Below are 115,343 nucleotides of genomic sequence, written 5' to 3' on the forward strand. Positions count from 1 at the left end.
TTTGTCTGCGGGAAATATCCGCCGCTAAGCGGCTTCCAATAAAAATTTCCTGCAGACCCGGGGTCCCCGCAAAGTAATCGGATTAAGCTTCCTCGATTCAACTTCACTTTGTGGGGTGGAGCAGCGACCGGAAGTAGATACCCCGCCCCCTCGTACACCTCTACCTCAATTGTTCACTTTCTCAACAAACAAAGCTCCGGGAAACCCCGGAGCTTTACATCATCACTGACTATTCCGCTTATAAAACATAAAGAAGAGAATGCCGCCAAACGCCACGAGCGCCATAAAAATCAGCATCATATTGCTGTAAAGCGCGGCCGTTTGGCTCGTTACGGTCCCGACAAGAGGAGAATCCAACCACGGCTTCGTTAGCAGCCCGCCCACACCGGCGATGCCGATCCCTTCCGCGAGGAAGCAAGCGAAATTGAGCATGCCCATACCAGAGCCCGCTTCATTTTCTTCCAGCGTACTGGCGACACTTGCGGACACGGCGGTTTTTACAAACGATAGGCCGCCAAACGTCAGGATCATCGAAGCCGCAATAAACCACGGCGCCCGGTCCGCATAGAACAGGACGATCAGAAAACCGACGGCAATCATGCTTAATCCGGTCAGCATCGCGGCGATATGGCCCCGGCGGTCTGCCAGCATCCCGCCCAGCATCCCGAACAAAATGACGCTCAATGTGCCAGGGAATAGAATGGCGCTTCCGATGAGGCCGGTCGGCATATCGTACACCGCTCTCATCAGATAAGGCACCATGGAAATAAAGCCCGCGACCGTACCGAGAAGCAAGGCGCCTGTGAGCACGCCGGCAAGGTACCTTTTCTTCCGGAACAGGAACGGTTCCAAGAACGGGTTCCGGTGCCGGCGGATATGAAGCGCGAGAAGCGCAAACAGAACCAGACTTGCAGTCAAGTAAATCCAATGAAACAGCGTCGTAAACAGCGCAAACGACAAAATGCCCGCAGACAACAGTACCGCTCCGGTCATGTCGAATGCTTTTCCTTCTGTCGTCTCGTCAGGCAGCGTCCGAAGGACGAACGGCAGGGCCAGCAGCGACAGCAGTGGCAGCGCAAACAACAGTGACCAATGCATATAGCCGGAAACCATGCCTCCGATGACCGGACCGAGTCCCTCGCCAAAGGCAACGACAGAGCCGATCAAGCCAAAAGCTTTGCCCTGTTTTCCTGATTCGACAACCTTGACGATCATCACCATAATGAGCGACGGAATGGCCGAAGCCCCGATTCCCTGCAAAAAGCGCGCGGCCAGTACGCCCGGATACCAGCCATGACCCAACAGGCCGACCACCGAACCGAAACCGTAGGTTAGCATACCGAACAACAGCAGCTTTCGCATGCCCGTATGCTCCGATATTTTGCCGTACACGGCGACGCCAATAGCGAAAGAAAGCGAAAAGCAGGTGTTGGTCCAATTGGCCGCCGACGGCGCAATATGGAAATAAGCGGCAATGTCCGGTAACGAAACGTTAAACATGGTTTCGTTCATGACGCTGAAAAATGTCAAAATGCTCAACCACAGGATGAATCGCGACGTTTGAACTTCATTTCGGTGTTGCACTTGAATATAACCCCTTTAAAGGAAGGGGAATCGCAGTTTATAGGGTCAATGATGCGCCTTCCCCTAAATGTTGTACCCTTGCAATATTGTTTTGCCGCATGATAGGCTACGCCTCCAAATTAGTAAAAATGAGAAAATAAACCAAACCGATTATATCATACCCGATCAAAAGACGTAAGCAGCATTTCATTGGAATAATACGTAAAATCCGTATATACTGGGGTTAATACAATAGATTGGAGTGATCGGAATGCGGCAACTTAACCACATTCGAAAGGAGAATAACATGAACGGAGAAAAGAGGATTTTAACGCATGCATATAATGAATATAGGGATTCTGGCGCATGTCGACGCTGGAAAGACAAGTCTGGCTGAGCGTATCTTATATGATACGAAGGTTATTGACGAGCTGGGAAAAGTAGATCAAGGAAATACACAGATGGATGCCATGGAGCTGGAACGGAAAAGAGGCATCACAATTAAAGCATCTGTCGTTTCTTTTGATCTTCTTGGATTAAAAGTGAATTTGATCGATACGCCGGGCCATGCGGATTTTATCGCGGAAGTGGAGCGGTCCCTGAGCGTATTGGACGGCGTGATATTGGTGGTTTCGGCGGTGGAAGGCGTTCAGGCGCAGACCAAAATTCTGTTTTCCGTCCTGAAGAAAATGGGGCTTCCCACGATTTTGTTTGTGAACAAAATTGATCGTCCAGGCGCGCAATCCGAGATGGTGATTGAACAAATCCGTGAAAAGCTGACACCGAACGCGTTTCCCCTGTGTCAGGTTGAATATGCAGGCATGAAGAATGCGTCCGTTGTTGAGCACCGTTTCGATTGGGCTGCGGACCCCGATTTTATGGAACGATGCATCGAGCTTGCGGCAGCGCATGACGAGCGGGTGTTGGAAGCTTATGTTAACGGCGAAGCGGTAACGGAAGAACAAGTGAAAGAAGCATTCGGAAAGCAAGTAAGGCAAACGAACGTCTACCCGGTTTATTTCGGGTCCGCCATGACGGGAGTGGGCGTGTCCAGCCTGCTCGCCGGTGTGGCCCAATGGTTTCCGGTGAATGAACACGATGAGGGAGAGCCGTTGTCGGGGGTCGTATTTAAGCTCGACAAAGAACCGTCCGGCGAAAAAATCGCCTATGTCAGACTGTTTTCAGGCAGTTTAAACATGAGAGAACAAGTGAAGCTGCAGCAGAAAAACGGGCAGGGCGAATTCGAAGCGCGTACCTGCAAAATCAAAAAGCTTCACGCCTTGATGAACGGAAAGGCGGTGCCCGCCACCACAGTAACCTCAGGGGATTTAGGCAAAATATGGGGGCTGGAGGACGTCCGGATCGGGGATGTCGTCGGCGAGCAATCTCATCTAATCAAGCATTTCAGCTTCGCAGTCCCTCAAATGGAGACGCGAATCGAAACGGCGGAGCCAAACAAAGACCATCTGCTGTACAAGGCGCTTATCAGCCTGTCGGAAGAGGATCCGTTAATCCAAGTGATGAAAGATGATGTTCATCAAGAGCTTTATATCCGCATTTTCGGCGAAGTACAAAAAGAAGTGATCGAAGCGGCCTTGAAGGAACAGTATGATTTGGAAGTCAGGTTTTCGGAGACCAGAACGGTGTGCCTGGAAAAACCGGCAGGAACGGGTCAGGCGCTGGAGATCATCGCGGAAGGCGATAATCCTTTTTATGCGACCGTGGGGTTTAGGGTTGAGCCCGGCTTGCCCGGAAGCGGAGTCGCCTACGCTTTGGAGGTCGAATTGGGCTCGCTGCCGCTGGCCTTCCACAAAGCCATTGAGGAGACGGTCCACCAGACCTTGAAACAAGGGCTGTACGGCTGGGAGGTTACCGATATCGTCGTGATACTGACTCATACCGGATATTTCAGTCCGGTATCGGCAGCGGGCGACTTTAGAAAGCTGGCTCCTCTTGTATTGATGGAGGCGCTGGCGCAGGCGGGTACGCATGTTTATGAGCCTATTCATGCGTTCGAGTTAACGGTGCCCGCCGCTATGATGAGCAAAGCGATGTACAAATTATCCGTGATCCAAGCGGTTGTGCATGAAACGGCTATGAATAACGGGTTGTGTCTCATAACAGGCAACATTCCTGTAGCCGCAACGGAGAGCTTCAAGAGAAGCTTGCATGCATTTACCCAAGGGGAAGGCTTCATGCTCGTCGAACCGGCCGGATTCGTAAGGCTCCATGGCGACGTGCCGACAAGAGCACGGACCGACTACAATCCGTTAAACCGGAATGAATATTTGCTTCACGTTCTGCGCGCTTATTAAGGCCAGTGCTAAACCCGGCAGGAGTTGAAAACTCCGGTCGGGTTTTTCGCTTGCGACAGTCACCTATGGGCAAGTACGGCAATACTCTGTAAGTATCATAACGATAATAGGGGTGACATCATGGCCGTTGTCAAAGCCAGACAGAAAGATGTCGATTTGCTGGCCCGACTGCTTCGCGCGGAAGCGGAGGGAGAAGGGGAAAAAGGGATGATCTTGGTCGGCAATGTAGGAATCAACCGGATCCGCGCAAATTGCTCAGACTTCAAAGGGCTGCGTACGATTCCGCAAATGATTTATCAGCCGCATGCGTTTGAAGCCGTCATCCACGGGTACTTTTATCAGAAACCCAGAGACCGGGAGAGACGCTTGGCGCGCCGGACCATAAACGGCGAACGGCAATGGCCGGCCAAGTTCAGTCTGTGGTATTTTCGACCGCAGGGCGATTGTCCGCCGACATGGTATAACCAGCCGCTTGTGGCCAGGTACAAGAAGCACTGCTTCTACCAGCCGACCGGGACAGAGTGCGAAAACATTTATAACACGTTCTAGCGTGCAGCGGGCAGTTTGCCCATTACTGCCGCTGGCCGTCGATGCCGGAGCGCCGCTCCTTCTGTCTCGGTATAGCCGCAGTCCAAGCTGCCGCTTTCCGGGCGAAGGGGCGGCGGCTTGTTTTCATGTGCGAATAGAGGAACGGTGATGCGTTAATCGGAGCTTTGACATGATGGTGCGGGCATAGAGGAAGCAGGATGCTTTAAGTGTGTCGAAAAATGTTCATGCTCCCCGAAATGAGACCGATAGCTCATCGCAGATGCGCTATTTTGGCCGGAGCGACGAATATTGAAAGTATAGCGCATCGCAGTTCCTCTAAGCTTGCCAATCTTGCCGACACAGCGAACGGTAAAAGGCTACAGGCACACGGTCGGCACCGGGTTCACCAGCGGACAAGCATGGTAATGAAGAGAATAGAACGGATAGAGAGGAGCCGGAGGAATGGGCTTTGTTTTCATCTGATCTATTTTATCTTGATTTTTATCGTGCTGGAAATTGTCGTCGTCATGCTGCTGATCGTCACCGGTCTCGACAACGAAATCGCCCGCTTCCAAGCGGAATCAATATTCGTATACGGCGACAAGGAAGCGATCGAACGAAGGTTCCGGGGCGAGCTCGACGCCATGCGTCAAGAGAAAGGGAATGAGGAGCATGTCACCGAACTGTGAACCGCTTTTCGTCCAGCTTTTTTACGAAAAATTAATCTCCTAATCTTTTACAAAATGGTAAAATAGATTTGGGCAGTATGCCCCAATATAGAAAATACTGGAGGTAACTGATGAGATCCTTTAAAGCTGTTCTTGCAAAGACGGCACTGGCGCTTTCGCTGCTCCTTCCGCTGCCGGGCTGGATAGGGGATGCGCCGAAGGCGCTGGCGGAAGGGCCGACGGACCCTGCTCCGTTCATTAATCCCACGGTCGTGAACGAGAATGCGGGCAAAAAAATTCTGTTTGACAACACGCACGCCCAGACGGCGGGGGCTGCCGACTGGGTTATTGACGGGGGGTTCTCGGATTTTGCCAACGCACTCGCGGGCAATGGCTATTACGTCAAGGAGCTTCGCAAAACGACGCCGATCACACTGAGCGACTTGAGCAGCTACGACGTGTTCGTGATCGGAGAGGCCAACATTCCTTACAAAACAAGCGAGCAGGACGCGATGGCGCAGTACGTCCGAAATGGCGGCAGCATCTTTTTCATCGCCGACCATTATAATGCGGACCGTAACAAAAACCGCTGGGATGCCTCCGAGGTGATGAACGGTTACCGGCGGGGAGCGTGGACCGATCCGGCGAAAGGCATGAGCGCCGAAGAGCGCGCTTCCGATGCAATGCAGGGCGTGGCCAGCTCGGATTGGCTCGCTACGAATTTTGGCGTCCGTTTCCGGTACAATGCGCTGGGAGACGTTACGGCCAACCAGATCGTTTCGCCTAACCAGGCGTTCGGGATTACCCAAGACGTCTCGACGGTCGCGATGCATGCCGGTTCGACTCTTGCCATTATCGATCCTCTTAAGGCGAAAGGCATCGTATACCTGCCGCAGACGAACGCCGCTTGGCCGAATGCGGTGGATCAAGGCGTATATAACGGCGGCGGGAAGGCGGAAGGGCCATATGCGGCTGTCGCCAAAGTGGCTGCCGGCAAGGCGGCGTTCATCGGCGATTCGTCACCGGTTGAGGATGCCACGCCGAAATACCGCCGTGAAGAAACGGGACAAGCCAAAACGACTTACGACGGCTTCAAGGAACAGGACGACGGCAAGCTGCTGGTGAATATCATAAACTGGCTCGCCAAAAAGGAAAGCTACACGCAGCTGAGCCAAGTCCCGAACCTGCAGCTGGACCAACCGACTGCGCTGCTGCCGTTCGAAGACCCGGCAAGCTCAACCGAGCCGAAGCCTGAGCCGTGGGCAGCCCCGGCGGCCGGATATAAATGGTGGGACCGTTCGACGTTCAAGCCGGGATCGTACGGCGCCGGGTCGGTGGTCGGCAATCCGGCGTACAGCTTCGTCAAGCAGGATCCGCTCCCGAACGCCCAAGAGTTCCAGATTCGTATCGTCGTGGACAACTTGGCTCCAGGGACTACAGTATCGGATTTAACCCTTGGCATTTATGTGACAGGCGGAACCCAAGTGGCGAAAATCCGCAATGCGGACGGCTCGTGGCCGTCGGGCTACGGCTACAGCGCGAATTTCTCACTTACGGCCAACAGCCAAGGAAAGGCCACGAAAGATTTGACGGTGCAGATTAAGCCGGGAACGAGCGGTTCGGCGAACCTCCGGCTCAGACAAGCGGGTAACAACTTGAAGACGGAGGCTGTCACCATCTCGAATGTACCTGCACAGCCGCTGCCTTAAACCTCGGCGTTTCTCGGATAAAAAACAAAGCACTCTTCGCCAGCCGGCGACGCCACGCGCGTCGTACGGGACGAAGAGTGCTTTTTGGTTAGGAAACGGCGTGCTTTTCCGCTTCTTTTTTGGCGTGTTCGCGTTCCTGCCTCCGGCTGGCCAGCTTGCCGACCATGACAACCAGCACAGCTAGTCCGATTGGCAGCACATAGTGACCGGCAGGGAAGCTTGCCTCGATCCATTGACCGACGGCTTTGTCGCTGAGCGTCATTTCCCCCGCAGTATAGCCAAGCAGTGCCGCTCCGAGCAGAACGATGATAGGAAAACGGTTCATGAGGCGCATCAGCAGCTGGCTTCCCCAGACAATCAGCGGAATGCTGATAGCCAGTCCCACTACGATCAGCAGCAGGTTTCCGCCGGCGGCACCCGCCACCGCAAGCACGTTATCGAGACTCATGACCAGATCGGCGACGATGATCGTCTGGATCGCTTCTCCGATCTTGCTGCTGGATTTCAAGGTTTCGGCGTTATCTTCGCCCTTCAACAATTTCACGGCGATATACAGGAGCAGCAGCGCCCCGGCCACTTGCACGAACGGAACTTTCAGCAGCCAGACGGCTACAAAGGTGAGGACGATCCGCAGCAAAATCGCTCCGAGACTCCCCCAGAATATGGCTTTTTTCTGTTGCTCCGCCGGCAAATTGCGGCAGGCCAAAGCGATGACGACGGCATTGTCTCCGCTAAGCACGATGTTGATCAGTATTAATTTTAGCAGCCCGACTAGCAAATCGCCTTCCATACACAGACTCCTTCCACGTGCCTCAGTTTGCAGTGTTTGAACTTGTCCATCATACTACGAATTTTTTTAATATGAAATGATTTAATATACAAAAGAACAAACAGCGTCATAAGCCGTTCCCCAAAAACCTGAATAAAAGCCAAAAACAGATGAGAATATTCCATGTTCGGGTGTTTCCGTTTCCATATATAATGTAGGCGAGATTTATAAGCCGACTGCACAAGAGAGGGGCGGAACCTAGCGCAAATACAAAAAAAAGGACCGGGCTTCCTTGAAAGAAGCCCCGATCCTTATTCGTTAACTTAAGGCTGCATCACCTTGTCGATTAGACCGTAGGTCACCGCATCGTCCGCAGACAGGAAGTAATCGCGGTCCATATCCCGCGCCACCTTCTCCAGCGGCTGGCCCGAACGCTCGGAGACGATCCGGTTCAGCCGGTCCCGGGTATCAAGGATGCGGTCGGCATGAATTTTCATATCGGACGCTTGCCCCTTCATTCCGCCCCACGGCTGATGTATCATGACCTCGGCGTTAGGCAGCGCGTACCGCTTGCCTTTGGCCCCGGCGACAAGCAGAACGGCGGCGAAGGAGGCGGCGAAGCCAACGCAGATGGTCGACACGTCGGGTTTGATGAATTGCATCGTATCGTAAATCGCGAAGCCTGCGGTGGTCGAACCGCCCGGCGAATTGATGTAGAGATGAATGTCTTTCTCGGGGTCCTCCGCTGACAGCAACAGCAGCTGAGCGGTAATCGAGTTGGCGACTTGATCGTCGATCTCGCTTCCGAGAAAGACGATGCGGTCTTTCAGCAAGCGGGAATAAATATCGTAGGAACGCTCCCCGCGGCCGGTTTGTTCCACGACGACCGGTACATAGTTCATGTCTGATGCCCTCCTTGTGTGGCTTAGACCGCTTAGGCGGCCAGCGCTTGAATATTTGTGCCTCCGCGGCTCAGGCCGCGTTGGCTGCGTGCGGTAAAGCCCGAGGAGACCATGATGAGAACGTCCTCGGCGCCCGGCGCTCCGTTTCGCGAAGGCAGCGCCCAGCGGGTCACGGTCGCTTCCGAGCGATCGTTTCCAGCCTGCCGGTAGTCATCCAAATGCGTCACTGGCCGGCGGCCTCGTTCGGCTTCCCGGTCCTTTTGCGGCTCCGACCACTGCCATACGACGGCCGGGGAGTTTGCTCCACCAGCTTCGGTTGCGCTGCTCTGCTTTGCTTCGTGCTCTCGTTCGCGTTCCATTAGTCATTCCCTCCCGAGGATTGATCGATCTGCGGATACACGGCCAGCACGACCTGATACGGGTCTGCCGGTTCCGCTTCGTTCGCCGGTTTGCGGTACTTGGCGGTCAACTGCCGGACAAGGGCGGCGTACTCCTCGACAAAAGCGTGCCGCTCCTCCGCATCCCGGAGAGCGATTTGAAACTGCAGCGACGCGCTTGGAATGTCCTGGCCTTCGTCCGAATGCTCCATCAGAAGCAGCGCATCTTGCTTGATGCGTTCCGCCGTTTGAACCAGATGGGACAGCGAGCCTTGGTCCTTGAGGCGGCGGACCGTTTCCGGCTTCATTCCCAGTTGATCCGACAGGATGAACGTCTTGGCGACGGCCTGATAGAGCACCTCGACCAGGTTGCGTACCTGTCTCGTACCGACCCGGCGCACGAGCCCGGCTTTCTCCAGCGCCTTCAAGTGGTAATTGATCCGCTGCGGCGCTTCTCCGATCGCCCGGGCCACTTCCGCCGCGGAAGCGGGTGCCGCCAGCCGGGCGGCAATATCCGCCCGCAGCGGATTGAGCAGCGCCATGGCTTGCTCCGGGGCTTCAATCCGCAGGCTTTCCAGTATGTCTTCGGTCACAATGGTTCATCTCCGTAAAACAGTATTTGCTACGTAAAAATATATTATTACGTAACTTGATCGTTGTCAATGGGCCCGAAAAAATATCCCTTGGTAGCAGCGGAGCATGGGAAGGAATAGCAAAAGAGCGACACATGAACTTAAAACTCCGTAATTATTTTCGTTTCGATTCCATTTAAGATGAGCTTAGAACAAAAGAAAGATCAAGATGCGCCGAAGCTTTCAAGGAAAGAGCCGCCGTGCAAGCATAGCATCGTTGGCGTGTACCCTAGCAATTCGAGAAGAGTCCGGTGCGCGGACCGGCAGCGGGTTCGGTTCGCGCCCAAGCAAAGGAGGGCTTTCATGAACGGGATCGACATGACGCATAACGAGTTGAGGGACGCCGGGCTTCGGGCCACCGGGTTCTACAGCTTCGGCGGCGGATGCCATAACGAAGTGCCTTCCGGCAAGAAGAACGGAGAGGCTTATTTATTGATATTGGCATTGAAAGGCCGCGGAGAACTGCGGATGGATGTGGAATCGTTCGTCGTTCTCTCCGGCTACTATTATCTCGTCCCTCCGGAATACGCTTGTAAACTCGCGTTATCGACGGAAGGGCGGGCGCTCGGCGTTCGGTTCGAATTGCGCGACGGCGGACTGGAGCTGATCGTCCGGGCCATGCCGTGGATGGGAGCTTGCGGCTCGGCTGCGGTGTCCGACATCGAATATTGGCTGCAAGCGGGAGGATTGCCGGGCGAAGCGGACGATCCTCTGGCGTTCTACCGTATGGACGCGGCGGTCAAGACGGTGCTGCTTACCTTGGCGCGGCTGGGCACGGGGCGGAAGGCGTTGACTCACGAGGTTCGCTCCGAGCAAGCTTTCTCCGGCGGCGGTCCGTTTCCGATGGCCGATTACATCCGCAATCATTATGCAGCGAAAGTAACGCTCGACGATATGGCCAAGCGCTTCGGATTCCACCCGCATTACATCATACGGATGTTCAACCGGCGGCTCGGGATGAGCCCGATTCAATATTTGCAGGAAGTGCGGCTGCTCAAAGCGATGGAGCTGCTCGAAACGACGAGCATGACCGTGACGGAAATCAGCGAAAGCATCGGCTGGACGACCTCTTACTTTTCCCGGCTGTTTCATGAGCGCAAAGGCGAGTCGCCCTCGCAATTCAGGAAAACGAAAATGAAGTCTCCAGTCTCCGCCATGAAGCATTTTTAACGACTCCAAAACGATCTTACTACGAGAAAAGAGAGGCGAACGGAATGACATGGGAAATGCTGCCGGCGCCGCGAGAAGGCGGCTTCCGGATGGAGGGGTTTTGGGTATGGTGCGGCTCCGTCGTGCAAGGAGAGGACGGAAAATATCACATGTTCGCTTCGCGCTGGCCGAAGTCGCTGCCGATGCATCCGGGCTGGCTTCTACAATCCGAGGTGGTCCGTGCCGTGTCGGATACGCCGGAAGGGCCGTATGCTTTTCAGGAAGTCGTGCTGCCGGCCCGCGGTGCCCAATACTGGGACGGGCGCAGTACGCACAATCCCCACATCGTGAAGCATAAAGACCGGTATTTGCTGTTTTATATGGGCTCGACGCATCCGCTCAGCGATCCCGATCCGGAAACGTTCGAAGGCCTGAACGATCCCCGGACTATCGTAGCACGGGCGAACAAACGCATCGGCCTCGCCACGGCGCCCAGCGTGTTCGGTCCATGGACCCGGCGGGACGCTCCGATTCTCGGCGTGCGGCCCGGCAAGTTCGACAGCTTCCTGACCTCCAACCCGGCGCCGAGCGTCGGCGAGGACGGCTCCGTGCTGCTGATCTATAAAGCGCGCCGGTATGAAGACAACGTTCACGGCAAAATGACCATCGGCGCAGCCGAGGCCGATCACTACGAAGGTCCGTACCAGGTGCTGCAGGAATCACCCGTTTTTCCGCCGGAGCGGTTTCATCTCGAAGATCCGTTTATATGGCGGACCGGGGAGGGCTATGAATTGATTGCCAAAGATATGGACGGCTCTGTCTGCGGCGAAAAATACGGCGGCATCCGCGCGCATTCCCGGGACGGGCTGAGCTGGGAAGTAAGCGAGGAGCCTCAAGCGTACTCGCGTACCGTTGTCTGGGATGACGGAACAGTGACGGCGCTTGGCAATTTGGAGCGGCCGTTTCTACTTTTTGATGCGAACGGCAAGCCCACGCATCTGTTTGCGGCGGTATCGGACGGTGTAAAGGGCTTTTCGGATTGCAGCAATACTTGGAATCAGGTATTTCCCTTAAAGACGACATAGCCGGACATATAGGATGAAAATCGGACAAAGGGGAGAAACAAATGGCAGAATCGACATTGACCTGGCAGACGGTAGCTCCGGGAATATGGCGGCTGAAGGCGGGACAGCCTTTGACGCTGTCTCCCGCTTCGATCATGAACCGGACTCCCAAAACGGCAGCTCTGCAATCGATGGGCGAAGCCGAATTCCCGTTCCATGCGGCGGATGTGAAAATAGAGCGGGTCGGCGGCCGGATCGTCGTGGCGCTGCCGCTTGGAAGCGAGGAGTCGCTGTACGGGCTGGGCTTGCAGCTGCTGAAGCTGAATCATCGGGGACGGACGCGTTATTTGCGCGTCAACAGCGACCCGAAGCAGGATACGGGGGAGACGCATGCGCCCGTTCCTTTCTATGTATCCAGCAGAGGCTACGGGATATATGCCGATACCTCACGCATCGTGACTCTGTGCTGCGGCTCGTCGGTCCGGTCGGATAGCGGCCTGTCCGGGAACGCGAAGGATCGCAACCGTGATTCGTCGTGGAAAGCGACGCCGGTGAGCGACCGGGTGGAAATTACGGTGGCGGACGAGGGGATAGACGTTTATGTTTTCGCCGGACCGACGCCGCTTGACGCCGTTCGCCGTTATAACTTGTATTTTGGCGGCGGCGCGCTTCCTCCGCGCTGGGGGCTAGGCTTCTGGCACCGGGTGCCCAAAAGCTACTCGGCCGACGAGGTGCGCGCGGAAGCGGCGGCGTTCCGGGAACGGGGCATTCCGTGCGATGTCATCGGACTGGAGCCGGGCTGGCACACCCGCAGCTATCCGGTAACGTATGAATGGAATCGGGAGCTGTTTCCCGATCCGGAGCAATTTGTCCGGGACCTGGAAAGGGACGGCTTCAAAATCAACCTGTGGGAGCACCCGTACGTATCGCCGGATGCGGCCATTTACGAGGCGCTTCGGCCGCTTTCCGGCTCCCACACGGTATGGCACGGGCTGGCGCCGGACTATACGCTGCCCGAGGCGCAGGCGATCTATATGGAACAACACGAACGCGAGCACGTGAAGATCGGCGTGTCCGGCTACAAGCTGGATGAATGCGACGGCAGCGAGCTGACCCGCAATTCGTGGATGTTCCCTGCGCATGCAAGCTTCCCGTCAGGCTGCGACGGCGAGCAGCTGCGGCAGTTGTACGGCTTGCTGCTTCAAAAGATGACCGACGATCTGTACCGTTCCCATAACCGCCGGACGTACGGCTTGGTTCGTGCTTCCGCAGGCGCCGCTTCGTCGCTTCCTTACGTACTTTATTCCGATCTGTACGATCACCGCGACTATGTCCGCGCGTTGTGCAATTCGGGCTTCAGCGGCTTGCTATGGACGCCCGAGGTGCGAAAAGCGCGGAGCAGCGAGGATTGGGTCCGCCGGATGCAGACCGTGTGCTTCTCGCCGCTTGCCATGCTGAATGCATGGGCCGACGGGACGAAGCCATGGTCGTTCCCCGAGGTCGAACCCATCGTTACCCGCTACATTCGTTTACGCATACAATTGCTGCCCTATCTGTATTCGACCTTCGCCATCTATTGGGCGGAAGGCGTGCCTCCGGTACGGGCCATGGTCTTAGAAAGCGGTGTAACAGTGCGTGTGCAGGCTGGCAGCGGGCGCTTCGACTCGGATGAATTCGCCTATGGGGGCGCAGCGGATAAAGAATGGGACGATCAGTTCATGTTCGGCGATTCGCTGCTTGTCGCTCCGTTGTTTGAAGGGGAAACCGGGCGGACCGTTTATTTGCCGCAAGGTGGTTGGTACGACTTTGATACGGGGGAACGCTTCGAAGGCGGCCGTACGATCAACGTCCAACCGGGGCTTGAGAAGATTCCGGTGTTCGTGAAGGACGGCGCGGTGATTCCGATGATGGCTGTCATGGACCATGCGCCGCGCGCAGGGGAGAAGATCGACCTGGAGCTGCACCATTACGGCACGAGCCCGGGCAAGTTCCGGCTGTTCGACGACGACGGGGAAACGTTCGCCTACGAGAGAGGCGTGTACCGTTGGCTCACGGCCGAAGTAGCCGTGGATGCCGAAGGCCGCAAAAGCGGCTCCATCAGCGGCACGGAACCCGGCTGGTCCTCGGCGTACGGCCAGTTCACATGGGTGTTTCATTAACGCAAAAAGGCGCCAATGGGCGCCTTAGAATGTTGAGAAAGTGGTTTTTGAATAAAATAGAGATATATACGGAGGTGGGGTATCCAGCGATAGCGGCCGCCTTTGTCTTCGGGAAATATCCGCTGCTAAGCAGCTTCCAATTAAAATTTCCCGATGACAACAGCGGTCGGAAGTGGATACCCCGCCCATCGTAACCACTATTATCTCAATTGACTACTTTCTCCACAAGCTCAGGCGCCGACCGGCGCCTTTTTGCATGCTTTTATTTCGTAAGCGGATCGGCCGCGGGTTCCTCATCGAGCTCTATCCATGCGCTCGTCCATTTCTCCATTTCCCGGAAGACGGGGGCCAAAGCGCGGCCTTTGTCCGTGAGAGAATACTCGATGCGAACCGGAGTTTCCGGATACACGTCCCGCTTGACAATCCCCTCGTGCTCCAAATCTTTTAACCGCTCCGATAGCAATCTTCCACTAATCTGAAGGGCGGTCTCGATGGTGCAGAACCGTTGAGGTCCCTTAAGCAGCTGATGGATAATAAGACCGGCCCATCGCTTGCTGACGATCCGCATGCCTTTTTCAAATCTGGGGCACACTGAAGTCTGATTCATATCCCGTCACCTCGCTATAGCTCTATTATACCGTACGATCATCAAAAATAATATAGCTACAAACAAAAATATAGTTACTTGACATATTTTTATTATCAATATATACTTACTTACATAAAGTAACCTTATTACTTAGGGGGTAGCATGATGATTCCAGCTTTATTTTTAGCCCACGGCTCTCCGATGCTCGCTATCGAGCAGACGCCTTATACCGAATTTTTGGCGAAATTGGGCGAGCAGTACGAACCCCGGGCGATTGTCATCTTTACGGCGCATTGGGAAAGCGAGACGTTGACGATTTCATCGACGGACGATGTCTACGATACGATCTACGATTTCGGCGGATTTCCGGATGAGCTGTACCAGGTCAAGTATCCGGCCAAAGGATCCAAAGCGATCGCGGCGATGCTGGAGCAAAAGCTGACGGCAAACGGCATCGAAGTCCGTACTGATTCGGTCAGGGGGCTCGATCATGGTTCTTGGACACTGCTCCATCGCATGTATCCGAAGGCGGATATTCCGGTAATCCAAGTATCGGTGAATCCTTATCTGGCTCCTGAGCGGCAATATCGGATCGGCGAGGCGATTCGCGGGCTGGGACAGGAAGGTATCCTAGTGATCGGCAGCGGGGTAACCGTGCACAATCTCCGGATGCTGAATTGGGGCCAGAAGACGCCGGAGCCGTGGGCGGTCGCCTTCGACGACTGGCTGCTTGAGAAGCTGCAGTCCGGCGACTTGAATGCGTTGTTCCAGTATGCGGAGCAAGCCCCGTATGCCCGTCAGGCCGTGCCGAGAGCGGAGCATTTCGTGCCGCTGTTCATCGCGATGGGAAGCGGGGAAGGAGAAGCTCAGGTGATCCATCGGAGCTACGATTTAGGCACGCTCAGCTATATGTGTTTGCAATTTTAACAATAACTATTTAGGAAATAAGGAGAGGGAACTTTTGAATAAGAAATATGAAGTTAGTCTGCTGTTAATCCGTTTGGTGCTTGGCATTTCTTTTTTGGTTCATGGCGTGGTCAAATTTCAGAGCGGCATCGGCAACATCGCGGGTTGGTTCGAAAGCATAGGTCTTCCAGGCTTCGCCGCTTATGTCGTAGGGATTATCGAGGTGGTCGGAGGTATTGCCTTGATCCTGGGTCTTGGCACACGGATCGTTTCGACTTTGTTCGCATTGCTCATGATCGGTGCCATCGTGAAGGCGAAATGGGCCGGCGGATTTTTGGGAAGTCCGCAGATGGCCGGGTACGAATTGGATTTGGCGTTCTTCGTCATGGCGCTGGCTTTGGCCATAGCCGGCAGCTCGCTGCTGTCGCTAGGCAGCCTGTTGTCCCCAGGCAACTCGAAACGTGCCGATGCATAAATAACAGAAGCGAAAAAGAAGCAGGTCTGCCGATCTGCTTCTTTTGCATGCTCGAAAAGGGTACAGTCTTTTCGACATCTTTATGATATTCGAGCTATTTCGACAAAAAGATGTAGACGGTATATAGGCCTCGTAGGTATAATATAGAAAAGAAAAGGATCAAATTGGAAAGAAGGTAAAGACTATGCAGCAAATGATCGGCACCTATGACTGGTTTTTGGTCTTTCTTTCCTATGTGATCTCGGTCCTGGCTTCCTATACCGCACTGGATATGGGCGGCAGAATCAATGCAGCACGTGGACGTACCCGGTTACTATGGCTTTGCGGCGGAGCGACGGCCATGGGGCTTGGGATCTGGTCGATGCATTTTGTTGGAATGCTTGCTTACCGGATGCCGATGGAGGTCCATTACGACGTCTCCCTTGTTCTGCTTTCCATGGTATTTGCCGTCATCGCCTCGTATATTGCCTTGGCTGCGGTCGGAGGCAGACATTTCGGATGGCGCAATTGGATTGTCGGCGGTCTGTTTATGGCCTTCGGCATCATAGGCATGCACTATACGGGAATGACGGCGATGAAGATGAACGGGGTCATTCAGTACCGTCCGCTGGTCTTGAGCCTATCCGTTGTCATTGCGGTGGTCGCGTCCATGGCCGCGATGTGGCTGACTTTTTATTTTCGCGATGACATCGGCAGATCCCGCATTTACCGCAAAATCGGCAGCGGCTTTATTATGGGCGCGGCGATTTCGGGCATGCATTACACGGGGATGGGGGCGGCCCGCTTCATCAGTCTGGATCATATGAATTGGATGAGCAACGAACTGAGCGTGGAAACGTCGTTGATTGCTTATGTGATCGGCATGATGACGCTATTGCTGCTGGGAATCGCGCTTGTGACGTCGTTCGTGGACAAGAGGCTTGCGTACCATGCGGCCAAGCTCCACGAAAGCGAGCAGCATTTTCAATCGCTGTTTGATTATAATACGGATGCGGTGTTTTCCATTGATCTGGAAGGGCGATTCATCGCCGCGAATCCGGCGGTCGAGGCGATAACGGGCTATTCGGCGGAGGAGACCGTGGGACGCAGCTTAAGCCGCATCTCGGAGCTTTGGAGTACCGATGAGTTGAATTGGAGGTTTGCGGAATCCGTAAAGGGAATCCCCCAGAAGTTTGAAATGATCATCAAGCATAAACAGGGGAAATCCATAGATCTCAGCGTTACCTGCGTTCCCATTGTCGTGAACCGGGAGGTCACCGGACTGTTCGGGATATGTCAAGACATCACGGAAAAGAAACAAGCGGAGCGCCGGATTAACGACCTCGCTTACCGGGACGATCTGACAGGGATGCCGAACCGCCGTTATTTGCTGGAAACGTTGAACGGACTGACGGAGACGGAAGAAGAAATCGGAAGGGCGCTTCTGGTCATCGATATCGACCGCTTCAAGCTGATCAACGATTCCATCGGGCAAAAGCAAGGGGACAAGCTGCTGCGGCAGCTATCGGACCGTCTGCACCACGCCGCAGGCGAAGGCAAGGTCATCGCGCGAATCGGCAGCGACGAGTTTGCCGTGCTGCTGTACGGAATTGCGGGAGGAGAGAGCGAAGCGGCCGAGGAAGCGCTGCAGCTTCACGAGCGGCTCCAGCGTCCATTTACGCTGGGAGCGCACAAAGTGCATCTCAGCCTCACCATCGGCTACGCGGTGCAGTCTGTCGCAGTCAACGGGGAAATGCTGCTGAAGCATGCCGATTCGGCATTGTTTTATTCCAAAAAGCAGGGGCGCAACCGAATACAGGCTTATTCCTCGGAAATGGACGACGCATCCGAACAGAAGCTGGCGCTTGAGAACGGCTTGCGGCTTGCGCTGGAGCGTGATGAGTTCGAGGTGCACTATCAGCCGCAGGTGAATATGCAGGGGCAGGTGATCGGAGCCGAAGCGCTCGTGCGCTGGCGCCATCCCGAGCAAGGCCTCGTGTCGCCGGGATTATTCATCCCGGTCGCCGAGGAAAGCGGGCTGATCCATCGGATCGGCGAACGCGTGCTGCGCATGGCCTGCCGGCAAAACAAATTGTGGCAGGAAGCCGGATTCCCGCCGATGCCCGTTTCCGTCAACCTGTCGAATAAGCAGTTCGAGCAGCCGCATTTGATCGAAACGATCCGGGAAGCGCTGCAGGAATCGGATCTGGAGCCAAAATATCTCGATTTGGAAATAACGGAAAGCATGATGGCCGCGGACGCGAACAATGCGGAAACGACGCTGCGCCGGCTGAAGCAAATCGGTGTGCAAGTCAGCATGGACGATTTTGGCACAGGCTACAGCTCGCTCAGCTATTTGAACCGGTTCCCGATCGACAAGCTGAAAATCGATCAATCGTTCGTACGTGACATTGCTCTTGGGTCCAGCGGGGCGTCGATTGTCGCTACGATTGTAGCCATGTCGCACCATCTCGGCCTGCAGGTCATCGCGGAAGGCGTGGAGACACAGGAGCAGATCGACTTTTTACGCGACAAAAAATGCGATCTGGTGCAAGGCTACTATTACAGCCCGCCGCTGCCGCCGGATGAATTCGAGCGATACTTGAATAACATGGCCCGTTCGGCGGAGCCTGCGTGACCTATAGCATGAGGCCTCTCAAACGAAACTCTCAGGTGATGGGAACGTTACGAAGAGGTCTTCTTGGTTCTATACTTGTATTTTTTCTACCAGATGCTTATAATACAATTTACAATCGTTTTTTGTCACAGACATGGCAAACTTGGCGAAAGTCAAGGACGCAAAGCTATAGGGACTAAGGTGTAACACGATGTCAGCCAGCTGCCGAAGGACAAGAGGAAATAGTCGAACACGGCCTCCCTTTCGGCGTTTGGGGCGGTCTTATTTTTTTTATGTATAAAAACAACGGGTTGGGGGCTTGTTCGGCGTGAAAAAAATCTTGATCGTGGACGATTCGCTATTCATGCGAATGATACTGAGAAACGTAATTCAGGAATTGGGTTACGAAACGGTAGCCGAGGCGAGCAATGGACTGGAAGCGCTGACATTATACTCTGAATTGAAGCCGGATCTTGTTACGCTGGACATTACGATGCCCGAGATGGATGGGATCACGGCATTGGAAGAGATCAAGAATATGGACCCCGACGCAAAAGTAATCATGGTGTCCGCTATGGGCCAGCAGGCGCTGTTGATTCGGGCCGTCTCGATGGGAGCAAGCGACTTTATCGTCAAGCCTTTCAGCAAGGACAGGGTCCGGGAGGCTTTGAAGAAGGCGTTTGCGAGCTAGGACAGACGATGCATAGTGTCGCCGCGAAAGGAGCCGTCAGGAACGGCTGCCTTTCTTTTTTGAGTTTCACGTCTTCTCTTTGGTACAATAGAACTCGTGAAAGCTACTATTCGAATCAAAAGAAGGAGCTGGTCGTATGGAGATTTGGTATCATGGTCATTCTTGTGTTCAATTGACTCACGAAGGACATTCCTTAATCATCGATCCGTTTATTTCTGGGAACCGTCTGGCAACAACCAAGCCTGAGGATGTGAAGGCGGAATATGTCCTTCTTACACACGCCCATGCCGACCATATTCTCGATACCGTGCCCATCGCCAAAAGCAATAATGCGACGGTCATTGCGACGTTCGAGCTGGCGACTTACATGAGCTGGCAAGGTCTGAACACCTTCGCGATGAATATCGGCGGCAGAACGTCGATCGGATTTGCGGAGATCGAGATGATTCAAGCGTTCCACAGTTCGGGAATCGTGCTGGAAGAAGAAAAGAAGATCATTTATGGCGGCATGCCCGGCGGATATGTGATCAAGTGGGACGGGCTAACAATTCTTCACAGCGGGGACACCGCGTTATTCTCCGATATGAAGCTGATCGGTCAGCGCCACAAGATCGATCTGGCATTCCTGCCGATCGGCGACGTATTTACGATGGGACCGGACGATGCGGCTTTAGCCGCCGAGTGGCTGTGCGCGAAAGCGGTCGTACCGCTTCATTTCAATACGTTCCCACCGATCGTTCAGGATGCGGATCGTTTCACCGCCGGACTTCGGGATAAAGGCATCCAGAGCCGGGCGTTGCAGCCGGGAGAAAAACTTACGTTATAGCTGGGGGGGGGAAAGACATCATGGATTTGAGCATCATGCCTGTACATACGGAAGAACAGCTTCGCGACTGCTTTACTGTACGTATTCGCGTGTTCGTAGAAGAGCAAGGGGTTTCGCCGGAAGAAGAGATGGACGACTACGATGCTTCGCCAAGCGCCGCAAGGCATTTTCTGATCATGAACGGAAATGAGCCCGCCGCGGCTGCCCGCTGGATCATGTACGACGGGAAGACCGCTAAGCTCCAGCGGATTGCCGTAATGAAGCCATACCGCGGATACGGGCTCGGACGTCAGATCATTCAGGCGATGGAAGAGGATGTCCGGTCGCAGGGCGTTCCGGCGATCATCCTGGACGCTCAGACTCAAGCAGAGGCGTTTTACGAGAAATTAGGCTACAAAACGGTTTCTACCGAGCAGTTCCTCGACGCCGGAATCTGGCACGTGCGTATGCGCAAGGAGCTGTAAAGAAACAAAAATTGCATGACACGCTGATGTTCGGCGTGTTTTTTTGCGTGTATAAGGTGACAATAATGTCACTCATGTAAGCCGAATCGATGGGAAGCCCGCCGTATTTTCCGTTATAATTTTTAGTAAATATTACAGCATGGGTGTGAACGACAAAATGCTTCAAGCTTATTTGTTTCCAATCGGCTTCGCGCTGCAGACGTTTCCGCTGCTGGCGTTCGTCTTTACGCTGCCGTTTTTGATCGTGCAGTACCGGAAATACGGCTATGTCAATAAAATACGCGTCATTGTCCTGTATTCATTTCTCCTGTATTTATTGTGCGCCTTGTACTTGGTCATCCTGCCGCTGCCGGATACCCGGCATACTTGCACCGGAACGACGGGCTCGTTCAATCAATGGGTACCGTTCCAATTTGTCCGCGATTTTCTGCGGGAAACGGGTCTGCAGTGGAACAATCCGGCAACCTATCTTAAGGTGTTTGGGGAACGGGCGTTACTGCAAGTGGCGTTCAATGTGCTGCTGCTCGTCCCTCTGGGCGTGTTTTTGCGCTATTATTTCCGGCGCCGCATTTTGCGGACGACGGTTACGACGTTTCTTGTGTCGCTGTTTTTTGAAGTGACGCAGGGAACGGGGCTGTACGGCATTTACGATTGCCCCTACCGTCTATTCGATGTGGACGATCTGATGCTTAACACGGCAGGCGGTCTGGTCGGTTATGCGATAGCTCCATGGTTGACGGCCTTTATGCCCAAAAGCGATACGCTGGACGAAGGCGTCGATCTGTCCGTGACGCGTGTCAGCTACACCCGCCGTTTTGTCGCGTGGCTGATCGATTGGGCGGTATTGTCGCCGTTCGTTCTATTTTTCTTGGGACGGCATATGCTGCTTCCGCTCGCTGGAGCCGTCCTCTTCTATTTTGTCGTCGTGCCATACTTGACCGAAGGCAGGACGCTGGGCAAGCGGGTTGTGCGCATTCGCCTGGACGGAAGGGATGGCGGGTTGACGCTGCACGCGCTTTTGGTCCGCTACGTTTCGCTGTATTTTGGGATTGGCGGTCCTAATGTGCTGTTTATCAGCGGCGAAATGAACCAGCTCCCTTCGATGGTGATGATCCCGCTGCTGCTCGTCGCAGGGCTGCTGAACCTTGTCTTCGGCATCCATGCGCTGCTCTGCTTCGTACGGCGGGACCGGATGCTGTTCTACGAGCGGTGGAGCGAGACGAAGCATTCGATCACGTAGAAACCCGGTTGTGAAGATGGCCTTGTGGCGCCGTTATTGAATACGGCACCGCGCGGCCGTCTTTTTCGTTTGGGGCTTATCGAACGCTTAGGCTACCGATGGGGTTGGAAATTTGGTTATAATTGTTTTTTCTTTTGGAAATGGATGGCCGAACAAGTGTTTCCTGTGGTAGAATGTTTGTACGATAAAGGAGGGACGGAGAGGTTGAAGAAAGCAATACGAAAAATACCGGTTCGTGAATACGCCCTCTTGCTGAGCCGCTACTTGAAGTCCCAGCGCAAAAGCATGATTTTGCTGGCCGTACTGCTCGTAAGCGGCATTGCCATGCAGCTGGTGAACCCTCAAATTATCCGTTATTTCATCGACACGGCGCAGTCCCAGTCAAGCACCAGGCCCTTGCTTATCGCAGGCGGTCTGTTCATTGTCGTCACCTTGATTCAACAAGTTGTTGCCGTGGCCGCGACTTATGTAGGCGCGAATGTCGGATGGCTGGCAACCAATCAACTTCGCGGCGATGTGGCGGATCATTGCTTAAAGCTTGATATGACGTTTCATAAGTCGCAAACGTCCGGCGTGATCATTGAGCGGGTCGATGGGGATATCAACAATTTGTCCAACTTTTTCTCCAGCTTTGTCATTACGCTGCTGAGCAATCTCGTGCTGGTGGCGGGGATGCTGGTGCTCCTTTTCCGGGAGGGATGGCTGATCGGTGCGGGCATGCTCTTTTTTGTCGTGTTCGCGATAATCTCCATTCAGTATATCCGTAAGTTTGCGGTGCCTTATTGGGGGAAGCTGAGACAGGTGAGCGCGAAATTTTACGGCTTTTTGGGCGAGCATCTGGAAGGGACGGAGGATACGCGGGCCAACGGCGCAACCGGGTATGTGATGCGCCGGTATCACGAGCTGCTGCGCGAATGGCTGCCGGTCCGTGTGCGTGCGTTTTTCGGTTGGGCGTCGATGTGGATCACGACCCTGATCGTGTTTGCGATCGGCAACGCGGTTGCGTTTGTGTTGAGCTTTTATTTGTGGAAAAAGGGGTCGATTACGCTCGGTACCGTGTACATGATTTTTTATTACACCGAGCTAATGGCTAAACCGATCGAACAAATCCGCACGCAGATGGAGGATCTGCAAAAGGCGGACGCCAGCATCGTCCGGGTGAAGGAACTGCTAGAGACACAGTCGGTGATTCAGGACGGACCGGGTACGCCGGTGCCGCAGGGAGCGCTGTCCGTGGCATTCGAGGGTGTCCGCTTCGGCTACGAGGCGGATAGCCCGACGCTGCAGGACGTGAGCTTCCGCTTGGAGCCGGGGCAGGTGCTGGGCTTGCTCGGCCGGACGGGCAGCGGCAAAACGACGTTGGCGCGCCTGCTGCTGCGTTTCTACGATCCGGGAGAAGGGCGGATTGTTCTCGGGGAGACGGATATTCGGGAGGCGAAGCTGCAGCAGCTGCGCAGCCGGGTAGGGATGGTGACCCAGTCGATCGAGCTGTTCCAAGGGACGGTCCGCGACAACCTGACGTTCTTTGACGAGACGATCTCCGACGAACGGGTGGAACAGGTGCTGCGGGAGCTGGGGATGGAGTCGTGGCTTCGCTCGCTGCCAGGCGGCTTGGATACGATGTTGGAGTCCGGAGGCGGTGGATTGTCCGCAGGCGAGGCGCAGCTGCTGTCGTTTGCCCGAGTGTTCTTGTCCGATCCGGGACTCGTCATTCTCGACGAGGCTTCTTCTCGTTTGGATCCGGCGACCGAGCAGCGGATCGAGCGGGCAATGAACCGGCTGCTGCAAGGCCGGACCTGCATTATTATCGCCCACCGGCTGGCGACGATCCAGCGGGCGGACCGCATTCTTATTCTTGACAACGGTCGTATCGCTGAGGAGGGGGACCGGGCAAGGCTCGGGGCCGATCCGGATTCCCGCTACAGCCGGATGCTGAAGGTCGGAATGGAGGAAATGCTAGTATGACGACCTTTTCTTTTTTATGGCGGCTTACGCGTTACCGGTTGGGGCTTTATAGTTTGAACGCGCTCGCTTGGTCTTTGATTTATTTGGCCCCGATCGTTCCTGGACTCGTGACGAAAGCGTTTTTCGACGAGCTGTCGGGTCATTCCGCTTACAGCTTCGGCATTTGGACGTTGGTCCTCTTTCTGCTGCTGGCGGCATTGGCACGGGTTGTGCTGATCGTGTTCGGTTTTATCACGGACGTACAGTTCCGTTTCCGCGTCGCGGCGCTGCTGCGCCGGAATCTGCTGCGGCATGTGCTCAAGGAACCGGGAGCGCGGGCGATTCCGATCTCGCCGGGCGAGGCGATCAGCTCGTTCCGGGACGATGTCGAGCAGGTGGAGGAAACGGTCAGCTGGTCGGTGGACTCGTTCGGGATGACGCTGTTCGCTGCGGTATCGTGCTACATTCTTATTCGCATTAACGCAGAGATGACGCTGTGGGTGTTTTTGCCATTAGTCGTTGTTGTGACGATCGCTCAATTGTCGACGACCATGCTGCAAAAATATCGGGCGGCGAGCCGGGAAGCGACAAGCCAAGTTACCGGAGCGATCAGCGAAATGTTCTCTACGGTGCAGTCGATTCAGGTAGCAGGCGCGGAAGACCGGGTCATCGGCCGTTTCAAGCGATTGAACGACCAGCGCCGGGAAGCGATGCTGAAGGATCGTCTGCTGAGCACGACGCTCGAATCGATTTTCTCCAACGCGGTTAATTTCGGCACCGGATTGATTTTGCTGCTGGCCGCGCAATCGATGCGGGACGGCAGCTTTACGGTCGGCGATTTCGCGCTGTTCGTGTATTACCTTACATTCGTGACTCAGTTCATCCAAAACTTCGGGAAGTTCATGACTTACTTTAAGCAAAGCACGGTTTCAAAAGACCGTCTGGTAACGCTGCTGCAAGGGACGGACGAGGAAAGGCTGACGGAGTATCATCCGCTGCATTTGCGGGGAAGCCTGCCGGAGATGGATGAAGGGGCTGCGGTTGTCGGCGGCCGGACCTTGGAGATGCTGGAAGTACGCGGCTTGACATATCGTTATCCCGAAACAGGCCGGGGAATTGAAGGGATCGACCTGACGCTGCCGCGCGGTTCGTTCACCGTCATTACCGGGCGGGTCGGCTCCGGCAAGACGACGCTGGCGCGCACGCTGCTTGGGCTGCTGCCCATGCAGGCGGGAGCTATTCGCTGGAACGGGGAGCCTGTGGCGAAGCCGGACGACTATTTCATTCCGCCGCGCAGCGCCTATACGCCGCAAATCCCGCGGCTGTACAGCGATACGCTGGAGAACAATATTTTGCTCGGCATGCAAGCCGAGCCGGAGCAGCTCCAACGGGCGATCCACTCCGCCGTGCTGGAGCAGGATCTGGGGTATTTGCCGCATGGCCTCGACACGGTCATCGGGCCGCGAGGCGTGAAGCTGTCGGGCGGGCAAGCCCAACGTACCGCAGCCGCCCGGATGTTCGTACGCGACGCGGAGCTGCTCGTCTTCGACGATCTGTCAAGCGCGCTCGACGTCGATACCGAGGGGAAGCTGTGGGAGCGGCTTGAAGAACTGCGGCAAGGCGCGACCTGCCTGGTCATCTCCCACCGCAAAGCGGCGCTGGCCCGAGCGGACCGTATCGTCGTCCTGAAGGACGGACGCGTCGATGCCCAAGGCACGCTGGAGGAGCTGCTGGAATCGAATGCGGAGCTGCAGCGGCTGTGGCACCGCGGCGAGGCGTAGAAGTGGCAGGTTGGGGGCTAGGTGCTTGTTGGGAGGCCGCTGCGGCTTGTCCATTTCCCGGGCAAGCGCAGGAGTCGACAGGCTTCTACAGTGCGGAAGGGTATGAACGTTCGGGCGTTCAGAGTGATAGAGAAGCCGGTGTCTTTTTTCAAGGACATCGGCTTCTCTGTTGTTTTGCAGTAACATGGAAGATAAAGCATCGTACTTCCGCTAATTGTTGGAGGGAACAGGTGCCTTGGGAAATAAAGGAACTAAGATGCGCTATATGCCATGTTTGGGCAGGTGGTGAGAAATTTCGACAAGAGTAGAGCATCTGAGTTCCGCTAAGATTTTGTGACGGCTCGATTTGCCTCCGATAGAGCATTTCGGGTGCGCTATTTATGTTGCTATTTCAGGTGCATGATTTCAGGAGAGAATGTATGATCGACTAATTAAGAAAGCCGGGGACACGCCATCCCATTCATAAAGGGATGACGCATCTTCGGCTTTTCAATGCTTCTTCTCTTGCACGGGCACCTTTATGATTCGCGAGGCGGCCAGCACCCGGTTCTTGGAATCGACGACGCGTACTTGAACGTCAAGCGTTGCGGCATTAGTCGTCAGTGCCTTCGGCAGGTTCACACTAAGTGAGGATTCGCTCTGCCAAGTCGTCTGCTGCGGTTCGCCGTTGATGAAGACGGTGCTGCCAAGGCCGTATCTTCCGCCATGTATGGTAAGCTGCGATCTTCCGAAAGCATCGCCCCCGACGGTTAAGGAAGCAGGGCTTACCCGTTCGATTAGCGGTTCGCCGTAGCCGAGGATAAACGGTGGCATCCCTTTCGTATCGACGCGTGCACCAGCACCTACAGCTGCATCACTCGTATCGCTGCTGCCAGCCGCACCACTTGTGCTGCTGTCCGCCGTCCCGGCGATGCCCGTTGAGCTATTCCCGTCGCCACCCGTTGCGCCAGCACCTACGGCTGCATTACTCGCGTCACCGCTGTCAGCCGCGCCATTTGTGCTGCTGTCCGCCGTCCCGGCCATGCCCGTTGAGCTACTCCCGTCACCGCCCGTTGCGCCAGTACCTACAGCTGAGTTATTCGCGTCGCTAGTACCTACCGCGCCACTTGTGCTGCTGTCTGCCGTCTCGGATATGCCGGTCGCGCTATTCGCTTCGCCGCTGTCCACGCCGTCACCGCTAGTTGCCACGCCGTCGCTACCTGGGCTAGCCGTCGCGCTGCTTGCGGCTGCCTGCTTCTCCAGCGCCAGGATCGCCTTCTGCCTAGCCTCGTACTGCTGCACCAAATTCACGTCGATGTTCATCGCTTCATAATATGTTTTCGGCGGCAGCACCGGCATTTTTCGGTACAGGTCGGACAAAAAGTCCGTGTACGGACTGCCCTGCCGCTTCGCAAGATTCAAAATGTATGGCCCCAGAAACGACGGGCTCATGTGCAGCTCCTCTTTCGCTTCCTTCGGCAAATAGTTGCTCCAAATGACGACGGGAGTGTTATGCATTTTCTCCAAGAAGTCGGGGTCGTCCTCGCCGCTAATGTACTTCGATTCCTTATAAACCAACAGCTTTTCCAAGGAAGGGAGATGGTCGCCGAAAAAAACAATGATCGTCGGCTCCTTCACCCTGCTGAAATGCACAATCAGCTCCTGTAGCGCCCGGTCGGCGCCCGATAAGCCTTGTGCATACGTCTCGGCAATGCCTGTGGTCGCGTTGGACATATTGCCTTTCACTTCGATATGGTTCTTTTTAAACTTGCCCGGCCAGTAATGATAATGGTTTTCCATTGTATTGGCAAAAATGAAGTCTGGGCCGGGATTCCGTTCGGTCTCCTCGATGATGCGCCGCACGACGGCATGATCTCCGATGTAAGGGCCGACATACTCGTCCGGATTGAAATATTCCAGACTGATGAAGCGCGAAAATCCGAGATGCTTGTATACCTCCGAGCTGTTGAAGAACCAATGGTAAAACGGACTGATCGCCGTCGTCGTATAGCCTTGACCCGACAACAGGCTGGCCAGCGAAGCGGTCGGCTGCTTGATGTACTGCTCGTACGGAGTGGAATCCTCCGGGAAAAAGCGCATCGAATGTCCGGTCAGCACTTCCAGCTCGACGTTGGCCGTACCGCCGCCGAACATCGGGGAAAGCAGCGTGCCGTGGGTGAATTTCTCCTGCAGCGCATGGAACATCGGAGCCGGGTCCTCGCTGAATTGCAGGCTTTTGATTTGAGTGATGTCCCAAAATGCTTCGCTCAGCAGGATGATGATGTTCGGGGGCTTTTGCAGCTCTTCGGGCGACCACTCGGTTTGAATTTCAATCTCGGGCGGCGGCAGAGGGACGGGAGGTCGAATATAGCCCGAAGCTTGTAAAATAATAAGAAGAAACAAGCCGCAGGTCAAAGCCGTAAGGCGAAGTAACAAAGGCATAGGCGGATCTCCCGTTTGAATGCGTTTTCGTTAAAGTAGTGCTATTATACCACGGACCTTCGTCTTGTATATAGTGCGGCGCATCAGGGGGAATTGTAGAGCTGGCGATCACCGAAGAGCCGCGGCCGAACCGATGGGAAGAAGCGTTTTCTGCGGCCAGCGCGCTTATTCAAATTCTCCAGCTGCTGGCTTGGGAACGAAAAATCGGCGTCGTCAGGGAAAACGAACGAATACAATGGGGACCCGGATTCCCGTCAGGCGATCGGAGTGAAGCCCGGAGAGAAGATCGTCGGCACGCTCCACATAGGCTACTTCGACGAAGGCAAAGTGCCGCGTCCGAAGCCTCGTACGCCGGTATCCGAGCTGTTGACATTGCTTGAATAAAACGCGGACCGCTGTCCGCTTCCCGTAAGAATCCTTCGGCGAAGCGGGCTTTTTTATGTCCGTTTTTCCCTGACAGGTTCGTATTACCGAAATATAACTGTTGCGTCAGCGAAGCCTATTTTCCTTCAAGGCTGAAATAGGCTATGATGATAGGAGGTCAAATTATTTTTATCGACCGCACAACGACGCTTGACCGCTGTGCAGCACTCGGAGGGAACGAAACTGGATACTTTCGCTTGTCTTTATGTGATTCGCGGAGAACCTTTCCGCTCGGGTACATGCCTGAATCTGACCGCCGCCGAAACGGTAGTCGGGAGGGCTTCGAACTCGTATTCTCCGGACTTCGCTTTTTCGAACGCGTTTATTTCCCGTAAACATATAGTGATCCGCAAAGAAGAGGAGCGTGCGGTTCTGTACGATCTGGGCAGCACGCACGGCACGGAAATCAACGGCGTGATCGTCGAACCGAATCAACCGTATCCGCTGAAATCGTTTGATATCATAAAGCTGGCCAAAGGGATGACGGTACTGCATTTTTCGTATCTTTTCGCCGATCAGACGCTGGAGTTAGAGCCGCTCAGCATAACGCAGCGGTGGGACGAGCCTCACGGCCCGCTGACGATCCATTGGGAAAAACGGGAATGCGTGGTTGACGGTAAGCGGATTGCGATGTCCGAGAAAGAATTTTTGCTTATTCAGCTGTTGTACGATCATGCCAATCGGCTCGTGCCGATTGCCGAAATCAAGCAAGCCGTATGGCCGGAGCGCTCGGTCGGCGAGGACGGGGTTCCGGATGTAACAATGGACGAATTGAATGCGCTGGTGTACCGGATTCGCAAAAAATACGGCAAAGACACCTTTCTCATCAGTGCGGTTCGCGGCAGCGGATACGTGCTGGAGCTTCATAACAAATAAAGACATCATCGGAAAGTGGGTAAGGGTCAATGAGATGGATTGAAGTGGAACCTGCCGGCCCGCTGAACGGCTGCGTACATATCCCCGGTTCTAAAAACAGCTCGCTCGCCTTGTTGGCCGCCGCCTCACTGGCGGACGGTCTGGTGACGCTGGAGGGCATTCCGAATATCGACGATGTGAAATTGATCGCCCAGATCGGCAAAGACATCGGTTTGATGATCACCCGACGCCCATCCGGCGAAATTGTGCTGGACCCGCGTTACATCCACAGCGCGATCATCGATCCGGGCAAGGCGTCCGCTTACCGGGCGTCCTACTATTTTGCCGGAGCCTTGCTGGCCAAATTCGGGCGGGTGACGGTCGGGTTTCCGGGGGGAGATAACTTTGTCTCCAGGCCGATCGACCAGCATATGAAGGCGTTCCAAGCGCTCGGCGCGACGGTGGAGTTTCGCGAGGATCACTATATTATTGAGGCCAAAATGCTGCGCGGGGCGGACATCTACTTCGACACCGTGACGTCGGGCGCCACGATCAACGCCATTCTGGCGGCGGTCCGCGCTCAAGGCCGGACGAATCTGTATCATGCCGCAGTCGATCCGGAGGTCGTCGATACGGCGGCGTTCCTGAACGGTCTGGGCGCGCGCATTTACGGCGCAGGGACGGACCGCATACGGATCGAGGGCGTGCCATACTTGGACGGGGGAAGGCATGCCGTGATTCCCGACCGGCTCGTCGCCGGGGCATTCTTGATGAGTGCGGGCATCACCGGCGGTACCGTGACCGTGAAGGATGTCATTCCCGAGCACCTTGGGGCGTGTATCGCCAAGCTGAGCGAGGCCGGGCTGGAGATGGAATGGGACGAAAACAGTATTACCGCCCGCGGCATGGGTCAGATCCGCGCGACCCGGGTTCGCGCAACGATGTATCCGGGCTTTGCTACGGACCTGCAGCAGCCGATGACGGCTTTGCTGACGCAGGCCAAAGGCAAGAGCATCGTCACGGAACGGGTGTACCCGAACCGGTTCAATCACGTTCCGCAGCTTCGGCGCATGGGAGCGGAGATCGAGGTCCGCGGAGAGAGTGCTTTTATCCAGGGCGGCCGGCCGCTTGTCGGCGATTGGGTGCATGCGACCGATGTACGCGCGGGCACGTGTCTGGTGCTGGCCGGACTCGCAGCCGAAGGCTGCACGCGCATTACGGGCGTGGAGCATCTGGAGCGCGGTTATGAGGATGTTATCGGCAGCTTCGACGCGCTGGGCGCCAAACTGTCGCTGCATGAGCGGGAGACGGAGCAGGATAGCCGGGCTGCCGGGATGGCGTGACAAGATCATAGAAACGGATGGGCAAGCTTTAAAATGCCTCATTGTAACCTCTCTTCGGAGAGGTTTTTTTGCTGTTTGCGGACTTGTGCGATAGGATCTGTCGATAACCGGAAGGCGCGGGGAGCCGTCGGGGCAGCTAGGAGCAGATAGGAACCGCTAGGAGCAACTGGGAGCCCCGGGCGGAGCCTCCTTTCACTTATGGCCGGATCGAGCGCGAGCAAAATAGAAGCGGGAAAGTTCCTCTAAACCGTCTTTTTGACCTCCTTCTGCAAATAAAGAGGAACTCAGATGCGCTAAATGCCCGATTTTAACCTTGCTATAAATGTTTCGACACGAATAAGGGAACATACGTTCGTTATATTAAAAAAAGGCCATTTGAGACAAAAATAGCGCACGTCAGTTCCGTAATCTTGTGAAAAGAAAAAAACCATCAGACCCCGTACAATCAGTTTTAGACTGGCCACGGAAATCGAAACGTCGACAATCCTGGACGAGAAAAGAAAGTCCAAGATTGTCGCGGTATATTAAACTATCGTTCACCTAGCTCAACGAAGCAAACTCCTTCATCTGTGCTTTCATTTATACGTCATCCGTAACCAGAGCTATCGCGAATCCGTCGTACCCTTTGCAGCCTACCGTTTGGATTGCCGTGGCGCTTACACGCGGTTCAGAAGCAATAAGCTCGAAGAATCGGCGCACACCCTGGACGCTAGGATCGGTACTGTCGGCGTCGGCTACCGCTCCGTCGCGTACGACATTATCACCGATGATCATGCTTCCAATACGGGAGAGTTTAAGGGCCCACTCGAAGTATTTTGGATTATTGGGTTTGTCGGCATCGATAAATATCATGTCAAAGCATCTGCTTTCGGCGTCAAGTTCCTGTAGTAAATCAAGTGCCTGACCTACTCGTACTTCAACAACATCGGACAAACCGGCGCGCGCAATATTAACTCGTGCGATTTCGGCGTGTTTTGGATCGGATTCCAGTGTAATTAAACGTCCGTCGGCAGGCAGTGCCCTTGCGAGCCAGATTGTGCTATAACCGCCTAACGTACCAATTTCCAAGATCGTGCGCGCCCGTTGGATTCGCGCTAACAAATGCAGCAGCTTACCCTGGTTCGGTGCAACGTCTTGCGGCGGCAAACCAGCTGCAGTGTTATTCTGAAGTGCTTCCTCGAGCATAGGATCATGTGCTATAAGCAGATCACTGAAGTAACTGTCGACGTCCGTCCATCTTTTATTCCGCTCCTTGCTAGATCCAAGTTGTTGGTTTTGATTGTTATCGGAAACAAACACGTTAAATCGCCCCTTTCGATTGTCGGATTAAATTTTTTATGAATTCCCTTAGAATAATAACAGCAAAGTTCAATAAACAAAATTTCAATAAATATTTCAAATATATAAAAATATGTTATCAAATTCATTAATTTTGAGTTCTTGATCCTAGCAGTCGTCATCGAAAGAGCTCTCCATTAACTTTATTTCTTTGGACGCCGTTACTTTTCCGCACGGGTCCGGGAACTGCAGATGTTGCGATAAATAGTGTGTATTAAATATAAATATTACACACTATTTACAACGTAACAAAGCTATGATATGTTTTATACATCATTAAACATCCACAACGTTCCATATGTGTACTCGCGGTCTGCGAACCGTAGGTTCTAAAATGACGGGAGGATTATCAATCATGCAAAGTGTAGTGCCGTTTCATTCGGGGCATGCTGGCTTGAAGCAGCTCCTTGGCGGAAAAGGGGCCAATCTTGCAGAGATGACGAACGCCGGTTTGCCGGTGCCGCCGGGGTTTACCATTACGACGGACGTGTGCCGTTCCTATTATGAAGCGGTCATGCAGCTTCCGGCGGGGTTGATGGAGCAGGTCCACCAAGCGATGCGGGAGCTGGAGCAGGTGAAGAGCCAAGGCTTCGGCGATCCGATCAAGCCGCTGCTCGTGTCCGTCCGGTCGGGTTCGGTGACTTCGATGCCCGGTATGATGGATACGATTCTCAACCTGGGCTTGAATGACGAAACGGTGCAAGGGCTTGCGGCATTGACCGGCAATCCGAGATTTGCGTTCGATTGTTACCGCCGTTTGATCCAAATGTTCGGTAACGTCGTGTTCGACATCGAAACGTATCAATTCGAACGGCTGCTGCATCACCTCAAGCAGCGATTAAATGTAAGCCAGGACAGCGAAGTGAGTGCCGAAGGCTGGACGGAGCTGATCGGAGAGTACAAGGCGGTGATCCGCAAGGAAGCGGGACGCGAGTTTCCGCAGCAGATGGAGGAGCAGCTCGAACTAGCCATTGAAGCGGTATTCCGTTCGTGGAACAATGCGCGGGCGAAAGTTTACCGCAAGGTGCACCAGATTCCCGACGAGCAAGGGACGGCCGTCAATATTCAGACGATGGTGTTCGGCAATATGGGCAGCGACTGCGGGACAGGCGTCGTGTTCACGCGAAATCCGTCTACCGGGGAGCCCGTGCTATACGGCGAATACTTGATGAATGCGCAAGGGGAAGACGTCGTGGCCGGCGTGCGGACGCCCGTTCCGATTGCGAAGCTCGGCGAGGAAATGCCGCTTGTTTTTGACCAACTCATGCGGACGGCGGAGAAGCTGGAGCGGCATTACACGGACATGCAGGATATCGAGTTTACGGTCGAGCAGGGCAAGCTTTACTTGCTGCAAACGCGAAACGGCAAGCGGACGGCCCAAGCTGCGGTCAAAATCGCCGTCGATCTGGTACGCGAGGGCGTGATCGATACCGGCGAAGCGGTCAATCGCATCGAGCCATTTCATCTGGATCAGCTGCTGCACCGCGCGATCGATACCGACAAGCCGCTGCATGTGCTGGCGGCCGGCCTGCCGGCGTCGCCGGGAGCCGCTTCCGGCGTCGCGGTGTTCGACGCGGATACGGCCGAGGCATGGGCCCGCGCGGGGCACAAAGTCATCCTCGTGCGCTCGGAGACGACGCCGGAGGATATTCACGGCGTGCTGGCCGCCGAAGGCGTACTGACCAGCCGGGGCGGCATGACCAGCCATGCGGCGGTCGTTGCCCGCGGGATGGGCAAGCCGTGCGTCTGCGGCTGCGAAGCGCTGCGCTTGACGGATCGCGCCTTTGCCGTGACGACCGCTGATGGAGAAACCGTCACGGTACGTGAAGGCGATGCGCTTTCCATCGACGGCGCGACCGGACGGGTCATCCTCGGCGAAGTCAGCTTGCGCGAGCCCGAGCTGACGGGCGAGCTGCAGCAGCTTCTCGCCTGGGCGGACGAGATCCGCACGCTGGAGGTGTACACGAACGCCGATACGCCGGAGGATGCGGCCAAGGCGCGCAGCTTCGGCGCCGAAGGCATCGGGTTGTGCCGGACGGAGCATATGTTCATGAGCGCCGAGCGGGTGCCGGTCGTGCAAGCGATGATTTTGGCGGAGACGGCGGAAGAGCGGGCGGAAGCGCTGGCGAAGCTGCTGCCGATGCAGCAGGAGGACTTCGAGGGCATTTTCCGGGCGATGGACGGACTGCCGGTGACGATTCGCCTGCTCGACCCGCCGCTGCACGAATTTTTGCCGAATATGGAGCAGCTGGTCGTCGAGCGCGAGCGCCTGAACGGTCAGGCGGACGCGGACCCGGACCGTAAGGAGCGTCTGGAGAAGCTGCTGCGCAAAGTCAGAGCGCTGCACGAGATGAACCCGATGCTCGGTACCCGGGGCTGCCGTCTCGGACTCGTGCTGCCGGACATTTACGAGATGCAGATCGAGGCTGTCTTCCGCGCCGTGCTTAGTTGCCTCCGCGAGCAGCTCGACGTCCGGCCGGATATCATGATTCCGCTGGTCGGCCATGCCAACGAGCTGCAGCGGATGCGCGAGCTAGTGACCCGCAAAGCGGACGAGGTGCTTGGCGAGTTCGCCCGCACGTTCCGCTACCGCGTCGGCACGATGATCGAAGTGCCGCGGGCTGCCGTCACGGCGGGGGACATTGCGCAGCACGCCGACTTCTTCTCGTTCGGCACGAACGATCTGACGCAGATGACGTTCGGCTATAGCCGGGACGACGCCGAAGGCAAATTTTTGACGCATTACGTGGAAACGAAGCTGCTTCCTGACAATCCGTTCCAAGTGCTGGACCGGGACGGCGTCGGAACGTTGATCGAATGGGCGGTCGAGCGCGGACGCGCCGCGAAGCCGAAGCTCAAGACCGGTATTTGCGGCGAGCACGGGGGCGACAAGCAGTCGATCTTCTTCTGCCACGCAGTGGGGCTTGATTATGTCAGTTGCTCGCCTTATCGGGTGCCGCTGGCCAGAATCGCCGCTGCGCAGGCGCAGCTGGCGTTGGGAAGCGCAGCTGTGTAGCAGACGGCTGCGGAAGAAGCCGTCACGTCCGGCCGAAGCGCTTAAGCAGCAACAAGGTGCGTGGCGCGATATCACACGCCGCCTGCATAGGCAAGGGTGCAGGCGGCGCTCTTGTGTCTTGTTCCGGCCCCCCCTCAGGCATGGAAAATGAAGGAAACGGGTATACTGGGATGCACGCAGCTTCAGGTGTAAGATTAGCAATCTATCATTTTAAAAACGGAGTGGAACATTATGGAAAAAACATTTTTGATGATCAAGCCGGACGGCGTACAGCGGGGGCTGATCGGCAAGCTGGTTCAGCGCTTTGAGGATAAGGGCTTTCAACTGATCGGCTCCAAATTGATGGTTATCACGAAGGAACAAGCGGAAACCCACTATGCCGAGCATAAGGAAAAACCGTTTTTCGGCGAACTGGTTCAGTTTATTACCTCCGGTCCGGTTTTTGCGATGGTATGGCAGGGCGATAACGTCATTGCGCTGTCCCGCGCCATGATGGGCAAGACGAATCCGCTGGATGCGGCTCCGGGAACGATCCGCGGCGATTATGCGGTCCATACCGGCAACAACATTATTCACGGCTCCGATTCTCCGGAAAGCGCAGAACGGGAGATTTCCAACTTTTTTAAAGCGGGAGAGCTTCTTGCTTACGACCGGGCGTTGCAAAGCTGGATCTAGCCGTCCGAGAATGGTTTTCCTCAAAATGTAAAAATTATTGTGATCTTTTATATGAAAACCTTCATTAGGGGTTTGAACTTTCCGTGAAAATTTGGTACGTTGAGAAGGTGAGTTCAAGATGCTGTCCCCAAAGGAGAGAAAGAAGATGCGAGATCCACGTTTGCAGCAGTTTGCGAGAAACCTGGTACGGTATTCCGTCGACCTTCAGCCGGGTGAGAATATCCTGATTGAAATGATCGGCCTTCGCGATCACGAATTGACCAAGTGTTTAATAGAAGAGGTATACGCGGTTGGCGGACATCCGTTTATCGAGTTCCGCTATCCCGAAGTTACGCGCAAGCTGATGCTGGGCGGCAACCAGGAGCTGTACGAGCGGATGGCGGCCATCGAGCTGAACCGCATGAAGCAGATGCAAGCTTACATTGCCGTTCGCAGCGGCGACAACATCACCGAAACGTCCGATGTGCCTGAGGATAAGCTGCGCTTATTCATGAAGGTGTACCAGCGTCCGGTCGTCGATCAGCGGGTCAACCATACCAAATGGTGCGTGATGCGTTATCCGAACCCGTCGATGGCGCAGCAGGCAAATACGAGCACCGAAGCGTTCGAAGATTTTTATTTCCAAGTGTGCAACCTCGATTACAGCAAAATGTCCGGGGCCATGGACTCGCTTGTCGAGCTGATGAACAAGACGGACAAGGTGCGGCTTGTCGGATCGGGCACCGATCTTAGCTTTTCGATCAAGGACATTCCGGCGATCAAATGCGCAGGTCAGAACAATATTCCGGACGGCGAAGTATTCACAGCGCCGGTGAAGGATTCGGTCAACGGCGTCATCTCTTATAACACTCCGACGATTTATATGGGAACTTCGTTCGAGAACGTCACGCTCCGCTTTGACAACGGCAAGATCGTTGAAGCGACGGCGAACAATACGGCCAAGCTGAACGAAATTTTGGACACCGACGACGGGGCCCGCTTTGTCGGCGAGTTTGCGATCGGCGTCAATCCGTACATACAGCAGCCGATGAAAGACATTTTGTTCGACGAGAAAATCGACGGCAGCATCCACTTCACGCCGGGTAACGCTTACACGGATGCGGATAACGGCAACCGGTCCTCGGTTCACTGGGATATGGTGCTGATCCAGCGTCCGGAATACGGCGGAGGCGAAATTTATTTTGACGATCGTCTGATCCGCAAGGACGGCCGCTTTGTCGTGCCGGAGCTGGAGAAGCTGAATCCCGAGCATCTGAAATAGGCGTACAGCGGACCGATTCGCATTAGACAAACGCCTGTACGTCCAAAGCTCTCTTCTCATACGATGGAGTATTAACCATCATGGAGAGAGGTTGGTGCACATGGACATCCCCGTTACGGGATTCGTGGTTCATTCCGGCGATGAAGATCCTCATCACGCACACAGGCTGTACATTACGTCGTGGGACGGTCGGCCGGTTCACGTCCATCCTTTTTCGGGAACGACTTCGTACGATGTTGGGCATCGGCATCATTATGCCGGCATGACCGAGCCGGCGCCCAGCGGCGTTCAGCATGTCCACGGCTATTTCGCCGCCACTTCGTTTGACGACGGCCATAGCCATACCATTCGGGGGACTACAGGCCCGGCCATCCCGCTGTCCGGCGGAGGTCATTACCATTATTTTGAAGGCGTTACGACTGTGAACGGCAGAATACCTCACACTCACAGGTACGGTGGCAACACCGGCAACGAGGTATAACGTCCGTACCCCAAAACGCATGTTCCGACTCAGCTCGGAGCAGGCGTTTTTTTAGTACATGCAAGCTTGTAAATGCTGCGTGCATTGACATCAAACCCGCCATTATATAAACTAGATGAGAACCAGTTTATTCGACAGGCAGGAGGGACATTGCGATGCCGAAAAAGCCCAGCCGCACGACGTTTCATAAGCGTCTGGATCATATGGTCGCCCAGCTCAGAGAAGATATCGTGAGCGGCAAGCTCTCCGTCGGAGAACACCTGCCGTCTGAGGTGGAGCTCGGCAAGCAGTACCAGCTCAGTAAAAATTCGGTCCGCAAAGGATTGGATATGCTGGTAGACGAGCATTTGATCGAGAAGGTGCCGCGAGTCGGCAATCGGGTCAGCAGCCCCGCGGTTCAAGGCAGCGTTACGATCAAGCTGGGTTATTACACTTCCGTCATGGAACAGATGGACTTGAACCGGCTGCTGTCGGATTTTCATGTGGCTTATCCGCAAATCCGGGTGCAGACGGTAGCCCTTCCTTACGAAAATTACGCGCAGGCGATCGAAGAATATATGCAGGGCGGCATGGTCGACGTATTTACGATCAACCATACCGATTATCAGCTTGTAGTTGACAGCGGGCGGCAGGAGTGGCTGGAGCCTATGAACCCGCCCGCCGGGCAGTATCCGTTTCTGCAGAGCGCCTTCAAGCATCGCGACCGGTACTTGGCGCTGCCGTTCGCCTTTTCCCCGGTTGTGCTGTGCTATAACCGCGATCATTTTGCCGACAAAGGGCTGGAGGAGCCGGACAGTGGCTGGACATGGGACGATTTGACCGAAACGGCGCAGAAGCTCGCGGATGAGCGGGGGCGGTTCGGGTTTTATTTTTATTTCTTGTCCCAGAACCGGTGGCCGGTATTTTTGCTGCAAAGCGGGGAATCAGTCCGCTACGACGCGCAGGGTCGTCCGTCGTTTTGCGGAACGAAGCTGTTGGAAGGCTTGCGCAAATGCCGCGAGCTGGTCTACAAGGAAGGCGTGTTTCCGCGGTTTGCGGCGGAGAACGATGCCGACGCGGAGGCGCTGTTCCTTCAGGAAAAAGTGTCGATGATCATGACGACCTATTTCAACTTGAACGATATCCGGGAGGCCGGGTTTTCTTTCGACGTGGCGCCGCTGCCGTACCTGAACGAACCGAGGACGCTGCTGCTCTCGGTTGCGCTTGGGATGAACCGCCATTCGGAGCAAAAGGAAGCGGCGCGGACGCTGATCGATTACCTGCTGGGAGAAGCGGCCCAGTTGACGATGCGTCAGAACACCTTCAGCATTCCGAGCCTGAAGAAGGCCGCGGAGTGGCGCGGAAAGGGAGCGGTCAAGCATCCGTCGCGTTACCCCATGTACCGCGAAATTATTCCGTCGTTCCGCTGGACGACGGACATTCATCTGAACGCTAGGCAGGTGGATGCGATGCACCAGGAGCTGAAGTGGTTCTGGTCTTGGATGGAAGAGGAAGATACGATTTGCCGTCGGCTTGAGGAGGCGTTGTCCTGAGGAGCCGGACGGCTTTTCTTTTTTGCGGGCTGTGACAATGAATCATGTGCCCCTATAATTTTTTTGACAGGACGGTTGACAGCGCTTTCCGATGTCGTTATAGTATAAATAAAAACCAGATATGATCTAGAAAACAAATGCAATCGCTTTTCCCTTATCTGGGTCATTATTGGTTCTTATGGCTGAAAGGGGGGCGGCCCGTCCGTCAAAAGAAAGCAGCGTCAACCGTCGATCAACGTCCGGTGGGTCCGAAACAAGTCATGGATTCGTCAGTTCAGTCTTACAAGCGAGGAGGGTCTTATCTATGACCAAACGTGCATTATCGATGATGCTGCCGGCTGTGCTTTTGCTCGGCATCGTATTGTCCGGCTGCGGCTCGGATGGTGCGAGCAATTCTAACAACACAGCCGCTCCGGGTGCGGCAGGGGATAAGGTAGCCGGAGAAATTACCGTATGGGGGCATCCTTACGTCGGCGACGATAAGAAGGAGCAGCTCAAAGCGTTCTGGAACGACACGATCGCCGCGTTCAAGCAGAAATATCCCGACGTGAAAGTGAACTACGAAGAGATTCCGTGGAAAAACCGGGAGCAAAAAATATTGACCGCGCTCGCCGCCGGGTCCGGTCCGGACGTCTTCTATCAGCTTCCGGATCAAATTCCGCAGTTTGCCGGCAATAATGCGCTGGAGCCGCTTGACGCCTACGGCAAGGACATCCAAACGGACGATTTCAGCAAGGGAGCGTTGGCCGGTGCTACTTATCAAGGTAAATTGTATGCGCTTCCGATTTTGCAAGAGGTCCAAACGATGATCTATAACCCGGACGTAATCAAAGCAATCGGCGAAGATCCGGCGAAGCTTCCGACGACTTGGGACGAATTCGACCGTTGGGCCGAGAAGGCGAAGGCCAAAGGCTACTATGCACGCAACTTCGAAGGCGGCGCCGGCTGCTGTAATGCGACGTTGTACCCCTTACTGTGGCAGAGCGGCGGTAATGTGACGGACGACGGAGGCAGCATTATTTTGAACAATGACAAAGGCGTGCTGGCGTTCGAATATGTGAAGAAAATGTACGACAACGGCTGGATTCCGAAGGACTCGATCTCCAGCGACAACCAGTTCCCCGAATTTTTGTCCGGCAAAATGCTGGCGGTCTGGGGGCAAGGCTCGACGCTGACGACGCTAAAAGCGCAGAAAAAACCATACGTGATCGGACCGCCACTGAAAAAAGAAAAGCAGGCGAGCTTCGGTACGGTAGGCATGTTCGTCGTCTCGAAAACGAGCAAAAATAAAGCCGCCGCCGTCGAATTCACTAAATTTCTGACGAATACGGACACGGCCAAAGCGTTCAACAAATTGACGGGCTATTTGCCCGTGCGCAAATCGGCGGGCGACATTTATAACGACGACCAAGACATGAAGGAATTTATGAAGTACGCGGATCTGACGATCCCCGGTATCTCCCATCCGGCCGCCCGCGGGTTTATGCCCAAGATTCAAGCGGAGATCGGCGCGATGCTGGAAGGCAAGAAGACTCCGAAGCAAGCGGCCGATGCCGCCGCCGAAGCACTTAAGCTCGACGCGAAAAAGTAATTCCAAAACCAAGGTGGCGGGGAGGGGCAGCGGCTGCCGCCGTCTCTTCCTGCGCCTCGGACCTGCCGGAGGTGACGATTCGCCGTATGGAATCCGTACGAAACTCGCATATCCAACATCACAGCAGGCTGTCCGGCCGGATCGCGCAGAGCTGGAGAAAGAATGCCATCATCTACGTTTTCCTGGTGCCGGTGCTGCTGCATTTTGTCGTATTTCAGTTTGCTCCGCTCGTCTTCAGCTTCGTGCTAACCTTCATGGATTGGCCGATGATCGGCGAGCCGTCCTTCGCAGGACTCGGCAATTGGGAACGGTTCCTGCAGGATAAGCTGGCCTGGAGGTCGATCTGGAACACCGTGCTTTTCTCGGTCTATTATATCGTGCCGACGATGGCATTCGGCTTGATTCTGGCGCTGCTCGTATACTCCAAAGTCAAGCTGGCCGGACTGTTCAAGGGCATGTTTTTCCTCCCGGTCGTCACGTCGTTCGTCATCTTGTCGGGCATCTGGGCTTGGCTGTTCAAGGGAACGGACTACGGGGTGGTCAACCATCTGCTCAGCTATGCGGGGATCGAACCGCAGCTCTTTTTCTCCGATTCGAAGCAGGCGCTGCCGGTGCTGGCCGCTTTAAGCATTTTCAAAGTATGCGGAAGCACGATGGTGTATTATTACGCCGGGCTGCAGTCGATTCCGGGGCACCTGTACGAAGCGGCGAAGATGGACGGCGCGACGGGCTGGCGAACGTTCTGGAGCGTCACGTTTCCGCTGCTGCTGCCGATTCATTTTTACGTGGCGATCATTACGACCATCGGTTCGTTTCAAATTTTCGACTCCGCGTTCCTGCTGACGGGAGGCGGTCCGGATTATTCGACGACGACGATCGTGTATTACTTGTATCAGGAAGGCTTTACGTCGCTTCGCTTCGGCTACGGCAGCGTGCTGGCATATGTGCTCTTTTTCATCATTTTCACGATTTCGCTCGTGCAGCGCAAATTTCTCGGCAAAGACGTATCCTACCATTAAACTTCGCGGAGAAAGGAGGCGGACGGCATGACGGCTGGGCGAAAAGCGTTGGTCTATATCCCGCTCGTGCTGGCGGGCATCGCGTTCATGTTCCCATTTGTCGTAATGGTGCTCGGTTCGTTCAAAAAGCTGGATGTGGCGCTCGCCGATCCTTCCTTTTGGATTCCCGACCGGCCGACCTGGTACAACTACGGTTACATTTTCAACAGCGGCAGCATGATGCGCTGGCTGTTCAACTCGCTCGTCATTACTTTGGTGCCGGTGGCGACGCAGATGTTTTTCGCCGGCGTGCTCGGGTATATTTTCGCCAAAAAGCAGTTTCGGTTCAAAGAAACGATCTTCTGGTGCTTTATGGCGATGGTCATGATCCCGAACCAAATGCTGATTATTCCGAAATACATCATGTTCAGCAAAATGCATTGGATCAACACGTATTCCGCCATTATCGTGCCGGAGCTGTGGGCGATCATGGGCGTTTTTCTGGTACGGCAGTTCATGCAGACGATCCCCAAGGATCTGGAAGAAGCGGCTTATCTTGACGGGGCCGGGGATTTCAAAATCTTGTTCCGGCTCATGGTGCCGCTGGCCAAGCCGGCGCTGGCGACCGTCGGAACGTTCGCGTTCATCTCGTGCTGGAACGACTTGTTTACGCCGCTTATTTTTACGACATCCGAGAAAATGTTCCCGCTCACCGTAGGGCTCGCCTCCTTGTTGACCAAGGAGGGCAACTTCGGCTTCGAAATGGCCGGGGCGGTCATCTCGTTCGTCCCGACGTTTTTGATCTTTTTGTTTTTCCAGCGTTACTTCACCGAAGGCATTACGATGTCCGGCTTAAAATAATATAGATTCGGTTAGGAAAGAGAGAGGGGAAACCATGATGAGGGCAGTAGTCGCCATTAACGGAGAGGCGGAGGTCAGACAAGTGCCTGAGCCCGTCGTGGAGCCGAATATGATGCTGGTTCGCACGATATGTTCGGCGATCAGCCCGGGCACCGAGATCGAAATGAAGAAACGGGCCGGCGCGACTCCGGTTTCGCTCGGCTACAGCGCGGTCGGCACGGTGCTCCAAACCGGCAAAGGGGTGACGCATGTCCGCCCCGGCGACCGTGTCGCCTGCTACGGAGCCCCGTACGTGAAGCACGCGGAGCTGCTCGCCGTGCCCAAAGCACTCGCCGTGCCGCTCCCGGACTCCCTGTCGTCCGAAGAGGCGGCGTTCGTCGGACTCGGAGCGATTGCGATTCATGGGCTTCGGCAGGCCGGGCTGCAATTCGGCAGCAAAGTAGCCGTGGTCGGGCTGGGCATTCTCGGCCAGCTCACCTGCCAAATTGCGGAAGCGGCGGGATACCGGGTGTACGCGCTGGATTTGCTGGAGGAGCGGTGCTCGATGCTCCGGCGATCCGGGCTCCAAACGGTGTTTGCTTCCTACGAAGAGCTGGAGGATTCGCTGCGGGCGGATTACTTGGTCGAAGGCGCGGATGCGGTCGTCTTGTGCGCCGGCGGCGGAGGCGCGGAGCTGTTGAACCGGTCACTGGGTTGGCTGCGGGACCGGGGCCGCATTGTCATCGTAGGGGACATGCATGCGGAATTGTCCCGGGAGCTCATGTTCGCCAAAGAAGCGGAGCTGCGCATCGCGCGTGCGGGCGGACCGGGACGGTACGACACCGCTTACGAGCAGGATGGCGTCGATTACCCGGTCGGCTTCGTGCGTTGGACGGAAGGACGCAACATGTATGAATACATCCGTTTGCTTGGCGAGCGGAAGATCGACGTCAAGCCGCTGATTTCCAAGAAGCTTCCGGTGGACCGGGTAGAAGAGGCGTACGAATGGTACTTGCGCGCCCCGAAAGAAACGCTTGGCGTGCTGCTTACTTATTGACCTGAAAATAACAAAGTGGCGGCATGACTAAAGCCGGTTCCGGGCTCTTCCGAAGAAGAAGCTTGGAGCCGGCTTTGGCGTTATTCAGAAGGATTATTGATTATCGATAGGCCACGCTTTTCCATGCCTCGCCGTTCCAGATTTCGAGCATCCCAGTGGTAATATTAAAATATTGGACCCCGACTCCCATATGCCCGTGATTCGGCCGGTCTTCCGTCGATCCCACCGCATTAAGCGGCTCGAAGCGGATATTATATTTTTGATCTCCGGCTTTGTTCACAATCTTGTATGTCTGAGCGCTAAGGTGACAATGAATGATATGCGTTTCGTTGAATACTTCAATGCAGGTCGGATTGGCTTCCTTATACCCGTCGATAATCGAGTCTTGAATCATCGTTCGGTAGCCTCCCGCCGAAATGGCGACCTCCTTATCTGAGCATGTAAAGGCGCAGCGGTAAAATCCATTAAGCGATTGATGTTCGCCAAATTCGATCTTTACTTTGGCCAGCCTGCCGGCGGTGATGTCGCAATTCCAAAATACGTTTCGGTATCCGGTCTTGATGTAAACTCCGTAATTGGTGGTTGTGCCTCTTTCGATAATGCATTTATCGAACTCATTGCCTGTGGATTGATTTTTGAATGCATTTTTGCCGTAACCGGTAAGGGATTCATTCGAATCAAACAATATTCCTACGTCTCCAGGATCGTTAATCTCGCAGCGGTAGAAGGCGTTATTGCCGGCTCCATTAAGCAGGACGATGCCTTGTGTGCAGCGCTCAATGTTGACGGACACGAACGTATTGTTTTGGGATGAATCCATTCGTATGGCCGGACCGGCTACATTTTCGATTTGAACCGCTTGAAATAATCGCTCGACGACGACAAAGGCCAGTTCCAGTCCGATTGTCGCAATCTGATTGCCATTGACGTACAATCCGGACATTTCTCCGTACCGGTTTCCGTACTCGCTTGTGCCTTGGCTTGCAAATTTAAACATGCTGATAGGGGCTATCGCTTTAATTTCGGAGGCATGTCCCACACCGTAAAAGCTTACGTGCAACGGAACATTGATGGTTTTTTTTATTACATAGGTTCCGCCTGGGAAAAATACGGCTTTGCCGTTTTGACCGGCAAAGACAAAAGCATCGTTGATCGCTTTCGAGCTATCGTTTTTCCCGGTGGGATCAGCTTGAAAAGGAGCGTCCGTGACACTTACGAAATTTGTGCTCGGGACATTGAGCGCAGCGGAGCCGTAAACGGCATTCGTAACCGAGTTTCCGTACACTTTGTCAACGCCGCTTAAAAGACTGGCTCCTGCGGCGCCGGCTCCGAGCGTTCCCAGGGAAGCTAGCAGCTTTCTTCTGCTGATTTGTTTGTTGTCGTTATTCATGATCTGACCTCCATTAACTATACAATTCGTATCTATTATACGAATTTCCTTGAAATAGAGATACGTTTAGTATATAAAGAATCGTTAATATTTAAGGTAGAGATGATTTTCGCTATAAAACAAAACAAGCCTTGCCGCAATTGTGCGACAGGCTTGTTTTGCAATTCCTATAAATGACGCGATAGATTATACCGTAAGCAGTAGTAAAATGATCGAGGTTAAGCTAAAGCACGTATTGATCAAGCAAAGAAACAGCACGACTTGCTTCGGATTCAAGCCGCTGCGCAGCAGCCGGTAATGCGCTTGGCTAGCGTCGGCCTGATAGATCGGCTTGCCGTTCATCATCCGTTTGAACACGACGAACAGGTTATCGAAGATCGGTACGCCGAGCGCCAGAATCGGAACAAGCAGCGACAGTACGGTCGCGCCTTTGAACGCCCCGTCCAACGCGATGACGCCGAGCAGGAAGCCGAACAGCGTCGCGCCCGCGTCGCCCATGAACACTTTGGCCGGGGGCTTGTTGTATTTCAAGTAGGCTAGTGCCGCTCCGACCAGAATGATGGCGAGCATCGCCGAATCGGACTGTGCCTTAGCCAGCGCGACAACGAACAGCGTGACCGCCGAAATCGCCGATAAACCGCCGGCCAGCCCATCCATACCGTCTGTAAAATTAATGACCGTCGTCACGCCAAAAATCCACATGACCGTCAGAAAAAATTGCAGCCAGACCGGCAGGAGGATGTCGCTTCCGGTGAACGGATTGTTGAACCCGTAAAAGACGACGCCGGAGCTGTACACGATGACGGCTGCGGACAGCTGCACGATCAGCTTCGGCCAAGCGGCGAGCTCCTTGCCGTGGGTTTTGTACCAGTCGTCCACCATGCCGATGACGAGAATCAGCAGCGATCCGGCCAGGATGGCGGCGGACTGCTTCCAATCGTCCCGTATGAAGCACAGGTAGGTGATCACGAACCCCGCAAAGATGGCAAGTCCGGCCGTCAATGGGATCGGTTCCCTATGTATTTTCCTTTCGTTGTCGACTTTGGGCTTGTCGACAAAGTCGATGCGAAACGCCAGGCGGCGCAGCGGGGGGATGAGCAGGAATACGATCGTAAATGACATGAGAAACGCGGCCACATAAAGAATAAAAATCCCTCCACATTCCGTCAATAATCGAGTGGCTATGATTCCCCATTATACCACACGGCTTATCCGAGACAAAGCGCAGTCATCGGTTTATCAGGATTGCGTCAGGCAGCTTGGGTGGCTGAAGCTGTTATCGTATGCTACGGCTGCGGGTTTGAGTTTTCTTCCTTTGCCGTCGTCTCCTGCGGAGTGGGCCCATCGTTGCGACGCGAACGGCCCATTCTGGATTTGATCCATGTCCAGCCGCCGGCAAGCAGGGCCACCACAATAATCCATCCTTTTTTCAAAAAGATCGCAATCATGGCCAGCAGTCCGACTTTTTTGGCAACGGCCAGCCCGGCACCGCCCAAAATAAGGGCCGATAGCCCATATTCCGCTACTTTGTCCTTCGATGCGTCGAAGTCCTCGTACCGTTGGCCTTGTTTTGCGGCAATTTTGGGAATGATCTGGCTGGCCAGCAGCTCCTGATCCTTTGCGCGATGCGCAGGGTCGGAGATGAGAACGACCGAGATGTAGCCTGTCCGGGTCAGCATGCGGACGTTGTAGTTCACGAGCGCTTCCTTTCGCGCGTTCTGGGCGGCAATCGACCATGTAAGGTTATGCGTCTTCTCGTCGTAAAAAGGCTTCACATCCCAACCGGTCACTTGCAGCTTGTTCTCATCCGGCACCTGCTTGTTCTGTTCTTCCGTTCCTTCCCGGTAGCTCTTGAGAATCGCATCGACATCCAAATCTTTCTTCTCTTCGTCTTTAATATGTCCGGTATCGATATATTCCAGAATGACTTCCCATTGCTCCTGCTCGTTTACGGGAAAAATGCTGCCGATTTCTTTGCCTGACGGAATATCTTTCGAATCCTTCAACAGCTTGCGGGTGTCGTCGCCGTTCAAAAAAACGAACGGAGTGCCCAAATCCAAGGTGGCTACCGTCCCGAGATCGACCTTGGTTCCCCCTTTAATCCAGTGGTAGTTGTTTCCTTTTGCTCCTTCGCCTTCGGCCGACGCTTGTCCGGCGACAAGCCCCAGCGAAAGCAGAAAAATCAAAGCAAGACGTAACGTTTTCAATCCAATCCCTTCCTTTTGTCGGTTCTTTGTTAGGACATACTTTCCTTTTATCGGATCAGTGAACAATAAATTAATAAATCTAAAAAAAATTTAATAATAAAATATTTATCCGCATCGGTATCGCGCGGGCCAGTTCGTTGCTTGCCTGGCGCTTGCCCCATATTTTTCAGCGGCAAGGGCATAATAGCGTCGACGAAAGGAGGGAAATCGCAGATGAGAGACGACTTGACCGGCGATACGGAAGCCTGGCTGAACAAGCTGCACGACACGCAGGAGAAGGATGAGAAAAACCGGGAGCATCAGGGGAAAGGCCATCCCGGGAAGCAGCTGCCGACAAAGCGGAAAAGCAACCAAGACTGATTCCGTACCTGAAAGCCCGCCGGAAGCAAAGCTCCGTCGGGCTTCTTGCTGCTGCGGCGTATGATGACAGGCACGTTAGCTTGGTGTCAGGCAGTTGTCAGACGGTTATCAGCCAGTCCGAGCGCAACCTCCTCTTTCTTCGTGGCGTATAACATTACGCTACTATAGAGAGGGGAAGACGGAATGATGAAGAAAATGGCGCTGCTTGCTGCAGGAATGCTGCTGGCGGCTGCGGGTACGGCTTCCGCTTACGAGGCGCAGTTGAAGCCGTTTGCGGATTTAGCGCCCAAGGACTGGTCCGAGGACGCCGTATACTCCTTGTCGGCGCTCGGAGTGATCGAGGGCTACGAAGACCTGACGTACCGCCCGAACGATTCTTTGTCCCGGGAAGCGTTCGTCAAGCTGCTCGTGAATGCGGCGCGCCCGGATGGCGGGAACGTTCAGGGCAAAGCGGATATAAAGCTGACGGATGTGCCGGCGGAGCGATGGTCTTATCCTTACCTTATCGCGGCGCTGAATAAGCAGTGGATCGATTTTATGCCGGATGCGTCGGGAGCGCTTCGCCCGGAACTTGCGGTGAAGCGGGAGGAAGTGGCCGCCGCCATCGGAAAATATTTGCTGAGCCTGGAAACGTCTGATGTCGCGAAGCGCTGGACGGAAGGCGAATGGACGAAGGAGCGGGAGCTGCGGCGCTTTTCCGATCAAGATGCGATAAATCAGAGTCTGGTGCCCTACATTTATTTTGCCGTCCGCCAAGGGATTATGGAAGGCGACGCGAACGGATTTCGTCCCGCCAGCTCTTTGACGCGCAAGGAAGCCGCCGCTACAATTTACCGGCTGCTGAATGCCGGAATCGCGCAGCGAAAGCTTGAAGTGACCGGCTTCTATGCGATCCGTTCGTACCCTGCCATCCAGCGGATGCCGCTGCTCGATCGCGTCGCGTTCGGCTGGTCCCGTTTATCCTACGAGGGCGCCGGAAGCGCGAAGCTGGATACGAAGTCGACAGAGTACCGGTTTCCGGACGGCTGGCAGGAGCCCGTCGATGCCGCCACCCGGGCGAAGCTCGGCAAGGAGCTGATGATCTTCGCGACCGAGCCGCGCGACCGCGTCAAGGAGTTTCTCCGGGATGCCGCGGCGCGGAAAAGCTTCGTCGAATCGCTGAAATCCGTGCTGTCCGAATCGGGAGAGGCGTTCACGGGAGTTTGCCTCGACTTGGAGGGGCTGAAGGAAGCGGACGCTGCCGCGGACTATGTAGCGTTTTTGCGTGAAGTGAAGGCGAGCCTCGGGAGCAAAACGTTAACGGTGGCCGTACCGCCGACGTATTACTATAAAGGGTACGACCTGCGCGGAATCGGCGAGGTCGCAGATAGCGTTATTTTGATGGCTTACGATTTCACCCATCAAGACTCCGGGCTGCCGTCGGCTCCGCTGCCGCTGGTTAGCGATACGGTGAAGCAAGCGCTCCTCTCCGTTCCTAAAGAGAAGCTGGTGCTGGGCACCTCGAAGCAGGCGAATCAGTGGGTCGCGACGGGAGGGAAGGTGACGCTGGCGCAGCCGGATATCGCGGAGGTGGAGAAACGGATGGCTTTCCCAGGCATAGCGTTGAACCGCACTTATCCTTATTTTCTAAAGCAAATCGCCTTTCAAGACGAGCGAGGCAGCCATACGATCTATTACGAGGATGCGGACAGCATCGCCAAAAAGCTATGGCTGGCCAAGTATTACGGACTAAAAGGTGTCTCGCTGTGGCACATGGGGAATGTGACCGCAGCCGATTGGGACACGATAGCCAAGCGCTAAGACGCAATAAGGCAGAAGGCTGCACGCCTAACGGATCGTCGGGCGGCAGCCTTTTTGGCTTGCGTGCGGTTAGAGCCGAGCCGGGGGCCGCTCTTCTTTTTGAAGCAGGACGAACGAACAGCGGTGGGGGATCGTCAGCTCCGTCACGTCGCGAAACAGCTCGGCCATTTCTTGGTCGACCTGCTGCCTGCTGTCCGTGTCCAGTTGGGAAAACCAGGAGATTGAACGAACCTTGCCTCTCCAGGCGTCGGGTGTAAAACGCAGTTCATAGCCGAACTGTCCGCTGTCTTTTTCCTGGAAGCCGCCTTCCGCCCATTCATCGAACCATCGCAAGGGAAACCCATTGCGCCGCTCCGTGCTTTCCGCCATGGACCCCGGAGCCTTCAGCTTGCCGTCCGGCATCTGCCTGCGGATCAACTCGAACGTTGCGCGGGCCGCCTCGCTTTCGGCCGCCAAGATGACCGAATCGACGACGGCCAGAAAGCCGCCCGGCTTAAGCAGCCTCCGCACTTCGGAGACGGCCTGCTGCCGATCGAACCAATGCCATGCGCGCGCGGCCGTGACCAGATCGAACAGGTCTGCGGGCAATTCGGTTGCTTCCGCTGGAGCCTGAACATAGACGACGGATGAATCGTTACCGTCTGCGATGCGGCGCCCTTCACCGATCATTTCGGCCGACCGTTCGACGCCGGTCACCGCTGCCCCGCGGCCAGCCAAGAGCCGGGAGAAGCTTCCCGTCCCGGCGCCGAGATCGACCGCCCGTGCATCGGTCTTCAAAGCCCCGTGCGCTTCCAGCCAATCGGCCAGCCTCGCAGGCAGCTCGTCGCGGTAACGGGCGTAATCCTGCGAGACGTTTCCGAAATTCACTTGTTCTTTCATTATATATCGCCTCCTGTAATACAGTATATTTCAATCGGCGATTAAGTAAATTTTTAATATTCGTTCATGGTGAAAAGTTATTCTTATAGTATATATTCGAGAACCCGAAGTGGAAGGAGTTGTTGGAGCGGGGTAGAAACAAGCGGCAGGAAGATATTCTGCGCCTTTTATACCGCAAAAGAGGGATTATCCACGTTCCGGATAACCCCTCTTTTTTCGCGCGAAGCAATCCCCTGTGCGCTATTCGGGGAACGTCACGACGCCGATGCCGTTGCCGTCCGGGTCCCATGCGTCGAAGAAGCGCATGCCTCCTGCTCCGTGAATCTCGGATGTGCGGACCTGCCGCTCCGTAAAATAAGCGTACGACGCATCGACATCCGTGGTGTAAAAATTGAAGGCCATATGCCGCGACTCGGGAAGCTGGTCCGTTTGGTACAAGGTGAGTCCCGTTTGCAGCGGACCCGATTCGTTGAACCGGAAGCCGACATAGCTGCCGTCCGGACTTTCATAAACGACCCGGAAATTGAACAGGTTCATGTACCATTCTTTCGACCGGGAAATGTCCGTAACCGGGACGAAGACGGTGTCGATCCGTTTGATGTGCTTGATCATCTGAAAAACCTCCTTTGATGCGTTGGATTTGGAAAATCGGGTTCACGTGACAAGAAACGGAATCCGAGGGTAAAACCGTACACGGTTTCGCACAAAAGGCTCATGTGCTCACCATCAGCTTGTTACCATCCAGATCCTCGATGGTAAAGTACAATTTGTCGGGAGCCAGTCTATGAATGCCGCCGATCCGATAGCCTTGTCGATTCAGCCGCAAATACGCGCTATAAATCGCCTCGGGGTTTCGCCCCCGAAGTCCGTCGACAAGCGCATCGAACAACGTTGCGGGCGGAGGGGCTTGCCGTTCCCCTGACTGCAGACCGTCCTCTTCTGCGGGTTCCGCCGCCAACGCTCTCAGCTTGTTCCTTGCCCGGGACCGGGCGGCCTGCACCGCGCCTTCCGTGGAATTGATCATTGCTGCGGTCTCACGCGCCGTAAAATCGAATACGTCCATAAGCAGCAGAATAACGGTTTGGCTGACGGGAAGCCGGTGAGCCAGCGTTTCCAGCAGCTCGCGGGTCCGGAGCCGGTTGTCTTGAAAAGAGAGCTGCGCCAAGTGTGCGTCTGTAAGCGGCACGGCGGGCTGGCGCATCATTTTGCGCTGCTTGTCGATCCACAGGTTTTTGGCGATGCGGAATAAATACGCTTTGCTGATCGGACGGTCAGGCTGCTCGCGCAGCACTTGCAGCACGCGAATGAGCGCTTCCTGCGCCAGGTCCTCGGCTTCCCAATGCGATCCGGTGATTTTCAAACAGTACTTGTTCAAGACGGATTGAATGTGGCGCATATTACCTCCCGGACAAGCCCGCAAATTCGGATTACTCACCCTAATATTTCTCCAAAAGGAAACAAATACCTTCTTATAAGTTTTATTCTTATAAATCCTGATTTTTGGTTAGTTTGCGGAATTATTAGTATAAACCGTGAACATTATGATCAAATAGTATACAATATATAAACGAATAGTGTACAATAAATGAGAATGACATGAAGACAGAAAGGGTTGGGGCATTGCATGAAAACGACGGAGTACAGCTTCGATACGGCGGCACTTCTTGCCGGGGGGAACGTTCATTATAATTTGCCGGTTCCTGTGTTGGTTCAAGCTGCGTTGAAGCGGCAGGAGGGGGAGCTTGCATCCAGCGGGGCGCTGCGGGCCTTCACCGGAAAATTTACGGGCCGTTCGCCCAAGGATAAATATATCGTGCAGGAGGCTTCCGTCGACGGCCACATCGCTTGGGGAGCCGTCAACCAGCCGATGGCGGAGCAGCACTTCGATCGTTTATTAGCCAAAGCGGCACAATATATGAAGGAACGCGAGCTGTATGTGTTTGACGGCTTCGCCGGTGCGGATGAAGAATACCGGCTGCCGATTCGGGTCGTGAACGAATATGCATGGCACAATCTGTTCGTGCGTCAGTTGTTCATCCGCCCGACGGCCGAGGAGTTGAAGGAGCACCGCGCGGAATTTACGGTGATTGCGCTACCCGGCTTGCAGGCTGATCCTGCCGCAGACGGGACGAAATCCGGTACGTTCATTGCCGTTTCGATGGAGAAGCGCATCGTGCTGATCGGCGGCACGGAATATGCGGGCGAGATGAAAAAGTCGATTTTCAGCGTGCTGAACTATTTGCTGCCTTTCCGCGGCGTATTTCCGATGCACTGCTCGGCCAACGTTGGAGACAAGGGCGACGTGGCGCTGTTCTTCGGATTGTCCGGTACGGGCAAAACGACGCTGTCCGCCGACCCGAACCGCCGCTTGATCGGTGACGACGAGCATGGCTGGTCGGACCGCGGCGTGTTCAACTTCGAGGGCGGCTGCTACGCCAAGTGCATCGGGCTTACCGAGGAGAAGGAGCCGCAAATTTGGAGTGCGATCCGGTTCGGAGCGGTGCTGGAAAATGTGGTGCTGCGCCCGGACTCACTGGAAGCGGATTACCATGACGGCTCCCGCACGGAAAATACGCGGGCTGCTTACCCGCTCGAATCGATTGCGAACGCGGTGATTCCCGGTACGGCGGGACATCCGGAGACGATCGTCTTCCTGACGGCCGATGCGTTCGGGGTGCTGCCTCCGATCGCGAAGCTGACGAAGGAGCAGGCGATGTATCATTTTCTGTCCGGCTATACGTCGAAGCTGGCCGGAACGGAGCGTGGCGTGACGGAGCCGGAAACGACGTTCTCCGCTTGCTTCGGGTCGCCGTTCCTGCCGCTGAGTCCGAGCGTCTACGCCGAGATGCTGGGACGCAAGATCGACGAGCACGAAGCCCGCGTCTACCTGGTGAACACTGGCTGGTCCGGAGGACCTTACGGGGTAGGGAAGCGGATGAATTTGGCGTACACCCGCGCGATGGTCACGGCGGCCTTGGAAGGCAAGCTGGAGCAGGGGGAATTTACCCCAGACCCGGTATTCGGCGTGCTGGTGCCAAGCCATGTTCCCGGTGTACCGGACGAAGTGCTGCAGCCGCGCAGCACGTGGGAGGACAAACAAGCTTACGACGCCAAAGCCCGAGAGCTTGCCGAACGGTTCGTTCAGAACTTCGGGAAGTTCGCAGATGCGCCTGAGGCGGTTCGCGCCGCTGGTCCTCGTTTGAGTTAAGCTTTATTTGGATACGTCAGCACCAGCCTGCAACAACGATTTTATCGTTGCTGCGGGCTTTTTGACGTTCCTTAGTCGCAGCACCGGATGGCCGCTCTTACTTTAAGTTGGGATTAAGCGACATTTCACTTTTTTTTCACAAACGGGTGCTACATTGAAAGGGGTAATCGAGCAACATCGATTTTAGAAAGGAGATACGCGGATGGCGTGGCTGCGCTACAAAAAATGGATCATCGGCGTCCTCGGCCTCTTGGTGGTCGGAGCCGGAACGTATGTGTATTTGCAACAGAAACCGAAAAAGTCGGCCGCCAGCGTACAGGAAAAGACGGTCGAGGTCAAAAAAGGGGGAATCCGGTCAACGGTATCCGGGACTTCTCAATTCGAGGCAAGGGACATGCAGAACATTATCGCTCCCGCGGACGGAACGATCAAGACGATGAACCTGACCCGGAACCAGCCGGTTAAAAAAGGCGACCTGCTGGTGGAAATCGCCGATCCGACGCTTGAAACGAACCTGCAGGAAGCGCGAACGAGCCTTCAGCAGGCGGAAAATGATTTGAACGATCTGCGGACCCAGCAGGGGAATATGCGGATTACCGCTCCGATCAGCGGCAAGTTGACGTTGTCCGGCAACCTGGACGCGGGCTCGAACACGACCAAATCGAGCCGCGTGGGGACGATTGCGGATCTTTCTTCGTTGACGGTGAAGCTGCCGTTTTTGCTGGAGGACGCGACGCAGCTGAAGAAGGGCGACACGCTCGATCTCGCTCCCGACGGCTTCCTGTTGACGAAGACGGGAACGATCACATCGGTAGGGACATTGACGAGGTCGGACAGCACCGGCAGCAAGCTGGTTGATGTCGAAGTGACCGTAGCGAACGACGGAACGCTGGATGCCGGGATGAAAGTGAAAGGGACGGCGACGATCGGCGGACGCAGCGTCGACTCGCAGGAGAAGGCAACGCTGGATTACATAAAAACCGAGACGGTGTTCGCTGGGGCGAACGGAAGCATCCGCGAACTGAAAGTGAAGTCCGGAAATCATGTGGACAAAGGCGATCTGATCGCCGTAATCGGCAGCGACACGCTGGCCGGCGATATTTTAAACAAGCAGGCGGCGATCGAGCGCCAGAAGGCGACGATTGCCAGTCTGGAGGACAAGTTAAACAAGCTGACGCTCAAGGCGCCTTTTGACGGGGTGTTTTCCACGGATTTTGCCAACAAGAAAACGAATGTGCTAGCGAGCTATCCGATAGGGGCCAAGGTAGAAGCGACGACCTTGTTCGGAGCGGTGGCTAGCCTCGATTTTATGCAGCTTCCCATTCAGGTCGACGAGCTCGATCTGCCGAACGTGAAGAGCGGCATGAAGGCGGAAGTGACCGTCGATTCGCTGCCGGGGCGCAAATTCGAAGGAGAAGTGACCCAGGTGTCCACGGTCGGAACGACGACCAACGGGGTGACGTTCTACGACGCGGTGGTGGCGGTCAAAAATACGGGCGACCTGCGCTACGGCATGACGGGAACGGCGAACATTTTGATCCAGGACAAAAAGGACATTCTCGTCCTGCCGATGGAGGCGCTCCAGCAGCAAAAAGGCAAACGGCTCGTTACCGTGGAACGGTCCGACGGCACGCGGGAGGAGAAGGAGATCAAGATCGGCATCCGCAGCAAAACCGATGTGGAGATTACCGAAGGGCTCAAGGAAGGCGACAAAGTCGTTGTGCCCGTGCGGCAGCAGCGGCAAAATTTGAGCCAGACCGATATCGACAAGCTGCGTCAGCAATTCCAGGGCGGCCAAGGCGGAGCATTTCCGGGCGGCGGCAATTTCCAGTTCGCTCCGGGCGGAGGCGGCGCAGGAGGCGCGGGCGGCTCAGGCGGATCAGGCGGTGGAAATGCCGGCGGCGGAAGCCGTTCCAATGGAGGCGGCGGCCAAGGCGGCAGATAACGGCGAAAGGAGGAATCCCGGCATGGAACCGATGATTGAGCTGAAAAACATTACGAAGGAATACGAACGGGGCGCGGAAAAGCTGCGCATATTGAACGATCTGTCGCTCACGGTGGAGCGGGGGGACTTCGTTGCCATCGTCGGGCCGAGCGGCTCCGGGAAGTCGACCCTCATGAACACGATCGGACTGCTGGACGTGCCGACCTCCGGCTCCTACAAGCTGGACGGCGTGGCTACCGAGAAGATGACGGACAACCAGCTCGCCGAGCTGCGGAATAAAAAAATCGGCTTTATTTTTCAACAGTTCAACCTGCTTCCCAAGCTTACGGCGCTGGAAAACGTGGAATTGCCCTTGCTCTACTCGGGCGTGCCGGCCAAGAAGCGCCGCGAGACGGCGCTCCAGATGCTGGAGCTGCTGGGGATGGGACAACGCGGTCACCATAAACCGAGCGAGCTGTCCGGAGGACAGCAGCAGCGGGTAGCGATTGCGCGCGCGCTGGCGGTGTCGCCGTCGCTGATGCTGGCCGACGAGCCGACGGGAGCGCTCGATTCCAAGACCGGCAAGGAAGTGCTGGAGCTGATTATCCGGCTCAACGAGCAGGGCAACACCATCGTGCTGATCACGCACGATCTGCATATCGCCGAGAACGCCAAACGTGTGGTGTCGATCCGGGACGGCCTGATCGTGCGTGACGAGAGACTGGCTGAGATTCCGGCCGGAGCGGCGGGTGTGACGGCATGAGAACGACGGAACTGATCACCATGGCGCTGCGGACGGTGCTGTCCAATCCGATGCGCACCATGCTCACTATGCTCGGCGTGATTATCGGCGTCAGCTCGGTCGTCACGCTCGTTGCGATCGGACGCGGCACGTCGGATCAAATCGAGAAGCAGTACGAGAACCTGGGCACGAACATGCTCGTCGTCAACGTGCTGGGGACGGGGCGTGCGCAGCAGCTCGACTACAACGATCTGATGCAGCTGGAGCAGCTGCCGGAGTTTTCCTCGATCGCTCCGACGATCAATAAAGCGAGCTCCAATATCAAGTACGACCGGACACAGGAGAAATTTACGGTGACCGGCACGAATGACCGCTATCTCAGCATTATGAAAGGCCAGCTGGAGACCGGACGCTTCATTGTTGACGCCGATCTCGAATTTCGCAACCCGGTTGCCGTGCTTGGCAGCGAGGTGTCGAAAACGTATTTCGGCACGCTCGACCCGACGGGCGAGCAGATCAACATCGACGGCGTCGTCTTCACGGTGGTCGGCAAGCTGAAAAGCAAGGGCACCGGGGCGGGCGGCACATCGATGGACAATGCGGTTTTCGTCCCGCTCACGACGGCGCAGCGTGCTTTCAAGCTCGGCAATATCCGGACGACCTATGTCGATACGCCGACGAAGGAAGACATTTACAAAGCACAGGATACGATGAAGCAGTATTTGACCTATAAATTCAAAAGCGATCAAGGCTTCAATCTCGTCAATCAGGATGAGCTGATGAACGCACGGGTCGCCGCATCGAGTACGCTTACGAACCAACTGATCAGCGTGGCCTGCATCTCTCTGCTGGTCGGCGGCATCGGCATCATGAACATTATGCTGGTCACGGTCAGCGAGCGGACGCGGGAGATCGGCATCCGCAAGTCGATCGGGGCGAAGCGGCGCAACATTCTGATGCAGTTCCTCGTCGAGGCGACGGTAATCAGCGGCATCGGCGGCCTAATCGGGCTGCTGCTCGGCAGCGGTCTGGCGCTTCTCTGGCCGATGATCAATCCGAACCAGACGACCAAGCTGTCGATGGATATCGGCTTGTATGCATTCCTGTTCTCCGTGCTCGTCGGCGTCGTGTTCGGCTTGTACCCGGCGAACAAAGCGTCCAAGCTTCGTCCGATCGATGCGCTCCGTTTCGATTAATCTTGTCATCCAGTTTTTACTAAAGGAGGAAGCAGCTTTTGAAAAGCTTAAAAATGTTAAAGAAACCGTCCCGTACGGCTTGGCTCGGAGCGCTGGCGATAAGCGCCGTGTGCCTGTCGGCTTCCGTGCCGGCCGTTTATGCAGGGAAGCCTGGCGTTTTTGTGGCGAACGATACTTACTTTACGCTGGAGAACGCATCGCTTGCCGCAGGCGGCGATTCGCCGCTGATGCAGTTCTCGTTGAAGCTTCATAACGGCGGCAGCGGCGCTGTGGATTTCAACGGATACGGCGTCCGGGTGGTGGATGAGGCGGGGAACCGCTATCCGGCGCGCCTGGGCAGCAAGCAAAGCGCCCGCGTCCAGGCGGGTAAGGAGCAGACGTTCGATTTCTACTCCCAGCTTGCGCCGGGCGTTAAGGCCGAGGGGCTGAAGGTGGACCTGTACGCCTGGGACGGCAGCGGGGCCGATCAGACGCGCGACATCGGCGCGCTGCCCGTGGCGGGCTCGCTCCCCGGCGGGGTATCGACGGCTTCGCAGACCGTCGTGCGGCTCAAAGACGCAGACCCTGCAGCCAAAGAGGATGCATTCCTTACGTTCGTGCAGGGGGACGGCTTCCGCGTCGTCGAGAACGGAAAGCCGTATCTGTATATGAATCTGTATGTAACCGGCAGCGGCAAAACGGAAGTAACGCTTCCGTCAGGCCTTCAATACCGGCTGCTGACGTCTGACGGACGAATGCTTGCCGCCGCCCTTTCCGGTTCGGACGGTTCTTCGCTGCTGCCGAATGAAACCGTTCAGCGGACCGTGAAGGCCGAGCTTTCCGAACAATCCGTCGGCCCGTTGACTCTGCAACTGGTGACGCCGGATGCGGGCGAGGACAAGGTGCTCGGCAGCCTGCCGCTTGGCGAGCTTCCGCCGGCGGTCAAGCTTGGCAGTGAGAAGCCGCTGGCCCGATACGGAACGGGCAGCGGACTCACGGTTGTCGCCGAGAAAGCGACGGCCATCCGTCAGGAAGACGGCATGCTCGTGCAGTCCACCGTGACGGTGCGCAATGACAGCGACCGGATGATCGCGGTACCTTCGCTGACCGGAGTTTACCAGTTCGGCAAAGACGGCTCAGCAGCGGCTTCGGAAGCCCGCTCCTCGCGCGACGCTTATCTGGCGCCGAGAGCCGCGGTATCGTTCAGCTATACGGCGCTGCTCCCGTCCGGCGTCGAGCCGGATGCAGCGGAGCTTGTAGTGCGCGTGAAGGAGGACGCGGCTGCGGCTGGGACAAGCGCCGGCTCAAGCACGACAGCGTCCGCCAGCGGCGGGAGCACGTCCTCCGGCGCGAATACGGCCAACAGCGGCGCCGCCGCCGGAAGTTCGGGCAGTACAGGAACAAGCGCATCCGGTACAACGTCCGGCTCGTCCGCCGGCGGTTCCGCTTCGGGCTCGTCCTCTGCCGGGGGAAGCACTAGCGGCACCAATGCTGCAAGCGGCACGAGCGGACAGACGAAGACAGGGACGAGCGGAAGCGGCACAACGAGCTCCTCGTCCAGCACGGCATCCGGCTCGAAGACGGACGGCCGGCCGGTTATGGTCGTCGGCCTCCAAGGCATTGCCCAGCAGTACAACCCGACGATGGCGGCCAAAGGCTACGAGTACGGTACGCCGCTGCCCCTTGCGGCAAGCAGCCTTATCGACTCGAAGCTGGACATGTCGCTTGTCGAGCTTCATTTGCACGAAAATACCGATTACGGGTACAAAACGGCCATTGCCAAAGTGAAGTACACGAACCGCGGCAGCTCGGTCCTGACGCTTCCGGACATCGGCACGGAGCTGCTGAACTCACAAGGGCTGGCATTCCCTGGCGTCCGGCAGACGACCGCGGCTGCCACCATCATGCCCGGAACGAGCTATGTCGTCGCTTATTCGTTCATGATGCCGGCGGACGAAAAAGGGGACAATATCGCCTTCCGCGTGACGGACCCGAAAGCGATCGCGCCGGCCAAGCTGGATCTCGGCACGTTCCGCGTCGCCGCGCAGCGGGAAGAGGAGTACGGCAAGATCAGCTTCTATCCGTTCGACGTCAACATCGATGCGAACAATCTGGCAACGACTTACAGCACATCGACCGGCTATTCGTATCATTTGAACTTGTCGCTAACGATCGAGCAGCGGGAGCCGGTGATCATCGACCAGAACTTTTCGAAGATGGAATTCGAGCTTGTCGACGGGCTCGGCCGGGTGCTCGGCTCGCAATCCGCCGGCTTCACCGGCACGCAGAAGCTTATTACCGGCACGCAGCGCATTTCGTTCACGAACGTCAAGACGGAGCAGATCGAATCGGGCGTGACGATCCGCGTATACGAGACGATCGATACGCCGAACGGACCGGCCAAACGGCTGGTTCGGGAGTTCCAACCGTAAATGGAGCCTCCTCTGTCAAACAGAGGTGCAGCCAAAGAAGGCATCCCAGCCGTGCTTGCCACAGCCGGAGGATGCCTTTTTTTTCAGTGTTTGAGCCCACAGAAGACCGGTTTATAAAAAAATTTACAAAAAATTACTTGAATCGGAACGGCAAATCTGTTTTGATGAAAAAGCGACTACCAAATATGCCCTTTGCTTACAAAAAAGGAGTGTTTTCGCCACGTGCCTGTAAGTCCGAACGAGACATCCGCTCCGCTACAGAATGAAGAAGATATCAACTCCGCCGGATCGTCCCGGCCCCGGAACGGATTTTTGCGGCTGCTGGACATCGGCGTCGCTTCGGCAAAGCTGGGGCTGACCTCCTTCGGGGGACCGGTGGCGCATCTCGGTTATTTCCGGGACGAGTATGTCGTCAAGCGCAAGTGGCTGGACGAGCGGGGCTACGCCGATCTGGTCGCTTTGTGCCAGTTTTTGCCTGGACCGGCCAGCAGTCAGGTCGGTATTGGACTCGGCATCATCCGCTCCGGCTTGCTTGGAGGGGTGGTCGCTTGGCTCGGCTTCACGCTCCCGTCCGCTCTCGCCATGGCTCTGTTTGCGCTCGCGCTGCATGGGACGCCCGTCGCCCAGGCCGGATGGCTCCACGGGCTGAAGCTTGTCGCCGTCGCGATCGTCGCGCAGGCGGTGCTTGGCATGGGCCGCAGTCTGGCGTCCGACCGGCCCCGCGCCACGCTGGCCGTCGCAGCGGCCGCGTTCGCCCTGCTGGCCCCTAGCGCCGTCACGCAAGTGGCCTTGATCGCCGCCGCTGGCCTGTTCGGGGCATGGCGGTTCCGCCGGACGGCCGAGGCGCAGCCCGAGCCCGTTCGCGTGCCTGTCGGCCGGACCGCGGGCGTGATCAGCCTCGCGCTGTTCGCCGCGCTGCTTGTCGCGCTGCCGCTGCTTCGTCAGACGGCGCCCGGCATGGGACTTACGCTGGCCGACAGCTTTTACCGCGCGGGCGCGCTCGTCTTCGGCGGCGGGCACGTCGTGCTGCCCATGCTGGAGCGGGAGATCGTCCCTGCGGGCTGGGTGAGCCCGGAGACGTTCCTGGCCGGATACGGCGCGGCGCAGGCGGTTCCGGGACCGCTCTTCACGTTCGCCGCTTATCTCGGCGCCGCGGCCGCAGGGGGTGCCGGAGCCGCGCTGGCGACAGCCGCCGTCTTTCTCCCGGGCTTCCTGCTCGTCGTCGGCGCGCTGCCGTTCTGGAACGCCTTGCGCACGCATGCACGCATGCAAGGGGCGCTGACGGGCATTAACGCCGCCGTCGTCGGGCTGCTTCTTGCGGCCTTGTACGACCCGATCTGGACGTCCGCCGTGCGGACTCCTGCCGACTTCGCGGCTGCTGCCGTTCTGTTCGGCTTGCTTGTCTTCTGGAAGCTGCCGCCTTGGGCGGTCGTCCTCACAGGCGCCTTCTTAGGATGGGCGCTATCCTTGGGATTGGTCTAAACCTGCACATCAGACACCATAGCTCGCGACCTGCCCGGGGTCCGGGCTATTTTCTTCTGCGGAACAGGCGGGCGACTCCTTTGCCAAGCTCCGTAAGCAGGACCATGACCGACAGCGCGCCGAGCGCATACGGGACGACAAGCGGAATGGCGCGCAGATCGGTAATATGAACCCAACGCAAAAAAAGCGGATATAACAGCATCAGCACAACCAAGATTGCAATTTTCACGGGCATTCGCCTCCGGGGCTTACCTAGATTTCGACAATGAAATAAATTTCGCTGCCGAAACGTCAAAACCTGCTGTACGGAGCAGGTGGGAAATAACCCCAATGGCCGTCGTTCCGACCCGGGCAAGAAAGCTTCATTTAGGAATTTGTTAAATTTAGCAGTTGTTCAATTATGGATTGACGGATGTCCACCCTCATACTATGATAACATTATCGCTTTAAAGCATGTACACGTTAAATCCAGGAGGTCCGAAATCATTGAAAACATCCGCTAAACTGCTATCCCTGCTGATCGCCGTACCGCTCATGATCGCAGGGTGCGGGACCAAAGCACCGGCACCCGCCAATTCGTCCGGAGGTGGAGACGCTTCCAAGCCTCAGGACAAGAAAGTTGTCAAAATCGGCATTTCCCAAATTGTCGAACATCCGTCGCTTAACGCGACGCGCGAAGGCTTCCTGGCCGCGCTTAAGGACAACGGATTCATCGACAAAGAAACGATGCAGGTCGACTACCAGAACGCACAAGGCGACGCGACAACCAACCTGACGATCGGACAAAAATTCGCCGCAGACAAAAAAGATCTGGTATTCGCCATCGCCACGCCGTCGGCCCAAGCCGTTGTGCAGAACGTGAAAGACGCGCCGGTGCTGTTCGGGGGCGTAAGCGATCCGGTGTCCGCGAAGCTCGTTAAAAGCCTGGACAAGCCGGGCGGCAACGTGACCGGCGCCGCGGATACGCATCCGGACGCCATTCCGAAGCTGATCGACTTCATCTCTTCCGATTTCCCGAAGGTCAAGAAGATCGGAATCGTGGCGAACGAAGGCGAAGCGAATGTCGCGTTCATGGTGAAGACGGCGGAAGCGGCGTTTGCGAAGTATAACATTCAGGTCGTCAAAGCGTCGGTTGCGAACAGCTCCGAGGTGAAGCAGGCTGCCGAATCGCTTGTAGGACGCGTCGATGCGATCTACATCACGCTGGACAACACGGTCGTAAGCGCCGTCGAATCGATTATCAAGCTGGCGAACGAGAAGAAAATTCCGTTCTTCTCCAGCGACCGGGATTCGGTAGAAAAAGGAGCTCTCGCTACCTACGGTTTCAAATACTACGATCACGGTTACCAAGCAGGCAAAATGGCCGTCGAGATTCTCAAGAACGGCGCCAAGCCGGGCGACATGAAAATCAGTTACCCGGACAAGCTTGATCTGATCATTAACCTCGATGCCGCCAAGCAGGAAGGCGTCGAAGTGACCGATTCCATGAAAAATAAAGTACAGGATAAGAAAAACCTGCTCAGCGGTTCGGCAAAATAACTTCGTAAGACCCAGGCAGAGTGACCTTCCGAACGGACCCAAGGTCACTTTTGCATTTCTTTGCAGGAGGATGGACATATGCAAGACGCGTTGACAGGTTCCTTGGAACTCGGCATGCTGTATGCCATTATGGCGCTCGGCGTGTATCTTACGTTTCGAATTTTGGATTTTCCCGATTTGACGGTGGATGGCAGCTTCACGACCGGCGGCGCGATTGCCGCGGTCTTGATCTCTTCCGGCGTATCCCCGGCGCTCGCCACGCTGGCGGCCTTCGGAGGCGGTCTCGTCGCCGGAGCGTGTACCGGATTGCTGCACACGAAAGGCAAAGTGAATGCGCTGCTGTCCGGGATTTTGATGATGATTGCGTTGTATTCGATCAATCTGCGGATTATGGGAAAAGCAAACATTCCGCTGCTTGGAGAAGATACGCTGCTGACGGACGTTCCGCTGCTGCTGGTCATGCCGATCGTCGTGCTGGTTGTCAAATTCGCATTGGACTGGTTCCTGCATACGGACCTGGGCCTTGCGCTCAGGGCAACCGGAGATAACCCTCGGATGATCCGCAGCTTCGGCGTGAACACCGACAATACGATCATCGTCGGCGTCAGTTTGTCCAACGGGCTTGTGGCGCTCTCCGGCGCCTTGATCGCGCAGTATTCGGCCTTCGCCGAAATTACGATGGGGGTCGGGATGATTGTCATCGGGCTTGCTTCGGTCATTATCGGGGAAGCGCTGTTCGGCGCGAAGACAGTATTTCGTGCGACGTTGGCCGTCTTGCTGGGCGCTATCATTTACCGTCTGATCGTGGCGCTGGCGCTTCGCGTCGGACTGGAGCCGACGGACATGAAGCTGATGACCGCGCTCATCGTTATCGTTGCCTTGACGTTCCCAATGATCCGGGGCAAGCTGCGTCAAAAGTCGGTCATCCGTCAACGGGCGGCCGATCTCGAAAATACCCGCGCACGGAACGTTTCGGCGGGAGGTGGTCGATAATGTTACGCGTCGAACATGTTTCCAAGCTGTTTAACCCAGGGACGCCGGACGAAAAGCTAGCCTTGTCGCATATTAACCTCCAATTGAAGGAGGGTGATTTTGTCACAGTGATCGGCAGCAACGGCGCCGGCAAGTCCACGCTCATGAATATTATCTCGGGCGTGATGACGCCGGATCTCGGCAAGGTCGTCATTGGCGGAAACGAAGTCGAATCAATGCCTGAGTACCGCCGCAGCGCATGGATCGGCCGGGTGTTCCAAGATCCGATGGCCGGCACCGCGCCGACGATGACGATCGAAGAAAACCTGGCTATGGCGTACAAGCGCAGCGAGCGCAGAGGGCTCGCCATCGGCGTTACGGGGCGCAAGCGGACGATGTTCCGCGAGCAGCTCAGCCGGCTCGGCATCGGGCTGGAGAACCGGCTTAACGCCAGGGTCGGCCTGCTTTCGGGCGGGGAGCGGCAGGCGCTCAGCCTGCTGATGGCGACCTTCACCGAGCCGCGCATTTTGCTGCTCGACGAGCATACCGCTGCGCTCGATCCTTCGCGGGCGGAGCTGATCACGTCGCTGACCGAGCAGATTGTCGCCGAGCTTAAGCTGACGACGCTCATGGTGACGCACAATATGGATCAAGCGATCCGGCTTGGCAACCGGCTCATCATGATGGATAAAGGACGCATTATTCTAGATGTGCCGGAACAGGAGAAGCGGGGGCTGACCATCGAAGGGCTGCTGCAGCAGTTCGAGCGGATCCGCGGCGTCAAGCTTGCGGACGACCGTGTCGTGCTCGGTTAAAGCAGGCGGACACAGCCCGGCAAGCAAAAGAAAAACGCCCCGCGCAACAGGCGAGGCGTTCCGTATAACCGATAGGAATGACAGGCCATCGAACCGGGAAGGTTCGGTGGCTTTTTTTGCAATGTTAACTTTTGCGGCCTTTCAGCAGAAACAGGATGGCGAATTGGGGAAGCACCAATTGCCGTCTCCAACGGGAAGGCTGCCGCAGTAGGCGGTACAGCCATTCTAGATTCAGCTTTTGCCAGACGACCGGGGCGCGCTTGACCTTGCCCGCGATGACATCCAGGCTGCCACCGACGCCCATCGCGAGCTTGGCGGATAACCGGCTTTTGTATTGGTAGATCCATTTTTCCGCCCGTGGCGCGCCCATGGCGACGATGAGAAGGTCGGGCTTGACACTTGCAATCTGCTCCACGAGCTGCGGTTCATCGTCTGCGTTAAAAAAGCCGTTATGCCGGCCGGCGACCTTGAGGCCCGGGTATTGATTCGTGATGATGTCGACGGCTTTCTTACTCGTTTCTTCGTCGGCCCCCAAGAAGTAGAACGACCATCCGTGCTCGTGGCCGAGTGCCAAAAGCCGAAGAAGCATCTCGTAGCCGGTTACACGCTCGGGCACCGGCTCGCCCTTGAAACGCGAAGCCAGCACGATGCCGATCCCGTCGGGCGTAATCATGTCCGCCTGCTCGACAATGTGCCGCAGCTCGCTATCTTTTCTTGCATTCATCACAATTTCGGGGTTAGCTGTAATCAGGTGAAACAACTGCGGATCGTTCCGGTCCAGCCGGCGATGCAGCTCGTTTACGGTTTCGTCTAAAGATAATTTGGAAAACGGTACGCCTAAAATGGAAACGGTTTGCATCGGTATCTCCTCTACGTTCATTTCCTCCATCTTACCACAGAATTGCCGGGGAGGAGAACATTCCGCAAAGGACTGATGCGGCTGCCCACGACAAACATGCCGGTCGCGAGGTCCTCCGGTTACTGCCGGATTAAGCCGTTCCGCGCCAAAAACTCGCCGTTAAACGTAATGGGCACGCCCGCTCCGTTGCGCTCCGCATGGATATGAAGATGCGGCTCCGACGTATTTCCCGAATTGCCGACAAGGCCGATGGGCGTGTTTACATCCACGGTATCCCCTGCTTTCACCTTCACGCTGCCTTTCTGCATATGCGCGACGTACACTTTGGTATCCAGGCAGCCGACCGCGACATGATTGCCGGCGGGCGCCACGCCTTCCGGAAGCTTTTCCGACAGGGTGGGCGCTCTGTCCTCGAATCCGTCGACCGCTTCCAGCACTTTGCCGTTGCAGGGACTGTACAGCGTGTCGCCGTAGATGGCATAGGCTTGCAGCTCGCTTGGGTAGATGCCCATCGTTCTCCAGCCTCCGGCATTCAGCTTCACGATATCCAGCGCGTACTTCTGCGGCAAGTATTCGTTGTGGTAGTTGACGATCGTCCGGCTGCCGCCGTGCGCGACGTCATAAGTACCGCCGCGCAGCGGAAAACGCAGATCGACCGCCTCTTCGGACGCTTGGTGTCCGGTCAACGCATAAGCGCCCAGAAAAACAAACAGCGCAGCGAAGACTGCGGACAGCGCAGGGCCTGCCCACGAAACGAAAGAACGCGGCGGCCACAGCGGCACGTCCCGGTTATTTCTTACGGCGCGCACGACGGAATAAAGCCAGAACGCGATGAGTACGTAGCGGAAATAATAGCCGATCCAATCCCATCTTCCGACGTTCAAAATGTAGACGGTATAGGAGGTGGCAACAAGGAACCACCCGAAGCACACCAGCTTGTTCGTTCGTTTCCGCCCGAGCTCGATCATGAAATAGACAGGGAAAAACAAGCTTGACAAAAATAACATCACAATGCTAAACCACATCGATATCCACTCCTTTCCTCAAAGTATAACTAGCCGGATTTACTTCCGGTGAAACAGCGTCTTACCGTAACCTTAATTTTTTCGTTAAGGTTCCGTTAAGACTCCGTTCCACTGCGGGTAAACACGGTGTGGTATGATAAGTGAAGCGATATGCCGGGGAGGAAGGATATGGAATGCAGGCGAACGAAGCAACCATTTTACTGGTCGACGACGAGCCGACCATTGTCCGTATGTTGAAGAAGATACTGGAAAAAGAAGGATTTATTCATATTGATACGGCGGCGACGGGCGAAGAAGCGCTCGCGATGTGCGACAGCAGGTCATACGATTATATTGTGCTCGACGTGATGCTGCCTGGGCAAAGCGGGTTTGAGGTATGCCCGAAGCTCCGGCAGCGCACCGATGCGCCGATTCTGTTCTTGACGGCGCGCTCTTCCGATCTGGACAAGCTTAGCGGCTTCGCCTTGGGCGGGGACGATTATGTGACCAAGCCGTTCAATCCGCTCGAAGTGGCTGCCCGGATCAAAGCGAAGCTCCGAAGGTACGGCAAGCCCGCGGAAGGTCCCTCCGCGCAGGGAATCTACGGTTTCGGGCGGTTTCGCCTGAATGAGCTTGCGGGAGAACTGACGGTTGAAGATAGGCGAATTCCCTGCCCGGCTCAGGTGTTTCAGCTGCTGTTGTTTTTCTGCAAGCATCCGAACCGGATTTTCAACAAGCAGGAGCTGTACGAGCGGGTATGGGGCGAGTCCAGCTTCAGCGACGACAACACCGTGATGGTCCATATTTACCGCATCCGGGAGCGCATCGAACGCAATCCTGCGGAGCCGGAATTGCTGGTAACCGTCCGGGGGCTCGGCTATAAGCTGGTGAGAGGCGGAAACGATGACCTTTAGGCGGGCAGGGGGAGCGGCGGATGAGGAGCGGAATGAAGGGGGAGGCCCGGCTCCCGCTTCGGTCTCATCGCCTGTGCCGGACGGAGGCAAGCGGGTCATCTGGCGGCTTATCGGCCATTTCAGCCTGCGGCTGATCGTGGCCGGCATTCTGCTCGTCGTGTTGGCAGTCTTGATCTTGTACTGGATGGAGATGAAGCTGCTGGATCTTGATGCGGGCCGCAGCTTTGCGCAGGCCGGCATGCTGAAGCTGATCGACACGATGGAAGTGGATGAGACGGGGACGCCTCATTTTGACGAGGAGCTGCTGGACCTTGTGAGAAGCGAAGGCGGCTGGTTGCAAATGCTTGACAGTCAAGGGAGAGCAACCTATTCGGTGTATACGCCCGAGGACGTTCCGACCGTCTATAAGCCGGGGGAATTTGTCGCTTACTGGAGAAAGAAGGAGCCGTTTCCGTATGATTTGGCCGTATGGATTCGGCAGAGAGGCGGCGTAACCTATACGCTGCTCTATGGCGTCATCCCGGAGGAGAGGCGTCTGCTGCAGATGGTCATGGAGCAGGCCGGCGCGCCGGGCCCAAGCTTGACGCCGCCTCCCAGCTTAGAGGATCGGCTCAGGGAGGTGGATGCCACGGTGCAGCTGCTGGACCCGTCCGGGCGGCAGGTTGCTTCGTTCGGCAGCGCGGGGGACGTGCTGACGGAATACTCCCTTCAGGAGCTTGCACTCCGGTCGGTTTACGGCAACAGATACGACCTCAAGCTGGCCTCTCATTACGATTCCCGCACGCAGTATACTTGGGTTGTGACCATCCCGTTTCATGAGAAAGGGGTTCTTGCGGGAGTTCTGAAAAACGAGATCAGCGTCATGCTTGTTGCGTTTGCCGGCTTGCTGCTGACGACGCTGCTCCTGTTCCTGCTGCTGTCGCTCTGGTACGCCAACCGGTTCGGCGGGCCGGTGCTCCATATGATCGACTGGCTTCAGCAGCTCGGGCGCGGCCAGTTCCGCGAGCCGTACGGACTTCGGGGGCCTCGCAGCCTGGACCGCAAAGGCCGGCTGCAGCGCCGGTACCGTTTGTTCGCTGACGTGTTCCTCTCGCTAAGGCGGCTGACCGGCATTTTGAGCCGCAACGAGGAGATGCGCGCCAAGCTGGAGCAGACGAGAGAGGAATGGATCACCGGGGTATCCCACGATTTGAAAACGCCGCTTACGTCGATTAAAGGCTATTCGCATATGCTGGAAGCGCCGGATTACGGCTGGTCGACCGACGAAATCCGGGAATTCGCCGGTGTGATCCGCGAGAAGGCGCAATATATGGAGCTGCTGATCGACGATCTCAGCCTGACCTATCGCTTGCAGAACGAAGCGCTGCCGCTGGAGCTGCGGGAGACGGAGCTGAACGATTTGACGGACATCGTCATTCGCCGTTTTCGGACGAATCCTAGATTTTCGGGTGCGCGTATCCTCTTTCGGACAGCCCCTGGCCCGATCGTTTCCCGCGTAGACGAACGATGGCTCAGCCGGGCGATCGTGAATCTGCTGGCGAACGCCGTTCTGCACAACCCCGAAGGAACGGTCGTGGAAGTAAGCGTCGCGGGGGACGGAGAAGCTGAAAGCTTTGCCCGCTTGGAGATCCGCGATAATGGCGGCGGGATGGATGAGGAGACGGTCGGCCGGCTGTTCGAACGGTATTACCGCGGTACGAATACCGAGGGAGGATCGGACGGAACGGGGCTCGGGATGGCGATTGCCCGGCAGATCGTCCTGGCCCACCACGGGAATATCCGGGTGGAGAGCGAGCTTGGTGGAGGAACGGTTGTGACGATATGGCTCAGGCAGGCTTCGCCGCCGGTTGAGGTCGCGCAGGAGGATCAGGTATAATTTCCTTTATCGAGAACAGGGGAGGAAGACAATGTTGATGGACGAGACGTTGAGGATAGCCCGGGAGGTCGCCTGCGAAGCGGCCGCAGCCGCAGGAAAGCTGGCGAAGGAGCATTTTGACCGGGATAAAGAAGTGATGGCCAAAGGAAATCAAGGGGACTTGGTGACCGCGATCGATCATTTGGCCGAAAAGGAAATCTTGAACCGGCTGCAGGAGCGCTTCCCGGACCATCGGATTCGCAGCGAGGAGAGCGGCTGGTCCGGAGCGGAAAGCGATTGGCTGTGGCTGGTCGATCCGCTGGACGGCACGAACAATTACGCGATCGGGCTGCCGGCGTACGGCGTGTCGCTGACGCTGATTTACCGGGGGGAGCCGCAACTGGGCGTCATCTATGATTCACATCTGGAAAAATTGTACGTCGCCGAGCAGGGAAAGGGAGCTTTGTGCAACGGGCTGCCGATTCGCGTCAAGACGTCCGAAGCTGCCGGACGAATGACCTTGGGCTGGATTCAAGGGCATGGCGTCGGCAAGGGCGGACAGGCCACGTCGCTGAAGCACTATCTGGACGCGGGCAGCAAACGGGTCCTGTCGCTATGGGCGCCAACGCTGCTGTGGAGCATGCTCGCACGCGGCGATTTGGACGGCATCGTGCTGTACAATTCCGAAGGCGAGGACTTGTATTCCGGTCTGCTGCTGGCGAAGGAAGCGGGAGCGGCGGTCGTCGATTTTGACGGCCGGCCGTTTGAAGGTATGAACCCCGAGCCGTATATCGTCGCCTGCCCTCCGGACCGTTTGGAGAGTCTGCTTTCCATGGTCCGGGCGGGACTCGGCGGGTAGGCGCAGGTTTTCAGCTTCTACAGGCGAACAATTTGAAATGTTGAGGACGCAGCCCAAGCGAAAGTGCGGGGAGCGTCCTTCATTTTTTGTTGAACTAACTGGCGGACTAACTGATCCAAGATCGTCCCTACAACGTAATCGGTATATGCTCGTTACATCGCTTGGGATGCCAAACGATTTTTGTTATGCTGAATTTAGGTAATTCGACTGGGAAAGCAGGGACTGCATATGAAAAAGGTATTGATCATAGACGATGAAGCTGATCTTCGAAAATTGCTGACAGATTACTTTGAAATCAACGGGTATTCCGTGATGACGGCGAAAAACGGGAGAGAGGCATTGCAGCAAATTGAAAATCAACCGGACATAGTCTTGCTGGATATCAATATGCCTGAACTTAATGGTCTTGAAGTATGCAGGAAAGTCCGGCACTTTGTGTCCTGCCCTATTTTATTTCTAACGGCCCGAGTTGAGAATGCGGATAAAATATTAGGGTTTCAGGCCGGAGGAGATGATTATATTCTGAAGCCGTTCAGCATTCTGGAATTGGGGGCAAGGGTAGAGGCGCATTTACGCAGGGAAATGAGAAATCAAAATAAAACGTCGATAAAGTTTAATGACGATTTGGTCATTCATTATTCGGCTCGTGCTCTTTTCTTTCGTGACGTACAAATTCCGCTGGCCAAAAAAGAGTTCGATATTATAGAACTGCTGTCCGCACATCCCGGAATGGTATTTGATAAAGAGCGTATTTATGAAAAAGTTTGGGGTTTCGACGATGAAGGAGACAGCGCCGTGATCGCGGAACATATCAGGCGAATTCGTTTCAAACTGAAAGAGCACGGTTGCGAAAACATGATAGAAACCGTCTGGGGAGTAGGATACAAATGGCGAAAATCATAGGCTTGCTGCAACTGAAGCGTATGACCCTGCTACAGTCCTTTGTCTTTTTATGCTGCCTTACGCTGCTTATCGTTCTGGTCGTTATCATACTGGAGTTTGAATGGGCGGAAAACATACGGCTGCGCTTTGCCGACCATTCTTCCGTAATCGATTGGGTGCTGCCTTCACTCGTTGCGGCGGTGCTGTTAACTGTTGCTGTCGCTATCGTTCTGATGGCTAGCGTTTTTTATAAATGGAAACTGAAACAGCCGCTTGAAATACTGATGAAAGCATCGGAGAAAATTTCGGCGAACGATTTGGGGTTTCAAATTTATTATGACAGCAAAGATGAGATGGGTGAGCTGTGCAATGTGTTTGAAAAAATGCGCGGCCAGTTGGAAAAAAATTATAAAGCTCTTTGGCGGTCGGTTGAGGAACGCAAGAAGCTCAATGCGATTTTCGCTCATGATCTGAGGACACCTCTATCTGTCCTAAAAGGATACTCCGAATTTCTGATTACCTATCTGCCTCAAAATAATGTATCCGAGGGAAAACTACTGGACATGATTCAAACCATGAAAGTACATATTGTGCGTCTTGAAAGCTATACGGAGGCCATGAATTCGATTCAAAAGCTGGAGGACATACCGATACAGAGCCAAACGATAGAAATAGAGCGTCTGACGTCCATGTTGAATGACAGTGCTCGACAAATATTCGGACAGCGCGGTAAAACTTTCAGCTCGTCCGTTGCCACGGATGCGAAACAAATAGCTGTCGATATTCATTTAGTGCTGCATGTTTTTGAGAATCTGACAGCTAATGGAGCGCGATATGCTTCCAGCCATGTGAGTATTCATTACAGCGTTAGCAAGGGCTTTTTCTTCATAACGGTCACGGATGACGGTGCCGGTTTTTCTGACGAAGCGCTTCAGAAGGCTGTGTTTCCTTTTTATCGCGGAGAGGTGTGGGACGTGAATGAGCATCATGGCCTGGGACTTTATATTTGTAAAGTATTATGCGAAAAGCATGAAGGAAGTCTAAATGTAGAAAACGGCCCCAATGGCGGCGGGAACGTGACAGCAAGTTTTTTGGTTGATAAATAGTTGGAAATTATCAATTAGCATTTCCTTATCATGCGATAAGGGAGTGCTCCTATGACAACTGCCACAAAGAAATTCGTTTTATGCTTGAGCTGCGTACTGCTGATGCTGTCAATCCTGGTTAAACCTGTTTCTGCAATTGAAGTTCGAAACAAAGCCGAAATATTAAAGGAAATCGATGATTTTGTCAAAGAAAACATGAAAGTCAACAATATTAAAGCTGCGGCTCTTGCGATAGCCAATAACGAAGAAGTGTTCTATGCGCAAGGTTACGGTACATTTTCAGATGGTCGCGGTATCACCGGCAGTACCCCTTTTCCGATTGCTTCATTAAGCAAATCTTTTACGGCCCTAGCCGTCCTGCAGTTGGTGGAAAAAGGAGGAATCGACCTTGACGCGCCATACGCATCATACTTTCCAGATCTCACGCCTAAGGATGAGCGTGTTCGTGCTATTACGGTCCGGAATTTGTTGAACCAGACAACCGGTCTTAATGACAAAGCGAATCCCGACATGACACATTTCCCTCAATATCAATCGTTGCAAGAGATCAACGAATCGTTGAGCACGGTTAAGCTTGTTCATGATCCCGGAACGACCTACATCTACCACAATCCGAATTATCAATATTTGGCTCTTCTTGTGGAGAAAGTAAGCGGCCAGAGCTTCTCCGCCTACATGGAAAAAAATATATTCGAGCGTCTGGGTATGAGTCGTACCTTCAGCGTCAGTACCACACGGCAAATCAATGAGAACCCTGCCATTCCGCGGGGGCATTATCTATTATTTGGCCATCCTGTAAGCCAAGCTGAGCCGTTATGGTTTATTGATGGTCCGGCCGGTATCGTTTCAACTGCAGAAGATATGGTCAAATGGATGCTTGCTCAATCTAACGGGCATCTTCTTTCCCCCAAGCTGATGGAGGAGTACTATACACCCGGCCAGAGCGGCCCGTATGGAATGGGGTGGATGGCAGACCAGGAAGAGCATGTAGGCCGGACCATTTCTCATAGCGGAATTTTCTGGACGTATAAGGCGGAAGAAACGATATATTTGGATCAGCAGCTCGGCATCACGATGATGTTTAACTGCGGTTTAAATACATTTGTAGATTATCGGGCATTTGTCGACGGGATTGCAAGGATCTTAAGGGGCGAAAAGGCCGAAGCTCCTACCTTAAACAGCAGAAATATGGAGACGGTAATGACTCTGCTGGTAATTGCGACGGTTCTTTGGGGTGTATATTCACACTTTCGTATCAAGAGGAGCAACAAGGGCTTTACGACCGCAAAATTGATTATTTCATCAATCGGGAGACTGTTCCCGATCTTGATTCTCTTGCTCCTTATACCGCTAACTACAGTTTTGGCCGCTGGGCGACTTTTACCTTGGTTCGGATTATGGACCACCATGCCATCTCTAATTATCTGGCTTGTCGTCTTATCGATTGTAAATGTAACGAATTGGGTATGCCTTATCAGATTGTATTGCCACGCTAAGAAAAAAGAGCAATTTTGAAACGGATGCCGATGAAGTGGTAAGCTGAAAAAGCCACATGTGCCAAACGAATAGACATGGGTTGTTCATGGCAGCCCGACCAGATTCGTCGCCTGCGCTTATCCGGTCGCTTGAGCGTGTCTCGTCAGAAAATTCCATAAGTTACGAGATGCATGAGGAAACGGGAGGGAGGAGAAACGGAGTGACTTATCCGATACGGGTTCGCGCCTGCGCGCTAATCCTCCGGGACGATAGCGTGCTGCTGATTGAATTTACAGATGCCAACGGGATTCATTACAATCTGCCTGCCGGAGGCGTCGAAGCCGGGGAATCGGTCACCGAAGCGGTGATCCGGGAAGCGCGGGAGGAAGCCGCTGCGGACGTCGAGGTCGGACCGCTGGCCTTCGTGTACGAATACGCCCCGCATCGATGCGATCACGTATATGGCGCCACGCACAGCGTGCACCTTATATTCGATTGCAAGCTGAAGGAAGGGTCCGCGCCCGTAATGCCTGCGAGCCCTGATGCGAACCAAACGGGCGTGCGGTGGATTCCGCTTTCCGAGCTGGACAAGATCGTGCTGTACCCCAACTTAAGAAAGCAGATTGCCGATTATGCCGCAAGGCGGACCGGCACGCCGGTATTCTTCGAGGAGCATCAGCTCGACAAGTACCCGCTTCCGTCTTCCTGAAACAGCGAAAACCTGACGTCGCACAGCCCCAAGCCGGGCCGGCCGTCAGGTTTTTCATTTTTTCCGCTGCTTTGTTACAAAATGCTTGGCAGCACCTTGATTTCGCGATCCAGCTTGGGCAGGAACGAATAATTCGGATTAAAGGTGAAAATCCGTTTCATCTGGCAGGACAGCATCACGACGGCTGTCATCGCTTCGCTCAGCGAGAAGCGGTAATTCGGAAAATCGATAATGAGCCGCTTCGATTCCCGCTCCAGCTCCGGTGTTCCCGGCACGATCGTTAGCACGCCCTGCTGGACCGCTTTTTCCATCGTGTTCAAGAAGAACTGCGCATCCGAATAATCAAAATGATTGCGCAGCCACTGGTGCGTTTCGAAGATCACATAGTTCGTCGTAGCCAAATGCCGGTCCATATCGTCCAGATCGAAGAACAGCGACCGGGCCTTCAAGTAATACGGGTCCTCCGGATTCATAAACGCCATCAGGGCGGACTGTTCCAGAAAGACCGCCTGCTGCAAGGCTGCGGAATCATGCGCGATCATAGCTATGCACCTCCTCGCCCGTATACCGTTCCTTCCGCTTCGTCAAGCCGTCGAGCTGCAGCAGCGGATTTTTTTCCTTCTGCTCCATCGTCGCTTGAAATGCTATCTCGTGGGACCGCACGGCAAAATATTGGTCGATCATATAGTGAACCACGGCACTGACGCTCGTCTGTTCGGCTTCGGCCATTCGTCTGCACTTATCGTAAACCTCGGGCTCCAGCTCGATGGCGGCGGTCTCGACGGTTTCTCCCTCCGTCGAAATGAGCTGGGATGCGGCGGATTTCCACTTCCTCAGCTGGCTTTGCATGAAATCCTTGGAACTGCTCACGGGCGTCACCTTCCACAACACAATTTATACGGGCTTGAATGCGCAAGCCGATTTCCTAATACTGTTCGATAAAAAACGCCGTTTTTAGGGGTTTTTCACTGTTTGATGAGCGCGCTCATGCTTTGGACACAGTTATTTAACCGTTTGGTCCGATTTTGAACACCATTTGCTCAAATTTTTCGTGTAACGTTAAGGCGTATGGCTCCTTTTTCGGCTAATCCCCCCGCAAAATAGGGGGGGCGGGAGAATGCTATAGTATCTTCACCGGCAAAAGGAGCATTGTCTGCATGAATTCTTGGAAAGTACTGGTCGCCGACGATGACCCGAACGTCAGGGAGATCATCCGGCTTTATTTTGAAAAGCAGCACATTAGCATGATTGAGGCGCAGGACGGCGAGGAGGCGCTTGAGCTTGTCGAGAAGGAAGCGCCGGACATCGTCATTCTCGACGTCATGATGCCGAAGATGGACGGTTTCGAAGCATGCCGCCAAATTTTGAAAAGGTTCGATATTCCCGTCATCATGCTTACGGCGAAGCGGGAAGAATTCGACCGGGTGCTCGGGCTTGAGCTCGGCGCCGACGATTACGTCACGAAGCCGTTCAGTCCGCGGGAGCTCGTGGCGCGGATCAAGGCGATCTTCCGCCGGATGCAGCGCCGCAAATCGCCGGGAGAACAGGATGAACCGATCTCCATTACGTTCGAGGGGCTCTCGATCAGCACGGAGCGCCGCGAGGTGCTGGCCGGGGAGGAGCGAATCGTGCTTCGCCCGAAGGAGTTCGATCTGCTGACGCATCTGGCTCGTTCGCCGGGGACGGTGTATACGCGGGAGCAGCTGCTGGAGCAGGTGTGGGGCTACGAGTTTATCGGGGATATCCGTACGGTCGACGTGCATGTGAAAAAATTAAGGGAGAAGCTGCTCCCGTACCGGAGCGAATGTATTCATACGGTGTGGGGCGTAGGGTATAAATTCGAGGTCCAGGAATAATGCCTGGCATCGGCAAAAGCATTTTCCGCCGGCTGCTGTTCGGACATATGTTCACCATGCTGCTGGGCCTATGCGTCGTCGGGTTTCTGCTTTCGCTGCTGACCAAGGGTTATATCGTCGATTCGCAAAAGGAAGAGCTGCTGCGCAAGGCGAAGCGGGTCAATCTGGCGGTTCAAGCCGTCGACGTCCCGGACGATCGCGTCAAGGAGCAGCTGTTGTTCTTCGACCAGACGTTCGACGCGCGCATCTGGCTGTTCGACCGCACCGGCAAAATCGCCGCCACCTCCAGCAAGGACGAGGTGTACGTCGGCAAATCCGTCGATCCTGCCGTCGTCCGCAAAGTATTGAACGGCGAAGAGGCGCTGCTGAACGAGCCGCGGTTCGAGGGGCTCAAGGAATCGATGCTGTCCGTCATCGTCCCGTGGGGCAAGGACAATGAAGTATACGGAGGAATCGTGCTGCACGCCTCGGTCGCCGGAATGAACGAAACGATCACGTTAATGCGGGAAACGATCCTATGGGTCACGCTTGTGGGCGTGCTGCTGTCGGCGACGACGGCGTCGTATTTGTCGTGGTCCATCTCCCGGCCGCTGCGGCGGATCGACAAGCTGGCGCTGCGCATCGGGCATGGAGATTACGGCGAGCGGATCGAGATTTCGTCGAACGACGAAATCGGAGAGTTGGCCGCCACCATCAATCAGATGGCGGACAAGCTGCAGCGGACGGACGAAGACAAGCGCAAGCAGGAGCAAATCCGCCAGGACTTCCTGGCGAACGTATCCCACGAGCTGCGGACGCCGCTAACGGCCATGCAAGGGTTCCTGGAGGCGCTGCAGGACGATCTGATCGACGATGCGGCCAAGCCGAAATATTACGACATCATTTATAAAGAAACGCTTCATATGAACCGTTTGGTGGATGACATCGCCGATCTGATCAAGCTGGAAAACGACGAGATCGCCTTGTCCCGCAGCCCGGTGGACGTGCGGCAGTTATTTGCGCACGTGGCCGCCATGTTCGGACCGGAAGCCGCCGAGCGCAGCACGACGATCGAAATGCGGTTGGAAGAGGGACTGCCGGACGCGTATGCGGACCGGGACCGCTTCGAGCAAATTATGAAAAATTTAGTGAAGAATGCCGCGAAATTTACGGAAAACGGCAAAATCTTGCTGAGCGCCCGTGTGGAAAACGAGCTGCTTATGATTCAAGTGGCGGATACCGGCATCGGGATTTCCCCCGACGATCAGGAGATGATCTGGGAGCGCTTTTTTAAGGTGGACCGCGGGCGGAGCAAGAAAAGCAGCGGTACCGGGCTCGGACTGGCTATCGTCCGGGAGCTGGTAGAGCTTCATGGCGGGACGATTACCGTCCGCAGCGAAGTCGGCCAAGGAACCGTATTCGAGTTCCGGCTGCCGGCGGCTCAGAACGCAATACACGAAGGAGGAAGACAACATGTTAAAGCGATTTGATACGCTGTACGGCATTGATTTGGGAACTTCGAATACGGTGATTTACCAGCACGGGAAAGGCATTGTGCTGCGGGAGCCGTCCGTGGTGGCGATCCGGCAGGAATCGGGCGAGATGGTGGCGGCCGGTACGGAAGCGCAGGCGATGATCGGTCGGACCCCGGGCAATATCGACATCATTTATCCGCTGATGGACGGGGTGATCGCCAACTTTGACATTACGAGCGTGATGCTTCAGCATTTTATTAAAAAAATTCAAGGTCGGGCTCCCTGGTTCCGCAGCTCGCAAGTGTACATATCGGTGCCGTGCGGCATCACGAACGTGCAAAAGCGCGCCGTCGAAGAGACGATGGTGCATAAAGGCGCCAAGAAGGCGGTAGCCGTGGAAGAGCCGCTTGCCGCGGCGCTTGGGGCCGGGCTTCCGGTCGACCAGCCGATCGGCAGCCTGGTGCTCGATATCGGCGGTGGTGCGAGTCAAGTAGCCGTGCTGTCGCTCGGAGGTATCGTCGTCAGCCATACGGTGCGGCGCGCAGGGATGTCGCTCGATCAGGATATCATCGAATACGTCAAAAAGACGTACAATCTGGCAATCGGCGAACGGACCGCGGAGGAGATCAAGAAGCAGATCGGGTCGGTCGTCGAGCGGCAGAAGGACAAGGCCATCGATATTAAGGGGCGGGATCTGATCGATGGTTTGCCCCGGTCGCTCCGCTTGACCTCCGGCGAAATTTTCGGACTGATGGACGATTTTCTGGCGACCATTTTGGACGCGATTCGGGTGACGCTGGAGCACTGTCCGCCGGAGCTTGCCGGGGATGTGGTGGAGCGGGGCATTCTTCTATGTGGAGGCGGCTCGCTGCTTCACGGGCTGGTCGAGCGGATTCAGGCGGAGACCAGCGTCCCCGTCCATCTGGCGGCGGAGCCGCAGGATTGCACGGCGCTGGGAGCGGGCATGATGATCGATTTTAAGCGGGAGGGCTGGAGCCGCGGGAATGCGATCGCCGGTCGGAACGCCGCCGCACAGACGGAAGAGGAGCCTCTGCGGCAGGACGCTTAGAAGGCGGCTCAGGCTCAGAAGCTGCTGCAGGGCCCGGAAATAAGCCGTTGACCGTTCATGGAATTGCCGCTAAGCTATGAAAAAAGCTTGGGCTCAATAGGGAGGCGGTTGTCATGGCGGTAAAGCGGCTGGGCTGCTTGCATGCGCATCATTCAAATATCCGGTATTTGGAGGAAGGCCTGGATCGCGAGGCTTTTTCCTGCCTGCACTTTGTCGATCCTGGCGCGATCCATTGGTTGACCCGGGCGGCGGCATCCGAAGCGGAGGCGCGGCAGGTACAAACAAAGTTGCACGGCCAGTTGGAATGGATCGCAGGCTGCGGGGTGGACACCATCGTCATCACATGCACCAATTATATCGCTGCACTGTCGCCCTTGGAACAAGCGCTCGAAGCGACGGGCGGCATTCCGATCATCGCGATCGACGAGCCGTGGTTTGACGAGCTGCTGAAGCTCGGGGACGAGGCGGTCGTCGCCTTCACGAACCCGGCCACTGTAAAAGGAACGATGGAGCGGCTGCATGCTCACGCCAAGCTGCAGGGCAGAGCGTTCAAGGCGCAGACGGCGGTGTCCGACCCGGGCTGCTTCGAGCTGCTGCTGCAAGGACAGGAAGCGGCGTATGCGGGGCTGGTTGAAGCGTTTCTGATGGGCCTGATACATCATTCAGCTGCCCCGGTCGCGGCAGCTCAATTGTCGATGACGGATGCGGCCGCACGGGCCGAAGCTTCGTCCGGCGCTCGGGTGCTGTCGCCGATGCAGGCGCTTCGCAACAGGCTGGAGAAGCTGCGGTAGGCGATCCGGTCTTGTCATAGTTATGTAATAAATCCATGGTACATTTTTCTTGCAACACTACATACGACCATAGGCTGTAGGAGGAAATGACCATGAAGATGAACAAGCTCGTATCAGTCGGCATTGCCTGCGCCATGCTGCTTGGCGGGGCGGTCTCCGCAAGCGCTGCGCCGGCTGCCGCGCAGAAGCCGAACCAGACTGCTGCGAAGGAGACCAAGGTTCAGCATAAGCCAACCAAAGCGTCGCAGCAGGCCGAGCAGCTCGCGCAGCTGCAAAAGACGGCATCGGGTCTCGGGATCGCAACCGAGGGCAAAACGGCAAAGGAATTGAAGGCGGCCATCCAGGAGAAGCATAAGGCGCTCGCCGCACAGAAGCGGACCGATACGCTGGCTAAACGGAAAGCCGAGGCGGAGAAGCTGGGCATTTCCACCGAAGGCAAAACCGCCCAAGAGCTCGCCAAGGAGATTCAAGCGAAGAAGCAGGAACAGAAGGCAAGCAAGCAGGCGAAGAAGCAACAGCCAAAAGCGAACAAGCCAACGAAGAAGAGCAGCTAGTCGCAAGCTGCTCTAAACCAAGCCCGCAAAGGTCTGCCCGTCCCATCTCCAAGATGGAAGCGGCGCAGATCTTTTTTCTGTTGCCTAATCGCTTCTATTTGACACCGTCTCCCTCGTTCAGGCATGATGATAGAAACTAGCTGAGAAAGGGGCCGCGCCCATCGTGAAACGGGTACTGCAAGGAGGCGTCCGCTTTTACCGCAAATGGATTTCGCCGTTGAAACCGCCGACCTGCCGGTTTTACCCGACCTGCTCCGCCTACGCGCTGGAAGCGCTGGAGAAGCACGGTGCGGCCCGCGGCTCGTGGCTTACGGTGAAACGGATCTGCAAGTGCCATCCGTTCCATCCCGGGGGAGTGGATCATGTCCCTTGACACGGACGGTTCATTTTCGATATATTTGGCTTAATAGTCCTATGAACGGATAAGTACTTTGCCGGAAGCCGCACAGAGAGCCGGAGACGCTGAGAACCGGTCGGCCGATGCGAAGGAAGATGGTCCGGGAGGATATGAGGGCGAGCCATGCTCACGGTCGAATCCGGCCACAGGCGGTAAGCTGTCATCGTAGCTCCGGCGTTAACGGATGGTCAGCGATTGACCGTTAAGCCTCGAACGGCGCTTTGGTTTGCCATGCGTCCGAACGGGGGAAGTTGGGTGGTACCGCGTGAGTTCGAAGCTCTCGTCCCATAGGGATGAGTGCTTTTTTGCATTTTCAATTCATTAGGAGGTCATTGGAACATGTCTGAAACCAACAAAAGCTTTTATATCACGACGCCGATTTATTACCCGAGCGACAAGCTGCACATCGGCCACGCGTATTCGACGGTGGCGGGCGACGTCATGGCCCGGTACAAGCGGCTGCGCGGGTACAACGTCATGTACTTGACGGGCACCGACGAGCACGGGCAGAAGATCGAGCGCAAGGCGCAGGAGGCGGGCAAGACGCCGCAGCAGTTTGTGGACGACATCGTCGCCGGAATCAAGGACCTGTGGAAAAAGCTCGACATCTCGTACGACGATTTCATCCGTACGACCGACGCGCGTCACAAGCAGGCCGTTGAGAAAATTTTCACGAAGCTGATGGAACAGGACGATATTTACCTCGGCCATTACGAAGGCTGGTACTGTACGCCTTGCGAGTCGTTTTTCCTCGAAAACAAGCTGGTCGACGGCAAATGTCCGGACTGTGGACGGCCGGTGGAATGGGTGAAGGAAGAAAGCTACTTTTTCCGGCTCAGCAAATATGCCGACCGGCTGGTTGAGCATTACGAGAAGCACCCGGAGTTCATTCATCCGGAATCCCGCCGCAACGAGATGATCAACAACTTCATCAAGCCCGGTCTGGAGGATTTGGCCGTCTCCCGGACGACGTTCGACTGGGGCATCCGCGTACCGGGCAATCCGAAGCACGTGATCTACGTCTGGATCGACGCGCTGTCGAACTATATTACGGCCCTCGGCTACGGCAGCGAGGATGACAGCCACTACCAAACGTACTGGCCGGCGGACGTGCACCTGATGAGCAAGGAGATCGTGCGCTTCCATACGATCATCTGGCCGGCGATGCTGATGGCGCTCGGTCTGCCGCTGCCGAAGAAGGTCATCGGCCACGGCTGGCTGCTGATGAAGGACGGCAAAATGTCCAAATCCAAAGGCAACGTCGTAGACCCGGTCACCTTGATCGACCGTTACGGCCTTGATGCGCTCCGCTATTATCTGATGCGGGAAGTGCCGTTCGGCTCTGACGGCACATTTACGCCGGAAAGCTTCGTAGAGCGGATTAACTTCGATCTGGCGAACGACCTCGGCAATCTGCTCAGCCGGACCGTGGCGATGATCGATAAATATTTTGGGGGCGAGGTACAGCCGTACGTTGCCGGAGCGACCGAATTCGACGCTGCGGTACTAGAGACGGCCGAAGCGACAGTCGCCAAAGTCGAGGAAGCAATGGAGAAAATGGAGTTTTCCGTAGCGCTCTCCGCGATCTGGCAGCTAGTCAGCCGCACGAACAAATACATCGACGAGACGCAGCCGTGGAATCTTGCTAAAGACGAGACGAAGCAGGAGACGCTCGGGTCCGTGCTGTACGTGCTGGCTGAATCGCTGCGCATCTCGTCCGTGCTGCTCCAGCCGTTCATGCCCGAAACGCCGCGCCGCATGTGGCAGCAGCTTGGCATCGAAGCCGGTCCGCTCACCGTATGGGACACGGTGCATGCCTTCGGAACGCTGCCTGCCGGCACGCGCGTGGCGAAGGGCGAAGCGATGTTCCCGCGCTTGGAGGCGGACAAGGAGATCGCGTTCATCGCCGAATCGATGAGTGGCGGAACGGCTCCTGCGGCGGAATCCGAAGAACCAAAGGCTGCGGACGCGAAAACGGAAACGGCTGCCGTACCGGCGCCGGAGCCTTCGCCTGAAATCTCGATCGACGATTTCTTCAAGGTCGACCTGCGAGTGGCCGAGGTGATTGCCGCCGAGCCGGTGAAGAACGCCGACAAGCTGCTGAAGCTGCAGCTTGATCTCGGCTACGAGCAGCGCCAAGTTGTCTCCGGCATCGCCAAATACTACACGCCGGAGCAAATGGTCGGCCGCAAAGTCATCTGCGTCACGAACCTGAAGCCGGTCAAGCTGCGCGGCGAATTGTCGCAGGGCATGATTTTGGCCGCATCGCAAGGGGACCGGTTGACTCTCGCGACAGTTTCCGATTCAATTCCGAACGGATCTGTGGTAAAATAAGGGTTGTTCACGTGAACAATCGATAGATACCATGGTGGGAGGCTTCTTGTATGCAGAAGAACGACGGAATGAATTACGCGCCGCAGGGGAAACCGAATCCGGTCGTGAAGCCGGGCGAATTCGCTTTTGCCGCGATAGGGCTGGATCACGGCCATATTTTCGGGATGTGCAACGGCCTGATGGAAGCGGGAGCCGATTTGGTTGCCGTCTACGACCCGGACCCGGTGAAAGTCGAAGCGTTCGTTAAGCGGTACCCGCAAGCCAAGGCCGCGGCTTCGGAGGAAGAGATCCTGCACGATCCGAGCATTCAACTCGTAGCGGCAGCGGCCGTTCCTTCGGAGCGCGGAGCGCTTGGGGTTCGTGTCATGAGCGCGGGAAAAGACTACTTTACCGACAAGACGCCATTCACCGCGTTATCGCAGCTTGAAGCCGCCCGTGCGAAAGTGAAGGAAACGGGCCGGAAGTACATGGTCTATTACAGCGAACGGCTGCATGTGGAAAGTGCCGTGTTCGCCGGAGAATTGATTCAGAAGGGCGCCATCGGCCGCGTCGTGCACGTGATGGGCTGGGGTCCGCACCGGTTGAACGCGCCGACCCGTCCGCAGTGGTTTTTCGAGCGGGAGAAGTACGGCGGCATCCTGTGCGACATTGGCAGCCATCAGATCGAGCAGTTCTTGTTCTACACCGGCGCGAAGGACGCCACCGTCGTCAGCAGCCGGGTAGCCAACTATAACAACAAGCCGTACCCGGAGCTGGAAGACTTCGGAGACGCCACGCTGACTGGCGATAACGGCGCGACCTTCTATTTCCGCGTCGACTGGCTGACGCCGGACGGCCTGGGTACCTGGGGCGACGGCCGGACGCTCATCGTCGGCACGGACGGGTACATCGAGCTGCGCAAATATATCGATATCGCCCGGGATAAGCAGGGCGACCACGTGTACCTGGTGAACAAGGAAGGCGAGCGGCATTTCTCCGTTCACGGCGAAGTCGGCTATCCGTTCTTCGGGCAGTTGATCCTCGACTGCATCCACCGGACGGAAACCGCGATGACGCAGGAGCATGCCTTCAAAGCGGCCGAACTATGCTTGAAAGCCCAGCAGCAAGCGGTTCGTGTCGAGTAGCTTATAACCGTATAGATCGAAATACCCCTTTGCCAACATGAGGCGCAAAGGGGTATTTTTGGCTTTATCGTAATTTCTACATTTACCGTTGACAAGCGAATGGGCGGGGCGTATAATCGTCGTTGTTAATGAAAAAAATTACGATTTACGTCTCGGAGGGTATCATCTCATGAAGCGAACATTCATCAAACGGGCCGTCCTTCCCGTCATCCTGGTTTTGCTGCTATCCACATTGCTGTCCGCTTGCGGGGGACGTTCGCAGCCTGCGCTTGTGAACGGCAAGATCAATATCGTAGCCAGCTTTTATCCGTTATATGATTTTGCCTCCAAAATCGGCGGAGATCACGTCAATGTCGTGAATCTGGTGCCGGCCGGCGTCGAGCCCCACGATTGGTCGCCGAAAGGCCGCGACATTCAGAATTTGACTAAATCGGATCTGTTCGTCTATTTGGGCGCCGGCTTCGAAGGTTGGGTGCAGGATACGCTCGACAGCTTGAAGAAGGACAGTAAGACTGTTGTGGTCGAAGCCAGCCGCGGCATCGAGCTGCTTCCCGGCACGGGAGAGGAACACGGGGATGGCCACGACGCGAAGAAAGAAGAAGGCAAAGACGCGCCCGGCCACGATCATGGCAATACGGACCCGCACGTATGGCTGAGCCCGGCCAATGCCAAGCAGTTGGCCGTCAATATCAAAGATGCGCTGATCCAAGTCGACGGAGTACACAAAGCGGATTACGAAGCGAACTTCAAGAAGCTCGCCGACCGGCTCGACCAGTTGGACGGCAAGTACAAGAGCGAGCTTGCCAAGGTGTCCAAGAAGGACATTGTCGTGACGCATCAATCGTTCGCGTATTTGGCCAAAGCCTACGGACTGAACCAGAAAGCGATTATGGGGCTTGCCCCGGATGCCGAACCGACATCCAAGGATATGAAAAATATTTTGCAATTCATTAAAGACAACCAAGTCAAATATATATTCTTTGAGGAACTCGTGTCCGACAAATTGGCCAAGACGCTTGCGAAGGACGCCGGAGTCGAAACGCTTGTCCTCAGCCCGATCGAAGGGTTGACCGAAGAGCAGGCGAAGAAGGGTGACGATTATGTGTCCCTGATGGAAAACAATTTGAATAATTTAATAAAAGCATTACAATAGAAGGGAGACCTTCTGTATAAGGAGCTTTGCCATGCAAACGAATGCTCGCTTTGGATGTCATCAACAGATCGTCACGATCGATGACATCTTTTTTTCTTATGAAAATAAACCCGTGATCAGCGGCTTGAATTTCTCGATCCTGGAGCGCGATTTCGTCGGATTGGTCGGTTCCAACGGCGCCGGCAAAACGACGCTGCTAAAGATGATCGTCGGGCTGCTGAAGCCGGTCCGCGGCGAAATCCGTCTGTTCGGTCAGCCGATCGACCAATTTCGCGACTGGGAGCGCGTCGGGTACGTACCGCAGAAAAATGCGCTGAATCCGCTGTTTCCGGCTACGGTCCGCGAAGTCGTGACCTCCGGACTGTTCGGCAAAAAGAATATGTTCCGCCGGCTGAGCAAGCAGGAGCGCAGCAAAGCGGACGACGCACTCTACGCGATGCGTATCGAAGACTTGGCGGACCGGCGGATCGGCCAATTGTCCGGTGGCCAGCAGCAGCGGGTATTCCTTGCCCGGGCGTTAATTAACAATCCGGAGCTGCTTATTCTGGACGAGCCTACGGTCGGTATCGACGCCGAGACGCAGGCTGGCTTTTTCCGCATGATCCGGCACATGCATCAGCATCATCACATCACGTTTATCATGGTAACGCATGATATGGATATGATACAATCGTATCTCGGGGAGGACTCGGTGCAGAAGAGCGGCGGCCTATCGTTCTATGTCAAGCATACGCACGAGCCGGAAAATTGCCGCGAAACCGATCTGACTCACTCGATGCAGCAGCTTAGAGAGACGATTGAAGTTTAACCCTGACCGTACAACGACGGCAGGATGCAGCGGGCAGATAGGAGAGAACTGGTTTTGGACATCTTTACCGAATACTTTTTTCAGCGGGCGTTGATCGGCGGCTTGCTCATCGGCTTGACCGCTCCGCTTATGGGCGTATTTCTGGTGCTGCGCCGCTTGTCGATGATCGGAGATACGCTTGCGCACGTATCGATCGCGGGGGTCGCGCTCGGATTTTTGATCAACGTATACCCGCTGGGCGTCGGGCTGTTGTTCGCCTTGCTGGCCTCGTTCGGCATCGAGCGGCTGCGCAAAGCGTACAAGACCTACGCCGAACTATCGATTGCGATTATTATGTCGGGCGGCGTTGCGCTTGCCACCTTGCTGTTTACAATCGGCAAAGGCTTCAACATCAACGTCATGAGCTACTTCTTCGGCAGCATTTACACGCTGGACAGTACCGACCTTTGGGTCGTCGGCGGCGTTGCGGCTATTGTCGTGGCGTTCGTGCTCATCAATTACAAAGAAATGTTTCTGCTCTTCTTCGACGAAGACGCGGCCGGCGTGAGCGGCCTGCCGCTGCGCTTCTATAATATTATGATCACGATGCTGACGGCGCTGGTTATCAGCGTCTCGATCAAAATCGTCGGGGCGCTGCTCGTTTCCTCGCTGCTGACGATTCCGGTTGCCTGCAGCCTGCTCGTCGCCCGAAGCTTCAAGCATTCGATCTTCTGGTCGATTTTGTTCTCCGAGCTTGCGGTCATTGCCGGACTTGTCTCCGCAGGCATATGGGACTTGGCGCCGGGAGCGACGGTTGTGCTGCTGTTGATCGCGATACTTGTCGGCATTTTAACGGTAAAACGGGGACTTCGTTTGTAAGAACAAAGAGGTAAAAGGATGGTGAACGGTAGCCGTGGAGCTTAACATTTGGATCGCGCTGTGGGCAGGCTTCGTTTCTTTCATATCGCCCTGCTGCTTGCCGCTGTATCCTTCGTATTTGTCCTACATAACCGGCGTTTCCGTCGGGAAACTCAAGGACGAGCAGAGTGCCAAAGAAGTCCGGTTCAAGCTGATTACCCATACGCTTAGCTTCATTCTTGGTTTTTCCATTATTTTCTACACGTTGGGACTCGGGGCGAACGTCATCGCCAACGCATTCCTGGATTACCGCGATTTGCTGCGGCAAATTTCGGCGATCATGATCTTTGTGATGGGATTGTTCCTGCTCGGCATTTTTCAACCGCAATGGCTCATGCGCGAGCGCAAGCTGCAGATCAAGTCGAAGCCGGCCGGTTACCTCGGCTCGCTGCTGATTGGCATCGGCTTCGCCGCAGGATGGTCGCCCTGCATCGGCCCGATTCTGTCCGCAATGCTGATGCTGGCGGCAACCGAACCGAATTCCTGGCTACCGCTCATTTCCGCTTATTCGCTTGGCTTCGCGATCCCGTTCTTCATCCTTGCGTTCTTCATCGGATCGACCAAATGGATCTTGAAGTATTCCGCGGCCATGATGAAAGTAGGTGGAGGCGTGATGCTTGTCGTAGCCGTATTGCTGTATACGGATCAAATGACCCGCATTACGATCTGGCTGCAGGGCATTACGCCTTCCTGGATCGGTTGACGCTTAGCTTAGGTGAAATAATCGATCTTCGCCTTCGGAAAATGGGTGAAAATGCGTTCGCTGATGAATTCGCGCAGCGCCGTGGCTTGCTCGTCGGGGTAGACGTACTTGCCCTGGCCCCATCGGCCCCATTTATATTTCCGCTTGGCTTCGTCCATTTCCAGCTTCGTCTTCGGATAGCGCTGGTGGATAATCGTTTTGGCTGTTTTCGTAAAGCGGTGTTGAATCAATTCGAATGTCAAATCAGAGGTCGCTTCCGAAGGAAGGGCCTCTTTCAATTTGTGCAGCAGCTCCCCGTAGCCTTCCTCCCAGCCTTCATGCCAGATGATGGGAGCGATGATGAAACCGAGCGGATAGCCTGCCTTGGCTACTTTGCCTGCCGCCTCGATACGCTCGTAGAAGCTGGAGGTCGCGGGTTCGAAGTGTTTGATGACATAATCGGCATTGACGCTGAACCGGAACCGGGTATGGCCGTTATGCTTGGCATCCAGCAGCGGTTCCACGTGGTGAAATTTCGTGACGAAACGAAGCCTGCCCATCGGTTCCCGCCCCATAAATTCGATGTATTCCTTCAGTGAACCCGAGATATGCTCAAGGCCTACAGGGTCGGACGTACAGGCTGCCTCGAAACGGGTAATTTCCGGCGCTCTTTCTTCAATATACTGCTTGGCCTGCTTCAGAATATCGTCGGTATTGACATAGACCCGGATATAAGGCTTCGCTCCGAGCGTCGTCTGCAGATAGCAGTAATGGCAGTGCGCCATACAACCAGTCGCTATCGGGATCGCATACTCGGCCGACGGCTTGGACGTGTCGAATTTGAGCGTTTTGCGGATTCCGACGACCAGCGTCCGTTTGGCGATCCGGTATTTCTCCAAGTCGCTCTCGCCCGGAAGGTTCGTAATCCGGTTATGGGAGGTCGTCATGCGGATCGGAAGTCCTTCCTTCAGCGCCCATTCATGGATTCGCTTGCCTTTGGGGTAGTCCAAGGCGTCGGGCTCAAAATAGACGAGCTCCGGGACAAACACCTGCGTCTGGCGGATAGGGGGTGCGAGCAGCTCCGTGGCCATGTGCGAGATCCCTCCTGGTGGTACGAATCGTATCCGACTTGCTTACGCAATGCGGCTGTGATATAGTTAAAAACGCTTATAACGGCCTTAGGATGCTTCATTCACTCGGTGCGCACACATGGGAATTTGCTGCGCTGCACATGAAGTTTTTGACCTTCACAGCAAAGTCTTGCTTTGCATAAATCAATCAGTGTATCATCAAATTACCGAGATTCGTCTATGGAACACGGGAGGAACGCGGAATGGCTACGCCCAGTATGGAAGATTATTTGGAACGAATTTATAAATTAATCGATGAGAAAGGGTACGCGCGCGTTTCCGATATTGCCGAAGGACTTGAGGTCCATCCGTCTTCGGTGACGAAAATGATTCAGAAGCTCGACAAAGACAACTACTTAATTTACGAAAAATACCGCGGTCTTGTGCTGACGTCGAAAGGGCAAAAGGTCGGCAAACGGCTGGTAGACCGCCATCATCTGCTGGAAGAGTTCTTGACGATGATCGGCGTAGCGGAAGAAAATATTTACAAGGACGTCGAGGGCATCGAGCATCACTTGAGCTGGGATTCTATCACATGCATCGAGACGTTGGTTGAATATTTCAAGCGCGACACTACCCGCAGCGAAGAGCTGCTGGGTCTTAAGAAAGAGCTGGAAGAATCGTAAGTCTCCGAGAATCGGAGGCTTTTTTCTTTTCCAGGCATAGGGACAATTCGTCGCCTCATACATACTCTTGGAGAGACTTTGCGGAAAGAGGGGATGCGGGGTGAGAATCAATGCGGTGTTTGAAGGCGGCGGCGTGAAAGGAATCGCGCTCGCGGGAGCCGTGTCGGCGGTGGAGCAGCTCGGACATTCGTTTCATCAGGTGGCGGGGACGTCCTCCGGGGCCATCGTCGCCTCGTTGGTTGCAGCGGGATACCGTGCGGACGAGCTGAAGGAGATTATCGAGGCGACGCCTTTTCGCGCGTTCCTGCAGCGCTCCAGGATCTTCGATACGAAGCTGGTCGGACCGTTGGCCCGTTTGTTTATCAAGAAAGGCTTGTATTCCGGAGAAGCGCTGGAGCTTTGGATCCATAAGCTGCTGCTGGCCAAGGGCATCCGCACGTTCGGCGATCTGAAGCCGAATCAGCTTCGCATTATCGCTTCCGACATCTCCAGCCGCAAATTGCTCGTCCTGCCGGACGACATCGCCCATTACGGCATCGATCCCCGCCGGTTCATGATCGCGAAAGCCGTTCGGATGAGCACGTCGATTCCTTACTTCTTCGATCCGGTGGTCATACGTAAATCGTTAGAGCACCGTCTCCCCGGAGAAAAATTCATCGACCAGTTCGTGTACATCGTGGACGGTGGACTGCTGAGCAACTTTCCGCTGTGGATTTTCGATTCGACGGAAGCTCCGCCGATCGATCAGATGATCCCGACCATCGGCTTCCAAATGGTGGGCCGCGGCACAGGGCAGCCGAACGCCATTCACGGTCCTCTCAGCATGATGCGGGCCTTGTTCTCGACCATGCTGGAGGCGCACGACGACCGTTATATCCAAGAGACGAACCGGTTCCGTACAGTAAAAATTCCAACGCTCGGCGTCAGCATCACTGATTTCGACATACCGGCCGAGCAGAGCCTGAAGCTGTTCGAATCCGGACAGCGGGCGACGCATGCCTTTTTCTCGCAATGGAAGATGACCGAGTACAAGCACAACTATTTGACCCACGTCTGCCGGGTGCCGAATCGCTTTTCCAAGAAGGCTTGAAAAAACAAAAGCGGCGAGCGCTCTTGAGAGAGGCTGCCGCTTTGAAGGGATGACTAAAATCAATGGTATTTGGGCGGTTCGTCCGAGCTGTCCTTGTTGCCTTGAATGACGCGGAACGTGGCATTGCGCCGCTTTCCTTTTTGAAACCGGGAGGAGGACGGCCGTTTAGGTTGTCTCCAGCGGTTCGGCGGGAACTTGTACAGGAAGAAAATCACGCCGAATACGAGAATCGGGATAATAAAGGTGCCAGGATTGGAGAGAACACTGGCCAGTATCCCGATGGCGATCAAGCCGAAAATCACGTAAGCGACCGTGCTGTTGCGGTTTCTCATGCAGGACCCCTCCTTGTCTTTATGTTAAATTTGCCGGTCGAGCTCCCGCATCCGGTTGAAGGAGGCGATGGATACTTCCACTTGGGAATCGTCCGGTTCTTTGGTCGTAAGCAATTGCAGCCACAGGCCGGGATAGCCGAGGAAACGAAGCACCGGAATGTCCCGCAGGCTGTTGGTGAACCGCAAAACTTCGTAGGATACGCCGATCACAAGCGGAAGCAGCACGATCCGTTGAATGATCCGCTCCAGGAACGAATCGTATTGAAAGAACGAGTAAATGACGACGCCGACGAGGACCGTAAAGACGATGAAGCTGCTGCCGCACCGGTAATGCAGCGTGCTGAATTTTTGCACGTTCTGGACGGTCAGCTCCAGGCCCGCCTCGTAAGCGCTAATGACTTTATGTTCGGCTCCGTGGTATTGAAATAAACGTTTGATCATCGGCGTAAGCGAAATAAAATAAATATACCCGACAAGCAAAATGATCTTGATCAAGCCTTCGAGCAGGTTATGCCCAATCTGGTTCTGGAATAACCCCCCGAACAGCATCTGCTCGATGGTCGGCGGAACAAGCGTGAACACGAACTTGCCGAACAAAAAGGACAAAATCCCGACGACCGCCACACCGAGAATCATGGAAATTCTGCCGGTCAGCGATTCCTTCTTCTCTTCCTTAACCACACCTTCTTCCTCGGCAAACACCTCCGCCGAAAAATTCAAGTGCTGTGCCCCTTTGGCGCTCGCTTCCACAATACCGACAATTCCCCGGATCAACGGGATTTTCTTCAACGTCTGGACCCAGCCGATTTCTTTTCTGGGAACCTCAAGATAATGGATAGTATTATCTTTTCGGCGCACCGCCGTAACGTTCACCTTCTGGCCGGCAAACATGACGCCTTCAATCACGGCTTGGCCGCCATAAACGGCATTTGGTTGATTCTTTTCCGACAATACAATACACCTTCTTCTACTATGAATAAATAACGATGAATGATGCCATATCTGTATTTTAGCGAATCCGCAGTCATATTGCCACTTGTTTATCGGTGGAACTTTTGCACATACTAGTGGATATCTGAAATCGAGGAGGGATTTGGGCATGAATCGCCGAAGCGATAGGAAGCCTCGTACGAATCGATGGAATTTCGCGGTATATATCGGTTTTTTCGCCGGGTTGATCTGGGGCGGGGTTCAAATGCTCGCCAACTATTTTCATTTTACTTCGCTATCTCCGGGATTTTTGCTCGAGCCCTATTACAAGCATTCATACCTGATGACATGGCGGGGATATTTGCTGGGGTGGCTGGCATTTATCGCCCTGTCCGTCGTTGCCGCTTTATTGTATACGATGTTATTCGCCAAAGCGTTCGGCCCGTGGTACGGAATCGGATACGGTGTCGCCTGGTGGGCGTTCTTGTTCCTGCTGGTCGGGCCGGTCAACGGGATGATGGATTGGATCGCCTATCTGGATCTGAACACGGTGATAACTCAAGCGTGCCTGTTCGTGGTGTGGGGATTGTTTATCGGTTATTCGATCACCTTCGAATTTACGGACGAGCGGGAGCGAGAGCCGTTTGCCGACGGCCGGGACGAACCGGAACTAACATGATTTCTCGTGGCTTGCAGATGGTCCCCACTTCTGCGTGCGTTGGTGTGCAATTCGTATCGCCTAAACATTGGTAAAACCGCTTTATTTGGCCGCCTAAGCCCGCAAAAAAAAGTTCTCAAACCGGGGAAGGTTATGGTAAAATGGCTAAGTGTGTGCGGATTTATCAGGTTGGGAGGTTTCACGGATGAGGCACATTTTGTTGTTGAACGGGCCGAATTTGAACATGCTTGGCGTCCGGGAGCCTGGCGTCTACGGGAGCTTGTCGCTTCAGACGATAACGGACAGGCTTACCAAGCTGGCGGAGGAGCTCGGCGTCGAATTGGAGTGCTATCAGTCGAATCACGAGGGTGATCTAATCGACCGCATTCATGCCGCTTATGGGCAGAAAGCCGGGATTTTGTTCAATCCGGGAGCGTTCACGCATTACAGCTATGCGATCCGCGATGCCATCAGCGCTGTAGGCATCCCGACGGTTGAAGTACATATTTCGAACATTCATAAAAGGGAAGCTTTCCGCCACGTATCAGTAATCGCCCCGGTAGCCGTGGGCCAAATCGCGGGTTTCGGCGCGAACAGCTACGAGCTGGGCTTGCGTGCGCTAGTCCAGTATATTGATAGCGCGGAGGGATAGCAAATGCAGCAACAACGAATCGGGCGGCTGCGCAGCCTTTTGGAACAAAAAGGATTGCCGGCGCTGCTCATAACGAATGCGACGAACCGGAAATATATGACGGGCTTCACCGGATCTGCAGGCTACGTGCTCATTACGGCCGATCGGGCCGTCCTGCTGACCGACTTTCGTTACGTGACACAAGCATCGGAGCAAGCGGCCGGTTACGAGATCGTCGAACACGGACCCAAGGTCGTGGAATCGATTCACGATCTGCTTCGCAAATGGGGCATTGCCAAGCTTGGCTTCGAGCAAACCGACCTCAGCTACGGCACCTACAGCAACTATGCCGAAGCGCTCGGCGGGATCGAATTCGTACCGACCGGCGGGCTGGTCGAATTGCTCCGCATGATCAAGGACGACGGGGAGATCGCCGTCATGCAGCAGGCGGCCGATCTGGCGGACCGTGCGTTTGTCCACGTTCTCGGGCTGCTGAAGTCCGGGGTCAAAGAGCTGGACATTTCACTCGAAATCGAAATGTTCGTGCGCAAGCATGGCGCTACTTCGACTTCGTTCGAGACGATCGTCGCTTCCGGCGAGCGTTCTGCGCTGCCGCACGGCAAAGCCAGCGACAAGATCATCGGGACTGGCGAATTTGTAACGCTCGATTTCGGAGCCTATTACAAAAGCTATTGTTCCGACATTACCCGTACCGTCATCGTCGGCACACCGACGGATAAGCACCGCGACATTTACAAGATCGTTCTCGAAGCGCAAATGGAAGCGCTCGAGCGCATCAAGCCGGGAATGACCGGCAAGGAAGCGGATGCCGTCGCACGCGATACGATCAAGCGTTACGGCTACGGCGATCATTTCGGCCACGGTACCGGTCACGGGCTCGGGATGGAAGTTCACGAAGCACCGCGGCTGTCGGTGCAGGGCGATGTTGTACTGGCTCCAGGCATGGTGGTTACCGTGGAACCCGGCATTTATTTGCCAGGCTTCGGCGGCGTCCGGATCGAGGACGATATCGTCATCACGGAAACAGGCAATCGGAGGTTAACACAATCCAGCAAAGACTTGATTGTGATACCATAACTTTATGCAACTTGGTAGCGGCATAAACCAAGGCGAAGGCAAGGATAGGTCCGTCCGGATGATCTGGAGACCGATTCTTTCAAGGCTTGAGGCACTGTCGTCTGCTCACATTTTAGGGAGGTTTTTGTAGTGATTTCAGTTAACGATTTTAAAACAGGCTTAACCATTGAAGTAGAGGGTGATTTGTTCACCGTTGTCGATTTCCAGCACGTTAAACCGGGTAAAGGCGCTGCCTTCGTCCGCTCCAAGCTGAAAAACCTGCGCAACGGCAACACCGTCGAGCGCACGTTCCGCGCCGGTGAGAACGTGAGCCGCGCTCACATCGAAAACCGTCAAATGCAGTACCTGTATGCTAGCGGCAAAGAGCATACGTTCATGGATACGGAATCGTTCGACCAAATCAACTTGGAAGATAAGCAAATCAAGTGGGAACTGAACTTCCTCAAAGAAAACATGAACATCAACATCATGAGCTACCAAGGCGAGATCCTCGGGATCAACATGCCGAACAGCGTTGAGCTGAAAGTCATCGAAACCGAGCCGGGCATCAAAGGCAACACGGCGCAAGGCGCTACCAAGAACGCGAAAGTCGAAACCGGCTTGAACGTTCAAGTGCCGCTCTTCATCAACGAAGGCGACGTGCTCTTGATCGACACCCGCGAGGGCCAATACATCTCCCGCGCTTAATTGAGCGGTCGAAAATCCTTACCTTTCTTCGGAGAGGTAAGGATTTTTTTTGTTTTAGCTGTATTACATGTAAAAAATGGTACAATAGCGAATAGGGAGAATTTAGAATCTTAGGAGATCGCACAATGAAGCTTATCGGAAGCATGACGGAACAATATTACAGGGAACAATTGATCAAATTCAATAGTTCTTTATTTCACGATCATTCTATGAAAAGATTGCTAGGAATTATACAGCAGGCTTTTCCTGGGATGAAGACCGCTTATATTCTTGGGATTACGCCCGATCAAGGTGAGGATATTTATACCATTCTGATAAATAATGATTTTATTGCCTACATTGAATTGGACCGCTATCACCTTGAAACAGAACCGATGATTGAAACGAAGCCGATAAAAGCTTATAAGCGCGGTCTTAGTAGGATCGGGCAGATTCAGTTAGCCGTCGCAATGGATTTGGCGGAGAAGAATCTAAACGAATGATCTTGTACTAATATTTGAGTATAGTGGATGATGAACTTATGAATAAAGAATTTTACTTTAAAAATCTAGAGGAAATTGTATCGGACATAATTGTTATCGGAAATTCAGAACAGGATTTGACTGAAGAGACGACAAATAATATGTGGCGAATTTCATTAGACTTGAAATTGGCAAAAACTATAGAGGTTGATGATTATAGAGAATTTTTTCTTAAAGTAATCCAGAACAGACAAGAGCAAGTTATTCATCTCAAAATCATGGAATGATATTTTATTTATGGTTTGATCCGTTGGCTTGCCAGTTAAGGTTTAATTTAATATCGGCTCTAAATGAGCGTCTACCATTTCAATGTAATCTTGAATTTGTTGAAAACATGGATGAAATAATAATAAATTTTTTAAATTCCCCTTTTCATAACGGTTTTCCGCTTCAAGGTTATCAAGAAAATATAGAGGAAAAACCATATGTATTAAAGATCTACAAAAAAGTACTAAATAAAGAATAGTGTTAGCATGGTAATGAAGAGCAATGGAATAGAGTATACGATCTTGAAATGCGAACCCTGTTTCTGGCTGCCGAGGGACTCGCAGCTATTTGTTTTACATATAGATAAGGTTAAATCCGACGGTTCACCCGCCGGACAAGATTCTACTTAAAGAAACTCCGTCTTTTAGGCCTTGTTTATACATGATAGTTTCAGTGAGCCCTTGCAGGATATTGGATTTGCATTCATATTCGTACAGCAGCATTTTGGAATCATCGGGAAATTGATTGTAAATATCTTTAAACAGCTTAATGCATCGATCGAGATATAAAGAAACAGGAATTAATGAAAAGGACAGGGATTTCATCTGCGACCATGGCGAAATTGAACACCAACGAGTATGTATCATTAGAGGTAATCGATAAAATTTGTGCAGCGTTGAATTGTCAGCCCGGAGAGTTGTTGGAATATACAGGGGAAGAAGCAAAGAAGTAGGAAGGATTTTTTGGAGGAGGTTAGTCGGAAGATGAATGAAGACATTTTGCGATATCCAATCGGCCAGTTTAACTCAGTGCCGACTACTTCAGATGAGGAACGCAAGAATTACACGAAAGAAATAGGGGATACCGTCCCTTCTCTGCGGAAGATTGTGGGAGACTTCAATAAGGATCAACTTCAGACCCCGTACCGTTCCGGTGGTTGGACGGTGCAGCAGGTTATTCATCACATGGCTGATAACGATATCAACGCTTACCTTAGATTAAAGAGAGCTTTGACCGAAGAAGAGCCTATGGCCAGTTCTTATCGCCCGAATTTATGGGCTGAGCTTAGCGATTATAAGGATACTCCGATAGAAATTTCCCTGGTGCTTTTAGAGGCGCTTCATCATCGGTTAATCCATGTAATTCATGGTCTGAAACCAGCCGATTTTGATAGAAGATTCAATACCGAGGTCCTTGGCTGGATCACCGTGGATGTCGCGATTCAAAGATTTATTTGGCATAATAACCATCACACTTCCCACATTCAATCTTTAGCACAACGAATGAACTGGTAAATATTCGGTCTTTCGTAAACGGAATAGGGAAGCGAAATACTACACCGAGGATGATTCTTATGCAGGATGTTCAATTTATCGAAAATCAGATACAATTTCAAAAGTACCCATTTCAAGCGTCCAGCATTTATCTGAATGGCAGTGTCACTTCGGAAGATATTTCAGAAATTTTGATCACCCGATGTCCTCCCGAAGTTAGATTGAAAAGCGATGAAGTCCTTTTTGTCTCGGCCGTACACAAAGGGAGCCTGGAAATGTTTGCAAAAAGCAATAAGATTCCTATCGTATCGAGGATGGATACTTGGAGCTTCATCTGTGAGGAGTTTCTGGATACGGAGTTTTCAGACAAGTATAAAGAAAAAGTGGATCGGCTCTTAGAAAATGAAGGGCTGGATCGAAACTTTGTCAACGAAACGAGACAATTTTTATACACACCTATGATGGCCTACAACTCGATTATGTGGGATTGGGCTCATTTGGGGTTATATGACGTCTTGATGGCCATAAGCGGTCAATTTCCGTATGGGGAAAAGGTTAAGTTTACAGATGAGGCCTTTCATGATTTTTATTGGAAAGCGATGAAATTGGTCATGCGCGAGAGGAATAGGTAAGAAAGTTGTCGGTACATAAATCAGATCCTAGAAAGGAACGCAGCATATGTCTAACCATAAATCGCATCGAGCGGGGCCAGCTTATCTCGAAGGAGTTACCATAGCTGAAAAACCGGAAAATTGGATGGAGCAAGAATGGACAGGTAAATTGCAGACAAAAGAAGGTCGTACCCAGTTTCGTATTTATTATTACGGAGAGCTGATGGATGATCTGATTGCAGTGACTGATTTCGCTCCTCAACTGATTGTTGCTGAGGATCCGGTTGACGGTGAACGTTACCTTCTGTTCGACGGTTGCAAACACGGCTATAACGCCATGCTGTGCGATACCTATACGACCGAGCAGCAAAACAACCGAACACCCTTATTGCCCTATCTGGGCAAGGATGGCGAGGATACCTTTGAGATTTACATCACGGCCTTTTATAATGTCGATTGGGACGAAGAATTTGCGGATGATGTGGACGAAGACGGCCAGCTTGAATTGATTAGCGGCGAACGTGTCGATTTTGACGAGGCGAAGCGTAACGGATATGATGCGCTGGGGATAGATATCGTAAATAACAAGGGAGTTAAAATCGAAATTGTGCAGGAAGAGCTTGCTTGAATGCATTAAGATATGAAAAACTAAGGTTAGCATGCGAGCCCAATTTTTTGACGAAATTGGGCCCTTTCCATTTATTTTCCAAGCTGACGACTAATCTTCCTGCAACTGCAATGCGCTGCTCAAGATTTCAAATGACCCGCATAAAGCGGTCAAATTTTCTTCCAACACTTCTGCTGCCGTTTTATTGACTTCCCGGGCACATTCTTCCGCATCCTCTTTAACCACCGCGATTTCATGATCAATATACATAATCGGGGGCTCCGCATCCGACTTCCGGTAGTCGAACACAAGCCAATTGCCGCTGCTTACACTCCAAGCGAATGGAATGATTGTATAAGGTTCCGGGACCAATTCGTTCACCGCCTCGATACTATCCATGTAGGAAGAGTTCGGTCGGATGAAGCGAATCGACCACTCCGTGTACCCGTTAAAATCCTCTAGTCGGTACTCTTTCAGCCAGCCGTTATCGCTGTTTTCGAGGTCCTGAAGCAGTTGTTTATAGTTCGCGGGAAATACGATTCCCAATTTCGATTCGATTTCTTCGATCGACAAGGACTCCTGCGCTGATTCCGTCATCGGATTGTTTCCTCCCGTTTTCCATGTTCAATTGTTATTATACTCTAGAAGCCTGTAAGAAAATAAGGACTTTCATCGGTAAAAAGTGTGCTAGAATGGGGGAAGAATAGATTATTCGAGGTAAACTATGAAAATAATTTTTTTGGATATTGATGGGGTATTGGTTACATCAAGACATATGGTGCAGAGTAAGAAATATTTCGGACATGAGTTTGATCCGGAATGCGTCAGGAATTTACAAGAGATACTCGAAATAACCAAAGCTAAGATTGTAATCAGCTCGTCTTGGAGAGAAGGCAGGACCTTGAAGCAATTACAATCTATTTTTGAAATCAATGGAATAAAGAATGTGGTTGGAATGACGCCAATTATCGAAGGGGCAATACGGGGAAAAGAAATTAAAGAGTATTTAAACCATATTTTGAATATTGGTTTGGAAGTCGGCAGGTTTGTGATTATTGACGATGAAGAAGAGATGGGAGAGTTAGACGATCACCTGGTGGAAACAAGTTTTGAGACCGGGATAACCAAGACTCTAGCGGATAAGGCCATTCATTTTTTAGTTTAATGGGAAAGTTAGTTGTTTTAAGGGCAGCTCGTGAAAGTCGTATCAAGCAGACAGTGTTTCAAGACAGGACTATAGGTGAACAAGTTTTTGAATAAAATTAGTTAAGGAAACATAATCGATGAATTCTATTTTTGAAGAATTAAAAATCGAAGTAGCCAACTTCTTAAATTGGTCTAAATCGTTTGAGCATGATGGAAATGAGTGGGAGATAGCATATCCATACTGGTTTAGAATATATACATTAATTGGTGAAATATTAAGTGGCTACGAATTTTTTGAACTGACTTCTGAAGTAAAGGGAAATATTTTTTATTTACTTGCAAGAGATAACGAAATGGAGGAAATAGCTGCTCTGTTATCTCAATATCCGGATTACATAATTTCATTTGCCAAAGAGGGATTAGATTATCACGATTATGAGGCAAGATGGCAATTAGCCCATTATATATGGAAATACGGTCAAACTTACCCTGAGGTTGAAGGAATATTAATTAGGTACTATAAGGATCTGGATGAATATGTTAGAAGGAGGGCGCTTTTGGCATTAGGTTATATGAAATCAATTTATGCAGAACAGCTTGCTTTAGAATCGTGGAATACAGGGTTAGAGTATCAACGAATAGCTGCTCTATATGTGCTTGATGAGGTAAATTCTACAAAGATAGATGATATATTAAAAGAAGGTGAAGAGGATCGTTATGAAACAATAAGAAGCAATGTAAAAACTATTAAAGAACGGCGTCGGATACTCTAATCAGGAGGTGGTGGTTCGAGGTAGCGCGATTCAGACAAACAACTCTGCGTTACCTAACCGAATCGTGGAAAATTGGCTTTAAAGCAGTGGGAGAGACGGGATTTAGTCAATATGGATTGGATATTGTAGCCGCTGGGGTTTCTGCGTTTAATTATAATTACTGTAAAGAGTCTGAGGTTATTGACTGACGATAAAACAGAGGATGAGGTACAACGGAACTATATTAAATGCATGTTACCAAATCTGAAGAAGAATAAAGGAAGTAAAAAAGGCAATTTTGCTAAGGGCTCAACGATTAGGGGTAAAGATCGAGAAGTTATTAAAGAAAATAGATCAAAGATATTACGAGGTTTAAGTATAAACTTTTTTTAAGGATGATAAACATTGAGCGCTTGGAGAAAAAAAGCGTTAGAGTTATTTTATGATATAAGATTTACCTTTCTACACGGAGACGAGAATATATATTCCTTAATATTTCAACTGAGAAGAAGGGTTATTCAATCGCATAAAAATAATGATATTGAAGATCTTGACAAAATTTATAGCTACGCGGAATGGTGTTTTAATCAAGAAAGACGGAGTTATTATATATGGAATGCAATTTGTGTAGGATTTTATGAACATCTGGTTGAAGAGGAAGCTACTCGAAAAGCCATACCATATAGAGTTAAACCATATATTTTTGAACAAGTAAAACCACTATTTAAATGGATATTAAATAAAAACGAAGAAGTTTATAAGGAACTTATAGAACAATATAACAAGATTAACAACACTGATTTTGAATGCTAAATCTGAGAAATTGGGGTTTTTAAAATGAAAATTAGAACGGTAGCGCTGTGCTTAATTCGAAGAGACGATCAGATTTTAGTCGAGGAAATAGTTGACGAAGTTTTAAAGAAGAGATTGTATAGACCCATCGGTGGTACTGTGGAATATGGAGAAAACAGCAAACAAACGGTGATTCGAGAAGTAATGGAGGAGATTGGCGCGGAAATAGAAGAACCGAAACTAAGCTTTGTGATCGAAAATATTTTTGAGTATTTAGAGGAAACCGGCCATGAAATTGATTTTATATATGAAGCAGTATTAAGAGACAAGAATTTATACAATCAAGAGCATATAAGCGGAATGGAAGGAGAGTCTAAATATAAAGCAGTTTGGAAACCTATTACGGGATTTTTGAATAACCGAGATGAGAAGCTTGTACCGGATGGACTGCTAGAACTATTATTAAACCAAGACAAGGAGAGCATCAGTAATATTAAACATAGAAGCACTACATGAGAAAGTAGTTTCACACTTCTGCTTCCTGTGGAAAGCCAGTATGACAGAGGTATTTCGTGAAAATAAAACCGTTGTGAAGCAAGTTAGAGGAGGGACTTAAGTTGGGCAAAGCCATAAACTCTAGGACGATAAATAGCTTAATTCATTTAGATGATGAGTTAAGGAAGGAATATAACTTGCCTCTTGGGTATTATGTAGGCATTGATATTTGCAGAGAAGAAGGATCAAAATACCACTGTACGCCGGATGATGCCATTGTTTTTGCTTTCACTGGAATGGGCGGAGACCATTTTGCGTTTGATACGAAGAACGGACGCATTGAAGACTTGGACGCGGCTCCAATATTATTTATTCAACCGATGATTTTTGACAATCCTGTAAAGCTGGTTGCACATCATATTCGAGATCTTTTTTCTATCTTTCTTACCCTTAAAGAGCTTTATATTTTGGAGAGGTTCGATAGGTATCAGAAAGAGGCTGATATGTTAGAAGATATCGAGAAATGTTATAAAGCAAGACAGCAAGAGATTAATTTCATTTCGGAACGGTTACAAAAGCGGTTAAACATTGCACCAATTCCAAATGTGTTTAAGTACATAACTGAAATAAATGGCGAGAGCAATTTATGACAAGTAAGCGACATCTAAAGTATATTTACCATGACGCCGTGGTTACCGCATTACAACTTCCAGACGATAGCACCGTTTATTTTCATATAAATCTAAGTACCCTTTTTTACAAGGAAACAAATAATAAAGTTATTTTGGAATTGCATCAGATTTTAAATTACGAGGATTTCTTGGAGTTCTTAGGTATTGATGGTTCCCAAAGACTGGATAAATTTTTGCGAATAGATGGAATTATGTTTGCAACGAATACGATCCATGGGAATCTGTTAATTACAATAGATATAGATCACTTGGGAGCTTTTGGATTGTGTCTGAACGCAGTGCATGAAGAAGGCGACGCTGAAACTAACGACGAATACCAGTTCTAGTAAAATCAATGGCAAATCACCCGTGAACCACGAAAGGACGGTACAATGCCGATTACCATAAAGAATCAGAATGAGGGTTCTTGCTTCGCGTTGCCGGAGTATTGATTAAGGAAAATAAATTATTGATGCATAAGACCAAGAAAGGCAACAGCAAAAACGTTCCGGTCGCCGCCAAATGTTTTTGCGAGCTTGGCTGGCCGGATTATTCCCGGTAGTGGGAGGTATCGCCATACAATTCGACTTTGGCCACATCGTTATCCATAATAATTTTGCATAGGGCTGTCGGGTGGATATCGGGCATGCCTCTGATCTCATGCAGCTGCTTCCCCAAAAAATAACTCATGATGACTTTTAAAGTGATCCGGTGCGTGACGATAAGCACTTGCTGGCCTTTATGCTCCGCAAGGATATGGTCAATTGCAGGGATCGTTCTTTCGAGCAATTCTGAATAGCTTTCTCCATGACCTGTGGGACGGTACAAATGCGGCTCATTAAAGAAATGATCGTACGGGATGGGAAATTGTTGTTGAATCTGGTCGATTTGTTGACCTTCCCACAGTCCCATATTTATTTCTTTGAGCGAATCGAGCGTTGAGATTTGATTTGTACCGGATGATTTCCCGATACAATTCGGGCTGTGTTGAATGCCCTTGGGCTGGAGCTGGAATAAATGGCATCGAAGTGGACATTCTCCAAACGCTCCTTCAACCATTCGGCTTGCTGCATACCGTAGTCGGTAAGAGGAGAATCCAGATGGCCTTGCATTTTCTTCTTCGAATTCCATTCCGTTTGACCGTGCCGGGTTAAATACATCGTCGTCTGCATGATGTGAATTGCCTCCTCATGGTGTAGGTTTTCTTAGACCCGCATACCGGATCATTTCCACATGCTTCCTTGGAACAGGCGGGTATGCTTCCTGCCAGCTTCGCAGTTGATTGCTGTCATAGGCAGGCGGAGTCGCTCCGAGCGGATATATCCGCGTTGAGTGAGGAGCCATTTCAGTGGAGCGGGAGTTGGCTCCGAGAACAAAAATTGAACAAGCGGCAGCAACTGGCGAAACAACTGATTGGAATCATCTATTTTTCCTGCCCGGAAAAGCTCGTACACCTGCACAAACTGCTCGCTATCCAGGTTGGCGCTTGCCAGAATCCCTCCTTTGGCGCCGCAGCACAGAGAAGCGAAAAAAAGCTCATCCTCCCCGCATAAGACCGGCTTGGACATGCTTCGGGCCACCCGAAACATACGCCTTATACTGCCTGTACCCTCTTTCAGACCAATTACATGCTCCATTCCCATAATGACTTGTACCGTTTCCAGATCCAGCGAGACTCCGGCACGATGAGGGGGATCGCACAAAATAATGGGCAGGTCCGCTTCGGCTAGAGCTTCAAAATGCCGGATGACGGCTTGCTGTGATGGAAAATGGAAATCGGGCGCGGCAACGAGAGCGGCATCTGCTCCAAGAGATTTGGCTTGTTCCGTTCTTCTAACGGTCGCTGAAGTGCTGCTTGCGCCTGTTCCAACAATTAGCGGGATGGCTCGCGTTGCTGCGATAGCTTGGCGCGCAGCGGCGATCAGGATTTCGAACTCCCGGGATTCAAGCACCGGGGATTCCCCTATCGTTCCATTGACAATCAATCCGTGAATTCCCTTGCTTACCAATCGCCGAATTAGTTCTTCAAACGATCGGATATCCAACTCCCCGCTACGATCAAAAGGCGTCACGACGGGAACCATCACACCACGTAACGTATCTTCTGTAAGCACAGCGTTCCACCTCCGTTCTCCGCACGATGCGATGCATGCTAATGAATGTAAATCATTTCTCCCCAAAAGTAACCACCCAATTGGAGAAGTCCTATACCAATCCGGTTCGACCGGGGAAGCGGTTGGTGCAGAAAAAAGCGGAATGGATGGTTACTCGCCGAAGCATAGCCGTTATATTCGGGTTTGATCTACTGGGAAAACGCGACTGAAAGGAAGGATGGACATGGATCATCACAGAACGCCGTTATTCACGGCATTGATGCAGCACGCCGCAAACGATCCGCTGCAATTCCACATTCCGGGCCATAAGAAAGGGAGAGGAGCAGACCCGGAATTTCGGGCTTTTGTGGGTGACAATACTTTGTCCATAGACTTGATCAATATCGTTCCGCTCGATGATCTCCACCAGCCGACAGGGGCGATTCAAGAGGCCGAGCAATTGGCGGCGGATGCCTTCGGAGCGGACCATACGTTATTTTCCGTTCAAGGGACTACAGGGGCCATCATGACGATGATTATGTCCGTCTGTTCCCCCGGCGACACGATCATTCTTCCCCGCAACGCGCATAAATCCATTTTGTCCGCTGTCATCTTTGCGGGAGCGATTCCCGTATGGGTGGAGCCGGAGAAGGATGAGCGGCTCGGCATTGAGCATGGGGTAACCACGGAGTCGATTCGGCAAGCCATAACAAGAAACCCGGATGTGAAAGCCGTACTCCTCATCAACCCGACGTATTACGGGACAAGCATTGATTTGCGTCAGATGGTGGAGCTTGTTCACAGCTATAACATTCCGGTGCTGGTCGACGAGGCGCACGGGACGCTGCTTCATTTTCACGAGCAGCTGCCTATGTCCGCGATGCAAGCAGGTGCGGATATGGCTGCAACCAGCGTTCATAAGCTTGGAGGCTCGATGACGCAGAGCTCGATTCTGAATGTCCAAGGCAGCCGGGTGAGCATCAAGCGAATTCGTACGGTCATGAGCATGCTTACGACAACTTCGACCTCTTACCTGCTGCTGGCTTCGCTTGATACTGCCAGAAGACAGCTGGTTTTGCATGGACAAGCCTTAACGGAGCAAACCATCCGGTTGGCTCAGGAGGCCCGGCGTCAAATCAATGAGATTCCCGGATTGTACTGCTACGGGGAGGAAATTTGCGAAAAACGCGGCGTGTTTCGTTACGACCCGACGAAGCTTTGCATTCATCTGGAGCAGTTGAACGTGACGGGGTATGCAGCGGAGCAGTGGTTAAGGGAAACGTACAAGCTTGAGGTTGAACTGAGCGATCTAACGAATATTTTGTGCCTGATCACGCTGGGCGATACGGAGAAGGAAGTCAACCGGCTGGTTCAGGCTTTGCGACATTTGTCAGATGCATTCCATGAAGAAGGGAAATGCAACAAGCGTGCTTCGGCCGACGTCATTCCTGCTGCTTCACGTTTTTTGTTAACGCCTAGAAAAGCTTTTTATGCTCCCACGGAAGAGGCGATGCTGGAACAAGCCTGCGGGCGTATTATCTCTGAATTCGTATACGTATATCCCCCGGGAATTCCGATCTTGATGCCCGGACAGGTCATCACACGGGAAATCGTAGATTATATCAAGCGGCATGTGGAAGCCGGCCTGCCGGTTAAAGGACCGGAAGATCCGGACATCCAAAAGGTCAAGGTTGTCGCTGCTCCCCGGCAACGAGACAGGACGTCAGGCAGGCGTTCCGGGTACATCATTCCGGATTAAGACGGATTGCGGGGATGAGTTTCGGCCATTCATGTGGCGGGTGTAATTCATCCGCGATTGGATGGTTTATTTTCATCTTGTTTCTTTTATCATAGTAATCAAGTCGGAATTGGGTGAGGGGCGGGGACGGGTAGTGATGCCGGAAACGAGAGTACGGGAGTTATGGTTGTTGAGCTTGCCAAATAAATCAACTTTGAGGGGGAGGATGGAATGAGCAATCGTCACGTGAAAGTAGCGGTCATTCAGGCAGCGCCCATCTTGTTCGATAAGCAATCGGCTATGGACAAAATTGCAAGCATGACGAGAGAGGCGGCTGGGCAAGGGGCCAATTTGATTGTTTTTCCCGAAGTGTTCTTGCCGGGATATCCGCGAGGCTTAAGCTTCGGTACGCGGGTGGGAAGCCGTAACGCCGACGGGAGAAAGGACTGGGAACGTTATTGGGCAAGCTCCATTGACATCCCAGGGGCCGAAACCGGAATTTTGGGCGAGCTGGCGAAGGAGCTGGGGGTTTATCTGGTCATCGGCGTAGTCGAGCGCGACCGGGAATTTAGCACCGGAACGTTATACAACTCCATGGTGTACATCGGGCCGGACGGTGCCCTTCTGGGGAAACACCACAAGCTTGTTCCGACGGGGGCCGAGCGTCTCTTTTGGGGACAAGGGGACGGCAGTACGCTTACGGTCATCGATACTCCTTTTGGACGAATCGGCGGCTTGATCTGTTGGGAAAATTATATGCCGCTTGCCCGCATGGCCATGTACGCGCAAGGCATCGACATCTATCTGGCTCCCACGGCAGACGCCCGCGATACGTGGCAGGCGACGATAAGGCATATTGCCTGCGAAGGTCGCTGCTTTGTCATTTCGTGCAATCAGTTTGCGACCAAAGCATCTTATCCTACGGATTTGGCTTGCTACGAAGATATCAAGGACGACGCCGACATGTTGAGCAGAGGGGGAAGCGCCATTGTCGGACCGCTAGGCGAATATGTCGTTGAGCCGCTCGAAAACCAAGAAGGCATCCTCATAGCAACGTTGGATCTTTCCCAGGTTGTACAGAGCCGCTTTGATTTCGATGTTACAGGCCATTACAGCCGCCCGGATGTGTTTCAATTGATCGTCAACGATAAAAAGCAGGAAGTGGTACGAACCGTTGGAATTCAAAACTGACCGAATGCAGTGATACACAGCCGCACTGGTGAAACCGTAGAGCTGCCGGTTGGTCAGCACGACCTTGGGGTCGTGCTTTTTTGTTTTTGGCCTGCAAAAAAAGTTTAAAATTGGAGGGTTACATTTTGGTCTAATCTGTTAATGTAAATAAACATATTCGGCGCGGTCGGGTATTCACGGAGGTATAACGAACGAGGGAGCCGAGGAAGATGGATTTTACCGTTTCAAAGAAAGCAACGATAATTGCATACGCGATTGCCATTTCATTTATTGTCGCCATGATTACGGCTGCGGTGCTGTTGAAAGATAACGAAATGATTTTGCCTGAAATTGCGGCAATGGCCATTGCCATGTGGGTGTATCGGGAGGCAGGATGGATCAGACAGCCGTCGAAAATTTGTATCGCGCCCACGGTAACGGCTGTGATCGGCTTGATGATCAACCAGATGCCTATTGCTTATCTGGGAAAAGTCATGCTCGCTTTAGGGCTGATGATGCTCTTTTTGCGGGTGATTCAATCGAGCCTTGCGCCGTCGCTTGCAACAGGGCTGCTGCCGTTGATCATAAATACGAACGAATGGTCCTTTGCGATCATCGTTTTTATGTTTACCTTTTTGTTGATGCTTGGCGTTCTCGCATTCGGATTGAATCAAGGCCTTGAAAAGAAAGTGAAAATACAGTACAAATATATGCTCGTCATATTAGCGCTGGCTTTCGTCTGGATTGGTTTATGCTGGAGTGCCGGATACCAACAACTAGCCGTTATTCCGCCTGTTCTTGTTGTTGCGTACGAGTCGCTTCAGAAGCCGATGTACAGCGGCAAGATGGCTTTGAAGCAAGGGCTTGTACTCACCATCTCTCCGGCGGTCGGAACGCTGCTCTATCTTACCATGCATTCGTTGATTGTGATAACGGTGCTCGATATGCTGTTGATGCTTGCGCTATCGTTGATCGTCGGCATCCGGCTCCCGGCGATCTATGCCTTTCCGCTGCTTCCGTTTATTTTCCCTGAAGATACTATCACGAAGCTGCCGTTAGTCTCGTTAGTTACCTGTTTGTTTATGTTTGGCTCCGTGCTGCTGTATAAAAAGTATGAACTAAAGCGAGCCGAATCTAACGTATTGAAATACGATGCAGAATCTCCGTTAACTCCTGAATAAAGGCGGCGTTTTCTGATTCGCTTCCCACCGAAACGCGAGCATGCGAGGGAAGATTCCAAGTGCCGCCGTAGCGGACAATGATTCCTTTGTGAAGCAGTTGTTCATAAATGGCCTTGGCATTCAATCCAAGCTCCACCAGCACAAAGTTGCTCATACTTTCAATGAACGGCAGGCGAAGTTTTTCGAAGGCGCGGTAAAGCTGCTCGCGGCCTTGCGTATTCGCTTGAAGGGACAAGCGGAGATGCTCGTCATCATGGAGAGCCGCGGTGGCCGCAGCCTGCGCCAAGGCATTGACATTAAACGGTTCCTTCACCTTGAGAAGCTGCCGGATAATGACTTCGGGAGCCGCTCCGTAACCGACACGTAAGCCCGCTAATCCGAATATTTTAGAAAAGGTCTGTAGCACGAGAATCGGATACTCCGCACGGACGAATTCCAGCCCGTCGGTATAATCCTCAGCTGTAGCGTATTGACTGTAAGCCGCATCGAACAGCACAAGAAGATGTTTTGGCAGAACGTCCAGCAAATGATGCAGGACCGATTTTGACAAATACGTGCCGGTAGGGTTGTTGGGGGAGCAGATGCATAGAATTTTGGTGCGTTCCGTAACCGCTTCGATAATGGCATCCATGTCAAAGGCGAATTGTTCCCCGAGCGGTACGGCAACGATGGTTGCCCCCATAAGATGTGCTCCGAATTCATACTCGCTGAATGACGGAGTGAGTACGATCATTTCATCCCCAGGCTCCAAAAATGCCTCGCAGGCAAGGGTAATCAGCTCATCCCCGCCATTGGTTACGATGAATTGCTCCGGCTTCATATCTAGCTTGGAGGCCATAGCCTGCCTTAAGTTCGACGTGCTTGCATCCGGATAACGATGAATGTCCGCCAAGGAGCAATGAATGGCTTCCAATGCTTTAGGAGAAGGACCTAGCGGATTTTCGTTAGAGGCCAGTTTGATGACCCTGGTTAAGCCAAGCTCGTTTTGCAGCTCCCAAATGGGCTTTCCCGGAGTATAAGGATGGATATGCTGAATGGTTTTTCGCGCTTTAACTTCCATGTTGTTTTCAGACATGACAAATCACCTCGTGTTCTAAAATCTCCAAGCCTCTTTCTTAATGTAAGTCCGCCTCCTTTGTAAGTAACCATCCAATCCGTTTTCTTTACACCGATCCAGTTTTAGCGTTCATTTTGATGTTCGGGTGTCCATTGGCTGGAACAAAAAGAAGTGAACTGGATGGTTACGCTCCCGCCTCCTTCCAGTACGATAACGTGCGAGACGAACAGAAGAGGTGATAACATTTGATATCTTTCCGTTACCGCTTGTTGGCATGGACTTCGTTCATCGGCATGTTTCTTGTGCTGCTCGCCGGGGCTTTGGTTACCAAGACCGGTTCCGGGCGCGGCTGCGGAGATGACTGGCCTTTGTGCAGCGGGAAGTTTATTCCGGCCTATACGCTGGAGTCCATGATCGAGTATTCGCACCGTATGGTTACCGGGATCGTAGGGATCGTTGTTCTTGTGACGTTTCTGTATACATGGGGGCGGCTCAAGCATCACCATGAAGCTCTGGGGTATGCGGGCGGAACGCTGCTGTTTACGATCGTCCAGGCGTTGATGGGAGCTGCGGCGGTGAAATGGCCGCAACAGCCGGCCGTGATGGCGCTTCACTTCGGCATATCGTTGTTGGCGGTTGCCAGCAGCATGCTGCTGGTCGTATGGAGTTACCGGATGAATAGAGGGACGGAAAAGCCGCCTTCCGCTCCCATCCCGCGCTTTATTTATCCCGTAGCCTGGGGGATCTGGATCTATTGTTACGGTGTCGTTTATTTGGGAGCCTACATCCGTCATATGGAAGCGGAGGGCGGTTGTATGGGGTGGCCGTTATGCAATGGGCAGCTGATCCCCTACTTGTCTGGAGCTTCGGGGATTGTCTTCGCGCATCGGGTTGCCGCCGCTGTCCTGTTTATGTTTATCGCCGCCTTCTATGTACTTGTTCGCCGTAGCACATCCAAGCAGCCGCTTTCCGGATTGCGGACGGGTGCCGTCTATGCTCTCGTTCTCGTTACCGGACAAATCGGCAGCGGCGGCCTGCTCACGGTAACGATGAACAACGAAAATGTCTATCTATTTACAAGTCTTCTCCATAATGTTCTGGCAACGGTCTTGTTTGCCGTGCTGACGGATATCGCCATCCGTTCATGGAAGCATCGAAAGGTACAAAGCTTTAGCTCTTCCTAGGCTAGGGAGAGTTTTTTTATGGAGAAACGATGTCGTATTTGTTTCATTTTGTTGAACATGGTCGGTTTTTTGACTTGGCCAGTGGATGGTGACACCTCTACCGTTCCCCTTTAAAGTAAGGCGTGATCATAATCACGCAATGCGATAGGAGATGAGAAACATGAAGACACCCAAAGCGCTCCGCTGGTTCGCGTCCATATCCATGCTGGCGATGCTGCTCTTGACAACGACCGGGTGTGCGGAAAAAATAATCGTGCTCGATCCCAAAGGGCCGATTGCCGAACAGCAGCGGGATTTAATGTTGATTTCCACGGTGCTGACTTGCATTATTATCGTGCCTGTCCTCGTACTCACGGCAATCATCGTTTGGCGTTACCGGGACAAGAAAGGTAGAAAAGCGAAATATACGCCGGACTGGGAGCATAGCACGAAGCTGGAAACGATCTGGTGGGGGATTCCGATCGTGATCATTACCATTCTGGGCATCATTACCATAAAGAGCACGTATGCCCTGGAGCCGTCCAAGCCGCTCGTATCGGATAAAAAGCCGCTGACCGTTCAAGTGACCTCACTGGACTGGAAATGGTTATTCCAATATCCCGAGCAGGGAATCGCGACCGTGAACCATGTCCAGATCCCGAAGGGCGTACCGGTCCGCTTCGAGATTACGGCCGATGCGCCGATGAATTCGTTCTGGATTCCGCAGCTCGGCGGGCAGATGTACGCGATGTCCGGAATGGCGATGACGCTTTATTTGCAAGCGGACGAGCAAGGACAATACTGGGGGTCGGGTGCGAACTTTACCGGAAAAGATTTTGCCAAAATGTTCTTCGACGTGAAATCCACTTCACAGGAAGAGTTTGACCAATGGGTACGAGAGGTCAAAGCATCGTCTCCGGCGCTGACGTTGGAAGGCTATAAGCAGCTGGCGCTGCCTTCCGCTTCGGACGTGAAGACGTTCTCCGCGTTTCCGGAAGGCTTGTTTAATATGACAGTGACCAAGTACGCTTCCTCGCACAATCACGGCTTGTCCTGGAAGGACATTCAGAAGATCAAGATCCAAGAGTAGCGGGCTTCGCTTCGATTTGAAATGTAAGGAGAGAGTAGTCCATGTGGGAGAAAGTTAAAAACTTTGCCTCGGAATTTTTTGTGACGGGCGACCCGATGATTTACGGCGCGGATGTCGCCATCGTGATCACGATCATCGGCATTGTATTCGGACTTACCTATTTAAAAAAATGGGGCTGGCTGTGGCGCGAATGGTTGACGACCGTCGATCATAAAAAAATCGGCATCATGTACATATTCGCCGCTTTCCTGATGCTGTTCCGCGGCGGTGTGGATGCGCTCCTGATGCGGGCGCAGCTGGCGATGCCGGAGCTGAGCTTCCTGGCGCCGGATCATTATAATCAGGTCTTCACTACGCATGGCGTGATTATGATTTTGTTCATGGCGATGCCGTTCATGTTCGGTTTGTTTAACGTGATGGTACCGCTGCAGATCGGGGCGCGCGATGTTGCATATCCTTTTCTGAATGCGCTAAGCTTCTGGTTATTTTTCGCGGGCGCGATGCTGTTTAACTTGTCCTTTGTCATCGGAGGATCGCCCGATTCAGGGTGGCTCGCTTATCCGCCCTATTCGGAACGCATGTTCAATCCGGGGGTCGGTCAAGATTTCTATATCTGGGGAATCCAGATCTCGGGAATCGGCAGCTTGATGACCGGCATCAACTTTATCGTGACCATTCTGAAAATGCGGGCACCCGGCATGAAGCTGATGAAAATGCCCATGTTCCCGTGGTCGGTATTATCGAGCTGTATCGCAATTATATTTTCGTTTCCCATCTTGACGGCCACCTTGGCGCTGCTCTTTCTGGACCGTTATTTGGGCGCGCATTTTTTCACGCTGGACGGCGGCGGCAATCCGATGATGTATATCAATCTGATCTGGATGTGGGGGCACCCCGAGGTATATATCCTCATTCTGCCGGCCTTCGGCATTTTCTCGGAGGTCGTATGCACCTTTTCGAAGAAAAAGCTGTTCGGCTACAAATCGATGGTGTATGCGATGATGATCATCAGTATTTTATCGTTTCTTGTATGGGCGCATCACTTCTTTACAATGGGCTCCGGCGCGGATGTCAACGCATTCTTTGCGCTCACGACGATGCTGATCGCTATCCCGACGGGCGTCAAAGTGTTCAATTGGCTGTTTACGATGTTCCGGGGAAGAATCACCTTCGAGACGCCCATGCTGTGGACGATCGGCTTTATCGTGTGCTTTATCATCGGCGGGTTGACAGGAGTGCTTCTGTCGGTCGCGCCTGCGGATTTTCAATTCCATAACAGTTACTTCCTGATCTCGCATTTTCACAATACGATCATCGGCGGCGTCGTGTTCGGTTATTTCGCCGGCTTGTATTATTGGTGGCCGAAGCTGTTCGGCTTCAAGCTGAACGAACGTATCGGCAAATGGGCGTTCTGGTTCTGGAATATCGGATTTTACGTCTGCTTCATGCCGCAATATGTGCTCGGGTTGATGGGGATGACACGGCGCCTTGTGACGTACGGATGGGATAAAGGATGGTGGGAGTTGAACCTGGTCTCCACCGTCGGGGCGGCTTTGATGGGCATAGCCTTCTTGTTCCAATTATGGCAAATCGTATACAGCATCAAGCATTTTCAAAAAGACGAAACGGGCGACCCGTGGAACGGACGCACTCTGGAATGGTCGATTCCTTCACCGGCGCCGCACTATAATTTTGCAACGCTGCCGCAGGTATCATCCCAGGATGAATGGTGGGAGGAGAAGCAGCGCAGAGCGCGCGGGCAGCTTGCTCCGGTTCGGCTGAAGCTGGAGCCGATCCATATGCCCAAAAATTCGGGGATTCCTTTTGTGATGTCGATGTTCTGGTTCGCGGCCGGATTCGGTTTTGTATTCGACTGGCTCTGGCTGACGGTATCCGGTCTGGCGGGGGTAGCCGTGTGCATGCTTGTTCATTCCTTCAACTACAAAACCGATTACTATATCCCTGTTGAGGAAATTAAACGCACGGAAGCTGCGATGAGGAGGTAACCAAGAATGGCTCAAGTAAACGCACATGCCCATGGTCACGTATCAAGCTCGGAGCATCACGACCATCCGGATCTGGAGGAAATGCGCACCTTCGGATTTTGGATCTATCTGATGACGGACGTGATTATTTTCGGCTCTTTGTTTGCCGCCTATATCGTCCTGCAGGGCAACCGAAACGGCGGGCCCGGGCCTGCCGAGCTGTTCCAGCTGGGCGGGATTATCGCGAGCACGTTCATTCTGCTAACAAGCAGCTATACAAGCGGTCTTGCCGTGCTTGCGATGCACAAAGGAAAACTTAAAGCGCTCATGGGTTGGCTCGGAGTGACGGTACTGCTTGGTGCGGCCTTCATTGTGCTGGAGGTCAATGAATTTATTCATCTGGTGCACGAGGGAGCGACCATTAGCACGAGCGCATTTTTATCGGCTTTCTTTACCTTGGTCGGGACTCACGGGCTTCACGTTTCCCTCGGATTGGTCTGGATGATTGCACTGATTATTCAGCTTGCGAAGCACGGCATTACGCCGGTAACCAAGCGCAAAGTGAACGTGATCAGCCTGTTCTGGCATTTCCTGGATGTCGTGTGGATCTTCGTATTTACGATTGTTTATTTGATGGGGGTGAGATAGATGGCGCAGCATGACGTAACCACTCCGCATGACGCCGAGAGCCATGGCACGTTCAAATCGTATACGACCGGCTTCCTATTCTCCATCGTATTGACGATCATTCCCATTGCCGTCGTCATGTCCGGCTGGCTTCAGGGGGTGGCGAACACCCTCGTTCTAATGGCGGCAGCCTTGCTGCAGTTCGTCGTTCAATTGATCTATTTCATGCATCTGCGGGAGGAGAAAAAGCCTCGTTACAACCTGGTGAGCTTGATTTTGGGCTTGATCATTTTGCTGCTTGTCGTCGCCGGTTCTATGTGGATCATGCTGTACAATATGGTGGCCACATGAGCAGGTCGTCCGCAAATACAGCGGTTTCGGTGAGCAGAGACAGGGGGAGCCTAAGCGACTGGATTCAACTGACCAAGCCGCGAATTCTGCAGCTTAATCTCGTTGCCGCATTTGGCGGGTATTGGCTGGCTTCCCGATGGATGGCGGACTGGGGTCTGTTATGTTGGATGCTGCTGGGCACCACGTTAACGATGGCCTCCTCGTGCGTCATAAACAACATCTGGGACCGGGAGCTGGATCGAAAAATGAGCCGGACGAAGGATCGGCCCCTCGCGACCGGCCGTTTGAACATCAGGGGCGTGCTGGTGTACGCCCTGGCGCTCGGAATAGGGGGAGAAGCCGTCCTGTTCTGGAAAGTCAACGCGCTGTGCGGCTGGCTCGGATTGCTTGGCATGTTTGTCTATATCGTCATTTACACAATGTGGCTAAAGCGCACCTCGACCTGGAGCACGTCCGTTGGAGGCGTGTCCGGCGCCATGCCGCCGGTCATCGGGTACTGTGCGTTCACCCACGAGGCAGACGCGGGCGCGCTGTTGTTGTTCGCCTTGTTATTCCTGTGGCAGCCCGCCCACTTCTGGTCGCTCGCCATCCGGCGCGTCGACGAGTACCGGGCGGCGGGCTTCCCGCTTTTGCCGGTTCGTAAAGGGGTGCCTCGGACGAAGCTGCAAATGATCCCTTATGTCGTTCTACTTCTTCCGACCACTGTGCTGATCTACGCGTACGGTTATGCAGGCGTTATGTTCCTCACGGTCTCTTTGCTGGCCGGTCTTGTCTGGGTGTGGCACACGTTGACGGGGCCGGCAGCATCGGATAACGGGAAGTGGGCCAAAACCAACTTTCTGATTTCGGTGAATTACTTGACGGCGGTCTTTATCATTATGATTCTGGACACCACGGGCCGCCCAATCTTATGAGGATCAATGGGGAGAGGATCGTTTTGCGGGCGTCGCTTCCGTTTTTTCTGATTGTTGTCATGTCAGCAGTTGCCCTATCCGCGTGCAGCAGTCAGGCAACTGATCAAGGGCAAGGGATGACCGCTTCGGCAGATGCAAAAGCAGAGGCGATCTACAAGAAGCAATGTCTGTCCTGCCATGCTGCCGATCTCAGGGGAAAAGTAGGCCCGGGCTTGCAGGAGATTGGCTCCAAGATGACGGAGCAGCAGCTGTTCGGGATCATACAGGATGGCGCAAGAGGCATGCCGGCCTTCAAGAAAGTGTTGAGCACCGATGAAATTCAGGCTTTATCGCAATGGCTCTCGACAAAGAAATAGGGCAAGGGGGGATTCGGTGAAAAAAGCGTTCTTCTACGTCATATTGGGATTGATCCTTGTCGTTGTTTCCGCTTGCGGCAGCGGCAAGTCCAAACAGCTTAATTATGAGGTTAAGCCCTTCGAGGCCGTCAATCAAGACGGGAAAGCGGTGTCCTTGTCCGATTTGAAAGGCAAGGTCTGGATTGCGGACTTCGTATTTACGTACTGCGCAACGGTGTGTCCGACGATGACGGCCAATATGTCGGAATTGCAAAAGCGGCTGAAGTCGGCGGGCGTGAAGGCGGAGTTAGTCTCCTTCTCCGTTGATCCGGAGCGCGACAATCCGGAGGCGCTAAAGGCTTACCTCCAGAAATTTGACGCCGATTTCTCGAATTGGCATGCGTTAACCGGATATCAATTCGACGAGATCAAAACCTTCGTCCTGGGTTCGTTTAATACGGTTGTGGCCAAGGATACGTCCTCTGATCAAGTCAT

111 protein-coding genes, 1 pseudogene and 1 riboswitch (1 of these 113 running past the window's edge) are annotated in these 115,343 nt (G+C 53.9%); of the genes and pseudogenes, 85 read left to right on the forward strand and 27 right to left on the reverse strand.

The features are described from left to right. Positions 1-222: 222 nt before the first annotated feature. Positions 223-1,584 (reverse strand): MFS transporter, encoded by a 1,362-nt coding sequence (locus tag ET33_RS11605; protein ID WP_036680999.1) that lies wholly within the window; start codon positions 1,582-1,584, stop codon positions 223-225. 314 nt (positions 1,585-1,898) lie between these two features. Here ET33_RS11605 and ET33_RS11610 point away from each other — a divergent pair, with 314 nt between their 5' ends. The 4 genes and pseudogenes from ET33_RS11610 to ET33_RS11625 form a co-directional block, all read left to right on the forward strand. Continuing rightward, entirely contained in the window at positions 1,899-3,878 is a 1,980-nt protein-coding gene (locus tag ET33_RS11610; RefSeq protein ID WP_036681001.1) for an elongation factor G, read from the forward strand. A 120-nt stretch (positions 3,879-3,998) separates the two neighbouring features. After that, positions 3,999-4,427, forward strand: a complete 429-nt coding sequence (locus ET33_RS11615; protein ID WP_036681003.1) for a cell wall hydrolase — start codon at positions 3,999-4,001, stop codon at positions 4,425-4,427. 404 nt (positions 4,428-4,831) lie between these two features. Beyond that, on the forward strand, positions 4,832-5,095 hold the full coding sequence (locus tag ET33_RS11620; protein WP_152570622.1) for a hypothetical protein: 264 nt from the start codon (positions 4,832-4,834) through the stop codon (positions 5,093-5,095). Between the two features lie 110 nt (positions 5,096-5,205). Then, positions 5,206-6,780: pseudogene (locus tag ET33_RS11625) on the forward strand (endonuclease); the annotation flags it as partial. Positions 6,781-6,871: 91 nt separating this feature from the next. Here the strand turns inward: ET33_RS11625 and ET33_RS11630 are convergent. From ET33_RS11630 to ET33_RS11645, 4 genes are all read right to left on the reverse strand, one after another. Continuing rightward, entirely contained in the window at positions 6,872-7,573 is a 702-nt protein-coding gene (locus ET33_RS11630) for a TerC family protein (protein ID WP_036681012.1), read from the reverse strand. A gap of 302 nt (positions 7,574-7,875) precedes the next feature. Continuing rightward, positions 7,876-8,454 (reverse strand): ATP-dependent Clp endopeptidase proteolytic subunit ClpP, encoded by a 579-nt coding sequence (clpP, locus tag ET33_RS11635; RefSeq protein WP_036681016.1) that lies wholly within the window; start codon positions 8,452-8,454, stop codon positions 7,876-7,878. A 32-nt stretch (positions 8,455-8,486) separates the two neighbouring features. Then, complete coding sequence (locus ET33_RS11640; protein ID WP_051775262.1) at positions 8,487-8,813, reverse strand: hypothetical protein; 327 nt, start codon at positions 8,811-8,813, stop codon at positions 8,487-8,489. Further along, entirely contained in the window at positions 8,813-9,424 is a 612-nt protein-coding gene (locus ET33_RS11645) for a helix-turn-helix domain-containing protein (RefSeq protein WP_036681019.1), read from the reverse strand. The genes ET33_RS11640 and ET33_RS11645 overlap by 1 nt, the downstream gene beginning before the upstream one ends. A 342-nt stretch (positions 9,425-9,766) precedes the next feature. Here ET33_RS11645 and ET33_RS36340 point away from each other — a divergent pair, with 342 nt between their 5' ends. From ET33_RS36340 to ET33_RS11660, 3 genes are read left to right on the forward strand one after another with little or no spacing between them, the layout of a single operon-like run. Further along, the gene (locus tag ET33_RS36340; RefSeq protein WP_051775263.1) at positions 9,767-10,633 is read left to right on the forward strand and encodes a helix-turn-helix domain-containing protein; all 867 of its coding nucleotides are present in this window, start codon (positions 9,767-9,769) and stop codon (positions 10,631-10,633) included. 44 nt (positions 10,634-10,677) lie between these two features. Further along, positions 10,678-11,697 (forward strand): glycoside hydrolase family protein, encoded by a 1,020-nt coding sequence (locus ET33_RS11655; RefSeq protein ID WP_036681023.1) that lies wholly within the window; start codon positions 10,678-10,680, stop codon positions 11,695-11,697. Positions 11,698-11,738: 41 nt separating this feature from the next. After that, entirely contained in the window at positions 11,739-13,835 is a 2,097-nt protein-coding gene (locus ET33_RS11660; RefSeq protein ID WP_036681026.1) for a glycoside hydrolase family 31 protein, read from the forward strand. Positions 13,836-14,097: 262 nt separating this feature from the next. Here ET33_RS11660 and ET33_RS11665 read toward each other — a convergent pair whose 3' ends face one another. Further along, a complete protein-coding gene (locus ET33_RS11665) occupies positions 14,098-14,442 on the reverse strand; it encodes a winged helix-turn-helix transcriptional regulator (RefSeq protein WP_036681028.1) in 345 nt (114 codons plus the stop codon). Between the two features lie 147 nt (positions 14,443-14,589). Between ET33_RS11665 and ET33_RS11670 the strand changes: the two genes are divergently transcribed. From ET33_RS11670 to ET33_RS11710, 9 genes are all read left to right on the forward strand, one after another. Further along, positions 14,590-15,351 carry a DODA-type extradiol aromatic ring-opening family dioxygenase gene (locus tag ET33_RS11670; RefSeq protein WP_036681029.1) on the forward strand — a complete coding sequence of 254 codons (762 nt, stop codon included), beginning with the start codon at positions 14,590-14,592 and terminating at the stop codon, positions 15,349-15,351. A gap of 34 nt (positions 15,352-15,385) precedes the next feature. Further along, entirely contained in the window at positions 15,386-15,805 is a 420-nt protein-coding gene (locus ET33_RS11675) for a DoxX family protein (RefSeq protein WP_036681031.1), read from the forward strand. A gap of 184 nt (positions 15,806-15,989) precedes the next feature. Further along, complete coding sequence (locus ET33_RS11680) at positions 15,990-18,422, forward strand: EAL domain-containing protein (protein WP_036681033.1); 2,433 nt, start codon at positions 15,990-15,992, stop codon at positions 18,420-18,422. A 125-nt stretch (positions 18,423-18,547) separates the two neighbouring features. Then, positions 18,548-18,631, forward strand: a riboswitch (cyclic di-GMP riboswitch). Between the two features lie 98 nt (positions 18,632-18,729). Next, on the forward strand, positions 18,730-19,092 hold the full coding sequence (locus tag ET33_RS11685) for a response regulator (RefSeq protein WP_010494316.1): 363 nt from the start codon (positions 18,730-18,732) through the stop codon (positions 19,090-19,092). 136 nt (positions 19,093-19,228) lie between these two features. Further along, positions 19,229-19,918, forward strand: coding sequence for a metal-dependent hydrolase (locus ET33_RS11690; RefSeq protein ID WP_036681036.1), 690 nt, complete (start codon positions 19,229-19,231; stop codon positions 19,916-19,918). Between the two features lie 20 nt (positions 19,919-19,938). Next, positions 19,939-20,382, forward strand: coding sequence for a GNAT family N-acetyltransferase (locus ET33_RS11695; RefSeq protein ID WP_036681039.1), 444 nt, complete (start codon positions 19,939-19,941; stop codon positions 20,380-20,382). A gap of 157 nt (positions 20,383-20,539) precedes the next feature. Continuing rightward, entirely contained in the window at positions 20,540-21,622 is a 1,083-nt protein-coding gene (locus tag ET33_RS11700; RefSeq protein WP_036681041.1) for a VanZ family protein, read from the forward strand. Positions 21,623-21,826: 204 nt separating this feature from the next. Beyond that, the gene (locus ET33_RS11705; protein ID WP_036681042.1) at positions 21,827-23,587 is read left to right on the forward strand and encodes an ABC transporter ATP-binding protein; all 1,761 of its coding nucleotides are present in this window, start codon (positions 21,827-21,829) and stop codon (positions 23,585-23,587) included. Beyond that, the gene (locus tag ET33_RS11710) at positions 23,584-25,347 is read left to right on the forward strand and encodes an ABC transporter ATP-binding protein (RefSeq protein WP_036681043.1); all 1,764 of its coding nucleotides are present in this window, start codon (positions 23,584-23,586) and stop codon (positions 25,345-25,347) included. The genes ET33_RS11705 and ET33_RS11710 overlap by 4 nt, the downstream gene beginning before the upstream one ends. 489 nt (positions 25,348-25,836) lie before the next feature. Here the strand turns inward: ET33_RS11710 and ET33_RS11715 are convergent, their stop codons facing one another. Next, the gene (locus tag ET33_RS11715; RefSeq protein WP_036681044.1) at positions 25,837-27,768 is read right to left on the reverse strand and encodes a sulfatase-like hydrolase/transferase; all 1,932 of its coding nucleotides are present in this window, start codon (positions 27,766-27,768) and stop codon (positions 25,837-25,839) included. Between the two features lie 582 nt (positions 27,769-28,350). Here ET33_RS11715 and ET33_RS11725 point away from each other — a divergent pair. Continuing rightward, positions 28,351-29,067: an FHA domain-containing protein gene (locus tag ET33_RS11725; RefSeq protein ID WP_235206695.1), complete on the forward strand. Its 717-nt coding sequence runs from the start codon at positions 28,351-28,353 to the stop codon at positions 29,065-29,067. 29 nt (positions 29,068-29,096) lie between these two features. Further along, positions 29,097-30,389 (forward strand): UDP-N-acetylglucosamine 1-carboxyvinyltransferase, encoded by a 1,293-nt coding sequence (gene murA, locus ET33_RS11730; RefSeq protein ID WP_036681046.1) that lies wholly within the window; start codon positions 29,097-29,099, stop codon positions 30,387-30,389. Between the two features lie 579 nt (positions 30,390-30,968). Here the strand turns inward: murA and ET33_RS11735 are convergent. Beyond that, on the reverse strand, positions 30,969-31,688 hold the full coding sequence (locus ET33_RS11735; protein WP_036681048.1) for an O-methyltransferase: 720 nt from the start codon (positions 31,686-31,688) through the stop codon (positions 30,969-30,971). Positions 31,689-32,082: 394 nt separating this feature from the next. Between ET33_RS11735 and ppdK the strand changes: the two genes are divergently transcribed. From ppdK to ET33_RS11780, 9 genes are all read left to right on the forward strand, one after another. Further along, a complete protein-coding gene (ppdK, locus tag ET33_RS11740) occupies positions 32,083-34,743 on the forward strand; it encodes a pyruvate, phosphate dikinase (protein ID WP_036681050.1) in 2,661 nt (886 codons plus the stop codon). A gap of 231 nt (positions 34,744-34,974) precedes the next feature. Continuing rightward, positions 34,975-35,418, forward strand: a complete 444-nt coding sequence (ndk, locus tag ET33_RS11745; protein ID WP_036681052.1) for a nucleoside-diphosphate kinase — start codon at positions 34,975-34,977, stop codon at positions 35,416-35,418. A 145-nt stretch (positions 35,419-35,563) separates the two neighbouring features. After that, positions 35,564-36,679, forward strand: coding sequence for an aminopeptidase (locus tag ET33_RS11750; RefSeq protein ID WP_036681054.1), 1,116 nt, complete (start codon positions 35,564-35,566; stop codon positions 36,677-36,679). A 100-nt stretch (positions 36,680-36,779) separates the two neighbouring features. Further along, the gene (locus ET33_RS11755; protein WP_036681056.1) at positions 36,780-37,160 is read left to right on the forward strand and encodes a YmaF family protein; all 381 of its coding nucleotides are present in this window, start codon (positions 36,780-36,782) and stop codon (positions 37,158-37,160) included. Positions 37,161-37,315: 155 nt separating this feature from the next. After that, on the forward strand, positions 37,316-38,692 hold the full coding sequence (locus ET33_RS11760; protein WP_036681058.1) for an extracellular solute-binding protein: 1,377 nt from the start codon (positions 37,316-37,318) through the stop codon (positions 38,690-38,692). A gap of 304 nt (positions 38,693-38,996) precedes the next feature. Next, entirely contained in the window at positions 38,997-40,283 is a 1,287-nt protein-coding gene (locus ET33_RS11765) for a sugar ABC transporter substrate-binding protein (protein ID WP_036681060.1), read from the forward strand. Between the two features lie 86 nt (positions 40,284-40,369). After that, positions 40,370-41,302, forward strand: a complete 933-nt coding sequence (locus tag ET33_RS11770; RefSeq protein WP_051775264.1) for a carbohydrate ABC transporter permease — start codon at positions 40,370-40,372, stop codon at positions 41,300-41,302. A gap of 27 nt (positions 41,303-41,329) precedes the next feature. Then, the gene (locus ET33_RS11775) at positions 41,330-42,142 is read left to right on the forward strand and encodes a carbohydrate ABC transporter permease (protein WP_036681062.1); all 813 of its coding nucleotides are present in this window, start codon (positions 41,330-41,332) and stop codon (positions 42,140-42,142) included. 37 nt (positions 42,143-42,179) lie between these two features. Then, positions 42,180-43,178 (forward strand): zinc-dependent alcohol dehydrogenase, encoded by a 999-nt coding sequence (locus ET33_RS11780; RefSeq protein ID WP_036681063.1) that lies wholly within the window; start codon positions 42,180-42,182, stop codon positions 43,176-43,178. Between the two features lie 100 nt (positions 43,179-43,278). Here the strand turns inward: ET33_RS11780 and ET33_RS11785 are convergent, their stop codons facing one another. The 3 genes from ET33_RS11785 to ET33_RS11795 form a co-directional block, all read right to left on the reverse strand. Continuing rightward, the gene (locus tag ET33_RS11785) at positions 43,279-44,568 is read right to left on the reverse strand and encodes a right-handed parallel beta-helix repeat-containing protein (RefSeq protein WP_036681065.1); all 1,290 of its coding nucleotides are present in this window, start codon (positions 44,566-44,568) and stop codon (positions 43,279-43,281) included. 186 nt (positions 44,569-44,754) lie between these two features. Then, entirely contained in the window at positions 44,755-45,690 is a 936-nt protein-coding gene (locus ET33_RS11790) for an MraY family glycosyltransferase (RefSeq protein WP_036681067.1), read from the reverse strand. A gap of 164 nt (positions 45,691-45,854) precedes the next feature. Next, positions 45,855-46,775, reverse strand: coding sequence for a DUF2167 domain-containing protein (locus tag ET33_RS11795; protein ID WP_036681070.1), 921 nt, complete (start codon positions 46,773-46,775; stop codon positions 45,855-45,857). Between the two features lie 213 nt (positions 46,776-46,988). Here ET33_RS11795 and ET33_RS37405 point away from each other — a divergent pair, with 213 nt between their 5' ends. Together ET33_RS37405 and ET33_RS11800 are read left to right on the forward strand one after the other, a co-directional pair. Beyond that, positions 46,989-47,135, forward strand: coding sequence for a DUF4023 domain-containing protein (locus ET33_RS37405; protein ID WP_081890293.1), 147 nt, complete (start codon positions 46,989-46,991; stop codon positions 47,133-47,135). Positions 47,136-47,318: 183 nt separating this feature from the next. After that, positions 47,319-48,935 (forward strand): glycosyl hydrolase family 18 protein, encoded by a 1,617-nt coding sequence (locus ET33_RS11800; protein ID WP_036681073.1) that lies wholly within the window; start codon positions 47,319-47,321, stop codon positions 48,933-48,935. 69 nt (positions 48,936-49,004) lie between these two features. On the opposite strand, the gene ET33_RS11805 is transcribed toward ET33_RS11800, so the two are convergent. The 3 genes from ET33_RS11805 to ET33_RS11815 all read right to left on the reverse strand — a co-directional run bounded on the left by ET33_RS11805 (position 49,005) and on the right by ET33_RS11815 (position 51,210). Beyond that, on the reverse strand, positions 49,005-49,814 hold the full coding sequence (locus ET33_RS11805; protein WP_051775265.1) for a class I SAM-dependent methyltransferase: 810 nt from the start codon (positions 49,812-49,814) through the stop codon (positions 49,005-49,007). A 240-nt stretch (positions 49,815-50,054) separates the two neighbouring features. Further along, on the reverse strand, positions 50,055-50,426 hold the full coding sequence (locus ET33_RS11810; RefSeq protein WP_036681075.1) for a VOC family protein: 372 nt from the start codon (positions 50,424-50,426) through the stop codon (positions 50,055-50,057). Positions 50,427-50,526: 100 nt separating this feature from the next. Further along, the gene (locus ET33_RS11815) at positions 50,527-51,210 is read right to left on the reverse strand and encodes an RNA polymerase sigma factor (protein WP_036681079.1); all 684 of its coding nucleotides are present in this window, start codon (positions 51,208-51,210) and stop codon (positions 50,527-50,529) included. 228 nt (positions 51,211-51,438) lie between these two features. Here ET33_RS11815 and pckA point away from each other — a divergent pair, with 228 nt between their 5' ends. The 6 genes from pckA to chrA all read left to right on the forward strand — a co-directional run bounded on the left by pckA (position 51,439) and on the right by chrA (position 60,777). After that, positions 51,439-53,022: a phosphoenolpyruvate carboxykinase (ATP) gene (gene pckA, locus ET33_RS11820; RefSeq protein WP_051775266.1), complete on the forward strand. Its 1,584-nt coding sequence runs from the start codon at positions 51,439-51,441 to the stop codon at positions 53,020-53,022. Between the two features lie 202 nt (positions 53,023-53,224). Continuing rightward, positions 53,225-54,967: an efflux RND transporter periplasmic adaptor subunit gene (locus tag ET33_RS11825; RefSeq protein WP_036681081.1), complete on the forward strand. Its 1,743-nt coding sequence runs from the start codon at positions 53,225-53,227 to the stop codon at positions 54,965-54,967. Between the two features lie 22 nt (positions 54,968-54,989). Further along, the gene (locus tag ET33_RS11830) at positions 54,990-55,709 is read left to right on the forward strand and encodes an ABC transporter ATP-binding protein (protein ID WP_036681236.1); all 720 of its coding nucleotides are present in this window, start codon (positions 54,990-54,992) and stop codon (positions 55,707-55,709) included. Next, positions 55,706-56,884 carry an ABC transporter permease gene (locus ET33_RS11835; protein WP_036681084.1) on the forward strand — a complete coding sequence of 393 codons (1,179 nt, stop codon included), beginning with the start codon at positions 55,706-55,708 and terminating at the stop codon, positions 56,882-56,884. The genes ET33_RS11830 and ET33_RS11835 overlap by 4 nt, the downstream gene beginning before the upstream one ends. Positions 56,885-56,922: 38 nt before the next feature. Then, complete coding sequence (locus ET33_RS36345; protein ID WP_051775267.1) at positions 56,923-59,295, forward strand: hypothetical protein; 2,373 nt, start codon at positions 56,923-56,925, stop codon at positions 59,293-59,295. 273 nt (positions 59,296-59,568) lie between these two features. After that, on the forward strand, positions 59,569-60,777 hold the full coding sequence (chrA, locus tag ET33_RS11845; protein WP_036681242.1) for a chromate efflux transporter: 1,209 nt from the start codon (positions 59,569-59,571) through the stop codon (positions 60,775-60,777). A 46-nt stretch (positions 60,778-60,823) separates the two neighbouring features. Here the strand turns inward: chrA and ET33_RS11850 are convergent, their stop codons facing one another. After that, a complete protein-coding gene (locus tag ET33_RS11850) occupies positions 60,824-61,012 on the reverse strand; it encodes a hypothetical protein (RefSeq protein WP_200879206.1) in 189 nt (62 codons plus the stop codon). 218 nt (positions 61,013-61,230) lie between these two features. On the opposite strand from ET33_RS11850, the gene ET33_RS11855 reads away from it, so the two are divergent. The 3 genes from ET33_RS11855 to ET33_RS11865 all read left to right on the forward strand — a co-directional run bounded on the left by ET33_RS11855 (position 61,231) and on the right by ET33_RS11865 (position 64,103). Further along, the gene (locus tag ET33_RS11855; RefSeq protein WP_051775268.1) at positions 61,231-62,316 is read left to right on the forward strand and encodes an ABC transporter substrate-binding protein; all 1,086 of its coding nucleotides are present in this window, start codon (positions 61,231-61,233) and stop codon (positions 62,314-62,316) included. A gap of 78 nt (positions 62,317-62,394) precedes the next feature. Further along, positions 62,395-63,309: an ABC transporter permease gene (locus ET33_RS11860; RefSeq protein WP_036681093.1), complete on the forward strand. Its 915-nt coding sequence runs from the start codon at positions 62,395-62,397 to the stop codon at positions 63,307-63,309. Continuing rightward, positions 63,309-64,103 carry an ABC transporter ATP-binding protein gene (locus ET33_RS11865; protein ID WP_036681095.1) on the forward strand — a complete coding sequence of 265 codons (795 nt, stop codon included), beginning with the start codon at positions 63,309-63,311 and terminating at the stop codon, positions 64,101-64,103. Before ET33_RS11860 ends, ET33_RS11865 begins: the two co-directional genes overlap by 1 nt. Positions 64,104-64,227: 124 nt before the next feature. On the opposite strand, the gene ET33_RS11870 is transcribed toward ET33_RS11865, so the two are convergent. Then, the gene (locus tag ET33_RS11870; RefSeq protein ID WP_051775269.1) at positions 64,228-64,962 is read right to left on the reverse strand and encodes a WecB/TagA/CpsF family glycosyltransferase; all 735 of its coding nucleotides are present in this window, start codon (positions 64,960-64,962) and stop codon (positions 64,228-64,230) included. Positions 64,963-65,081: 119 nt separating this feature from the next. After that, positions 65,082-65,987, reverse strand: coding sequence for a M23 family metallopeptidase (locus ET33_RS11875; RefSeq protein WP_036681099.1), 906 nt, complete (start codon positions 65,985-65,987; stop codon positions 65,082-65,084). A 173-nt stretch (positions 65,988-66,160) separates the two neighbouring features. On the opposite strand from ET33_RS11875, the gene ET33_RS11880 reads away from it, so the two are divergent. From ET33_RS11880 to ET33_RS11910, 7 genes are all read left to right on the forward strand, one after another. After that, the gene (locus tag ET33_RS11880) at positions 66,161-66,880 is read left to right on the forward strand and encodes a response regulator transcription factor (protein WP_036681101.1); all 720 of its coding nucleotides are present in this window, start codon (positions 66,161-66,163) and stop codon (positions 66,878-66,880) included. After that, on the forward strand, positions 66,870-68,756 hold the full coding sequence (locus ET33_RS11885) for a sensor histidine kinase (protein WP_051775270.1): 1,887 nt from the start codon (positions 66,870-66,872) through the stop codon (positions 68,754-68,756). The genes ET33_RS11880 and ET33_RS11885 overlap by 11 nt, the downstream gene beginning before the upstream one ends. 37 nt (positions 68,757-68,793) lie before the next feature. After that, positions 68,794-69,594, forward strand: a complete 801-nt coding sequence (locus tag ET33_RS11890) for an inositol monophosphatase family protein (RefSeq protein ID WP_036681246.1) — start codon at positions 68,794-68,796, stop codon at positions 69,592-69,594. 228 nt (positions 69,595-69,822) lie between these two features. After that, positions 69,823-70,497 (forward strand): response regulator transcription factor, encoded by a 675-nt coding sequence (locus tag ET33_RS11895; protein WP_036681104.1) that lies wholly within the window; start codon positions 69,823-69,825, stop codon positions 70,495-70,497. Then, positions 70,482-71,582, forward strand: a complete 1,101-nt coding sequence (locus ET33_RS11900; protein WP_036681106.1) for a HAMP domain-containing sensor histidine kinase — start codon at positions 70,482-70,484, stop codon at positions 71,580-71,582. Before ET33_RS11895 ends, ET33_RS11900 begins: the two co-directional genes overlap by 16 nt. Positions 71,583-71,633: 51 nt before the next feature. Further along, on the forward strand, positions 71,634-73,097 hold the full coding sequence (locus tag ET33_RS11905; RefSeq protein ID WP_036681108.1) for a serine hydrolase domain-containing protein: 1,464 nt from the start codon (positions 71,634-71,636) through the stop codon (positions 73,095-73,097). A 181-nt stretch (positions 73,098-73,278) separates the two neighbouring features. After that, a complete protein-coding gene (locus ET33_RS11910) occupies positions 73,279-73,767 on the forward strand; it encodes an NUDIX domain-containing protein (RefSeq protein WP_036681110.1) in 489 nt (162 codons plus the stop codon). A 74-nt stretch (positions 73,768-73,841) separates the two neighbouring features. On the opposite strand, the gene ET33_RS11915 is transcribed toward ET33_RS11910, so the two are convergent. Beyond that, positions 73,842-74,309: a type II toxin-antitoxin system VapC family toxin gene (locus ET33_RS11915; RefSeq protein WP_036681113.1), complete on the reverse strand. Its 468-nt coding sequence runs from the start codon at positions 74,307-74,309 to the stop codon at positions 73,842-73,844. Next, positions 74,296-74,637, reverse strand: coding sequence for a hypothetical protein (locus tag ET33_RS11920; RefSeq protein ID WP_036681116.1), 342 nt, complete (start codon positions 74,635-74,637; stop codon positions 74,296-74,298). The genes ET33_RS11915 and ET33_RS11920 overlap by 14 nt, the downstream gene beginning before the upstream one ends. Positions 74,638-74,924: 287 nt before the next feature. Here ET33_RS11920 and ET33_RS11925 point away from each other — a divergent pair, with 287 nt between their 5' ends. The 12 genes from ET33_RS11925 to ET33_RS11980 all read left to right on the forward strand — a co-directional run bounded on the left by ET33_RS11925 (position 74,925) and on the right by ET33_RS11980 (position 86,907). Next, a complete protein-coding gene (locus tag ET33_RS11925; protein WP_036681118.1) occupies positions 74,925-75,623 on the forward strand; it encodes a response regulator transcription factor in 699 nt (232 codons plus the stop codon). Next, complete coding sequence (locus ET33_RS11930) at positions 75,623-77,092, forward strand: sensor histidine kinase (protein ID WP_036681120.1); 1,470 nt, start codon at positions 75,623-75,625, stop codon at positions 77,090-77,092. The genes ET33_RS11925 and ET33_RS11930 overlap by 1 nt, the downstream gene beginning before the upstream one ends. Then, positions 77,076-78,146 carry a rod shape-determining protein gene (gene mreB / locus ET33_RS11935; RefSeq protein ID WP_036681122.1) on the forward strand — a complete coding sequence of 357 codons (1,071 nt, stop codon included), beginning with the start codon at positions 77,076-77,078 and terminating at the stop codon, positions 78,144-78,146. The genes ET33_RS11930 and mreB overlap by 17 nt, the downstream gene beginning before the upstream one ends. A 113-nt stretch (positions 78,147-78,259) precedes the next feature. Further along, complete coding sequence (locus ET33_RS11940; protein WP_036681124.1) at positions 78,260-78,937, forward strand: hypothetical protein; 678 nt, start codon at positions 78,260-78,262, stop codon at positions 78,935-78,937. A 92-nt stretch (positions 78,938-79,029) separates the two neighbouring features. Further along, positions 79,030-79,491 carry a hypothetical protein gene (locus tag ET33_RS36350; protein ID WP_051775271.1) on the forward strand — a complete coding sequence of 154 codons (462 nt, stop codon included), beginning with the start codon at positions 79,030-79,032 and terminating at the stop codon, positions 79,489-79,491. 163 nt (positions 79,492-79,654) lie between these two features. Beyond that, positions 79,655-79,864 carry a membrane protein insertion efficiency factor YidD gene (gene yidD, locus ET33_RS11950; protein WP_025847146.1) on the forward strand — a complete coding sequence of 70 codons (210 nt, stop codon included), beginning with the start codon at positions 79,655-79,657 and terminating at the stop codon, positions 79,862-79,864. A 363-nt stretch (positions 79,865-80,227) separates the two neighbouring features. After that, positions 80,228-82,222, forward strand: a complete 1,995-nt coding sequence (gene metG, locus ET33_RS11955) for a methionine--tRNA ligase (RefSeq protein WP_036681127.1) — start codon at positions 80,228-80,230, stop codon at positions 82,220-82,222. A gap of 50 nt (positions 82,223-82,272) precedes the next feature. Further along, positions 82,273-83,346 carry a Gfo/Idh/MocA family protein gene (locus tag ET33_RS11960; protein WP_036681130.1) on the forward strand — a complete coding sequence of 358 codons (1,074 nt, stop codon included), beginning with the start codon at positions 82,273-82,275 and terminating at the stop codon, positions 83,344-83,346. Between the two features lie 169 nt (positions 83,347-83,515). After that, positions 83,516-84,499: a metal ABC transporter substrate-binding protein gene (locus ET33_RS11965; protein ID WP_036681133.1), complete on the forward strand. Its 984-nt coding sequence runs from the start codon at positions 83,516-83,518 to the stop codon at positions 84,497-84,499. A 31-nt stretch (positions 84,500-84,530) separates the two neighbouring features. After that, positions 84,531-85,307: a metal ABC transporter ATP-binding protein gene (locus ET33_RS11970; protein ID WP_010497530.1), complete on the forward strand. Its 777-nt coding sequence runs from the start codon at positions 84,531-84,533 to the stop codon at positions 85,305-85,307. Positions 85,308-85,361: 54 nt separating this feature from the next. Continuing rightward, positions 85,362-86,165, forward strand: coding sequence for a metal ABC transporter permease (locus tag ET33_RS11975; RefSeq protein WP_036681136.1), 804 nt, complete (start codon positions 85,362-85,364; stop codon positions 86,163-86,165). 34 nt (positions 86,166-86,199) lie between these two features. After that, positions 86,200-86,907, forward strand: a complete 708-nt coding sequence (locus ET33_RS11980) for a cytochrome c biogenesis CcdA family protein (RefSeq protein ID WP_036681139.1) — start codon at positions 86,200-86,202, stop codon at positions 86,905-86,907. 8 nt (positions 86,908-86,915) lie between these two features. Here ET33_RS11980 and splB read toward each other — a convergent pair whose 3' ends face one another. Beyond that, positions 86,916-87,977, reverse strand: a complete 1,062-nt coding sequence (gene splB, locus ET33_RS11985) for a spore photoproduct lyase (RefSeq protein ID WP_036681142.1) — start codon at positions 87,975-87,977, stop codon at positions 86,916-86,918. A gap of 242 nt (positions 87,978-88,219) precedes the next feature. On the opposite strand from splB, the gene mntR reads away from it, so the two are divergent. Beyond that, complete coding sequence (gene mntR / locus ET33_RS11990; protein WP_036681146.1) at positions 88,220-88,642, forward strand: transcriptional regulator MntR; 423 nt, start codon at positions 88,220-88,222, stop codon at positions 88,640-88,642. Between the two features lie 100 nt (positions 88,643-88,742). After that, positions 88,743-89,732 (forward strand): patatin-like phospholipase family protein, encoded by a 990-nt coding sequence (locus ET33_RS11995; protein ID WP_036681149.1) that lies wholly within the window; start codon positions 88,743-88,745, stop codon positions 89,730-89,732. 59 nt (positions 89,733-89,791) lie between these two features. Here the strand turns inward: ET33_RS11995 and ET33_RS12000 are convergent, their stop codons facing one another. Together ET33_RS12000 and ET33_RS12005 are read right to left on the reverse strand one after the other, a co-directional pair. Then, positions 89,792-90,064 carry a hypothetical protein gene (locus tag ET33_RS12000; protein ID WP_036681152.1) on the reverse strand — a complete coding sequence of 91 codons (273 nt, stop codon included), beginning with the start codon at positions 90,062-90,064 and terminating at the stop codon, positions 89,792-89,794. A gap of 24 nt (positions 90,065-90,088) precedes the next feature. After that, positions 90,089-91,015 carry a DUF1385 domain-containing protein gene (locus ET33_RS12005; RefSeq protein WP_036681154.1) on the reverse strand — a complete coding sequence of 309 codons (927 nt, stop codon included), beginning with the start codon at positions 91,013-91,015 and terminating at the stop codon, positions 90,089-90,091. Positions 91,016-91,163: 148 nt separating this feature from the next. Here ET33_RS12005 and ET33_RS12010 point away from each other — a divergent pair, with 148 nt between their 5' ends. The 10 genes from ET33_RS12010 (at position 91,164) to ET33_RS12050 (ending at position 97,309) form a co-directional block, all read left to right on the forward strand. Then, positions 91,164-91,673, forward strand: coding sequence for a YqhR family membrane protein (locus tag ET33_RS12010; RefSeq protein WP_036681157.1), 510 nt, complete (start codon positions 91,164-91,166; stop codon positions 91,671-91,673). A 184-nt stretch (positions 91,674-91,857) separates the two neighbouring features. Beyond that, positions 91,858-92,304: a type II 3-dehydroquinate dehydratase gene (gene aroQ, locus ET33_RS12015; RefSeq protein WP_036681159.1), complete on the forward strand. Its 447-nt coding sequence runs from the start codon at positions 91,858-91,860 to the stop codon at positions 92,302-92,304. A gap of 3 nt (positions 92,305-92,307) precedes the next feature. Further along, positions 92,308-93,381, forward strand: coding sequence for a M24 family metallopeptidase (locus ET33_RS12020; protein WP_036681161.1), 1,074 nt, complete (start codon positions 92,308-92,310; stop codon positions 93,379-93,381). A gap of 129 nt (positions 93,382-93,510) precedes the next feature. Next, positions 93,511-94,068, forward strand: coding sequence for an elongation factor P (gene efp, locus ET33_RS12025; protein ID WP_036681163.1), 558 nt, complete (start codon positions 93,511-93,513; stop codon positions 94,066-94,068). A 125-nt stretch (positions 94,069-94,193) separates the two neighbouring features. Continuing rightward, positions 94,194-94,550: a hypothetical protein gene (locus ET33_RS12030; protein WP_036681166.1), complete on the forward strand. Its 357-nt coding sequence runs from the start codon at positions 94,194-94,196 to the stop codon at positions 94,548-94,550. A 38-nt stretch (positions 94,551-94,588) separates the two neighbouring features. Beyond that, on the forward strand, positions 94,589-94,816 hold the full coding sequence (locus tag ET33_RS36355) for a hypothetical protein (RefSeq protein ID WP_051775272.1): 228 nt from the start codon (positions 94,589-94,591) through the stop codon (positions 94,814-94,816). Positions 94,817-95,349: 533 nt separating this feature from the next. Beyond that, positions 95,350-95,529, forward strand: a complete 180-nt coding sequence (locus ET33_RS37010) for a helix-turn-helix domain-containing protein (protein WP_063761637.1) — start codon at positions 95,350-95,352, stop codon at positions 95,527-95,529. A 31-nt stretch (positions 95,530-95,560) separates the two neighbouring features. Continuing rightward, complete coding sequence (locus ET33_RS12040) at positions 95,561-96,091, forward strand: YfiT family bacillithiol transferase (RefSeq protein ID WP_036681168.1); 531 nt, start codon at positions 95,561-95,563, stop codon at positions 96,089-96,091. Between the two features lie 59 nt (positions 96,092-96,150). Further along, positions 96,151-96,702, forward strand: coding sequence for a hypothetical protein (locus ET33_RS12045; protein WP_036681170.1), 552 nt, complete (start codon positions 96,151-96,153; stop codon positions 96,700-96,702). Between the two features lie 46 nt (positions 96,703-96,748). Continuing rightward, positions 96,749-97,309 carry a hypothetical protein gene (locus ET33_RS12050; RefSeq protein WP_036681172.1) on the forward strand — a complete coding sequence of 187 codons (561 nt, stop codon included), beginning with the start codon at positions 96,749-96,751 and terminating at the stop codon, positions 97,307-97,309. A 90-nt stretch (positions 97,310-97,399) separates the two neighbouring features. Here the strand turns inward: ET33_RS12050 and ET33_RS12055 are convergent, their stop codons facing one another. Further along, positions 97,400-97,885, reverse strand: a complete 486-nt coding sequence (locus ET33_RS12055) for an SMI1/KNR4 family protein (RefSeq protein ID WP_036681175.1) — start codon at positions 97,883-97,885, stop codon at positions 97,400-97,402. Between the two features lie 127 nt (positions 97,886-98,012). Here ET33_RS12055 and ET33_RS12060 point away from each other — a divergent pair, with 127 nt between their 5' ends. The 5 genes from ET33_RS12060 to ET33_RS12080 all read left to right on the forward strand — a co-directional run bounded on the left by ET33_RS12060 (position 98,013) and on the right by ET33_RS12080 (position 101,123). Next, positions 98,013-98,453 (forward strand): HAD domain-containing protein, encoded by a 441-nt coding sequence (locus ET33_RS12060; RefSeq protein ID WP_036681178.1) that lies wholly within the window; start codon positions 98,013-98,015, stop codon positions 98,451-98,453. A 118-nt stretch (positions 98,454-98,571) separates the two neighbouring features. Further along, the gene (locus ET33_RS12065; RefSeq protein WP_036681180.1) at positions 98,572-99,207 is read left to right on the forward strand and encodes a HEAT repeat domain-containing protein; all 636 of its coding nucleotides are present in this window, start codon (positions 98,572-98,574) and stop codon (positions 99,205-99,207) included. Between the two features lie 384 nt (positions 99,208-99,591). Continuing rightward, the gene (locus ET33_RS12070; RefSeq protein ID WP_036681181.1) at positions 99,592-99,999 is read left to right on the forward strand and encodes a DUF7674 family protein; all 408 of its coding nucleotides are present in this window, start codon (positions 99,592-99,594) and stop codon (positions 99,997-99,999) included. Positions 100,000-100,023: 24 nt separating this feature from the next. Then, entirely contained in the window at positions 100,024-100,494 is a 471-nt protein-coding gene (locus ET33_RS12075; RefSeq protein ID WP_036681183.1) for an NUDIX hydrolase, read from the forward strand. A 101-nt stretch (positions 100,495-100,595) separates the two neighbouring features. Next, on the forward strand, positions 100,596-101,123 hold the full coding sequence (locus ET33_RS12080; RefSeq protein WP_036681185.1) for a hypothetical protein: 528 nt from the start codon (positions 100,596-100,598) through the stop codon (positions 101,121-101,123). A 570-nt stretch (positions 101,124-101,693) separates the two neighbouring features. On the opposite strand, the gene ET33_RS39720 is transcribed toward ET33_RS12080, so the two are convergent. Genes ET33_RS39720 through ET33_RS12095 form a run of 3 tightly spaced genes read right to left on the reverse strand, consistent with a single transcriptional unit; the run spans position 101,694 to position 103,258 of the window. Beyond that, positions 101,694-102,056 carry a histidine phosphatase family protein gene (locus tag ET33_RS39720; protein WP_235206696.1) on the reverse strand — a complete coding sequence of 121 codons (363 nt, stop codon included), beginning with the start codon at positions 102,054-102,056 and terminating at the stop codon, positions 101,694-101,696. A gap of 2 nt (positions 102,057-102,058) precedes the next feature. Beyond that, positions 102,059-102,316: a histidine phosphatase family protein gene (locus tag ET33_RS39725; RefSeq protein WP_235206697.1), complete on the reverse strand. Its 258-nt coding sequence runs from the start codon at positions 102,314-102,316 to the stop codon at positions 102,059-102,061. A 51-nt stretch (positions 102,317-102,367) separates the two neighbouring features. Continuing rightward, the gene (locus ET33_RS12095; RefSeq protein WP_036681188.1) at positions 102,368-103,258 is read right to left on the reverse strand and encodes a dihydrodipicolinate synthase family protein; all 891 of its coding nucleotides are present in this window, start codon (positions 103,256-103,258) and stop codon (positions 102,368-102,370) included. 223 nt (positions 103,259-103,481) lie between these two features. Here ET33_RS12095 and ET33_RS12100 point away from each other — a divergent pair, with 223 nt between their 5' ends. From ET33_RS12100 to ET33_RS12110, 3 genes are all read left to right on the forward strand, one after another. Beyond that, a complete protein-coding gene (locus ET33_RS12100) occupies positions 103,482-104,996 on the forward strand; it encodes an aminotransferase class I/II-fold pyridoxal phosphate-dependent enzyme (RefSeq protein WP_051775273.1) in 1,515 nt (504 codons plus the stop codon). Positions 104,997-105,206: 210 nt separating this feature from the next. After that, positions 105,207-106,166, forward strand: a complete 960-nt coding sequence (locus ET33_RS12105; protein WP_036681191.1) for a carbon-nitrogen hydrolase family protein — start codon at positions 105,207-105,209, stop codon at positions 106,164-106,166. 209 nt (positions 106,167-106,375) lie between these two features. Then, positions 106,376-107,326 (forward strand): hypothetical protein, encoded by a 951-nt coding sequence (locus tag ET33_RS12110; protein ID WP_036681194.1) that lies wholly within the window; start codon positions 106,376-106,378, stop codon positions 107,324-107,326. Here ET33_RS12110 and hisC read toward each other — a convergent pair. Continuing rightward, a complete protein-coding gene (gene hisC / locus ET33_RS12115) occupies positions 107,280-108,401 on the reverse strand; it encodes a histidinol-phosphate transaminase (RefSeq protein ID WP_036681196.1) in 1,122 nt (373 codons plus the stop codon). The genes ET33_RS12110 and hisC overlap by 47 nt on opposite strands. Positions 108,402-108,628: 227 nt before the next feature. Here hisC and ET33_RS12120 point away from each other — a divergent pair, with 227 nt between their 5' ends. The 8 genes from ET33_RS12120 to ET33_RS12155 all read left to right on the forward strand — a co-directional run. Then, a complete protein-coding gene (locus ET33_RS12120; RefSeq protein ID WP_036681199.1) occupies positions 108,629-109,567 on the forward strand; it encodes a COX15/CtaA family protein in 939 nt (312 codons plus the stop codon). A 160-nt stretch (positions 109,568-109,727) separates the two neighbouring features. Then, positions 109,728-110,636 carry a ubiquinol oxidase subunit II gene (gene cyoA / locus ET33_RS12125; protein ID WP_036681201.1) on the forward strand — a complete coding sequence of 303 codons (909 nt, stop codon included), beginning with the start codon at positions 109,728-109,730 and terminating at the stop codon, positions 110,634-110,636. Positions 110,637-110,677: 41 nt separating this feature from the next. Beyond that, on the forward strand, positions 110,678-112,642 hold the full coding sequence (locus tag ET33_RS12130; RefSeq protein WP_036681203.1) for a cbb3-type cytochrome c oxidase subunit I: 1,965 nt from the start codon (positions 110,678-110,680) through the stop codon (positions 112,640-112,642). A gap of 6 nt (positions 112,643-112,648) precedes the next feature. Continuing rightward, positions 112,649-113,269 carry a cytochrome o ubiquinol oxidase subunit III gene (cyoC, locus tag ET33_RS12135; protein WP_036681205.1) on the forward strand — a complete coding sequence of 207 codons (621 nt, stop codon included), beginning with the start codon at positions 112,649-112,651 and terminating at the stop codon, positions 113,267-113,269. Then, positions 113,270-113,599, forward strand: a complete 330-nt coding sequence (cyoD, locus tag ET33_RS12140) for a cytochrome o ubiquinol oxidase subunit IV (RefSeq protein ID WP_036681208.1) — start codon at positions 113,270-113,272, stop codon at positions 113,597-113,599. It abuts the gene before it with no gap. Continuing rightward, positions 113,596-114,513, forward strand: coding sequence for a heme o synthase (gene cyoE, locus ET33_RS12145; RefSeq protein WP_051775274.1), 918 nt, complete (start codon positions 113,596-113,598; stop codon positions 114,511-114,513). The genes cyoD and cyoE overlap by 4 nt, the downstream gene beginning before the upstream one ends. A 23-nt stretch (positions 114,514-114,536) precedes the next feature. After that, on the forward strand, positions 114,537-114,869 hold the full coding sequence (locus ET33_RS12150; protein ID WP_235206698.1) for a c-type cytochrome: 333 nt from the start codon (positions 114,537-114,539) through the stop codon (positions 114,867-114,869). A gap of 16 nt (positions 114,870-114,885) precedes the next feature. Then, positions 114,886-115,343, forward strand: partial view of an SCO family protein gene (locus ET33_RS12155; RefSeq protein ID WP_036681211.1) — the 5' portion only. It continues 118 nt past the right edge of the window; only the first 458 of its 576 coding nucleotides appear in the window; the start codon lies at positions 114,886-114,888; the stop codon falls past the right edge of the window.

This window comes from Paenibacillus tyrphae (assembly GCF_000722545.1).
Classification (GTDB): domain Bacteria; phylum Bacillota; class Bacilli; order Paenibacillales; family NBRC-103111; genus Paenibacillus_G; species Paenibacillus_G tyrfis.

Bases quoted from the DNA above. Each gene is read 5' to 3' on its own strand.
- ET33_RS12045 (WP_036681170.1), top strand. From the start codon at position 96,151: ATGCAGGATGTTCAATTTATCGAAAATCAGATACAATTTCAAAAGTAC.
- ET33_RS12130 (WP_036681203.1), top strand. From the start codon at position 110,678: ATGTGGGAGAAAGTTAAAAACTTTGCCTCGGAATTTTTTGTGACGGGC.
- ET33_RS11655 (WP_036681023.1), top strand. From the start codon at position 10,678: ATGACATGGGAAATGCTGCCGGCGCCGCGAGAAGGCGGCTTCCGGATG.
- ET33_RS11785 (WP_036681065.1), bottom strand. From the start codon at position 44,568: ATGAATAACGACAACAAACAAATCAGCAGAAGAAAGCTGCTAGCTTCC.
- ET33_RS12030 (WP_036681166.1), top strand. From the start codon at position 94,194: ATGAAGCTTATCGGAAGCATGACGGAACAATATTACAGGGAACAATTG.
- ET33_RS11970 (WP_010497530.1), top strand. From the start codon at position 84,531: ATGCAAACGAATGCTCGCTTTGGATGTCATCAACAGATCGTCACGATC.
- ET33_RS11835 (WP_036681084.1), top strand. From the start codon at position 55,706: ATGAGAACGACGGAACTGATCACCATGGCGCTGCGGACGGTGCTGTCC.
- hisC (WP_036681196.1), bottom strand. From the start codon at position 108,401: ATGTCTGAAAACAACATGGAAGTTAAAGCGCGAAAAACCATTCAGCAT.
- ET33_RS12075 (WP_036681183.1), top strand. From the start codon at position 100,024: ATGAAAATTAGAACGGTAGCGCTGTGCTTAATTCGAAGAGACGATCAG.
- ET33_RS12100 (WP_051775273.1), top strand. From the start codon at position 103,482: ATGGATCATCACAGAACGCCGTTATTCACGGCATTGATGCAGCACGCC.
- ET33_RS11830 (WP_036681236.1), top strand. From the start codon at position 54,990: ATGGAACCGATGATTGAGCTGAAAAACATTACGAAGGAATACGAACGG.
- ET33_RS11825 (WP_036681081.1), top strand. From the start codon at position 53,225: ATGGCGTGGCTGCGCTACAAAAAATGGATCATCGGCGTCCTCGGCCTC.
- ET33_RS11810 (WP_036681075.1), bottom strand. From the start codon at position 50,426: ATGATCAAGCACATCAAACGGATCGACACCGTCTTCGTCCCGGTTACG.
- ET33_RS11680 (WP_036681033.1), top strand. From the start codon at position 15,990: ATGCAGCAAATGATCGGCACCTATGACTGGTTTTTGGTCTTTCTTTCC.
- ET33_RS39725 (WP_235206697.1), bottom strand. From the start codon at position 102,316: ATGCAGACGACGATGTATTTAACCCGGCACGGTCAAACGGAATGGAAT.
- ET33_RS12040 (WP_036681168.1), top strand. From the start codon at position 95,561: ATGAATGAAGACATTTTGCGATATCCAATCGGCCAGTTTAACTCAGTG.
- ET33_RS11790 (WP_036681067.1), bottom strand. From the start codon at position 45,690: ATGTCATTTACGATCGTATTCCTGCTCATCCCCCCGCTGCGCCGCCTG.
- ET33_RS11865 (WP_036681095.1), top strand. From the start codon at position 63,309: ATGTTACGCGTCGAACATGTTTCCAAGCTGTTTAACCCAGGGACGCCG.
- ET33_RS12010 (WP_036681157.1), top strand. From the start codon at position 91,164: ATGAATCGCCGAAGCGATAGGAAGCCTCGTACGAATCGATGGAATTTC.
- ET33_RS11815 (WP_036681079.1), bottom strand. From the start codon at position 51,210: ATGCGCCACATTCAATCCGTCTTGAACAAGTACTGTTTGAAAATCACC.
- ET33_RS11805 (WP_051775265.1), bottom strand. From the start codon at position 49,814: ATGAAAGAACAAGTGAATTTCGGAAACGTCTCGCAGGATTACGCCCGT.
- ET33_RS12110 (WP_036681194.1), top strand. From the start codon at position 106,376: ATGGATTTTACCGTTTCAAAGAAAGCAACGATAATTGCATACGCGATT.
- cyoA (WP_036681201.1), top strand. From the start codon at position 109,728: ATGAAGACACCCAAAGCGCTCCGCTGGTTCGCGTCCATATCCATGCTG.
- ET33_RS11630 (WP_036681012.1), bottom strand. From the start codon at position 7,573: ATGGAAGGCGATTTGCTAGTCGGGCTGCTAAAATTAATACTGATCAAC.
- ET33_RS11765 (WP_036681060.1), top strand. From the start codon at position 38,997: ATGACCAAACGTGCATTATCGATGATGCTGCCGGCTGTGCTTTTGCTC.
- ndk (WP_036681052.1), top strand. From the start codon at position 34,975: ATGGAAAAAACATTTTTGATGATCAAGCCGGACGGCGTACAGCGGGGG.
- ET33_RS11690 (WP_036681036.1), top strand. From the start codon at position 19,229: ATGGAGATTTGGTATCATGGTCATTCTTGTGTTCAATTGACTCACGAA.
- ET33_RS11670 (WP_036681029.1), top strand. From the start codon at position 14,590: ATGATTCCAGCTTTATTTTTAGCCCACGGCTCTCCGATGCTCGCTATC.
- ET33_RS12050 (WP_036681172.1), top strand. From the start codon at position 96,749: ATGTCTAACCATAAATCGCATCGAGCGGGGCCAGCTTATCTCGAAGGA.
- ET33_RS11960 (WP_036681130.1), top strand. From the start codon at position 82,273: ATGCAGAAGAACGACGGAATGAATTACGCGCCGCAGGGGAAACCGAAT.
- ET33_RS11875 (WP_036681099.1), bottom strand. From the start codon at position 65,987: ATGTGGTTTAGCATTGTGATGTTATTTTTGTCAAGCTTGTTTTTCCCT.
- ET33_RS36355 (WP_051775272.1), top strand. From the start codon at position 94,589: ATGAATAAAGAATTTTACTTTAAAAATCTAGAGGAAATTGTATCGGAC.
- ET33_RS37405 (WP_081890293.1), top strand. From the start codon at position 46,989: ATGAGAGACGACTTGACCGGCGATACGGAAGCCTGGCTGAACAAGCTG.
- ET33_RS11780 (WP_036681063.1), top strand. From the start codon at position 42,180: ATGAGGGCAGTAGTCGCCATTAACGGAGAGGCGGAGGTCAGACAAGTG.
- ET33_RS11775 (WP_036681062.1), top strand. From the start codon at position 41,330: ATGACGGCTGGGCGAAAAGCGTTGGTCTATATCCCGCTCGTGCTGGCG.
- ET33_RS11750 (WP_036681054.1), top strand. From the start codon at position 35,564: ATGCGAGATCCACGTTTGCAGCAGTTTGCGAGAAACCTGGTACGGTAT.
- ET33_RS11885 (WP_051775270.1), top strand. From the start codon at position 66,870: ATGACCTTTAGGCGGGCAGGGGGAGCGGCGGATGAGGAGCGGAATGAA.
- ET33_RS11700 (WP_036681041.1), top strand. From the start codon at position 20,540: ATGCTTCAAGCTTATTTGTTTCCAATCGGCTTCGCGCTGCAGACGTTT.
- metG (WP_036681127.1), top strand. From the start codon at position 80,228: ATGTCTGAAACCAACAAAAGCTTTTATATCACGACGCCGATTTATTAC.
- cyoC (WP_036681205.1), top strand. From the start codon at position 112,649: ATGGCTCAAGTAAACGCACATGCCCATGGTCACGTATCAAGCTCGGAG.
- ET33_RS39720 (WP_235206696.1), bottom strand. From the start codon at position 102,056: ATGGGACTGTGGGAAGGTCAACAAATCGACCAGATTCAACAACAATTT.
- pckA (WP_051775266.1), top strand. From the start codon at position 51,439: ATGAAAACGACGGAGTACAGCTTCGATACGGCGGCACTTCTTGCCGGG.
- ET33_RS11890 (WP_036681246.1), top strand. From the start codon at position 68,794: ATGGACGAGACGTTGAGGATAGCCCGGGAGGTCGCCTGCGAAGCGGCC.
- ET33_RS11695 (WP_036681039.1), top strand. From the start codon at position 19,939: ATGGATTTGAGCATCATGCCTGTACATACGGAAGAACAGCTTCGCGAC.
- ET33_RS11850 (WP_200879206.1), bottom strand. From the start codon at position 61,012: ATGCCCGTGAAAATTGCAATCTTGGTTGTGCTGATGCTGTTATATCCG.
- splB (WP_036681142.1), bottom strand. From the start codon at position 87,977: ATGGCCACGGAGCTGCTCGCACCCCCTATCCGCCAGACGCAGGTGTTT.
- ET33_RS11660 (WP_036681026.1), top strand. From the start codon at position 11,739: ATGGCAGAATCGACATTGACCTGGCAGACGGTAGCTCCGGGAATATGG.
- ET33_RS12065 (WP_036681180.1), top strand. From the start codon at position 98,572: ATGAATTCTATTTTTGAAGAATTAAAAATCGAAGTAGCCAACTTCTTA.
- ET33_RS11870 (WP_051775269.1), bottom strand. From the start codon at position 64,962: ATGCAAACCGTTTCCATTTTAGGCGTACCGTTTTCCAAATTATCTTTA.
- ET33_RS11710 (WP_036681043.1), top strand. From the start codon at position 23,584: ATGACGACCTTTTCTTTTTTATGGCGGCTTACGCGTTACCGGTTGGGG.
- ET33_RS11620 (WP_152570622.1), top strand. From the start codon at position 4,832: ATGAAGAGAATAGAACGGATAGAGAGGAGCCGGAGGAATGGGCTTTGT.
- ET33_RS11965 (WP_036681133.1), top strand. From the start codon at position 83,516: ATGAAGCGAACATTCATCAAACGGGCCGTCCTTCCCGTCATCCTGGTT.
- ET33_RS11610 (WP_036681001.1), top strand. From the start codon at position 1,899: ATGCATATAATGAATATAGGGATTCTGGCGCATGTCGACGCTGGAAAG.
- ET33_RS11665 (WP_036681028.1), bottom strand. From the start codon at position 14,442: ATGAATCAGACTTCAGTGTGCCCCAGATTTGAAAAAGGCATGCGGATC.
- ET33_RS12105 (WP_036681191.1), top strand. From the start codon at position 105,207: ATGAGCAATCGTCACGTGAAAGTAGCGGTCATTCAGGCAGCGCCCATC.
- ET33_RS12020 (WP_036681161.1), top strand. From the start codon at position 92,308: ATGCAGCAACAACGAATCGGGCGGCTGCGCAGCCTTTTGGAACAAAAA.
- ppdK (WP_036681050.1), top strand. From the start codon at position 32,083: ATGCAAAGTGTAGTGCCGTTTCATTCGGGGCATGCTGGCTTGAAGCAG.
- ET33_RS36350 (WP_051775271.1), top strand. From the start codon at position 79,030: ATGAAGATGAACAAGCTCGTATCAGTCGGCATTGCCTGCGCCATGCTG.
- ET33_RS11905 (WP_036681108.1), top strand. From the start codon at position 71,634: ATGACAACTGCCACAAAGAAATTCGTTTTATGCTTGAGCTGCGTACTG.
- ET33_RS11925 (WP_036681118.1), top strand. From the start codon at position 74,925: ATGAATTCTTGGAAAGTACTGGTCGCCGACGATGACCCGAACGTCAGG.
- ET33_RS12055 (WP_036681175.1), bottom strand. From the start codon at position 97,885: ATGACGGAATCAGCGCAGGAGTCCTTGTCGATCGAAGAAATCGAATCG.
- ET33_RS11800 (WP_036681073.1), top strand. From the start codon at position 47,319: ATGATGAAGAAAATGGCGCTGCTTGCTGCAGGAATGCTGCTGGCGGCT.
- ET33_RS11770 (WP_051775264.1), top strand. From the start codon at position 40,370: ATGGAATCCGTACGAAACTCGCATATCCAACATCACAGCAGGCTGTCC.
- ET33_RS11930 (WP_036681120.1), top strand. From the start codon at position 75,623: ATGCCTGGCATCGGCAAAAGCATTTTCCGCCGGCTGCTGTTCGGACAT.
- ET33_RS11615 (WP_036681003.1), top strand. From the start codon at position 3,999: ATGGCCGTTGTCAAAGCCAGACAGAAAGATGTCGATTTGCTGGCCCGA.
- ET33_RS11855 (WP_051775268.1), top strand. From the start codon at position 61,231: ATGTACACGTTAAATCCAGGAGGTCCGAAATCATTGAAAACATCCGCT.
- clpP (WP_036681016.1), bottom strand. From the start codon at position 8,454: ATGAACTATGTACCGGTCGTCGTGGAACAAACCGGCCGCGGGGAGCGT.
- ET33_RS11940 (WP_036681124.1), top strand. From the start codon at position 78,260: ATGGCGGTAAAGCGGCTGGGCTGCTTGCATGCGCATCATTCAAATATC.
- ET33_RS12000 (WP_036681152.1), bottom strand. From the start codon at position 90,064: ATGAGAAACCGCAACAGCACGGTCGCTTACGTGATTTTCGGCTTGATC.
- ET33_RS11755 (WP_036681056.1), top strand. From the start codon at position 36,780: ATGGACATCCCCGTTACGGGATTCGTGGTTCATTCCGGCGATGAAGAT.
- ET33_RS11640 (WP_051775262.1), bottom strand. From the start codon at position 8,813: ATGGAACGCGAACGAGAGCACGAAGCAAAGCAGAGCAGCGCAACCGAA.
- ET33_RS11895 (WP_036681104.1), top strand. From the start codon at position 69,823: ATGAAAAAGGTATTGATCATAGACGATGAAGCTGATCTTCGAAAATTG.
- mreB (WP_036681122.1), top strand. From the start codon at position 77,076: ATGTTAAAGCGATTTGATACGCTGTACGGCATTGATTTGGGAACTTCG.
- mntR (WP_036681146.1), top strand. From the start codon at position 88,220: ATGGCTACGCCCAGTATGGAAGATTATTTGGAACGAATTTATAAATTA.
- aroQ (WP_036681159.1), top strand. From the start codon at position 91,858: ATGAGGCACATTTTGTTGTTGAACGGGCCGAATTTGAACATGCTTGGC.
- cyoE (WP_051775274.1), top strand. From the start codon at position 113,596: ATGAGCAGGTCGTCCGCAAATACAGCGGTTTCGGTGAGCAGAGACAGG.
- ET33_RS11915 (WP_036681113.1), bottom strand. From the start codon at position 74,309: ATGATCGCGCATGATTCCGCAGCCTTGCAGCAGGCGGTCTTTCTGGAA.
- cyoD (WP_036681208.1), top strand. From the start codon at position 113,270: ATGGCGCAGCATGACGTAACCACTCCGCATGACGCCGAGAGCCATGGC.
- ET33_RS11715 (WP_036681044.1), bottom strand. From the start codon at position 27,768: ATGCCTTTGTTACTTCGCCTTACGGCTTTGACCTGCGGCTTGTTTCTT.
- ET33_RS11880 (WP_036681101.1), top strand. From the start codon at position 66,161: ATGCAGGCGAACGAAGCAACCATTTTACTGGTCGACGACGAGCCGACC.
- ET33_RS36340 (WP_051775263.1), top strand. From the start codon at position 9,767: ATGAACGGGATCGACATGACGCATAACGAGTTGAGGGACGCCGGGCTT.
- ET33_RS11900 (WP_036681106.1), top strand. From the start codon at position 70,482: ATGGCGAAAATCATAGGCTTGCTGCAACTGAAGCGTATGACCCTGCTA.
- ET33_RS11760 (WP_036681058.1), top strand. From the start codon at position 37,316: ATGCCGAAAAAGCCCAGCCGCACGACGTTTCATAAGCGTCTGGATCAT.
- murA (WP_036681046.1), top strand. From the start codon at position 29,097: ATGAGATGGATTGAAGTGGAACCTGCCGGCCCGCTGAACGGCTGCGTA.
- ET33_RS11860 (WP_036681093.1), top strand. From the start codon at position 62,395: ATGCAAGACGCGTTGACAGGTTCCTTGGAACTCGGCATGCTGTATGCC.
- ET33_RS12060 (WP_036681178.1), top strand. From the start codon at position 98,013: ATGAAAATAATTTTTTTGGATATTGATGGGGTATTGGTTACATCAAGA.